Origin of the sequence: Microbacterium sp. TS-1 (assembly GCF_000509385.1) — a bacterium.
Taxonomy (GTDB): Bacteria; Actinomycetota; Actinomycetes; order Actinomycetales; family Microbacteriaceae; genus Microbacterium; species Microbacterium arborescens.
Genome location: NZ_BASQ01000002.1, coordinates 112,587 through 223,643, shown reverse-complemented (window position 1 = coordinate 223,643; position 111,057 = coordinate 112,587). Strand labels below are relative to the sequence as shown.

118 protein-coding genes, 2 tRNA genes and 1 pseudogene (2 of these 121 running past the window's edge) are annotated in these 111,057 nt (G+C 69.7%); 60 read left to right on the top strand and 61 right to left on the bottom strand.

The genetic code is table 11. The features are described from left to right. From MTS1_RS16725 to MTS1_RS13715, 5 genes are all read right to left on the bottom strand, one after another. Positions 1 to 678, bottom strand: the 5' end (the start) of a protein-coding gene (locus MTS1_RS16725; RefSeq protein ID WP_023954999.1) for a serine/threonine-protein kinase. The gene continues 945 nt to the left of window position 1, outside the view; only the first 678 of its 1,623 coding nucleotides appear in the window; the start codon lies at positions 676 to 678; its stop codon lies off the left edge, out of view. A gap of 109 nt (positions 679 to 787) precedes the next feature. Then, positions 788 to 2,107, bottom strand: coding sequence for an ABC transporter permease (locus MTS1_RS13730; protein WP_023954997.1), 1,320 nt, complete (start codon positions 2,105 to 2,107; stop codon positions 788 to 790). Next, the gene (locus MTS1_RS13725) at positions 2,107 to 2,754 is read right to left on the bottom strand and encodes an ABC transporter ATP-binding protein (protein ID WP_370576225.1); all 648 of its coding nucleotides are present in this window, start codon (positions 2,752 to 2,754) and stop codon (positions 2,107 to 2,109) included. Before MTS1_RS13725 ends, MTS1_RS13730 begins: the two co-directional genes overlap by 1 nt. A gap of 101 nt (positions 2,755 to 2,855) precedes the next feature. Then, a complete protein-coding gene (locus MTS1_RS13720) occupies positions 2,856 to 4,430 on the bottom strand; it encodes a hypothetical protein (RefSeq protein ID WP_023954993.1) in 1,575 nt (524 codons plus the stop codon). Continuing rightward, positions 4,427 to 5,395: a hypothetical protein gene (locus MTS1_RS13715; RefSeq protein WP_023954991.1), complete on the bottom strand. Its 969-nt coding sequence runs from the start codon at positions 5,393 to 5,395 to the stop codon at positions 4,427 to 4,429. Before MTS1_RS13715 ends, MTS1_RS13720 begins: the two co-directional genes overlap by 4 nt. Positions 5,396 to 5,509: 114 nt before the next feature. Between MTS1_RS13715 and MTS1_RS13710 the strand changes: the two genes are divergently transcribed. The 4 genes from MTS1_RS13710 to MTS1_RS13695 all read left to right on the top strand — a co-directional run bounded on the left by MTS1_RS13710 (position 5,510) and on the right by MTS1_RS13695 (position 9,018). After that, complete coding sequence (locus MTS1_RS13710; RefSeq protein WP_023954989.1) at positions 5,510 to 6,862, top strand: D-alanyl-D-alanine carboxypeptidase family protein; 1,353 nt, start codon at positions 5,510 to 5,512, stop codon at positions 6,860 to 6,862. A 222-nt stretch (positions 6,863 to 7,084) separates the two neighbouring features. Continuing rightward, on the top strand, positions 7,085 to 7,636 hold the full coding sequence (locus tag MTS1_RS13705) for a CGNR zinc finger domain-containing protein (RefSeq protein WP_023954987.1): 552 nt from the start codon (positions 7,085 to 7,087) through the stop codon (positions 7,634 to 7,636). Between the two features lie 45 nt (positions 7,637 to 7,681). Beyond that, the gene (locus MTS1_RS13700; RefSeq protein WP_023954985.1) at positions 7,682 to 8,551 is read left to right on the top strand and encodes a WcbI family polysaccharide biosynthesis putative acetyltransferase; all 870 of its coding nucleotides are present in this window, start codon (positions 7,682 to 7,684) and stop codon (positions 8,549 to 8,551) included. 173 nt (positions 8,552 to 8,724) lie between these two features. Further along, positions 8,725 to 9,018: a hypothetical protein gene (locus tag MTS1_RS13695; protein ID WP_023954983.1), complete on the top strand. Its 294-nt coding sequence runs from the start codon at positions 8,725 to 8,727 to the stop codon at positions 9,016 to 9,018. Here MTS1_RS13695 and erm read toward each other — a convergent pair. Together erm and MTS1_RS13685 are read right to left on the bottom strand one after the other, a co-directional pair. Further along, positions 9,000 to 9,791, bottom strand: coding sequence for a 23S ribosomal RNA methyltransferase Erm (erm, locus tag MTS1_RS13690; RefSeq protein WP_023954981.1), 792 nt, complete (start codon positions 9,789 to 9,791; stop codon positions 9,000 to 9,002). The genes MTS1_RS13695 and erm overlap by 19 nt on opposite strands. A 298-nt stretch (positions 9,792 to 10,089) precedes the next feature. Further along, positions 10,090 to 10,764, bottom strand: a complete 675-nt coding sequence (locus MTS1_RS13685) for a TetR family transcriptional regulator (RefSeq protein WP_036305885.1) — start codon at positions 10,762 to 10,764, stop codon at positions 10,090 to 10,092. Between the two features lie 53 nt (positions 10,765 to 10,817). On the opposite strand from MTS1_RS13685, the gene MTS1_RS13680 reads away from it, so the two are divergent. Continuing rightward, complete coding sequence (locus MTS1_RS13680; protein ID WP_023954977.1) at positions 10,818 to 12,293, top strand: DHA2 family efflux MFS transporter permease subunit; 1,476 nt, start codon at positions 10,818 to 10,820, stop codon at positions 12,291 to 12,293. A gap of 78 nt (positions 12,294 to 12,371) precedes the next feature. Here MTS1_RS13680 and tkt read toward each other — a convergent pair whose 3' ends face one another. Next, positions 12,372 to 14,447, bottom strand: a complete 2,076-nt coding sequence (gene tkt / locus MTS1_RS13675; RefSeq protein WP_052007886.1) for a transketolase — start codon at positions 14,445 to 14,447, stop codon at positions 12,372 to 12,374. A 121-nt stretch (positions 14,448 to 14,568) separates the two neighbouring features. Here tkt and MTS1_RS13670 point away from each other — a divergent pair, with 121 nt between their 5' ends. The 5 genes from MTS1_RS13670 to MTS1_RS13650 are packed head-to-tail and all read left to right on the top strand — an operon-like array spanning position 14,569 to position 18,221. Beyond that, complete coding sequence (locus MTS1_RS13670; RefSeq protein ID WP_023954973.1) at positions 14,569 to 15,315, top strand: GntR family transcriptional regulator; 747 nt, start codon at positions 14,569 to 14,571, stop codon at positions 15,313 to 15,315. A gap of 13 nt (positions 15,316 to 15,328) precedes the next feature. Beyond that, complete coding sequence (locus MTS1_RS13665) at positions 15,329 to 15,781, top strand: PTS sugar transporter subunit IIA (protein ID WP_023954971.1); 453 nt, start codon at positions 15,329 to 15,331, stop codon at positions 15,779 to 15,781. Then, a complete protein-coding gene (locus tag MTS1_RS13660; RefSeq protein WP_023954969.1) occupies positions 15,778 to 16,059 on the top strand; it encodes a PTS sugar transporter subunit IIB in 282 nt (93 codons plus the stop codon). Before MTS1_RS13665 ends, MTS1_RS13660 begins: the two co-directional genes overlap by 4 nt. 59 nt (positions 16,060 to 16,118) lie before the next feature. Continuing rightward, positions 16,119 to 17,531 carry a PTS ascorbate transporter subunit IIC gene (locus MTS1_RS13655; protein ID WP_023954967.1) on the top strand — a complete coding sequence of 471 codons (1,413 nt, stop codon included), beginning with the start codon at positions 16,119 to 16,121 and terminating at the stop codon, positions 17,529 to 17,531. 57 nt (positions 17,532 to 17,588) lie between these two features. Further along, entirely contained in the window at positions 17,589 to 18,221 is a 633-nt protein-coding gene (locus MTS1_RS13650) for an HAD-IA family hydrolase (RefSeq protein WP_036305882.1), read from the top strand. A 75-nt stretch (positions 18,222 to 18,296) separates the two neighbouring features. Here MTS1_RS13650 and MTS1_RS13645 read toward each other — a convergent pair whose 3' ends face one another. Together MTS1_RS13645 and MTS1_RS13640 are read right to left on the bottom strand one after the other, a co-directional pair. After that, positions 18,297 to 19,316, bottom strand: a complete 1,020-nt coding sequence (locus MTS1_RS13645; RefSeq protein WP_023954962.1) for an NADP-dependent oxidoreductase — start codon at positions 19,314 to 19,316, stop codon at positions 18,297 to 18,299. A gap of 83 nt (positions 19,317 to 19,399) precedes the next feature. Continuing rightward, complete coding sequence (locus MTS1_RS13640; protein ID WP_023954960.1) at positions 19,400 to 19,789, bottom strand: DUF1304 domain-containing protein; 390 nt, start codon at positions 19,787 to 19,789, stop codon at positions 19,400 to 19,402. A 94-nt stretch (positions 19,790 to 19,883) separates the two neighbouring features. Between MTS1_RS13640 and MTS1_RS13635 the strand changes: the two genes are divergently transcribed. From MTS1_RS13635 to MTS1_RS13620, 4 genes are all read left to right on the top strand, one after another. After that, positions 19,884 to 20,474: a TetR/AcrR family transcriptional regulator gene (locus tag MTS1_RS13635; RefSeq protein ID WP_023954958.1), complete on the top strand. Its 591-nt coding sequence runs from the start codon at positions 19,884 to 19,886 to the stop codon at positions 20,472 to 20,474. A 109-nt stretch (positions 20,475 to 20,583) separates the two neighbouring features. After that, the gene (locus MTS1_RS13630; RefSeq protein ID WP_036305880.1) at positions 20,584 to 21,483 is read left to right on the top strand and encodes an SDR family oxidoreductase; all 900 of its coding nucleotides are present in this window, start codon (positions 20,584 to 20,586) and stop codon (positions 21,481 to 21,483) included. Beyond that, positions 21,480 to 22,478, top strand: a complete 999-nt coding sequence (locus tag MTS1_RS13625) for a gluconate 2-dehydrogenase subunit 3 family protein (RefSeq protein ID WP_023954954.1) — start codon at positions 21,480 to 21,482, stop codon at positions 22,476 to 22,478. Before MTS1_RS13630 ends, MTS1_RS13625 begins: the two co-directional genes overlap by 4 nt. Then, on the top strand, positions 22,475 to 24,022 hold the full coding sequence (locus tag MTS1_RS13620; protein ID WP_023954952.1) for a GMC family oxidoreductase: 1,548 nt from the start codon (positions 22,475 to 22,477) through the stop codon (positions 24,020 to 24,022). The genes MTS1_RS13625 and MTS1_RS13620 overlap by 4 nt, the downstream gene beginning before the upstream one ends. 72 nt (positions 24,023 to 24,094) lie before the next feature. Here the strand turns inward: MTS1_RS13620 and MTS1_RS13615 are convergent, their stop codons facing one another. Genes MTS1_RS13615 through MTS1_RS13605 form a run of 3 tightly spaced genes read right to left on the bottom strand, consistent with a single transcriptional unit; the run spans position 24,095 to position 27,253 of the window. Continuing rightward, a complete protein-coding gene (locus MTS1_RS13615; RefSeq protein ID WP_023954950.1) occupies positions 24,095 to 25,612 on the bottom strand; it encodes a tripartite tricarboxylate transporter permease in 1,518 nt (505 codons plus the stop codon). A 1-nt stretch (position 25,613) separates the two neighbouring features. Continuing rightward, positions 25,614 to 26,234, bottom strand: a complete 621-nt coding sequence (locus tag MTS1_RS13610) for a tripartite tricarboxylate transporter TctB family protein (RefSeq protein WP_023954948.1) — start codon at positions 26,232 to 26,234, stop codon at positions 25,614 to 25,616. Then, positions 26,231 to 27,253, bottom strand: coding sequence for a tripartite tricarboxylate transporter substrate binding protein (locus MTS1_RS13605; protein WP_023954946.1), 1,023 nt, complete (start codon positions 27,251 to 27,253; stop codon positions 26,231 to 26,233). Before MTS1_RS13605 ends, MTS1_RS13610 begins: the two co-directional genes overlap by 4 nt. 163 nt (positions 27,254 to 27,416) lie before the next feature. On the opposite strand from MTS1_RS13605, the gene MTS1_RS13600 reads away from it, so the two are divergent. The 4 genes from MTS1_RS13600 to MTS1_RS13585 all read left to right on the top strand — a co-directional run bounded on the left by MTS1_RS13600 (position 27,417) and on the right by MTS1_RS13585 (position 31,134). Further along, positions 27,417 to 28,703: an ATP-binding protein gene (locus tag MTS1_RS13600; RefSeq protein ID WP_233494952.1), complete on the top strand. Its 1,287-nt coding sequence runs from the start codon at positions 27,417 to 27,419 to the stop codon at positions 28,701 to 28,703. Continuing rightward, complete coding sequence (locus tag MTS1_RS13595; protein ID WP_023954942.1) at positions 28,700 to 29,461, top strand: response regulator; 762 nt, start codon at positions 28,700 to 28,702, stop codon at positions 29,459 to 29,461. The genes MTS1_RS13600 and MTS1_RS13595 overlap by 4 nt, the downstream gene beginning before the upstream one ends. 80 nt (positions 29,462 to 29,541) lie before the next feature. Beyond that, the gene (locus tag MTS1_RS13590; protein WP_023954940.1) at positions 29,542 to 30,225 is read left to right on the top strand and encodes a hypothetical protein; all 684 of its coding nucleotides are present in this window, start codon (positions 29,542 to 29,544) and stop codon (positions 30,223 to 30,225) included. Positions 30,226 to 30,279: 54 nt separating this feature from the next. Next, the gene (locus MTS1_RS13585; protein ID WP_023954938.1) at positions 30,280 to 31,134 is read left to right on the top strand and encodes a PhzF family phenazine biosynthesis protein; all 855 of its coding nucleotides are present in this window, start codon (positions 30,280 to 30,282) and stop codon (positions 31,132 to 31,134) included. Positions 31,135 to 31,157: 23 nt separating this feature from the next. Here the strand turns inward: MTS1_RS13585 and MTS1_RS13580 are convergent, their stop codons facing one another. The 3 genes from MTS1_RS13580 to MTS1_RS13570 form a co-directional block, all read right to left on the bottom strand. Next, complete coding sequence (locus MTS1_RS13580; protein WP_023954936.1) at positions 31,158 to 31,436, bottom strand: PLD nuclease N-terminal domain-containing protein; 279 nt, start codon at positions 31,434 to 31,436, stop codon at positions 31,158 to 31,160. Positions 31,437 to 31,512: 76 nt separating this feature from the next. Beyond that, positions 31,513 to 32,550: a YdcF family protein gene (locus tag MTS1_RS13575; protein ID WP_023954934.1), complete on the bottom strand. Its 1,038-nt coding sequence runs from the start codon at positions 32,548 to 32,550 to the stop codon at positions 31,513 to 31,515. Positions 32,551 to 32,578: 28 nt separating this feature from the next. After that, positions 32,579 to 33,058: a MarR family winged helix-turn-helix transcriptional regulator gene (locus tag MTS1_RS13570; protein ID WP_023954932.1), complete on the bottom strand. Its 480-nt coding sequence runs from the start codon at positions 33,056 to 33,058 to the stop codon at positions 32,579 to 32,581. 57 nt (positions 33,059 to 33,115) lie between these two features. Here MTS1_RS13570 and MTS1_RS13565 point away from each other — a divergent pair, with 57 nt between their 5' ends. The 3 genes from MTS1_RS13565 to MTS1_RS13555 are packed head-to-tail and all read left to right on the top strand — an operon-like array spanning position 33,116 to position 34,152. Next, entirely contained in the window at positions 33,116 to 33,484 is a 369-nt protein-coding gene (locus MTS1_RS13565) for a VOC family protein (RefSeq protein WP_023954930.1), read from the top strand. A gap of 20 nt (positions 33,485 to 33,504) precedes the next feature. After that, a complete protein-coding gene (locus tag MTS1_RS13560) occupies positions 33,505 to 33,747 on the top strand; it encodes a hypothetical protein (protein WP_023954928.1) in 243 nt (80 codons plus the stop codon). 48 nt (positions 33,748 to 33,795) lie between these two features. Beyond that, on the top strand, positions 33,796 to 34,152 hold the full coding sequence (locus tag MTS1_RS13555) for a hypothetical protein (RefSeq protein ID WP_023954926.1): 357 nt from the start codon (positions 33,796 to 33,798) through the stop codon (positions 34,150 to 34,152). Here MTS1_RS13555 and MTS1_RS13550 read toward each other — a convergent pair. The 5 genes from MTS1_RS13550 to MTS1_RS13530 form a co-directional block, all read right to left on the bottom strand. After that, the gene (locus MTS1_RS13550) at positions 34,113 to 34,346 is read right to left on the bottom strand and encodes a hypothetical protein (protein ID WP_023954924.1); all 234 of its coding nucleotides are present in this window, start codon (positions 34,344 to 34,346) and stop codon (positions 34,113 to 34,115) included. The genes MTS1_RS13555 and MTS1_RS13550 overlap by 40 nt on opposite strands. A gap of 79 nt (positions 34,347 to 34,425) precedes the next feature. Continuing rightward, positions 34,426 to 34,767, bottom strand: coding sequence for an Lsr2 family protein (locus tag MTS1_RS13545; RefSeq protein WP_036305878.1), 342 nt, complete (start codon positions 34,765 to 34,767; stop codon positions 34,426 to 34,428). A 78-nt stretch (positions 34,768 to 34,845) separates the two neighbouring features. Beyond that, entirely contained in the window at positions 34,846 to 36,501 is a 1,656-nt protein-coding gene (locus MTS1_RS13540; RefSeq protein ID WP_023954920.1) for a catalase, read from the bottom strand. Positions 36,502 to 36,671: 170 nt separating this feature from the next. Beyond that, positions 36,672 to 36,747: transfer RNA gene (locus tag MTS1_RS13535), tRNA-Lys, on the bottom strand. Between the two features lie 190 nt (positions 36,748 to 36,937). Next, positions 36,938 to 37,609 carry a fasciclin domain-containing protein gene (locus MTS1_RS13530; protein WP_023954919.1) on the bottom strand — a complete coding sequence of 224 codons (672 nt, stop codon included), beginning with the start codon at positions 37,607 to 37,609 and terminating at the stop codon, positions 36,938 to 36,940. Positions 37,610 to 37,854: 245 nt separating this feature from the next. On the opposite strand from MTS1_RS13530, the gene sigK reads away from it, so the two are divergent. The 4 genes from sigK to MTS1_RS13510 all read left to right on the top strand — a co-directional run bounded on the left by sigK (position 37,855) and on the right by MTS1_RS13510 (position 41,278). Next, positions 37,855 to 38,454, top strand: a complete 600-nt coding sequence (gene sigK, locus MTS1_RS13525; RefSeq protein WP_023954917.1) for an ECF RNA polymerase sigma factor SigK — start codon at positions 37,855 to 37,857, stop codon at positions 38,452 to 38,454. Next, complete coding sequence (locus MTS1_RS13520) at positions 38,451 to 39,299, top strand: anti-sigma factor domain-containing protein (RefSeq protein ID WP_023954915.1); 849 nt, start codon at positions 38,451 to 38,453, stop codon at positions 39,297 to 39,299. The genes sigK and MTS1_RS13520 overlap by 4 nt, the downstream gene beginning before the upstream one ends. A 118-nt stretch (positions 39,300 to 39,417) precedes the next feature. Next, positions 39,418 to 40,056, top strand: a complete 639-nt coding sequence (locus tag MTS1_RS13515) for a hypothetical protein (protein WP_036306059.1) — start codon at positions 39,418 to 39,420, stop codon at positions 40,054 to 40,056. 337 nt (positions 40,057 to 40,393) lie between these two features. Beyond that, positions 40,394 to 41,278 (top strand): aminodeoxychorismate lyase, encoded by an 885-nt coding sequence (locus MTS1_RS13510; RefSeq protein ID WP_023954911.1) that lies wholly within the window; start codon positions 40,394 to 40,396, stop codon positions 41,276 to 41,278. A gap of 146 nt (positions 41,279 to 41,424) precedes the next feature. On the opposite strand, the gene MTS1_RS13505 is transcribed toward MTS1_RS13510, so the two are convergent. From MTS1_RS13505 to MTS1_RS13470, 8 genes are all read right to left on the bottom strand, one after another. Further along, entirely contained in the window at positions 41,425 to 42,261 is an 837-nt protein-coding gene (locus MTS1_RS13505; RefSeq protein WP_023954909.1) for a type IV toxin-antitoxin system AbiEi family antitoxin domain-containing protein, read from the bottom strand. A gap of 362 nt (positions 42,262 to 42,623) precedes the next feature. Next, positions 42,624 to 43,403: a phosphate ABC transporter ATP-binding protein PstB gene (pstB, locus tag MTS1_RS13500; protein ID WP_023954907.1), complete on the bottom strand. Its 780-nt coding sequence runs from the start codon at positions 43,401 to 43,403 to the stop codon at positions 42,624 to 42,626. Positions 43,404 to 43,422: 19 nt separating this feature from the next. Further along, positions 43,423 to 44,520 (bottom strand): phosphate ABC transporter permease PstA, encoded by a 1,098-nt coding sequence (pstA, locus tag MTS1_RS13495; RefSeq protein ID WP_023954904.1) that lies wholly within the window; start codon positions 44,518 to 44,520, stop codon positions 43,423 to 43,425. Between the two features lies 1 nt (position 44,521). Then, on the bottom strand, positions 44,522 to 45,475 hold the full coding sequence (gene pstC, locus MTS1_RS13490) for a phosphate ABC transporter permease subunit PstC (protein WP_023954902.1): 954 nt from the start codon (positions 45,473 to 45,475) through the stop codon (positions 44,522 to 44,524). A gap of 78 nt (positions 45,476 to 45,553) precedes the next feature. Next, the gene (gene pstS, locus MTS1_RS13485) at positions 45,554 to 46,657 is read right to left on the bottom strand and encodes a phosphate ABC transporter substrate-binding protein PstS (protein WP_023954901.1); all 1,104 of its coding nucleotides are present in this window, start codon (positions 46,655 to 46,657) and stop codon (positions 45,554 to 45,556) included. A gap of 162 nt (positions 46,658 to 46,819) precedes the next feature. Continuing rightward, positions 46,820 to 47,758: an NUDIX domain-containing protein gene (locus MTS1_RS13480; protein WP_023954899.1), complete on the bottom strand. Its 939-nt coding sequence runs from the start codon at positions 47,756 to 47,758 to the stop codon at positions 46,820 to 46,822. After that, positions 47,755 to 49,923 carry an RNA degradosome polyphosphate kinase gene (locus MTS1_RS13475; RefSeq protein ID WP_023954897.1) on the bottom strand — a complete coding sequence of 723 codons (2,169 nt, stop codon included), beginning with the start codon at positions 49,921 to 49,923 and terminating at the stop codon, positions 47,755 to 47,757. The genes MTS1_RS13480 and MTS1_RS13475 overlap by 4 nt, the downstream gene beginning before the upstream one ends. A 50-nt stretch (positions 49,924 to 49,973) precedes the next feature. Next, the gene (locus tag MTS1_RS13470) at positions 49,974 to 50,672 is read right to left on the bottom strand and encodes a response regulator transcription factor (protein ID WP_023954895.1); all 699 of its coding nucleotides are present in this window, start codon (positions 50,670 to 50,672) and stop codon (positions 49,974 to 49,976) included. A gap of 108 nt (positions 50,673 to 50,780) precedes the next feature. Between MTS1_RS13470 and MTS1_RS13465 the strand changes: the two genes are divergently transcribed. From MTS1_RS13465 to MTS1_RS13440, 5 genes are all read left to right on the top strand, one after another. After that, positions 50,781 to 51,071 carry a hypothetical protein gene (locus tag MTS1_RS13465; protein ID WP_036306055.1) on the top strand — a complete coding sequence of 97 codons (291 nt, stop codon included), beginning with the start codon at positions 50,781 to 50,783 and terminating at the stop codon, positions 51,069 to 51,071. A gap of 177 nt (positions 51,072 to 51,248) precedes the next feature. Continuing rightward, a complete protein-coding gene (locus MTS1_RS13455) occupies positions 51,249 to 51,854 on the top strand; it encodes an FABP family protein (RefSeq protein WP_023954891.1) in 606 nt (201 codons plus the stop codon). Further along, complete coding sequence (locus MTS1_RS13450; RefSeq protein WP_023954889.1) at positions 51,854 to 52,942, top strand: folate-binding protein YgfZ; 1,089 nt, start codon at positions 51,854 to 51,856, stop codon at positions 52,940 to 52,942. Before MTS1_RS13455 ends, MTS1_RS13450 begins: the two co-directional genes overlap by 1 nt. Before the next feature lies 1 nt (position 52,943). Further along, positions 52,944 to 54,062, top strand: a complete 1,119-nt coding sequence (locus tag MTS1_RS13445) for an FUSC family protein (RefSeq protein ID WP_023954887.1) — start codon at positions 52,944 to 52,946, stop codon at positions 54,060 to 54,062. 117 nt (positions 54,063 to 54,179) lie between these two features. Further along, positions 54,180 to 55,391, top strand: a complete 1,212-nt coding sequence (locus MTS1_RS13440) for an alcohol dehydrogenase catalytic domain-containing protein (RefSeq protein ID WP_023954885.1) — start codon at positions 54,180 to 54,182, stop codon at positions 55,389 to 55,391. A gap of 32 nt (positions 55,392 to 55,423) precedes the next feature. Here the strand turns inward: MTS1_RS13440 and MTS1_RS13435 are convergent, their stop codons facing one another. Beyond that, complete coding sequence (locus MTS1_RS13435; protein WP_023954883.1) at positions 55,424 to 57,073, bottom strand: amidohydrolase; 1,650 nt, start codon at positions 57,071 to 57,073, stop codon at positions 55,424 to 55,426. A gap of 311 nt (positions 57,074 to 57,384) precedes the next feature. Next, positions 57,385 to 58,395, bottom strand: a pseudogene (locus MTS1_RS13430) (MFS transporter); the annotation flags it as partial. 106 nt (positions 58,396 to 58,501) lie between these two features. Here MTS1_RS13430 and MTS1_RS13425 point away from each other — a divergent pair. Further along, complete coding sequence (locus tag MTS1_RS13425) at positions 58,502 to 59,431, top strand: LysR family transcriptional regulator (RefSeq protein WP_023954881.1); 930 nt, start codon at positions 58,502 to 58,504, stop codon at positions 59,429 to 59,431. Positions 59,432 to 59,505: 74 nt separating this feature from the next. Then, a complete protein-coding gene (locus MTS1_RS13420) occupies positions 59,506 to 60,201 on the top strand; it encodes a HEAT repeat domain-containing protein (protein ID WP_023954879.1) in 696 nt (231 codons plus the stop codon). Positions 60,202 to 60,253: 52 nt separating this feature from the next. Here the strand turns inward: MTS1_RS13420 and MTS1_RS13415 are convergent, their stop codons facing one another. Then, complete coding sequence (locus MTS1_RS13415; RefSeq protein ID WP_036305870.1) at positions 60,254 to 61,072, bottom strand: class I SAM-dependent methyltransferase; 819 nt, start codon at positions 61,070 to 61,072, stop codon at positions 60,254 to 60,256. A 40-nt stretch (positions 61,073 to 61,112) separates the two neighbouring features. On the opposite strand from MTS1_RS13415, the gene MTS1_RS13410 reads away from it, so the two are divergent. Beyond that, positions 61,113 to 61,862 (top strand): phosphoglyceromutase, encoded by a 750-nt coding sequence (locus MTS1_RS13410; RefSeq protein WP_023954875.1) that lies wholly within the window; start codon positions 61,113 to 61,115, stop codon positions 61,860 to 61,862. A 64-nt stretch (positions 61,863 to 61,926) separates the two neighbouring features. Here MTS1_RS13410 and phoU read toward each other — a convergent pair whose 3' ends face one another. After that, positions 61,927 to 62,613 (bottom strand): phosphate signaling complex protein PhoU, encoded by a 687-nt coding sequence (phoU, locus tag MTS1_RS13405; protein WP_023954873.1) that lies wholly within the window; start codon positions 62,611 to 62,613, stop codon positions 61,927 to 61,929. Positions 62,614 to 62,784: 171 nt separating this feature from the next. Here phoU and MTS1_RS13400 point away from each other — a divergent pair, with 171 nt between their 5' ends. Further along, entirely contained in the window at positions 62,785 to 63,993 is a 1,209-nt protein-coding gene (locus MTS1_RS13400) for a cell wall metabolism sensor histidine kinase WalK (RefSeq protein WP_023954871.1), read from the top strand. Further along, the gene (locus MTS1_RS13395) at positions 63,990 to 64,673 is read left to right on the top strand and encodes a response regulator transcription factor (protein ID WP_023954869.1); all 684 of its coding nucleotides are present in this window, start codon (positions 63,990 to 63,992) and stop codon (positions 64,671 to 64,673) included. The genes MTS1_RS13400 and MTS1_RS13395 overlap by 4 nt, the downstream gene beginning before the upstream one ends. 92 nt (positions 64,674 to 64,765) lie before the next feature. Here MTS1_RS13395 and MTS1_RS13390 read toward each other — a convergent pair whose 3' ends face one another. Beyond that, positions 64,766 to 65,299, bottom strand: a complete 534-nt coding sequence (locus MTS1_RS13390) for a hypothetical protein (protein ID WP_023954867.1) — start codon at positions 65,297 to 65,299, stop codon at positions 64,766 to 64,768. A gap of 155 nt (positions 65,300 to 65,454) precedes the next feature. On the opposite strand from MTS1_RS13390, the gene MTS1_RS13385 reads away from it, so the two are divergent. Both MTS1_RS13385 and ispD read left to right on the top strand, forming a co-directional pair. Continuing rightward, complete coding sequence (locus MTS1_RS13385) at positions 65,455 to 65,937, top strand: CarD family transcriptional regulator (RefSeq protein WP_023954865.1); 483 nt, start codon at positions 65,455 to 65,457, stop codon at positions 65,935 to 65,937. Between the two features lie 22 nt (positions 65,938 to 65,959). Beyond that, positions 65,960 to 67,141, top strand: coding sequence for a 2-C-methyl-D-erythritol 4-phosphate cytidylyltransferase (ispD, locus tag MTS1_RS13380; RefSeq protein ID WP_023954863.1), 1,182 nt, complete (start codon positions 65,960 to 65,962; stop codon positions 67,139 to 67,141). 3 nt (positions 67,142 to 67,144) lie between these two features. Here the strand turns inward: ispD and MTS1_RS13375 are convergent, their stop codons facing one another. Then, a complete protein-coding gene (locus MTS1_RS13375; RefSeq protein ID WP_023954861.1) occupies positions 67,145 to 67,627 on the bottom strand; it encodes a GNAT family N-acetyltransferase in 483 nt (160 codons plus the stop codon). Between the two features lies 1 nt (position 67,628). Next, positions 67,629 to 68,558 carry a DMT family transporter gene (locus MTS1_RS13370; protein WP_023954859.1) on the bottom strand — a complete coding sequence of 310 codons (930 nt, stop codon included), beginning with the start codon at positions 68,556 to 68,558 and terminating at the stop codon, positions 67,629 to 67,631. 72 nt (positions 68,559 to 68,630) lie between these two features. On the opposite strand from MTS1_RS13370, the gene cysS reads away from it, so the two are divergent. The 4 genes from cysS (at position 68,631) to MTS1_RS13350 (ending at position 74,323) form a co-directional block, all read left to right on the top strand. Next, positions 68,631 to 70,034 carry a cysteine--tRNA ligase gene (gene cysS / locus MTS1_RS13365; RefSeq protein ID WP_023954857.1) on the top strand — a complete coding sequence of 468 codons (1,404 nt, stop codon included), beginning with the start codon at positions 68,631 to 68,633 and terminating at the stop codon, positions 70,032 to 70,034. After that, complete coding sequence (rlmB, locus tag MTS1_RS13360) at positions 70,027 to 71,016, top strand: 23S rRNA (guanosine(2251)-2'-O)-methyltransferase RlmB (RefSeq protein WP_023954855.1); 990 nt, start codon at positions 70,027 to 70,029, stop codon at positions 71,014 to 71,016. The genes cysS and rlmB overlap by 8 nt, the downstream gene beginning before the upstream one ends. A 144-nt stretch (positions 71,017 to 71,160) precedes the next feature. Further along, positions 71,161 to 73,629 carry a glycogen/starch/alpha-glucan phosphorylase gene (locus MTS1_RS13355; protein WP_036306047.1) on the top strand — a complete coding sequence of 823 codons (2,469 nt, stop codon included), beginning with the start codon at positions 71,161 to 71,163 and terminating at the stop codon, positions 73,627 to 73,629. Between the two features lie 55 nt (positions 73,630 to 73,684). After that, complete coding sequence (locus MTS1_RS13350) at positions 73,685 to 74,323, top strand: NAD(P)-dependent oxidoreductase (RefSeq protein ID WP_023954851.1); 639 nt, start codon at positions 73,685 to 73,687, stop codon at positions 74,321 to 74,323. Positions 74,324 to 74,344: 21 nt separating this feature from the next. Here the strand turns inward: MTS1_RS13350 and MTS1_RS13345 are convergent, their stop codons facing one another. Beyond that, on the bottom strand, positions 74,345 to 75,649 hold the full coding sequence (locus MTS1_RS13345) for a DUF4032 domain-containing protein (protein ID WP_023954849.1): 1,305 nt from the start codon (positions 75,647 to 75,649) through the stop codon (positions 74,345 to 74,347). 85 nt (positions 75,650 to 75,734) lie between these two features. Continuing rightward, entirely contained in the window at positions 75,735 to 76,838 is a 1,104-nt protein-coding gene (locus tag MTS1_RS13340; protein WP_023954846.1) for an ABC transporter ATP-binding protein, read from the bottom strand. Between the two features lie 245 nt (positions 76,839 to 77,083). On the opposite strand from MTS1_RS13340, the gene MTS1_RS13335 reads away from it, so the two are divergent. Together MTS1_RS13335 and MTS1_RS13330 are read left to right on the top strand one after the other, a co-directional pair. Continuing rightward, positions 77,084 to 78,070, top strand: coding sequence for a thioredoxin domain-containing protein (locus MTS1_RS13335; RefSeq protein ID WP_036305868.1), 987 nt, complete (start codon positions 77,084 to 77,086; stop codon positions 78,068 to 78,070). A 65-nt stretch (positions 78,071 to 78,135) separates the two neighbouring features. Then, positions 78,136 to 78,208, top strand: a tRNA-Thr gene (locus tag MTS1_RS13330). Here MTS1_RS13330 and MTS1_RS13325 read toward each other — a convergent pair. Then, a complete protein-coding gene (locus tag MTS1_RS13325; RefSeq protein ID WP_036305866.1) occupies positions 78,208 to 78,555 on the bottom strand; it encodes a hypothetical protein in 348 nt (115 codons plus the stop codon). The genes MTS1_RS13330 and MTS1_RS13325 overlap by 1 nt on opposite strands. Before the next feature lie 198 nt (positions 78,556 to 78,753). Here MTS1_RS13325 and MTS1_RS13320 point away from each other — a divergent pair, with 198 nt between their 5' ends. Then, a complete protein-coding gene (locus MTS1_RS13320) occupies positions 78,754 to 79,083 on the top strand; it encodes a hypothetical protein (RefSeq protein ID WP_023954840.1) in 330 nt (109 codons plus the stop codon). Between the two features lie 4 nt (positions 79,084 to 79,087). Here MTS1_RS13320 and MTS1_RS13315 read toward each other — a convergent pair whose 3' ends face one another. The 6 genes from MTS1_RS13315 to MTS1_RS13290 all read right to left on the bottom strand — a co-directional run bounded on the left by MTS1_RS13315 (position 79,088) and on the right by MTS1_RS13290 (position 81,612). Next, on the bottom strand, positions 79,088 to 79,432 hold the full coding sequence (locus MTS1_RS13315) for a hypothetical protein (RefSeq protein ID WP_023954838.1): 345 nt from the start codon (positions 79,430 to 79,432) through the stop codon (positions 79,088 to 79,090). Positions 79,433 to 79,588: 156 nt separating this feature from the next. Next, positions 79,589 to 79,948, bottom strand: coding sequence for a hypothetical protein (locus MTS1_RS13310; RefSeq protein WP_023954837.1), 360 nt, complete (start codon positions 79,946 to 79,948; stop codon positions 79,589 to 79,591). A 155-nt stretch (positions 79,949 to 80,103) separates the two neighbouring features. Further along, positions 80,104 to 80,463, bottom strand: coding sequence for a hypothetical protein (locus MTS1_RS13305; protein WP_023954835.1), 360 nt, complete (start codon positions 80,461 to 80,463; stop codon positions 80,104 to 80,106). Between the two features lie 64 nt (positions 80,464 to 80,527). Continuing rightward, positions 80,528 to 80,845, bottom strand: coding sequence for a hypothetical protein (locus tag MTS1_RS13300; protein ID WP_023954833.1), 318 nt, complete (start codon positions 80,843 to 80,845; stop codon positions 80,528 to 80,530). Positions 80,846 to 80,951: 106 nt separating this feature from the next. After that, positions 80,952 to 81,227 (bottom strand): hypothetical protein, encoded by a 276-nt coding sequence (locus tag MTS1_RS13295; protein WP_023954831.1) that lies wholly within the window; start codon positions 81,225 to 81,227, stop codon positions 80,952 to 80,954. Positions 81,228 to 81,249: 22 nt separating this feature from the next. Next, positions 81,250 to 81,612, bottom strand: coding sequence for a hypothetical protein (locus MTS1_RS13290; protein WP_023954829.1), 363 nt, complete (start codon positions 81,610 to 81,612; stop codon positions 81,250 to 81,252). Between the two features lie 194 nt (positions 81,613 to 81,806). Between MTS1_RS13290 and MTS1_RS13285 the strand changes: the two genes are divergently transcribed. After that, positions 81,807 to 82,760 (top strand): DMT family transporter, encoded by a 954-nt coding sequence (locus tag MTS1_RS13285; RefSeq protein WP_023954827.1) that lies wholly within the window; start codon positions 81,807 to 81,809, stop codon positions 82,758 to 82,760. Between the two features lie 5 nt (positions 82,761 to 82,765). On the opposite strand, the gene MTS1_RS13280 is transcribed toward MTS1_RS13285, so the two are convergent. Genes MTS1_RS13280 through MTS1_RS13255 form a run of 6 tightly spaced genes read right to left on the bottom strand, consistent with a single transcriptional unit; the run spans position 82,766 to position 88,759 of the window. Continuing rightward, positions 82,766 to 83,740, bottom strand: a complete 975-nt coding sequence (locus MTS1_RS13280; protein WP_023954825.1) for an NAD(P)-dependent oxidoreductase — start codon at positions 83,738 to 83,740, stop codon at positions 82,766 to 82,768. Continuing rightward, the gene (locus tag MTS1_RS13275) at positions 83,737 to 86,412 is read right to left on the bottom strand and encodes an alpha/beta fold hydrolase (RefSeq protein WP_370576223.1); all 2,676 of its coding nucleotides are present in this window, start codon (positions 86,410 to 86,412) and stop codon (positions 83,737 to 83,739) included. Before MTS1_RS13275 ends, MTS1_RS13280 begins: the two co-directional genes overlap by 4 nt. Next, complete coding sequence (locus tag MTS1_RS13270) at positions 86,409 to 87,503, bottom strand: 3-oxoacyl-ACP synthase III (RefSeq protein WP_023954820.1); 1,095 nt, start codon at positions 87,501 to 87,503, stop codon at positions 86,409 to 86,411. The genes MTS1_RS13275 and MTS1_RS13270 overlap by 4 nt, the downstream gene beginning before the upstream one ends. Before the next feature lie 52 nt (positions 87,504 to 87,555). Further along, a complete protein-coding gene (locus tag MTS1_RS13265; RefSeq protein ID WP_023954818.1) occupies positions 87,556 to 87,984 on the bottom strand; it encodes an ImmA/IrrE family metallo-endopeptidase in 429 nt (142 codons plus the stop codon). Further along, positions 87,974 to 88,339, bottom strand: a complete 366-nt coding sequence (locus MTS1_RS13260) for a helix-turn-helix domain-containing protein (protein ID WP_023954816.1) — start codon at positions 88,337 to 88,339, stop codon at positions 87,974 to 87,976. Before MTS1_RS13260 ends, MTS1_RS13265 begins: the two co-directional genes overlap by 11 nt. Before the next feature lie 54 nt (positions 88,340 to 88,393). Further along, positions 88,394 to 88,759 carry a helix-turn-helix domain-containing protein gene (locus tag MTS1_RS13255; protein ID WP_023954815.1) on the bottom strand — a complete coding sequence of 122 codons (366 nt, stop codon included), beginning with the start codon at positions 88,757 to 88,759 and terminating at the stop codon, positions 88,394 to 88,396. A gap of 83 nt (positions 88,760 to 88,842) precedes the next feature. Between MTS1_RS13255 and MTS1_RS13250 the strand changes: the two genes are divergently transcribed. Next, complete coding sequence (locus MTS1_RS13250; RefSeq protein ID WP_167350472.1) at positions 88,843 to 89,085, top strand: helix-turn-helix transcriptional regulator; 243 nt, start codon at positions 88,843 to 88,845, stop codon at positions 89,083 to 89,085. Positions 89,086 to 89,090: 5 nt separating this feature from the next. On the opposite strand, the gene MTS1_RS13245 is transcribed toward MTS1_RS13250, so the two are convergent. Together MTS1_RS13245 and msrB are read right to left on the bottom strand one after the other, a co-directional pair. Then, positions 89,091 to 89,627 carry a nitroreductase family protein gene (locus MTS1_RS13245; protein ID WP_023954810.1) on the bottom strand — a complete coding sequence of 179 codons (537 nt, stop codon included), beginning with the start codon at positions 89,625 to 89,627 and terminating at the stop codon, positions 89,091 to 89,093. Beyond that, entirely contained in the window at positions 89,624 to 90,031 is a 408-nt protein-coding gene (gene msrB / locus MTS1_RS13240; protein ID WP_023954808.1) for a peptide-methionine (R)-S-oxide reductase MsrB, read from the bottom strand. The genes MTS1_RS13245 and msrB overlap by 4 nt, the downstream gene beginning before the upstream one ends. A gap of 66 nt (positions 90,032 to 90,097) precedes the next feature. Here msrB and MTS1_RS13235 point away from each other — a divergent pair, with 66 nt between their 5' ends. The 5 genes from MTS1_RS13235 (at position 90,098) to groL (ending at position 94,078) form a co-directional block, all read left to right on the top strand. Continuing rightward, on the top strand, positions 90,098 to 91,093 hold the full coding sequence (locus MTS1_RS13235) for a DUF2332 family protein (protein ID WP_036306035.1): 996 nt from the start codon (positions 90,098 to 90,100) through the stop codon (positions 91,091 to 91,093). A gap of 9 nt (positions 91,094 to 91,102) precedes the next feature. Further along, on the top strand, positions 91,103 to 91,345 hold the full coding sequence (locus MTS1_RS13230; RefSeq protein WP_023954805.1) for a DUF3263 domain-containing protein: 243 nt from the start codon (positions 91,103 to 91,105) through the stop codon (positions 91,343 to 91,345). A gap of 29 nt (positions 91,346 to 91,374) precedes the next feature. Next, positions 91,375 to 91,959, top strand: a complete 585-nt coding sequence (locus MTS1_RS13225; protein ID WP_023954802.1) for a LytR C-terminal domain-containing protein — start codon at positions 91,375 to 91,377, stop codon at positions 91,957 to 91,959. Between the two features lie 121 nt (positions 91,960 to 92,080). Then, positions 92,081 to 92,284 (top strand): cold-shock protein, encoded by a 204-nt coding sequence (locus tag MTS1_RS13220; protein WP_023954799.1) that lies wholly within the window; start codon positions 92,081 to 92,083, stop codon positions 92,282 to 92,284. A gap of 174 nt (positions 92,285 to 92,458) precedes the next feature. After that, complete coding sequence (groL, locus tag MTS1_RS13215) at positions 92,459 to 94,078, top strand: chaperonin GroEL (protein WP_023954797.1); 1,620 nt, start codon at positions 92,459 to 92,461, stop codon at positions 94,076 to 94,078. A gap of 60 nt (positions 94,079 to 94,138) precedes the next feature. Here the strand turns inward: groL and MTS1_RS13210 are convergent, their stop codons facing one another. The 3 genes from MTS1_RS13210 to MTS1_RS13200 all read right to left on the bottom strand — a co-directional run bounded on the left by MTS1_RS13210 (position 94,139) and on the right by MTS1_RS13200 (position 97,054). Continuing rightward, complete coding sequence (locus MTS1_RS13210; RefSeq protein ID WP_023954795.1) at positions 94,139 to 94,426, bottom strand: WXG100 family type VII secretion target; 288 nt, start codon at positions 94,424 to 94,426, stop codon at positions 94,139 to 94,141. A 134-nt stretch (positions 94,427 to 94,560) separates the two neighbouring features. Beyond that, a complete protein-coding gene (locus MTS1_RS13205; protein WP_023954793.1) occupies positions 94,561 to 96,249 on the bottom strand; it encodes a cell wall metabolism sensor histidine kinase WalK in 1,689 nt (562 codons plus the stop codon). A 112-nt stretch (positions 96,250 to 96,361) separates the two neighbouring features. After that, the gene (locus tag MTS1_RS13200) at positions 96,362 to 97,054 is read right to left on the bottom strand and encodes a response regulator transcription factor (protein WP_023954791.1); all 693 of its coding nucleotides are present in this window, start codon (positions 97,052 to 97,054) and stop codon (positions 96,362 to 96,364) included. Positions 97,055 to 97,142: 88 nt separating this feature from the next. Between MTS1_RS13200 and MTS1_RS13195 the strand changes: the two genes are divergently transcribed. Next, positions 97,143 to 98,147 (top strand): CPBP family intramembrane glutamic endopeptidase, encoded by a 1,005-nt coding sequence (locus MTS1_RS13195; protein ID WP_023954789.1) that lies wholly within the window; start codon positions 97,143 to 97,145, stop codon positions 98,145 to 98,147. Positions 98,148 to 98,171: 24 nt separating this feature from the next. Here MTS1_RS13195 and MTS1_RS13190 read toward each other — a convergent pair whose 3' ends face one another. From MTS1_RS13190 to MTS1_RS13180, 3 genes are read right to left on the bottom strand one after another with little or no spacing between them, the layout of a single operon-like run. Next, complete coding sequence (locus MTS1_RS13190; protein ID WP_023954787.1) at positions 98,172 to 99,815, bottom strand: DNA repair helicase XPB; 1,644 nt, start codon at positions 99,813 to 99,815, stop codon at positions 98,172 to 98,174. A 60-nt stretch (positions 99,816 to 99,875) separates the two neighbouring features. After that, positions 99,876 to 101,603, bottom strand: coding sequence for a helicase-associated domain-containing protein (locus MTS1_RS13185; protein WP_023954785.1), 1,728 nt, complete (start codon positions 101,601 to 101,603; stop codon positions 99,876 to 99,878). Position 101,604: 1 nt separating this feature from the next. Continuing rightward, complete coding sequence (locus MTS1_RS13180; RefSeq protein WP_023954783.1) at positions 101,605 to 101,880, bottom strand: hypothetical protein; 276 nt, start codon at positions 101,878 to 101,880, stop codon at positions 101,605 to 101,607. Between the two features lie 112 nt (positions 101,881 to 101,992). On the opposite strand from MTS1_RS13180, the gene MTS1_RS13175 reads away from it, so the two are divergent. Continuing rightward, complete coding sequence (locus MTS1_RS13175) at positions 101,993 to 102,376, top strand: cold-shock protein (protein ID WP_023954781.1); 384 nt, start codon at positions 101,993 to 101,995, stop codon at positions 102,374 to 102,376. Next, positions 102,360 to 103,160 (top strand): DUF3027 domain-containing protein, encoded by an 801-nt coding sequence (locus tag MTS1_RS16185; protein WP_023954779.1) that lies wholly within the window; start codon positions 102,360 to 102,362, stop codon positions 103,158 to 103,160. The genes MTS1_RS13175 and MTS1_RS16185 overlap by 17 nt, the downstream gene beginning before the upstream one ends. Positions 103,161 to 103,236: 76 nt before the next feature. Here MTS1_RS16185 and serC read toward each other — a convergent pair whose 3' ends face one another. Continuing rightward, the gene (gene serC, locus MTS1_RS13165) at positions 103,237 to 104,349 is read right to left on the bottom strand and encodes a phosphoserine transaminase (RefSeq protein ID WP_023954777.1); all 1,113 of its coding nucleotides are present in this window, start codon (positions 104,347 to 104,349) and stop codon (positions 103,237 to 103,239) included. Positions 104,350 to 104,473: 124 nt separating this feature from the next. Here serC and MTS1_RS13160 point away from each other — a divergent pair, with 124 nt between their 5' ends. The 3 genes from MTS1_RS13160 to MTS1_RS13150 all read left to right on the top strand — a co-directional run bounded on the left by MTS1_RS13160 (position 104,474) and on the right by MTS1_RS13150 (position 107,171). Beyond that, entirely contained in the window at positions 104,474 to 105,172 is a 699-nt protein-coding gene (locus MTS1_RS13160) for a metal-dependent transcriptional regulator (protein WP_023954775.1), read from the top strand. A gap of 284 nt (positions 105,173 to 105,456) precedes the next feature. After that, on the top strand, positions 105,457 to 106,359 hold the full coding sequence (locus MTS1_RS13155) for a M23 family metallopeptidase (protein ID WP_023954773.1): 903 nt from the start codon (positions 105,457 to 105,459) through the stop codon (positions 106,357 to 106,359). A gap of 314 nt (positions 106,360 to 106,673) precedes the next feature. Beyond that, positions 106,674 to 107,171, top strand: coding sequence for an HNH endonuclease (locus MTS1_RS13150; protein ID WP_023954771.1), 498 nt, complete (start codon positions 106,674 to 106,676; stop codon positions 107,169 to 107,171). 16 nt (positions 107,172 to 107,187) lie between these two features. On the opposite strand, the gene MTS1_RS13145 is transcribed toward MTS1_RS13150, so the two are convergent. Continuing rightward, positions 107,188 to 107,832: a TetR/AcrR family transcriptional regulator gene (locus MTS1_RS13145; RefSeq protein ID WP_023954769.1), complete on the bottom strand. Its 645-nt coding sequence runs from the start codon at positions 107,830 to 107,832 to the stop codon at positions 107,188 to 107,190. A 73-nt stretch (positions 107,833 to 107,905) separates the two neighbouring features. On the opposite strand from MTS1_RS13145, the gene MTS1_RS13140 reads away from it, so the two are divergent. The 3 genes in view from MTS1_RS13140 to MTS1_RS13130 are tightly spaced (at most 52 nt apart) and all read left to right on the top strand, a layout consistent with a single transcriptional unit that may run on beyond the window. Then, complete coding sequence (locus tag MTS1_RS13140; protein WP_036305858.1) at positions 107,906 to 108,829, top strand: ABC transporter ATP-binding protein; 924 nt, start codon at positions 107,906 to 107,908, stop codon at positions 108,827 to 108,829. Position 108,830: 1 nt separating this feature from the next. Next, the gene (locus tag MTS1_RS13135) at positions 108,831 to 109,586 is read left to right on the top strand and encodes an ABC transporter permease (protein WP_023954765.1); all 756 of its coding nucleotides are present in this window, start codon (positions 108,831 to 108,833) and stop codon (positions 109,584 to 109,586) included. 52 nt (positions 109,587 to 109,638) lie between these two features. Then, positions 109,639 to 111,057: the 5' portion of an endo-1,4-beta-xylanase gene (locus MTS1_RS13130; RefSeq protein WP_023954763.1), read on the top strand. 285 nt of this gene lie beyond the right edge of the window; only the first 1,419 of its 1,704 coding nucleotides appear in the window; its start codon is at positions 109,639 to 109,641; its stop codon lies beyond the right edge, outside the window.

Genomic DNA, 111,057 nt, shown 5'->3' with positions numbered 1-111,057 from the left:
CCCGGCGAACGCACGCTCGCCCGTCGCCGCCTCGACCAGCACCAGCCCGAGAGCGTAGATATCGGATGGGGGTGCCGGATCCGCCCCGTGCAACAGCTCCGGAGCGATGTAGGCGGCCGTGCCGATCAGCAGGCTCGGCGAGGTGACGCGGTCGCTATCGAGGAGGTGCGCGATGCCGAAGTCGGCGAGCTTCGCGCGCAGAGGGACCCCGGGCACGGTCGACCGCGCGAGGAGGATGTTCGAGGGCTTCACATCGCGATGCACGATCCCCGCGTCGTGGACCACATGGAGGGCATCGGCGAGCTGAGAGCCGAGCGCGGTCAGCTCGCCGTCATCGAGGACGCCCGCCGCGATGCGCTGCGACAGCGTCATCCCGACCACGTGCTCCATGACGAGGAACCGCGGCTCGTCGTTCAGGTGCGCGTCGAACAGCGTGACCAGGCCGGGGTGGTTGAGCGAGGCGAGCAGTCGTGTCTCGATCGCCGCCCGATCCGACGCGGCGCTGTCGGTCAGTTCGGGCCGTAGGACCTTCACTGCGACTGGGCGCCCGAGGGCTTCGTCGCGAGCCAGGAACACCCGCGCCATGCCGCCCGACCCGATCGGCTCGACCACCCGATACCGGCCTGCCAGGAGGGCGCCCGGCAGCACGGCATCATCGTTCGCGACACCGTCGATCATCCCGCGTCCTCGTCTTCGCCCGTCCCCACCGCCAGCAACGGTAGACCCGCACGATTCGCGGCGGAGAGGGCTGGCGCTCGCGCCCGGTGCGCGCTATGCGCGAGAACGGTCAGGCATTGCCGCGCAGCGCCACGACCGGTTCGATACGCGAGGCCCGTCGAGCCGGGATGCCGCCCGCCGCGAGGCCGATGATGGCTCCGAGCACCGTGCCGCCGAGAGCGACCCAGGGATCGAGCACCGGTGACCACTGCTGCGCGATGGAGACGCCCAGCACGGCGAAGACGCCCAGGGCCGACCCGATCAGGCCGCCCAGCAGTCCGATGACGATCGACTCGACGACGAACTGGCCGGCGATCTGCCTCCCGGTGGACCCGAGGGCACGACGGAGGCCGATCTCGCCGGTGCGTTCGAGCACAGACAGGGTCGTCACATTCGCGATCCCGAGCCCGCCGGCCAGCAGGACGATCACGCCGAGGATGAGGAAGACCACGTTGACGTCTCCCTGCACGTCGCGCGCGAGATCTGAGCGGCCCTGCGGCGCACTGACCTCGAGCGTGTCGACCGCGTCGGGGGCGAGAGCCAGCGGGGCCTGCTCGCGCAGCTGCGGACCGGTCCCGACCACGATGCGCGCGATCGCGTCGCCGGGCGAGGCGAGCTGGAAGTCCTGCCGCGCAGCCCCCGTGGGGATCACGACGGCATCGACGACCTCGGCGCGGCGGTCGAGCTCGTCGAAGATTCCGACGACGGCGTAGGCCACCCCGCCGATGAACACCGACGGCTGCGTGTCGACACGGTTGATCGCCAGACGCTCCGCGGCCCGGGAGCCGAGCATCGCCACCCGGTCGCCGCGCATGTCGTGCCCCTCGTCGAACGATCTGCCCGTGACGATGTGCCCGCCCAGCGTGTCGAGGATCTCGCCGGAGGCGGCGAAGAGCGCCGGGGGAGCGGCGGCCGCGATGGAAGGGTCGTTGATGGGCACGGCGGTGATCGAGTTCTCCCGCAGAGTGACGGGGGCCAGCACAGCGGCGGACTCGACGCCGGCGAGCCTCTCGAGCCGTGCCGGCGCGTCCCACGGCAGCGATGCGGTGGCAACGCGCTGCCCGCCCCGAGCCTGCGCTTCGGCCGGACCGATGCTCAGGTGCGTCGCAGCAGCCGCGTCGAACTGTCGGGCGATCTGCCCGGCCGCTGTCTGCGCGAAGCCGACGGTCGCCACGAGCGCGCCGATGCCGAGCACCGTTCCCATGACGGTCATGACGAGGCGGCCGGGGCGTGAGCCGATGTCGGTCGTCGCCTCGAGCACGAGGTCGCCGAAGCCGAACCGGTCGGCTCGCGGAACCTGGCGCGCCTCGGCGACCGCCGTCGTCGTGGCCTCGGCATCGACGGCGCGACGAGACCGCCGCGCCCGGAGCCTCTTCCAGAATCCCGTCATCAGCTCAGCTCGCTCATCCGGCCATCGGCGATGCGGATACGTCGCGCCGCGCGGTCGGCCACGCCCTGGTCGTGCGTGATCACGACGAACGTCAGCCCGCCCGCGTTCAGCTCTTCGAACAACGCCATGATGTCCGCCGTCGTGGCCTGGTCGAGGTTGCCGGTCGGCTCATCGGCGAGGATCACCCGCGGCTGCGTCACGACGGCACGTGCCACCGCCACGCGCTGGCGCTCACCACCCGAGAGAAGTCCGGGGCGGAAGTCGACACGGTGCCCGAGGCCGACGCGCTCGAGCGCGGCTCGTGCCCGTTCGGTGCGCTCCGCGCGCGGGGTTCCGCTGTAGAGCATCGGCAGCGAGACGTTCTCGAGCACGGTTCGCCGCGGCATCAGGTGGAACGCCTGGAACACGAAGCCGAGCCGACGAGCGCGCACCGCCGCTCGCTCGTCCTCGGTATATCCGCCCGTCAGCTCGCCCGCGAGGCGGTACTCGCCCACGGTCGGGCGATCGAGCAGACCCAGGATGTTGAGCATCGTCGACTTGCCCGAACCGCTCGGTCCGACGATGGATACGTACTCGCCGTCGGAGACCGTCAGGTTGATGCCCTTCAGGGCCTGTACCTCGGGCGGCCCGGGGAAGGATCTCGTCACGTCGCGCAGCTCGATAACCGGCGGTTTTTCATCCGATCGGATGACGTCGTCGCTCCCGTCCGGCGCCGTCGAGCGGTCCGAGAGGACGGCGGCCGCCTCCGTCATCGCCCGACCACGACGAGATCGTCCTCCGCCAGCTCGCCCTCGGTGGCACGCACCTCGACGGCCCCGCCGGCCGACAGCCCGGTCTCGACGACGACCAGCCGGGTGCGGGCATCGGGGTCGCGCGGGTCGCCGTCGACGACCTCGACGCGCGTCTCGCCGCCGGGGCCAGCCGTCAGCGCCGCCGCGGGAACGCTCAGCACGTCGCCCGCCGTCGCCCCGACGGCGATCGTGACGCGCACGTTCGTGCCCTGGAGCTGCGAGATCTGCTCGGGCGTCAGCTCCGCCGGCTCGAGGCTCACCTTCCACCGACTCTCGCCGCCCGCGCCCGCCTCCACGGCGGTGACGGTGGCGGCATGTTCTGCCCCGTCGGGGAGGGCGAAGCTCGCGGTCGAGCCGACCGTGAGCAGCTTGGCGTCCGCCTCCGCCGCGGAGCCGGTCAGCGCCACGGTCGCCCCTGACACGGTCATCGCCGCGCCGGAGAGGATGCTGCCGCGTTCGGCCGTCACCGCGTCGACGCGGCGGGGCAGCTCCGTCAGATAGAGCACTTCTCCGGCGGGGAGGGCGGGCAGGGCTTGCTGGCGGGCGCGCACGAGGTCGTCCTGCGCCTGCGAGAGCTGGCTCGCCGCGGCGTCGACCGCGGCCCGCTCGCTGCTCGTATCGGGTGCGGCGTTCAGCTGCTCACGTGCGAGCTCGGCGGTCGCGACCTGGTTCTGGGCTGCGACGATCTCGTCCCATGACGCGCCGTTGTCGCGTGCCCCCTGCAGAACAGCACGGGCGTTCGCGACCTCGAGGTCGGCGCGCGCGATGGCGTTGCCGTCCCGTCCCGCTGCGCCCAGCGCTGCGCGCGCCGCGGACAGCGCCTGTTCGGCGGACCGAACACTCTCCTGCGCCGAACGCACCGCGTTGTCGCCGTCGTCCTCCGACTCGGGGCCGGTGTAGCCGACCGCCGCGTACAGCGCGGTGACCGCGGTCGCGGCCTGCTCGTCGAAGACGTCGTTGCCCGGGTCTCCGGCGTCGATGCCGACGGCGCGCATGGCCTCTTTGAACTGCACGACATCGGGGCCGGCCACGCCGAACCGCAAGGTTCGGTAGGCCGGGAGCTCGCCGGGGAGCACGATGACGGGACGCCCTGCCACTTCGAGAGCGACGGAGAGCTGGGTCAGCTCGGCTCCGAGCGCCGGAACCTGGCCGGTGACGACGGCCGGTCCCGAGATCGCGGACGTGTCGATCTTCACCTCGACGGGGTCGGCGAACCCGACCTCGCCGCGGATCGTGACGTCGTTGCTGAGGGGGCCGAACTCCACCGGAACCGTCACGAGACCGGGTGCCGGCGCGTCGTCGGCAGCCGCCGAGGCGGGCGCCATGACGAACCGGCCGACGAGCAGCCCTCCGACGAGCGCCACGACGGCGACCGCCGCGGAGATCCAGAGCACGCGGTTGCGTGAGACGACCGACCGCCACACCGCGAGCCGGCCCCCGCCGGTCGGCGCGGGGGCGGCGGGGTCGGCGATGAGCTCGTCGAACGAGTCATCGGCCGCGGTCGTGCCGTCCTTCGCGGGATCTGCGGTCACGGGCGAGCCTGCTCAGCCGCTGCTTTCATCGCTTCGAGCTCCGTCTTGTGATCGGCGATGAACTGCTCCTCGGCGGCGAACTGCGCCTTCTGGTACTTGGCGCGGTAGTCGGTCTCCTTGCGGCAGTCGAGGTCGGCGAGAGCCAGTTCGACCTCACGCTCGTGGATCTCGTCCATGGTCGCCTGATCCGGGCCGGTCTCGGTCGAGTTCTCGTAGACGCCGTTCAGCTCTTCGTAGATGGAGTTCTGCGCATCCGCTTGCGAGGCGAATCCCGGGTACCCGGCGGCATCCATGCACGCGGCCCATTCGCGGTCGAGGTCCACCATGGCCGGAAGCGTGGCCGAGGACTCGTAGAACTTCGTGACGGCGTCCATCAGGTCGGCGAACTCGTCGGACTGAAGAGGGTCGTCGCCGTTGATCTCGTGATCGGCCCAGCCGTTGCAGCCGGACGTCTCCCAGTTGTATTCGTAGGACCCGTCCTCGGACATCTCCTCCTCGGTCGGGCCCGGGCCGTACAGCGCCTCGTAGTAGGCGGCCTGCTCCGACTCGGAGAGCGCCATCACGTAATCCGCGTTGGGGTCGGGCGTCATCTGCTCGGGCTCGGGCTGCTCGTCCGCGTCCGGATACTCGACGGCACCGTAGCCCCATTGCGCCACGAACTCGCGGTCCTCGGGCTTCCACTCGGTGCCCGAGCTGAACGTCATCGTGGAGGGGGCGGGGATGTACTCGAAGCCCTCGTCCTGCATGCACTGCGCGACGAGCTCCTCGCGCTGCTTGTTCTGCGTCTCGAACTGCGCCTGCTGCTCTTCCTCGCTCATCTCGCCGCCGTAGAACGCCGAGAAGTACTCGGTGAGCGGCGAATCCTCGGCGCTGTCGACGGAGCCGTCCGCGGCCGTGCAGCCCGCCAAGACGAAGACCAGGCCGACCGCCGCCGGAGCGGCCCAACGTAGTGTTTTGCGGTGCACGTGCAACCCCCTTGTTTCAAGAACGCCTCAACACTATGGGCTCGCTGAGAGTCGCGAATCATCCATGAGGATGACGTTTTGCGTGAAGATGGGCGCCATGACGAAGGGACCGCGATGACGCGACGCGACTCGGTGAGCGACGACCTCGACGATTTCGGGGCCTTCTTCTCGACCTCCGCTCCTGAGCTCTCGATGACTGCGGAAGAGGTGGCGACCGGGCGCCGCCGCCGTCGCCGGAACGGATGGATCGCCGCGGGCATCACGACGGCGATCGTTCTCGGCGCGCCCGGGGGATACGCCGCATGGGCGCTGACGGCTCCGCTGAGGCCGGCCGCGGGGGAGGTCTCGATCCCGCCAGCACCCGTGCCGCCGACCCCCGTCGACATCGGCTTCACGGCCGACGGGTCCGCGGCGCTGTCCGTTGCGGGCGCCGAGGCGTACCTCGGCTCGGCGGCGGCCGGCGTCTGGATGGTCGAGGGCGGTGATGACCCTCGACCGATCGCCAGCATCACCAAGGTCATCACGGCACTGGTGGTCCTCGACGCCTACCCGATCGCCGATGGCGACCGGGGGCCCACGCTCACCTTCGACCGTGACGACCACGCCCTCTACGACGCGTATTTCGTCCGCGATGCGACGATCGCTCCCATGCCGATCGGCAGTTCGCTGTCGCTGCGCGACGCCCTGGCGACGATGCTCATCCCGTCTGCGAGCAACTACGCCGAGGCGATCGCCGTCTGGGCCTTCGGTTCGGTGTCGAGCTTCCGCGCCGCCGCCGACCGGTGGCTCACGGCGAACGGCCTGGAGCGGACGAGCGTCGTCGAGCCGACGGGGCTGGATCCCCGAAACACCAGCACCCCGAGCGACCTGATCGCACTCGGTCGCATCGCCGCGGCACATCCGACGGTGGCAGCGATCGCCGCGACGCCGTCTCTGAATCTGCCGGGGCCGGGGGCCATGGCGAACACCAACAGCCTCCTCGGTCAGAGCGGGATCACGGGGCTCAAGACGGGCACGCTCGACGACAGCGGTGCGAACCTGCTCTACACGGCGACCGTCGATGTCGGGCTTCCCGAGCCGTTGAGCGTCGTCGGTGTCGCGCTCGGCGGCTCATCCCAGCGCGGCGTCGCCGCCAGTGTTCTCGGTGTTCTGCAGCGTCTCGCCGACGGGTTCCACGTCACTGCGGTCGCGCAGCACGGGCAGCAGCTCGGGATCTACACGACGGCGTGGGGCAGCTCGGTGCGGGTGGTGCTGGCGAAGGGAGCGTCTCTGCGCACCTGGTCCGACACGCCTATAGCGGTCACCGGCGACGTGCGCGAGCCACGCGACTGGACCGACGGCGAGGTGCTCGGTGAGATCACGTGGACGGCCGGTCCCGAGTCGGTCACGGTGCCGGTCGTGCTCGACGGTGACATCGAACCGCCGTCGGAATGGTGGCGTCTCACTCATCCGGGTGAAATCGGCTGACCGATTTCGGCGCTTTCTGCGACCGGCGGGCGCGATGCCGTCGCCTGCAGGTCCACACGTCGGGCGCCGCATCCGTCGCACCGCACGTAACGGACGAGGCCGTCCGATGTGCGATGCGCCGACTCGGTCGTCCAGCCGTGCTCATGAGTACGGGACGGCAGCGGAGCGGTGGGGGATGCAGGGGAGGGCGGCGACATGATTCGATCGTGGTGTAATGTCGTTATGCAGCTCAACCCTTACGGTGAGTACGCGGTTCTTCTCGCCGCATCGCTCGCGAACGACTGGCCGAGCGACCGCGAGGGCGTCGTGGCGCGCACGTACGAATACGGCATGACCGCTGTGTACGCGCCCGGGGCGCCGTCCGACCTCGAGGCGACCCGGGCGGTGATCGATTCGTGGCTCGAAGTGGTCGATGCTGAGACGGCGGCGGAACGCGCGAGGCTGCTGAACCGGCTGATGGCGGCGGCGACGGCGTATCCCCGGCTGACCGACCACGACGGCGAATGGCACCTGCACTACCGCGACGACGATCAGCGCCTGCCGCAGGTGCTCCGCGCGGTCATCGCCGTCGGCACCGCGCTCCATGTGACGACGCGGGGGATGGGCCGTCTGTCGCGGTGCGCCGCCGGACGGTTTCCGGGCGACCCCTGCCGCAACGTCGTGGTCGACGTGACCCGTAACGGGCGGCAGCGCTACTGCTCGGTGCGCTGCGCGAATCGCGACGGGGTGCGTCGTCACCGGGCCAGGTCGGCGTTAGCGCATCCGGGGGCCTGACGGCAAACACCGGCGTCGGTCGAGGCCGCGGGTCACAGTGGAGGGATGCCTCATGCCCCCGCCCCCTTCCGGCAAGTCGAACCGCCCGAGGGCTTCGGGCTCGTCGTCGGCAACTGCCAGGCCGAGTCGATGCGCATCGTCCTCGACGCCCCCGACCGCCCGACGGTCCGGGTGCCTCCGGTTCACGAGATGGATGCCGCCGACGTCGAGCGCCTGCATGAACTGCTGCCCCGGGCCTCCTTCCTCGTCGCTCAGCCCGTGCGCGACGACTACCACGGCCTGCGCCTGGGCACGCGTCAGCTGGCGGCATCCCTCGCTCCGTCCGCGCCTCTGGTGACCTTCCCGGTCGTCCGCTACGCGGGGCTGCATCCGTTCCAGGCGGCGCTGCACGTCGACGGGATCGAAGAGGTGCCGCCGATCGTGGCCTACCACGACATCCGCACTCTCGCCGCGGCGGCCGGGCTTCCGACAATTCCGCGGCTGGACAGCCGGGCGGTGCGGCAGGTAGCGAGCGATTCGCTGGCCGAGCTGCGTCGTCGCGAGGAGTCGATCGACGTCGCCGTGTCGGATCTGCTGCGGCCCGCGTCGGCCGAACTGATGCGCACCGTCAATCACCCGGGCAACGTCGTGTGGCTGCCTCTCGCCGAGCGTGTGCTGGCGACCCTCGGCCTGCCGGGTGTTCCCACCGATCCGGGGCGGCCGTTGCTGAACGCGGTTCGGGCCCCGCTCGAGGAGTGGGTGGCCGACGCCTGGGAGCTCTCCGATCCGCCGCAGGGTTCGTGGATCGTCGACGGTGTCGAGGTCGATCCGAAACTGGTCGCCGAGGCCCACGCGGACTGGTACCGCGCACACCCCGACTTCGTCACCGCCGCGATCGTCCGACTCCGCGACGTGATCGGCCGCTGGCGAGGCTGACCGCGTCCGGCCCCCGCCCGGCGGGAGCGTGCTAGCGTTGAAACGTCCCTTCGGGGCTCGTGTGTCGTTCGCCTGGCTCACCGTCGAGCAGATCGTCCGACGCGATCACTGGTTCATCCAGCCCTCATCTTTTCTCCGCGCACCGTGCTGTGCGCGCTCGTTCTCAGGACATCGTGCTTTCAACTCTTTCTTCTTCCGCGCCTTCGCTCGTCTGGCGACAGGCGGATGCCGACTTCTTCGTCGCGACTCTCGACGGCCAGTACGCCGGATTCGTGACCACCGGTTCGATGCCGGCGACCTTCGACGCCGAGAGCGGCCACGGCGCCGACCTCGGCACCCACGCCTCGCCCGACGCGGCTGCTGCGGCCGTCGCCGAAGCAGCTCGGCCGGCGACCCTGCGCCGCGGTGCACGCGCGCCGCGGCGACGCACCCGCGGCGCGGGATCGCCTCAGCGCGTGCGCTCCTGACGGGTTCGCCGGCACTCCCGCAGCGCGCGCCACAGCTCGGTCCACTGCCGTGGCGTGAGGTCGCGCGGCAGGGCGTCGGGGGCGACCTCGGCACGGCGGCAGGCTCCGCGGGCGGTCGCGGCGCTCGCGCCGACCGACACCCGGAGGATGCCCGCAATGCCGTGCCCGCGCCCCGTGAACATCGTGCGTACGAACGACTCGTAGCTGCGACGTTCGGCTTCGGGAAGCAGCGGCGATGCTCGTCTCGTGATGGCGAGGATGCCGCCATCCACCGACGGGCGGGGGTCGAAGCCCCAGTTCGGCACGCGCCCGTGGAGGGCGAAGTCGAACCAGGGAGCGGTCTGCGCCGTCATCATGGTTCGGCCGCCCACCCCCGCTCTCTTCCGCGCAACCTCCCATTGCGTCACGAGCACCGCATGCTGCCAGCCGGGATCGGTGAGAAGGTGGCGCAGGATCGGTGTCGTCAGGTGGAACGGGATATTGCCGACGACGACCGGAGCATCCAGCCGTCGCCGTAACGCATCGTCGGCGATGACGGTGACCTCCGGAAGGGCGCGCGACAGTCGGCGCGCGCGATGCTCGTCGATCTCGATGGCAGTCAGTGCGCGGCCGGACGAAGCGAGAACGCGGGTGAGTGCACCGTCACCGGCGCCGAGCTCCAGGATCGGGCCGTCGGTGGCGGTGACGAGTGAGGAGATGGTGTCGAGGGTGGGGCGATGGGTCAGGAAGTTCTGGCCGAGTTCGTGGCGTCCGCCATGGCGGGAACGAGGCATGGGTGTGCTCCGATGTTCGAGGGGAGCACCCCGGGTGCGGGGAGGCAAGCAAGAGGCCCGTCCGAGGTGCAGAAGACATCTCGAAGGACGGCGCGGTCAGACCAGCGATGCCGTACGCGCCGTCAGGCGCGGCGGTCGCGGAACGTGAAGGTGCGCGCCATCACGGGCGCTGCAATTAAGTAACCCACCGATCCAGGCTAGCAGGCGGGGATCGGTCCACCGCGAGGTCCCACGTGAGCCGGGTTTCCCGACGGTATTGCCGGCCGAAGTGGGACCTCGGTCAAGAGGCCGGGGTCGGTCAGCCGAGATGCGGGGGATGAGCCTCGAGGTCGCGGGCCACCGTCGCGACGCCGCGGCGCATCTCGAGGTAGATCTGGCGGACGCTCGCGCGCTCGTTCAGCTCGGCGCGACGTACCCACTCGTCGATCGTGAGCCGGAGGACGAGCGCCATGGTCGAGACGGCCGCGCGAGCGGCGAGCACATCGGCGTCGGCCCCCGCCGCATCGACGGCGGCGTCGGTGAGCTGCTCGACCTCTTCAGCCTCATTGCGCAACGCGACGGCCAGGAGCGACGGCTCCGAACCGACGAGGCGGCGGATGCGCAGAGCGCGGATGTGCTCGTCGGGATGCGCGTCGAAGCGGTCGAGGAGCTTCAGCCAGCTGCGCTCGATGCCTTCGACCACGGAGGCTCCCGCACGTACGGCATCGATCGCGTCGCCGACGACGCGCGCCGAGTCGTCGGCGCTCGCGAACACGGCAGCCTCTTTCGTCGCGAAGTAGCGGAAGAAGGTGCGCTGCGACGTGCCTGCGCGGCGCGCGATGTCGTCCACCGTCGTGCCGTGCACTCCGTGCTGCTCGAAGAGGTCGAGGGCTGCGTCCGACAGCTCGCGCTGGGTCTCCTGACGTCGTCGCTCCCGGAGGCCCGCGGGATGCTCGTCAGCGACCGCGGCGGCCTGATCGCGTTCGCGCTCCATGAGATAAGTGTCGCACAGCGCCAATGTGGCAGAGACTGCCATAAGATCAGTGAGTGACACTCGAGCAGCAGCATCCCGAAACCTCCGCCATCCCGACATCGGCCCCTCCCCGCACGACATCCGTGCGCACCGGCCCCGTCATCGCCCTGCTCGTCGCATCGGCGTTCGTGGTCATCCTCAACGAGACGATCATGAGCGTCGCCCTGCCGCGGCTCATGGTCGACCTCGAGATCACCGCGGCGACTGCGCAGTGGCTCACCACCGGCTTCCTCCTGACGATGGCCGTCGTCATCCCGCTGACCGGCTATGTGCTGGCGCGATTCCCGATCCGCGGCGTCTTCTTCACGGCGATGTCGCTGTTCGCCGCCGGGACGCTCATCGCCGCGCTCGCGCCCGGCTTCGGCATGCTGCTCGCCGGACGCGTCGTGCAGGCGTCCGGCACGGCCATCATGATGCCGCTGCTGATGACGACCGTGCTGAACGTCGTCGAGCCCGCCCGTCGCGGACGGATGATGGGCGTCATCAGCATCGTGATCGCCGTCGCCCCGGCGATCGGCCCGACCGTGTCGGGTCTGATCCTGTCTGTGCTCGACTGGCGCTGGATGTTCTGGCTCGTGCTGCCGATCGCGCTGCTCGCGCTCGGCCTCGGCGCGATCTGGGTGCAGAACGTCACCGAGACGCGCGAGGCGCGCTTCGACGTCGGATCCGTCGTGCTCTCCGCTCTCGGCTTCGGCGGGCTGATCTTCGGGTTGAGCTCGATCGGGGAGTCGGCGACCGGCCACGCACCGGTGCCCGTCTGGATCCCGCTTGTCATCGGCGCCCTCTCGCTCGCCGCCTTCGTCACGCGTCAGCTGAAGCTGCAGCGCACCGACGCGGCCCTGCTCGACCTGCGGACGTTCCAGTCGCGGTCGTTCAGCCTCGCCGTCGTGCTGGTCGTGGTCGTGATGTCGGCTCTGTTCGGGTCGCTCATCCTGTTGCCGATCTACCTGCAGCAGGTTCTGGGGCTCGACACCCTGACGGTCGGCCTGATGCTGTTGCCCGGCGGTGTGCTCATGGGGCTCATCGCTCCCGTCGTCGGTGCGCTGTTCGACCGGTTCGGCCCGACGCCGCTCGTGATCCCGGGCATGATCGTCGCCGCCTCGGCGCTGTGGGGCATGACGACCTTCGGCGTCGGTACCCCGATCGCCTGGATCATCGCGGTGCACATGGGGCTCAACCTCGGCCTGGGCTGCGTCTTCACGCCGCTGCTCACCTCGGCGCTGGGATCGCTGCCGACGCGTCTCTACTCGCACGGCAGTGCGACGGTCAGCACGCTGCAGCAGGTCGCCGGTGCCGCGGGAACCGCGCTGTTCGTGACGCTGATGTCGGTCGGCGCAGCCGCGGCTGCGGAAGGCGGGGCGGATGCCGTCGCGGCGACCGCCTCGGGCGTGCACACGGCCTTCGTCACCGGCGCATGCATCGCCTCGGCGGCGGTGGTGCTGACGTTCTTCGTGCGCCGCCCGGCCCCCGTCGCGACGCCGGGGCGCTGACGGTCGCCGAGCCGACGCGAAAGGCGGTGACGCACGAAGCGTCACCGCCTTCTCGGTCGGGTCGAGGGATGAGGTCGATCAGCTCCGGGCGGTGACGGAGCGGAGGGCGTCGAGAACCCGCTCCTGCGTCATGCCGCGCTCGCGCAGAGCATCTGCCGCCGGAGCGGAGAGCCCGAACTCGTCGATGCCGACCACGGCGCCCGATGAGCCCACGATCTCGTGCCAGCCGAACGGCGACGCCGCCTCGACCGCGACTCGCGCGTGTAGCGACGGCGGCAGGACCGCGTCGCGGTACGCGGCGTCCTGTGCCAGGAACCACTCACGGCTCGGCATCGACACGACCCGGACCTGGAGGCCGGATGCGGCGGCCGCCTCGGCGGCCGACAGTGCGAGGCCGACCTCGCTCCCGGTCGCGATGATGACGGCGTCCGGAGCGGCGACGTCGCGCACGACGTAGCCGCCGCGGCGGACCCCGGCGCGTACGTCATCGATGGGAATGTCGAGCACCGGCACGCCTTGCCGGCCCAGCACGAGCCCGGCGGGGGAGTCCGCCTCGACGATCGCATGCCATGCCGCCACGGTCTCGTTCGCGTCGGCTGGGCGGACCACGGTGAAGCCGGGCATCGCGCGCAGGCTCGCCAGGTGCTCGATCGGCTGATGGGTGGGACCGTCCTGACCCAGCGCGACCGAATCGTGCGACCACAGGTAGGTCACCGGAAGTCCCATGAGCGCCGACAGGCGGATCGCGGGGCGCTGATAGTCGCTGAACACCAGGAACGTGCCGGCGAAGACGCGCCAACCGCCGGCGAGGGCGATGCCGTTCATCGCGGCACCCATCGCGTGCTCGCGGACGCCCCAGTGGATGTTGCGGCCCGCTCGCGTTCCCAGGCCCGTCTCCTCGGGCAGGAACGATCCGCCCGCGTGGATCTCGGTGCGGTTGGGCTCGGCGAGATCGGCCGATCCGCCCCACATCGCGGGTAGCGCCTGCGCGAGTGCCTGGATGGCGGCGCCCGAAGCGTCGCGCGTCGACACCTCCGTACCGGGGTCGAAGCGGGGGAGTCGCGTGTCGAGATCATCGGGCAGACGGCGCGCCCGGAAAGCGGCGTGCGCGTTGGCCCGAGCGGGATCCGATGCCTGCCACCGCGAGTAGGCCTCGTCCCATGCCTCGTGCAGACGCGCACCGCGCGCTCGCGCGGCGCGCGAACGGCGCAGGACCGCCTCGCTCACGTCGAAGGGCGCAGCCTGCGTGCCGAGCGCGTCGCGCAGCAGTCCGATCTCGGCCGCCCCCAGCGGGGCGCCGTGGGATGCCGCGGTGTTGAGGGCTCCGGGCGAGGGATACGCGATCTGCGACTTCAGGATGACCAGGCGCGGCTTGCCGACGGGGTTCGGCGCGCCCAGGACGCGGTCGAGCTCGTCGACGTCGACGTCGCCGTTCGTGGCCAGCTCGATCCGCTCGACGTGCCACCCCTGGGCGCGGAAGCGGGCGCCCACGTCCTCCGACGAGGTCAGACGCGTGTCGCCCTCGATCTGGATGTCGTTGTCGTCGTACACGACGGTGAGGTTGTCGAGTCCATGACGGCCTGCGAGGGCCCCGGCTTCGTACGAGATGCCCTCCTGCAGGTCGCCATCCGAGGCGAGGACCCACACGTGCCGGTCGAACGGCGATGCGCCCCGCGGCGCGTCGGGGTCGAAGGTCGACCGCTCGTGCACCAGGCCCATGGCCATGCCGACGGCGGTGGCCAGGCCCTGCCCGAGCGGCCCGGTCGTCGTCTCGACCCCGGCGGTGTGGCCGAGTTCGGGGTGGCCCGGGGTTCGCGAGCCGAGCGTGCGGAAAGCGCGGAGGTCGTCGATCGTGACGTCGTACCCGGTGAGGAAGAGCTGCGTGTACAGCAGGATGCTCGCGTGCCCGCACGACAGCACGAACCGGTCACGACCCTGCCACTCCGGGTCGGCGGGGTCGTGCTCGATGTGCCGTTGGAAGAGCGCGGTCGCAATCGGGGCGAGGGCGATCGCCGTGCCCGGGTGTCCGGATCGAGCGGCCTCCACGGCATCCGCAGCGAGCAGGCGGGCGGCGACGACGACGTCATGCTCGGTGACTTCGGTGGTATCCGGGATGGTGGCCGGTGCGGCGGGCGTCGAGATCAAATTCTCCATAGTCATCATGATGTCATAATGACTCTGAGGTGCAATCTTGCAGGAAAGCTCAGTTTCAGGCATGATCGACGTCGGATTAGTCATGACGTCATAATGACGCGAGTCAGCAAGGAGGCGACCGATGGTGACAGCGACCGGAACCGCGAAGTACCGGGCCGTCCACGACGAACTCCTGCGACGCATCCGCGAGATGGCCGTCGGCGACCGGCTGCCGTCCGAGCCCGAGCTGTGCGAGGAGTTCGAGGTGAGCCGCATCACCCTGCGCAAGGCCGTCGACGGGCTCGTGCAGGACGGATGGCTTGCTCGCGAGCACGGCCGCGGCACGTTCGTCACCGAGCCGGTTGCGGGCGACCACTACCCGGAGCACTTCGCCGACGTCGTCACCGGGTTCCACCGTCAGCAGACGAGTGCGGGCAACGTCGTCACGACCCGCGTGCTCCGTCAGGAGCTCGTGCCCGCCGGCGCCCAGGTGGCCCGCCTCCTCGAACTCGAGGAGGGGGAGGGCGTGGTCGAGCTCGTCCGTCTGCGCTACGTCAACGGCCAGCTCCACCAGCACGTGTTCACGTGGGTTCCGCACGCCCGGTACCCCGGGGTGTACACCGGTGACTTCTCGGATCAGTCGCTTTACGCCTTCCTGCAGGAGCAGTACGGCGTCAGTCTCGTCCGCAACGACATGACGGTGCGCGTCGACGAGGCGGCGCCGGACGTGGCGTTGAACCTCGGGGTGAGCGCCGGCCTGCGGCTGCTCACCATCGATTCCCTCGTGTTCGACGCCGACGGCACCCCGGTCGCCTTCGGCACGGCACGCCACGCTCCGGAGAACAGCGAGATCTCCCTCACGCTCCATGGCCCTCGGCCCGGCGTCTGACCGGAAGGACCCCATGCTCATCGAACAGCTCAGCGACGACCGCATCCAGTTCGCGACCGACCTCGACGGATGGCGCACGGCCATCGAGACGGTCAGCCGACCGCTTCTCGATGACGGCTCCATCACGCGCTCGTACATCGACGCGATGATCGAGTCGATCGCCGGCGGCGGCACCTACATCGATCTCGGGTTCGGCATCGCGCTGGCCCACACCCGCCCCGAGAAGGGTGTCGTGCGCACGGGGCTCTCCGCGCTCTGGGTCGACCCCGCCGTTCTGCTCAACGACGAAGAGGCCCACCCCATCACCCTCTTCTTCTGCCTGGCGGCGACCGACACCGAGTCGCATCTCTCGACGATGTCGGAGCTCGCCCGACTGCTCAGCGACGACCGCGCCCGTGCAGTTCTGCTTTCCGCCCGAACCACAGCCGACGTCCGCGCGGCCCTCACGACAGGAGTCATCCGATGACCAAGTTTCTCGCCGTCTGCAGCTCCGGCCTCGGCAGCAGCTTCATGGTGCACATGAACATCGAGAAGGTGCTGAAGGAGCTGGGAGTCTCCGGCATCACCGTCGATCACGCCGACCTCGGCTCGGTCGCCCGGGGCGACGCCGACACCATCTTCGTCGGCCGCGACATCGCCGAGGCCGCGAGCGGCCTCGGCGACGACGTCGTCGCGCTCGACAGCATCATCGACCTCGCGGAGCTCCGGACGAAGGTCGATGAGGCCGTCAAGCGGCACTCCTGACCCGACCCGACCCTCCCGCCCTCCACCCGACGCTTTCACCGACGAAAGGAGCATCCGCGATGGATGCTGTCATCGATGTCCTGCTCGACATCTTCACCCAGCCGGCGGTCATCGTCGCGCTCATCGCCCTGATCGGTCTCGCCGTGCAGGGGAAGTCGTTCAGCGACGTCCTCAAGGGCACGATCCGCACCCTGGTCGGCTTCCTCGTGCTGGCCGCCGGCGCCGGCGTCGTGGTCGGCTCGCTCGATCCGTTCGGTGCGATGTTCCAGCACGCGTTCAACGTGCAGGGCGTCGTCCCCAACAACGAGGCCATCGTCGCCCAGGTGCTGCTCGACTACGGCTCCGCCGCCGCGCTCATCTTCTTCTTCGGCATGATCGTCAACATCGTGCTGGCGGCGACCACACGCTTCAAGTACATCTACCTGTCGGGTCACGTCGCGTTCTACATCGCGGCGATGTTCGCCGTCATCCTCGGGGTCGCCGGCTTCGAGCCGTGGGCCGTCGTGCTCTGGGGGTCGATCGCACAGGGCATCTACATGGTGGTCTCGCCTGCTCTCGTCCAGCCCTTCATGCGCCGCGTGACCGGCAGCGATGACGTCGCCCTCGGGCACACCGGCGGCGCCGGCGTCGCCCTCAGCGGTCTCGTCGCCCTGATCACCCGAGGCAAGGGACGTTCGAAGTCGACCGAGGAGATCTCGTTCCCCAGCGGGCTCGGCTTCCTCCGCGACACGACCGTGATCGTCGCGCTCTCGATGGCCGTGATCTACATCATCGTCGGGCTGTTCGCGGGGGCCGCGTACATCGAGGGGGAGCTGTCGAACGGACAGAACTTCATCGTCTTCCTCGCTCTGCAGGCCGCGACGTTCTCGGCCGGCGTCTTCATCATCCTCGCCGGCGTGCGCGTCGTGCTCGCCGAGATCGTGCCCGCCTTCAAGGGCATCTCCGAGAAGCTCGTGAAGAACGCCAAGCCCGCGCTCGACGTGCCGATCGTCTTCCCCTTCGCTCCTAACGCGGTGCTCATCGGGTTCCTCGCGAGCTTCGTCGGCGGCATCGTCGGCATGCTCGGGATGGCAGCGCTCGGCACAGCGATCATCATCCCCGGCGTCGTGGCGCACTTCATGACGGGTGCCGCCTCGGGCGTGATCGGCAACGCCGTCGGCGGTCGCCGGGGCGCCGTCCTCGGAGCCTTCGCCAACGGCGTGGCGATCACCTTCCTGCCGCTGTTCCTGCTGCCGGTCCTCGGCGACATCGGGTTCTCGAACTCGACCTTCTCCGACTCGGACTACGGCGTCTTCGGCCTGATCCTCGGTGGCGTCTCCGGTGCCGGCGGGCAGATCGCCGTCATCGTCGCGCTCGCTGTCGCCCTCGTCGCGCTCTACGGCACGACCTTCGCCCTGCGCGGTCGCGACCGGCGGAAGGCGGCGGAAGCCGAGGCCGACGCGACTCCGGCCCCCGCAGCCACGTCCCGCTGAACCGAATCGATGCCGCCGGGGTCCGCCCCGGCGGCATCCTCCTCCCTGGAGCCTCCTGTGACCGCCATCACTCCGAGTGCCGTGCTGTTCGACTGCGACGGCGTGCTCGTCGACTCGCTCGAGGCCGCCGCCACCGCCTGGGACGCCTGGGCGACGCGGTACGCCCCGGGGTTCGACTTCCGCACGCAGATCGAGCACGGGGTGCGCGCCACCGACACCGTCGCGACGCTCGTGGCGGCAGGGCTGCGCGACGAGGCCGTCGCCGCTCTCGATGAGGCGGAGGTCGCATCTGCCGCGCTGACGGAGCCGATCCCCGGCTCGGTCGCCCTGACCTCGCGCATCCCGTCGGGGATGTGGGCCGTGGTGACCTCGGCCACGCGCGAGCTGGCGCGCCGGCGACTCGCGGCCGCACGGCATCCCGTCCCGTCCGCGCTCGTTGCGGCGGAGGACGTCGGTCGCGGTAAGCCCGACCCTGAGCCCTACCTCGCCGGCGCCGCGCAGCTCGGCGTCGACATTGCGCGATGCGTCGTGTTCGAGGATGCCGAGGCCGGCGTGCGTTCGGCTCGCGCCGCCGGAGCGGGATGGGTCGTCGGCGTGGGGGACCATCTCGGTACCGCCGTCGTCGACGCCCGGATCGACGACCTCCGCTCCGCCGAGTGGCGAGACGGCAGCTTGCACCTGCGGGGGTGACGGCTTCGTCCGTCGAGCCGACGCGAAAGGCGGTGACGCGCGAAGCGTCACCGCCTTTTCGGTCGGCTCGAGGGCTTACCGCGCGGAGGTCCGCACGAGCATCTTGCCGGTGTTGGCGCCGCGCATCATCGCGAGGAAGGCGTCGACGGTGTTCTCGATGCCGTCGACGATGGTCTCGTCGTAGGCGATCTTGCCCTCGGCGAACCAGGCGGTCATCTTCTCGGTGAACTCCGGCGCCAGGTGGAGGTAGGCGGCCAGCGTGAAGCCGGTCGCGGTGAGACCGCGGGTGATCATGTTGGCCATGTTGTCGGGCCCAGGGGTCTTCTCGGTGGTGTTGTAGCCCGTGATCGCGCCGCAGAGCGCCAGGCGTCCGCCGGTGTTCATGACGTCGAGCGCGGCCTCGAGGTGGTCACCGCCCACGTTGTCGAAGAACACGTCGACGCCGTCGGGAGCATGCGCGGCGAGCTGCTCGCGGACGGGGGCGTCCTTGTAGTTGAAGGCTGCGTCGTAGCCGTACTTCTCGGTGAGCAGGGCGACCTTCTCGGCGGAGCCCGCCGAGCCGATGACGCGGCCCGCGCCGAGGAGCTTCGCGATCTGGCCGACGGCGGTGCCGACGGCTCCGGCCGCTCCCGAGACGAACACGGTGTCACCCGGCTTCATGTGCGCGATCGCGGTGAGTCCGACGTAGGCGGTCAGGCCCGTCATCCCGAGGATGTGCAGCCGCACCGACAGGGGCAGGCCCGGCACCTCGGGGACGGCGCGGAACGTCGAGGCGTCGGCCTGCACGACATCCGACCACCCGTGCTGATGCAGCACGACGGTGCCCACGGGCAGGTCGTCCGACGCGCTCGCCACGACGCGGCCGATCGCGCCGCCGGCGATCACGTCGCCGAGGGCGTACGGGGGGACGTAGCTGCGGACGTCGTTCATACGTCCGCGCATGTACGGGTCGACGGAGACGAACTCGTTGACCACGCGCACCTCGCCCGGCGCGGGATCGCTCAGCTCGACGCGCTCGATCGAGAAGTCCTCGGGCGTCGGCCAGCCCTGGGGGCGGCGTGCGAGACGGACCTGCGTGCTGGTTCCGTGGGTCATGTGTTTCTCCTTCGTGAGGGGTCGGTGACGGATGCCGCGATGCTCGGTCGGAGTCGCGGACAGGGGTGGCGCGCTACGGCGGGTCAGAGTGCGATGCCGAGCGCGAGCGCGAGGACGCCGAGGGCGGGGACCACGCCCTGCTTGAGGGCGGCGGAGGCCTTGGAGGGGTCGGAGAGGACGAGCACCAGGCTGGCCGCGACCATGGAACCAGCCCCGGTGAAGACGAGCGTCGCGCCGACCGGGAGGTTCCCGGCGATGACGACGACGATGCCGACGAACACCGCGATGGCGAGGAACAGGTTGTAGAAGCCCTGATTGAAGGCGAGCGCCTTCTGGGCCTCGGCCTGCGCTGCCGTTCCGGTGCCGAACGTCTTGCGTGCCCGTTCGCTCGTCCAGGCGATGGACTCGAGGTAGAAGATGAAGACGTGGATGAGCGCTGCGAGGCCCGCGAGCGCAAGACCGGCGATGATCATGAGCTGTTCCCTTCCGGCGGTGGACACCGCAGTTTCTGTATCGCTTGGTTCAATATATACTGAACTGAACGATACACAAAAGGGGGCGCGGCGCATGGGCCGAACGCAGAGCTACGACCGCGACGACGTCGTCCGCGCGGCGCGGAGCGTCTTCTGGGAGCAGGGCTACGAGGGCGCGCCGCTGCCCGAGCTCGAGCGCGTCACGGGTCTGAACCGATCGAGCATCTACCACGCGTTCGGCTCGAAGCGGGGCCTCTTCGATGCCGCCGTCGAGAGCTATCTCGACGAGATCATCCGACCGCGGCTGGCGCCGCTGATCGGCGAGGACGTGACTCCGGCGGCGCTGGAGGAGTACCTCGATGGACTGCGTGGCGCGCTTCGACAGCCGAGCTCGCTGCCGGCGTCGAGTGGGTGCCTGCTCGTGAACACGGCGGCGGCCCCCATCGGGCGGGACGAAGCCGTCGCGCAGGTGATCGCCGGGTACCGCGCCGAGCTGCGCGCGGCCTTCGGCCGGGGCGTCGCCGCACGCCGTCCCGATCTCGACGGGACCGAGGTCGCCGTCCTCGCCGATGCGTGCACCGGGCTGGTCGTCTCGGCCTTCGCCCTCGCCCGCGTGGATGCCGCCGGCGCGGCGGACGCTGTCGGCACGGCGATCGCGCTCGTCACGGGGTCGCCGCAGCCCTGACGCCGCAAGGCGGGTCCGCAGGGCGTCGGCCGGTGATCCGCTTTACGCCCCTCCCTTGACTTTTGGCAAGCGTTCGCGCCGAGTTTCGGCCGAGACCTACCGTGAGCCCGTGGAGCACAGCGATCAGTACACCTTCGACAACCCGGTGACCCGATACGACCGGGTCGAGCCGCCCGTCCAGCACCAGCCCGAGCCCGGCGTCCAGGCCGACATGCAGCCGGTTCCCGACCTCGGTGAAGCGACCTATCGCGGCTCCGGGCGGCTGTTCGGTCGCAAAGCCCTCATCACCGGCGGCGACTCCGGCATCGGCGGCGCGACGGCGATCGCCTTCGCCCGCGAGGGCGCCGACGTCGTGATCGTCCACCTGCCGGCCGAGCAGCGCGACGCCGACCGCATCCTCGGCCTCATCGCCGACGCCGGTGTGCGCGGGCACGCCATCGCCGCCGATATCTCGACCGCCGAGGCATGTCGCGCGCTCGTCGCAGAGGCCGCCGACTTCCTCGGCGGCATCGACATCCTGGTGAACAACGCGGGCAAGCAGGTCGCCGTCGAGCGGCTCGAGGACCTGTCGGACGAGCAGTTCGCGGCCACTTTCCACACCAACGTCTTCGCGAACTTCTGGATCACGAAGGCCGCTCTGCCGCACCTTCCGGCGGGTGCCTCGATCATCAACACCGCCTCGCTCGAGGCGTACAAGCCCGCCCCCGACCGCGTCGACTACGCCGCGACGAAGGCCGCGATCAACAACCTCTCGAAGGGCCTCGCACAGCAGCTCGCACCGCGCGGCATCCGGGTCAACGTCGTCGCCCCCGGTCCTACGTGGTCGGCGCTGCAGGTGAGCGACGGCGTCTCGGACGAGCAGATGCGGGCCTTCGACGACGAGAGCACCTACCAGCGAGCCGGGCAACCGGCCGAGATCGCCCCCGCCTTCGTCTTCCTCGCCTCAGCCGAGTCGAGCTACGTCTCGGGCGAGACGCTCAACGTCAACGGAGGCATGGTCACCCCGTGAGCGACAACCCATTCGCGGTCGTCTCGCTCCGCGGAGACGTACCGCAGCTCGATGACGCACCAGAGGACGCCATCGGCCCCTTCCGCCAGGTCGCGGTCGACGCGGCTCTCGGTGCTGACGGTCTGATCGAGGCCATCGCCGACGCCGAGATCACCACGCCGTGGATCCTCGTGGCCGGCCCTGACGATCAGGGGCTCGCGGAAGACCTCATGGACCGCATCCTCGACGGAGCGCTCGGTGTCTTCGGTCTCGCCGGAGCGGTGCTCGACGCCGCCGAGATTCCCGAGGGCATCCGTGCGCACGAAGTGCCTGCAGCGCTCGCGACAGACGACCTCGCAGCAGCGGTCCGACGCCTGGCGGCCGACATCGCCGCCTGGGGCCCGCGCGTTCCCGAGTCGTGGGCGCGGATCATCGCCTCGTCGCGGACGGATGTCGCCATGCGCGCCACCCTCTCTCGCCGAGCGCTCGTCGACGACCCGGCGTACCATCCGCGAGCGCTCACCCCCGAGCAGCTCGCCCTCCTGCGCGACGTGGCGCGCCGAATCGTGCCCCAGGGCGACGGACCCGCGATCGATCTCGCTGCTCGTCTCGATCGCATGGTCGAGGCGGGGGAGAGCGACGGCTGGCGCCCCACCGGCATGTCGACCGACGTCGAGGCGTATCGCGCCGGGCTCGACGCGCTCGCCGCGATCTGGATGCGCGGGCCCGCCGCCCAGGATGCCGTCATCCGACGGGTGATCGACGGCGACGCCCCCTCGGGCTCCGTCCTCACCCCCGATCAGCTGAGCCTGTGGTTCGAGGATGCCCGCAACGATCTCGCGCGTGTCTGGCTGTCGCACCCGGCGTCGCTGGCGCGCGTGGGCTACACCGGCTTCGCGACCGGGGGCACCGGGCCGGAGCCCGCCGGCTACCTCGTGCTCGCAGCGGGCGAGCGCGAGGAATGGGAACCGGAAGAACTCGGCCGCCTCGGCGCCGCGGAAGGACGTACCGAATGAACCTCTCCGGGATGCGCCGGTACGACCTCGACGAGGTCGTGGATGTCGTCGTCGTGGGCACGGGGGCCGGCGGCGGGCCACTGCTCAGCAGGCTCGCGGCACGCGGACTGCGCGTGGTCGCGCTCGAGGCGGGACCGAACCTCGAGATGGACGAGTTCACCCCGGACGAGCGCGAGGCGACCCGCATCAACTGGATGTCCGACCGGTTCAGCGGCGGCGACACCCCCACGGCCTTCGGCCCGAACAACAGCGGCTGGGGCGTCGGCGGTGGGACGCTGCACTGGGGTGCGTTCACGCCCCGACCCGACCGCCGCGATCTTTCGTTGCGCAGCGAGACGGGACAGGGGCGAGACTGGCCGATCGAGTACGACGAGCTCATCCGTTACATCGTCGAGGTCGAGCGAGTCATCGGAGTCAGCGGGCCGACCCCCTACCCGTGGGATCCGCAGCGCGAGTACCTCGACGGTCCGACCCGCCGCAACGCCCCGGCAGATCTCGTGCTGCGAGGGTGCGAGCACCTGGGCATCACGGCGACCGATGCGCCTGCAGCCATCATCACCCGCGACCGCGAGCAGCCGCACTACGGTCAGCGCAAGGCCAGCATCGACGTCGGCGGCATCCACCAGGGCGACCGCTTCGGCTACAAGGCGACGACGGCGATCACCTATCTGCCCGTCGCCGTGGCGCACGGCGCCGAGATCCGTCCCGACTCGATGGTGCACCGTATCGAGCAGGATGCCGCGGGACGGGTCACCGGCGTCGTCTACCTGCACGACGGAGCCGAGTACCGACAGCGCTGCGCGGCCCTCGTGCTCGCGGGCGGCGGTATCGAGACCCCGCGGCTGCTGCTGAACACCGGGCTCGCGAACTCCAGCGGCCAGGTGGGACGGAACTTCCTCGCCCACGGCGCCGTACAGGTGTGGGGGCGGTTCGACGAGAGCATCCGCGGCTACCGCGGCTACCCCTCCGCGGCGATCACGGAGGACTTCGTGCGTCCCGACGGCGCCGACTTCGCGGGCGGCTACCTCATCCAGAGCCTGGGCGTCATGCCCCTGACCTATGCGACCTCGCTCGTGCGCGGCGGTTCGCTCTGGGGACAAGACCTCATGGACGCCCTCGACGCCTGGCAGTTCTCGGCGGGCATCGGGATCAACGGCGAGTGTCTTCCGTCGGACGACAATAGGCTGATCCTCTCGGATGAGACCGACGAATGGGGCATCCCGCGCGCGGAGATCAGCTTCTCGCCCGGGCCGAACGAGAAGGCGATCGACGACCACGCCGTCGGTGTCATGACGCGGATCCTCGAGGCCGCCGGCGCACGCGAGACGCGAACGCTCGCGCGGACAGCCCACACGATGGGCACGTGCCGTATGAGCACCGATCCCGCTGACGGCGTCGTCGACCCGGACGGGCGGTCGCACGACATCCCCAACATGTGGATCTGCGACAACTCGACGTTCCCGAGTGCGCTGTCGGCGAATCCGGGCCTGACGCAGATGGCGCTGTCGCTGCGCACGGCGGACCGTCTGCTCGCGTCGGTGTGATCGGCGGGAAGACGGAGGAAGGGCGGATGCCGCGCGTTGCGGCATCCGCCCCTTCTCATGTCGCCTGCTCGATCAGACCTTGGCGAGCTGCTTCTCGCGCTTGCGAGCCACGACGCGACCCCGCACCGAGACGATCAGCACGAGCGCGAGGAGCGCGTAGAGCACGATCGTGATCGGGCTCTGGACGAGCACGGAGAAGTCGCCGTTCGAGCTCATCGCGGCGTCGCGGAGGCTGGTCTCGGCCAGCGGTCCCAGCACCATGCCGATGATCAGCGGCGCGAGCGGGAAGTCGAGGGCGCGCATGAGGAACCCGAGCAGCCCGATGCCGAGCAGCATCAGCAGGTCGAAGGTCGAGCCCGAGGTCGCGTAGATGCCCAGACCGCAGAACACGGTGATGCCCGCGTAGAGGTAGGGACGCGGGATCAGCAGCAGCTTCGCCCACAGCATCGCGAACGGGAGGTTGAGGATCAGCAGCACGATCATCGCGATGAAGAAGCTCGCCAGCAGCGACCACACCAGGTCGGGTGCCCGGTCGAACAGCAGCGGGCCGGGCTGCAGGCCGTACTGGCGGAAGGCGGCCAGCATGATCGCGGCCGTCGCCGAGATCGGCAGCCCGAGTGCGAGGAGCGCGCCCATCGCCATGCCGGTCGTGGAGTTGCCGGCCGCCTCCGGCGCAGCGAGGCCACGGATGGCGCCCCTGCCGAACTGCGGGTCCTTGCGCCGCGCGTCGAGCCGCTTCTCGAGGCCGTAGGCGAGGAAGGTCGGGATCTCCGAACCGCCGGCGGGCACGACGCCGAATGGCAGACCGATCGCGGTGCCGCGTGCCCAGGCGGGCGCGGCTTCCTTCAGCTCGCGGCGCGACAGCCAGGGCCGCCCCGTCGGCTTGATGAGCGCCTTGTTCGAGGTATGCCGTTCGAGGCAGGCGACGTAGATGACCTCACCGAGGGCGAGGATCGCGACCGTCACCGTGACGAGGGAGATGCCGTCGAACAGGTTGGGGGAGTCCATCGTGAAGCGCGGAGCGCCCGAGACGCCGTCGATGCCGATGACGGCGATGCCGAGGCCGATGAACAGGGCGGTGAGGCCCTTGACGGCGTTGTCGGTGACGACCGACGACGTCGCCGCGAACGCGAAGACCGCGAGGGCGAAGAACTCCGCCGGACCGAACCTGCTCGAGAAGTCCGCGAGGGCCGGAGCGACGAAGACCACGACGACCGACGCCACGAAGCCGCCGATGAACGCGCCGATGGCCGCGGTCGCGAGCGCCTGCGCCGCGCGTCCGTTGAGCGCCATCTTGTGGCCCTCGAAGGTCGACGCGATCGCCGAGGCCTGGCCGGGCGTGTTCATGAGGATGCCCATGGTCGAGTCGCCGAACAGCCCGCCGAAGTACACGCCCGCGAACATGATGAAGGCAGCCGTCGGATCGAGCGAGAACGTGATCGGCAGCAGCAGGGCGACCGCCATCGACGAGCCGAGGCCGGGAAGAACGCCGACGGCCGTGCCGAGGAGGCATCCCACGAGCACCCACAGCAGGTTGGCGGGGGTCAGTGCGCCGGCGAAGCCCTCGCCGAGAAGCTGAAGCACATCCATGTCAGAACCCTCCGAGGATGCCGGACGGGAGCGGCATCCCGAGCACCATGTCGAAACCGATGTAGGCGATCGAGCTCACCGTGAGCCCCACGACGAGCCCGCCGAGGTGCCTCGTCGAGCCGAAGGCTCGCGCGACGCACCAGAAGAGGAGCCCCGCCGCGATGATCCAGCCCAGGATCTCGAGCAGGAACGCGAAGCCGAGGAACGACAGCACCACCCACAGCAGCGAACGCACGTCGACGCGGACCGGTCGGGCGGCACCGGAGTCGCCCGATTCGGCATCCGGTTCGTCGCCCCCGATGACGTCGGCGGCGACCGCTGCGATGTCGGGCCGTGCGGCGCTCGTCTCGCGCATCTCCTTCACCGCCGAGACGACGAGCGCCGCGGCGAAGATGTAGAGGCCTCCGGCGATGATGGCGGGGAAGAACTGCGGCCCGGGGAACACGGCGTTGGCCGGCACCTTCATCGTGAAGATCCCCACCACCAGATAGGTGGCGAAGGCGGCGATGATCACCGGCATCGTCAGCCCCTTGAGCAGGGCGGCGATGCCGGGGCCCGAGACGAGCCTCAGGCGATCGCCGACGACGGCCGAGGTCGCAGTCGGGTTCGGGGGGAACGTCATAGTCCCATCTCCTCGTACAGGTTCGTGATGCGCTTCTCCTCGTCGTCGAGGAACGCGGTCAGCTCGTCTCCGGTGATGATGCGCTCGGTCCAGCGGTAGCGCTCGATCGCGTCCTGCCACTCGGGAGTGGCGACCGAGTCGAGCACGAGCTCGGTCAACGCGGTCACATCGGCGTCATCGAGCCCCGAGGGTGCCGCGAGCATGCGCCAGTTCGACAGCGAGATGTCGTAGCCCTGCTCGGCGGCGGTGGGGATGTCGATGCCGTCGATCGGCTCGCTCGAGACGAGGGCGAGCGCGCGCAGCCGCCCCGCCTCGATCTGGTCGATGTTGTCGGGGTAACCGCCCGCTGCCGCTTTGGCCGTGCCGTTGAGGAGCGCCTGAATCGCCTCGCCGCCGCCGTCGGACGAGATGTATGTCGTGTCGACCGGGTCGACGCCCGCGGCCAGCGCCAGGTCGGTCACCACGAGCTGGTCGAACGACCCGCCGCCCGTCCACGGGATCGACTTCGGGTTCTCGCGCCAGGCGTTGACGAGATCGTCGAGGGTCTCGTACGGCGAGTCGGCCGGTACGACGATGACGTCGTACTCCTCCACGACAACTGCGAGCGGGGTCACATCGCCGAGCTTCGCGGCCGAGTCGAACTGGATCGTCGCCGCGAGAAGCCCGGTGCCGCCGACGAGCATGTTGCCCGGCTGACCGTCGAGCACCGAGACGTTGCCGAGGGCGATCGTCCCGCCCGCGCCCGGCATGTTCACCACCTGCACGTTGTTCACCAGGCCGTTGGCCTTCTGCGCCTGCTGCAGCTCACGAGCCACGCCGTCCCACCCGCCGCCGGCCGCTGCCGGGGCGATGATCGTCATCGAGGCATTGATCTCCTGGCCGGTGGCGGCCGAGGTGACCGAGCCGATCGCGGCGGTCGCAATGGCGGCCGCCGCGACGGCGCCCCCGATGATGCGGGCCGCGAGCGTGCGGCCGCGGTGCGCCGGGCGCGCGCCGGCGTCTGTCGCGCTATGCGTCATGATCACTCCATTCGCGCGGACATCGTCGTCTCCGCGAGATCGAATTAGGATGGCACTTCGCTGAGCCGCCCCCGAGCGTGGCGGGATTTGTTCTCATAGATGCGCACGGGCACGGCCCGACAGCGTCCGATCGCACGAGGAAGTGGACAGGATGCCGTTCACGGTGAGAGCGTCTGCCGCGCGTCTCGTGCTGCTCGTGCTCCCGTCGGTCGTGACGCTCGCGGCGCTGTCGGCCAGCGTGGCCATCTCCCTTGCGGCGCAGGAGCGCACGATCCGGGAGGCGACGACCGAACGCGTGCTCGAGGTGGCCTCGAGTCTCGCCGACCTTCCGGAGGTGCGCGAAGCCGTGGCCGGAGCGATGAGCGCGGGGTCGCCGAGCGTACTCGCCGACGCGGCCGATCTCGCGCCGGCGACCGCGATCCTGCAGCCGATCGCCGAGCTCGTGGGCGAGGCGGCCGGCGTCTACTACGTCGTCATCACCGACGACGAGGGCGTGCGGATCACCCACCCTCTCGCGTCCGAACGCGGCGTGCAGGTCGAGACCGCCAACGCTTCCGTGCTCGCGGGCGAGACGTTCGTCGGCACCGAAGTCGGCGCGTCGGGGCCGTCGCTGCGCGCCAAAGTGCCGGTGCGCGGCGCCGACGGAACGCCCATCGGGATGGTGGCTGTGGGGGTGCTCGAGTCGCAGATCGCCGGCGAGCTCGACGAGGCCGTCGGCGCCCTGCTGCCCTGGGCCATCGGTGCGCTCGTGGTCGCGACCTTGGCGAGTTCGATCCTGACCGCCGCAGTCGAGCGCCGGTTCCGCCGCCTGGATGTCATCGCGGCCGAGCACGCCCAGATGCGCCGCACCGCGACAGCGCTGCGCGAGCAGTCGCACGAGTTCAGCACCCGGCTGCATGTCATCCACGGCCTGTTGTCGCGCGGCGACACCGACGAGGCTCGCGGATACATCGAAGAGATCGCGAGCGTCCGCCGCCCCGTGGACCCGGGCGGCGACGAGGCAGGCGACGACCAGCCGGTGCTCGCCGCGATGATCCCGACGGTACGCGCCGAGCTGCAGGAGATCGGGGCTCGGGTGCGCTTCGACCTCGACCTCGGCCGCGGTTTCGACCGCGGTTTCGACATCGACGAGGGCATTGTGTCGGTCGTGTCGAACCTCTGCCGCAACGCGGCCGAGGCGGGCGCCGCGAACGTGGTCTGCTCGCTGCGGAATCATGGCTCGCGCATCGTGGGCTCGGTCGACGATGACGGTCCCGGAGTCGAGCCGCGCGTCGCACGGCGTATCTTCGCGGCCGGCTACTCCTCGAAGACCGACACGACGGGGCTCGGGCGCGGGCTGGGACTGGATGTCGTACGCCGGATCGTCACGGCCCGATCGGGGTCGGTCGAGGTCGGACGCTCGCCGCTCGGGGGAGCGCGATTCGCTTTCGAGCTGGAGGCTCCGCGATGACCGGACCGATCCGGGTCCTCGTCGTCGACGACGACCGCGGTGCGCGCGCCCTCCACGCCGGATTCGTCTCCGACACCCCGGGGTTCGTCGTCGTCGCGACCGCGGGCACCGGTGAAGCGGCTCTCGAACGCAGCCGGTCCGGCGTCGATCTGATGCTGCTCGACATGCGGTTGCCCGGCATCAGCGGGATCGAGGTGCTCCACCGGTTGCGTACTCTCGGTGACGACGGGCCCGACGTGCTGGTCATCAGCTCGTCGCAGGATCAGACCACCGTGCGTCAGGCTCTCGCGGCGCGTGTCGTCGGCTATCTCGTCAAGCCCTTCACGCAGGCCGCGCTGAGCGAGCGGCTGGAACGCTATGCGGCAGACCGCGAGCGGCGGCTCGTCACCGACGACCGCGACGCGCTTCTGGCGCAGGGCGAGATCGACCGGCTGCTGTCGACCGGCACCATCCGAACCACCCCGCCGGCGTCATCCGGATCGCACCGGCAAGCGGGACGGATGCCGGGTGGTGGCGACCACGACGCGCTGCCGAAAGGTCTCGCCGCGCCGACGCTCGCGCAGGTCATCGCCGCCCTCGACCCGGTCATCGCCCTGACCGGAGCCGAGGTCGCCACGGCCTGCGGCATCTCTCGCGCGACCGCGAACCGTTACCTGACGCACCTGGTCGAGACCGGCGTCATCCATCTCTCGCATCGCTACGGCAAGCGCGGCCGTCCGCAGGTGCTGTACCGGCTCGCCCCGTCGCCCGAGCGCTGAGCGTCGAGTCCTCACCGGATGCGTTTGTCACGTCGCCTGCCCCGGTGACGCGCCAGGGCGATGCGCGTAGCGTGCGGTGCATGGCCACCGTGACCGCGTGGGCGGCGGAGCTTCGACGACTCGACGCAGACGCGTGGGTCGACTACCTCGTCGAGCACTCCGGCCTGCCCGGTCCGCGGGCGAACACGACACTGGTCGCTGCGGCGGCGGAGGTGGCGGATGCCGGGGTCGTCGACGAGCTCGTGCGGGACGGCGGAGAGTTCCCGATGATGTGCGCGGCGGCGGCGGTCGCCCGGCGAGCGGCCCCGGGCCGGGATGCTCGAGCGCGGCTGTTCGCCGCCGATGACCGGTGGCGCGTACGCGAAGGAGTCGCGCTCGGTCTGCAGCTGCTCGGCGACGCCGACCCGGAGACCCTCGCGACGACCGTCCGGATGTGGGCGGATGACGACAGCCCGCTCGTGGTTCGAGCCGCGGTCGCCGCGATCTGCGAGCCACACGTGCTGCGGTCGCCCGAGATGGCGGCGATCGCCGTCGAGGTGTGCGCACGCGCGACCGAGCGACTGGTGGCGCGTCCCCAGGCCCGACGGCACGACAGCGCTGCCCGCACGCTGCGGCAGACGCTCGGCTACGCGTGGAGCGTCGCGGTGGCTGCGGATCCCGGACCCGGTCTGCTCGCGTTCGAGGCGCTCGACACCGCCGACCCCGACATCGCCTGGATCGTCCGCGAGAACGCGAGCAAGAAGCGGCTGGCGCGTCTGCTCTGACGGTGACGGGCGGCGCAGCATCGGACACCGCGATGGCGGGCGTAGCCTGAACGGATGAGCACGCCCGAGGTCTTGCGATACACCGCGTTCAGCACGCGACCCGAGGGCGGGAACCCCGCCGGCGTGGTCCTGGATGCAGGCGCCCTCGATGCCAGCGCCATGCAGCGCATCGCTGCCGACGTCGACTATGCCGAGACGGCCTTCGTCACCGGCTCGACCGCCGACGGCGCGCGCTCGGTCCGCTACTTCTCGCCCATCGCCGAGGTTCCGTTCTGCGGTCATGCGACGGTGGCCACGGCGGTCGCGCTCGCCGAGCGAGGCCAGGTCGCCGCCGACGGCGCGGTTCGATTCGACACCCCCGTCGGCGTCGTGTCGATCGCGGTCTCGCGCGACGACGACGGCATCCGTGCGTCCTTCACCAGCGTCGAGCCGTCGGTCCGCGACCTAGACGGCACCGATCTCGAGGCGATTCTCGACCTTCTCGGCCTGACGCGGGCAGACCTCGACCCCGCGCTGCCGCCGCGGCTCGCGAACACCGGCAACACGCATCCGGTCGTCGTCCTGGCGGATCAGAAGACCTTCGACGACTTCTCGTTCGATCCCGCCGCGGTTCGGGCGCTGCTCGACGACCGCGGGTGGCCCGCCACCATCACCGTCGCGTTCCGCGCGGCATCCGATCGTTTCCAGGCGCGCAATCTCTTCCCCGTCGGTCGCATCACGGAGGACCCGGCGACGGGGTCGGCGGCCGCATCTTTCGGCGCGTACCTGCGCGCTCTCGGCGCGGTCGAGGTTCCCGCGGTCGTGGTCATCGAGCAGGGGCGACATGTCGGACGACCGGGGGAGCTGACCGTCGACATCCCCGTCAGCGGTGGGATCACCGTCTCGGGGCACGCCGTCGCGATCGCCTGATCAGCTGAGCCTCGCCGCTGCGGTCACGGGCGGTCGGTGCGGATCTGCGCGTTGCGCCCTCCGAGCCACCAGACGAGCGGCCCGGCGATGGGGAAGACGAAGATCCCGATGATCCACAGCAGCTTGCCGCCACCGGTGTAACGGGGCGAGGCGAGGATCGAGATCAGGCTCGAGATGAACAGGATCGCCGCCAGGGCCGCGACCACGGCGAGCACCACGACGACGGATGTCGCAACTCCCGGCATCCAGTCGCGAGGCAGCCAGTCGTCGGACACGACGAGAATTCGCGCGGTTTCGATCATGCTTCCAGCCTCGCGGGGGGCGAGCTCGCTGTCGTGAGCCTGTCGACGGATTTCGCCTACCTCGCCAGGATGACGTTCAATCCGCGATGAGAGTGATCAGCGACATCGCCACGAACGCGACGACCGGCAGCATCAGGACGCCGAGCGCGACGCCGTTGAGTACGAGGTGGTCGCGAAGCAGAGCGAGGTATTCGCGCAGCAGAGCGCTCGGCCGGTAATAGCGGGCGGTGCGCGCGCCGATCGCGTGGCCCGGCATGCCGAGGGTCCGCAGAAGAGTGGCGGCGCGGAATGCGTGATAGTCGCTCGTCACCGCGAGCACCGGGCCCGTGATGCCGCGTTCGGTGAGGATCCGGCGGGTCAGCGTGAGGTTCTCTTCGGTCGTCCGGGATACATCCTCGATGAGCAGGCGTTGGGCGGGGGCGCCGAGCTCTGCGGCGTACTCCGCCATCGCGGCCGCCTCGCTCCGCGGCTCGTCTGCGCCCTGACCGCCCGAGATGACGAGCATCGCGCCGGGGGATCGCTGCAGGGTCTCCACGCCGAGCGCCACGCGTTGGGCGAGCAGCGGCGGCACGCTCCCGTCGCGGCGAAGGCCCGACCCGAGGGTGATGATCGCGGCCGGTGCTGCGCTGCGGCGCGCGATGCGCGCGTACACCGCCGACCAGCAGAGGTAGGCGACGAACCCCATCGCGACGTAGCCGATCGGACCGGCCAGCAGCAGGAGAATGACGGCGAGCTCGAACCATCCCGCCGTGACGGCGACGATGCCGAGGGCAAGGATGGCGAGAACGCCGATTCCGGCCAGGAGCGAGAGGCGGTTCGCCAGCGATCGTCCTTCGCGCTGCAGCATCACCACCCCGTTGGCGAGCAGGGCGACCCCCAGCCCGATCGCGGCGAGCAGAGGGACGATGAAGACCAGCAGGAGCCCGACGACGTCGTTCCCGGGAACGGCGAGCGTGGCGAGCGCCACCGTTAAGCCGAGGATGAAGGTCACTACAGCGGCGACGAGCGAGGTCGCCGCGAGCGTCAGGAGGACGCCCGGCAACATGCGGCGGGAGTCGCGGGCGGCGAGGAGTATCCCGAGCGCCGTGAAGAGGAGTGTGAAGAAGCCGGGCACGTCCTCAGCCTAGAGAGGGGGGATAAGACTACGTGTTCGACGCCGGGTCATCGCTGAGGGTCTCGGACTGCCGGAGAGACCGAGCCATCCGCCGCAGCGCTCGGAACGTCGTCAGCCTGTCGGTGTCATCGAGCCCTGACAGCATCCGCATCTCCACTCCGCGCACTGCGGCGGTGGCGGCGGCTAAGCGCTCGCGCCCGCGTTCGGTGAGCTCGGTCGGCAGCGCCTTGCCGGATGCGGGGGTGCTTGCACGCGTCACCTCGCCGTCGCGTTCGAGCGTCAGCAGCAGGACGTTCATGCTTTGGCGTGTGACGAACGTGCCGCGGGCGAGCTCGGAGTTTGAGAGCCCGGGGCGCTGGGCGAGGAGTTCGAGACACGAGTAGTGGGTGATGTTCATCCCGAGAGGGCGCAGAACGTCTTCCATCGCCGATCGCAGGGCGCTCGAGACCTCTTTCACGAGGTAGCCCATCGACGTCTCCAGGTCGATGCCATCGCCGTCTTGACTCATGTCAGTATTCTGACATACAGTTCAGTGTCAGAAAACTGACACGAGAGGACAGCCTTCATGCCCGTCACCGGACCCGACTTCATCTCCCTTCAGGTGCGCGACCTCGCGGCCGCTCAAGCCTTCTACGAGACCTTCCTCGGGCTCGAGCGCTCGCCGCAGGGCCCGCCGCACGCCGTCGTGTTCGCGACGACACCGATCGCCTTCGCCCTGCGGGACCCGATGCCCGGCGTCGATCTCGACGCAATCGAGCAGCCCGGTCTGGGCGTCGCGCTGTGGTTGCATGCGACCGGCGTGCAGGCTATCCACGACGAACTCCTCGCCGCCGGGCACCGGATCGTCTCGAAGCCTGTCGACGGGCCGTTCGGTCGCACCTTCACCTTCGCCGATCCCGACGGCTACCACGTCACGCTTCACGACCGGACCTGAGCGGCTGTTAGGTTCGCTGGGTGCAGAGTCTGTTCCAGCGAATCGCAGCGACTTCGGCGGCGACACCGTTCGGGGTGATCGTCGTACAGGCGATCGTGTGGGTCGGGATGTCGGCGATCTGGATTCCCTGGGCGCTCGACGGCGGCGACGTCATTCGTATCGTCCTCGCCGTCATCTCACCGTTGCTCGCGCTCTACTGGGTGGTGGCGCTGTTTTTCGGCATCCGTCGACGGCGGCTTGCGCGGACGTCTCGCGACGACTGATCCATTCGTCGCTGGCCGTCGGAGCATCCGTGTGATTGCATCGAACAGATGGATCTCTCGTGGATGTGGTTGTTGCTCATCGCGGCCGGAGCGGCGATGCAGGTCGTCTCGGTGCTCTGGTTCGAACGGCTTCGCCCGGGCATTCCCTACCCGATGTGGACATTCCCCACGCGGGAACCCGGTCGAGTGCGGGCCGTGCGCATCGTCGGGGTCGCCTTCATCATCTTCGGGTCGACCATGTTCGCCTCGTCGCTCTCGGGGCTGTGGTTTCTCGCGCCGATCGCTGTGGCGGTGGCATTCGTGCCGATGCTCGCCGCGATCTATCTCGTGAACGGCGGTTTTACCTCGAGCGGCGGGCAGCGAGCTCAGTCGGCATCATCGGCACCATCCGCGTCATCCGACTGATTGCGGCGACGCGCGTCGGCAGCGACACCCAGCACGATCCCGAGAGAGAGGCCGATCGCGCCGCCGAGCGCGATGTTGTCGAACGCGAGCATGCCGATCGCACTGCCGAGGGGAAGGCCGAGCGCGATTCCGATTGCGACCCCGTTCGCGCCACTGCTCGCGCGATCGCTATTGCTGGCTGAGCCGTCGTTCACGAGGCGCTCCGTCGTTGTCGGGAAACGAGAAATGGCTCAGGACTGGAGGTGCCTGAGCCATTTCTGTGGTCGGATGGGGTCAGTTCGCGGCGCGGTACGCCTCGATCACGGCTGCCGGAACACGGCCGCGCTCGTTGACGGTGTGACCGTTCGAACGCGCCCATTCACGGACGGCCGTCAGGTCGAGGTCGCTCTTGTTCGCGCGCGAGGAGCGCGAACGCGAAGGCGTGTTCGCGCGGATCGAACGAGCGACGTCGACGAACGGCGCCAGAGCCTTGTAGAACTTCTCGGCGTTGTCGTCCGAGAGGTCGATCTCGTAAGCGCGTCCCTCGATCGAGAACGTGATCTGCTTTCCTTCGCCGCTCTCGAGAACGGTTCCGTCGAGATCGTCGATGAGCTGGGTGATTTGTTTGCGGGCCATGGCTGACATATTAGCGGTTCGATCGCGTTACGCATCACCACTCGACAACACTATTTCGTGTCGTCCCCAGCAAAAGACTCAGGCCTTCTGTGCGCGCGCATTGGGAACGCAATGAGTCATCTGAAGACCGGCCACATCACGAGGACCGTTGTGCCCGAGATTGCGCAGTCGCTCGACCTCATCCTCGCTGAGTGTTTGGGACTGCAGGGGCGGCAGATCCTTGATTTCGTCCAGCGTGATTCCCAGGCCCTCGCCGACGCGACGGCCGAGGTCGTCCTCCACCATGTAGAAGTGCCAGAGCATCCGCTCCTGGACGGGACGAGCGGCCTGCCCGATCAGGTCGACGAAGTTCGCCACGAGGTCGTCGCGCTCCCAGTCCTCCATCAGCAGATAGCGTTGGCCGGCCTGCGTGTAGTCATTGGTCCGGGGAATCCGCTTGCGCGTCAGCCGTCCGACGATGTCCGGACCCTGCTCGTCGTGCGTGGGGTACCGGGCTTCGCGGAGCCCGCCGGTGATCGACGGCTCGTAGTTGACGTGGGCATTCTCGCCGCCGTTGTCGACGTAGTACGCCATCTGTCCATCGCGGAGGTTCGTGGCCACCGAGGCGTTCTTCGGTGAATTGACCGGCAGCTGGAGGTAATTCGGCCCGACGCGGTAACGCTGGGTGTCGGAGTACGAGAACGTGCGCCCCACGAGCATCTTGTCGTCGGAGAAGTCCAGGCCATCGACGAGGACGCCGGTGCCGAACGAGATCTGCTCGTTCTCGGCGAAGAAGTTCGACACGTTCCGATTGAGCACCATCTTGCCGACGGCGCGCGGCGGGAACTCGTTCTCGGGCCACACCTTCGTGTCGTCGAGCGGGTCGAAATCGAGCTCGGGATGGTCGTGGTCGTCCATCATCTGCACTCGCAGCTCCCATTCGGGATACTCGCCGCGCTCGATCGCCTCGTACATATCGCGGGACGCGTGGCCGAGATCACCGGCTTGCACGGCGGCGGCATCCGCTTCGGTCATCGAGCTGACGCCGACGGAGGGAATCCAGTGGTACTTCACGAGCTTCGTCTCGCCCTGCTCATTGACCCATTTGTAGGTGTTCACCCCGAAACCCTGCTGGGTGCGATAGTTCGCCGGGATGCCGCGGGGGCTGAAGAGGTTCACGAGCATGTGCATCGACTCGGGCGTCTGCGACATGAAGTCGAAGATGCGCGCCGGTTCCTGCCGGAAGGTGACCGGGTCGGGCTTGAGCGAGTGGATGACGTCGGGGAACTTGATGGCGTCGCGGATGAAGAAGACGCCGAGGTTGTTGCCCACGAGGTCCCAGTTGCCGTCTTCGGTGTAGAACTTCACGGCGAACCCGCGCGGGTCGCGCGCCGCCTCCGACGAATCACGCCCGCCGATGACGGTCGAGAAGCGGACGGCGAGGTCGGTGCGCTTGCCCGGCTCCTGGAAGAGCTTCGCGCGCGTGAACTGCGCGATGGGCTCGTCGCCCCACATGCCGGTCGCCTCGAAGTAGCCGAAAGCGACGAAGCCGCGCGCGTGCACGACCCGTTCGGGGATGCGCTCGCGGTCGAAGTGGCTGATCTTCTCGAGGAAGTGGTAGTTCTCAAGCGTCGCGGGTCCGCGCGCTCCGACCGTCCGCTGGTTCTGGTTGTCGTAGACGGGGTGTCCCTGTCGCGTGGTCAGCTCGGGGCGCTCGTCGCCCTCTGCCGGACCCTGGCTCGATACATCGGTCATCGCGTCCTCCGTATGGTTCGCATCGTGTGGGGATGCGGCCGACGCTACGGGGGAGCGGATGCGGGTGGAAGGGGGTTGCGGGGGCTCACCGTCCGTCGACTCGCCACGAATCGTGGATGCCAGGCCTCCCACATACGCAGGTTCTGGCGAGTCGGCAGATGACGATCAGGTGGTGGGCCCCGTGGGGCTCGAACCCACGACCCGCGGATTAAAAGTCCGATGCTCTACCGACTGAGCTAGAGGCCCTGAGCTTCCCAGCTTAGTAGCCGCGGGCGAGGACCCGAACCGTCAGGCCTCCGGCGCCCGCCGACATCCCGACCCGCCGACATCCGTCCGGGCACGACAAAGCCGCCGGTGTGCTCGCACCGGCGGCTTCGCCTCGGCCACGGAGATACCGAGGCCGTGCCGCGGGAACCCCTCACCGCGGCTGTTCGGGTCACATCGGGGGCATCAGCACCGTGTCGATGAGGTAGACCGTGGCGTTGGCCGTCTCGACGCCACCGCAGATGACCGCGGCGCTGTCGTTGACCATGATGTTGTCGCCCGAGCCGGTGACGGTCAGGTCGGCACCGTTGACGGTGGTGTGGGTGCCGTCGATCTCGTCGGGCGCGATCTGGCCGGGCACGACGTGGTAGGTGAGGATCGACGTGAGGGTCGCCGAGTCGGTCTTCAGCGACTCGATGGTGGCGGGGTCGATCTTCGCGAAAGCGTCGTCGACGGGAGCGAAGACGGTGAACTCGTCACCGTTCAGCGTGTCGACGAGGTTGACGTCAGGGTTGAGCTGTCCGCTGACGGCGGCGACGAGGGTGGTGAGCAGCGGGTTGTTCGACGCTGCGGTGGCCACCGGGTCCTGAGCCATACCGGCGACCGAGCCGGCGCCGTCCGGAACCGCTGCGGCGTAGTCGGCACAGCCGGGGCCGACGAGGTTGGCGGCCGGGTCCATCGAAGCGTCGGGCGATGCCGACTCCATGGGGGCGGCCGACGACGAGGGGGCCTCGGTCTCCTCGGTCATGGTGTCGCCCGAGGTCGACGAGCAGGCCGACAGAGCGAGGGCTCCGGCGAAGCCGAGGGCCAGGGCAGCAGTGAACTTCTTCTTGGTGCTGAGCATGATTGCCTCCGTGTGTTCTCCGCCGTGGGTCCGTCCCCGGCGTCGAGGGTTCTTCGGAGGCCCCGACCGATCGGATCGGAAAAAGTTCGAGAAAGTTCGAAACCGAGTTTTCCGGCATCCGAAGCACCCCTTCTGTACGAAGACGGCGACACGGATGTCGGCGCGGGTGCACACCGCGGCAGGCGGCAGGTAGAGAACCGATAACAGGTCGGCGCTGCATCCGGGAACAGGTCGGAGGATGCGGCATGCTGGTAGCGATGGTCATAGATGGAATGGACGTGCCCGACGACGGGCCGTCGACGGATCACGTCGCGGAGCTGATCCAGCGCTGCGCCGACGGTGACCACAGTGCTTTCACCCGCCTGTACGACACCCTGTCGGGGCGCGTCTTCGGACTCATCCTCCGCGTGCTCGTCGATCGCGCGCAGAGCGAGGAAGTGCTCCAGGAGGTCTTCCTGGAAGTGTGGCAATCCGCTTCGACGTTCGCTCCGAAGAAGGGGCAAGGAAGATCGTGGGTTCTCACGATCGCTCACCGCCGCGCGGTGGACCGGGTTCGGTCGTCGCAGGCGAGCAGCGATCGCGACGTACGTGCGGGCTACCGCGAGATGGCGTCACAGCCCGAAGGTGTCGCCGAGCAGGTTGAGCTGCGCATCGAAGGACGGCGCGTCGCTCGGGCTCTCAGCTCTCTACCCGAGGCGCAACGAGAGGCCATCACCCTCGCCTACTACGGGGGATACAGTCAGAGCGAAATCGCGGCGCTGGTAGGAGCGCCGCTCGGAACGATCAAGACACGGATGCGTGACGGATTGACCAAGCTCCGTAGTGCAATGGGGGTGACATCGTGAACGAACAGACTTTCGCCGAGCTCTCGGCAGGGTACGCGCTCGGAGCGCTGTCGCCCGAAGACGAGCTCGCCTACCGCGAAGCTCTCGACGCGCACCCCGAGTGGATGCCGCTGGTCGAGGCGGATGCCGCAGCGGCGGCTCTGCTGTCGGAGGGTGTCGCCGATGTGACGCCCCCGCCGGCCCTGCGGGCCAGCCTGCTCGCACAGATCGGTGCGCCGGTCGCGGAGCCGGGTGCGGAGCAGCCGGTCGCGGAGCAGCCTTCGCCTGGCGAGGACGATGTCGCCGACCCCGCGGATGACCTCCAGGACGACGACCCGCGGGCTGCGGCATCCGGCTATTCCGTGGGCTCTCCGGTGACCGAAGAGGTGCAGCTGGTGCAGCGTCGCAACTGGACGCGCAGCCTGTTCGCCCTGACGGCGTCGATCGCGCTCCTCGTCGGCATCGGCTGGGGCGTTGGCGCGCTGACGCAGGACATGCGCGCTCCGTCCGCCGAGAGCGTGCTCGCGCAGATCGAGCGTTCCGGCGACGCGCAGTCGAGCACCGCGCAGCTGGGAGACGGCGGCGAAGCCACGGTCCACTGGTCGCCGAGCGTCGACGGCGTCGTGCTCGTCGCCGAGGGGCTGCCCGAGATCGCCGACGACCAGTCGTACGAGGCATGGTTCGTCCGGGGCAGCGCCCCGATCCCGGCCGGTGCCTTCGAATCGAGCGACGGCTCGGCGGCGATGCTGCTCGAGGGCGACATGGAGCCCGACGACGTCATCGCCCTCACCATCGAACAGAGCGGCGGGTCGCCGAGCGGCCTGCCCACCACAGACCCGATCGTCGCGATCCCGACGAACGCCTGACTGCCCTACCCCGTTATTCGGCAGCGGAACGGCCGGCCCCTCTCGGGCCGGCCGTTCCGTCGTTTCGGCTTGTCCCTGCGTGGGCCGCAGGGATGCCGCTCTCGCTTAGCCTGGAATGATGACGGACGGATCCCGGGACTACCACAAGCCCGTTCGGCGACCCGCCGACGAGTTCGACCGGCACTTCGCCGGTGAAGATCCGGCGGAGGTCTCGCGCGTTGCGCATGCGACGGCGGGCGCCCTGCTGTCGCGGGTGCGCGAAGATCCGAGCGACGCCGTCGTAGACCGTCTCGTGGGCTTCACGGCCGAGCACGGGATCGACACCGTCGCCGAGCTGTGGTCGCGGTCGCCGGCCAAGTCGTTGCCGGGCGCCCTCTGGCGGCTGTACCTGCTGCAGCTGATGATCCATCGTGACCCGCGGACCGCCGCGCTGCTCTACGAACGCGGTCGGGTCGTGCTTCGTTCTGCCGACGAGGTGATCGCCGGGGCTCCCACGCCCGCGGGCCCGGAAGAGCTCGTGGCCCTCATCGACGTGATCATGCGCGGTGTGTTCCGGGGAGACTTCGCCGTCGCGCTCGAACGTGCCGCGTCGTTCTGCCGGGTGCAGTCGGCCGGAGCGACCTCGGTGGCCGACGACCACGATGTCAGCGAGCCCGACCGGTCGTCGGCGCTCACCGCGCGCGCCCTCCGGCTGAGCACCTACGCCGACGACCTAGGCTCGTGCGCCGGGTTGTGGCGTCGCGAAGCTCTTACGTGAGGTAGCGCCGGCGTCCGGAGAGAAAGCCGGAAAGACCCGGCAAAGAGAAGTGCCGGGCCGCAGAACGCCTCTCGGCGCGTGGCCGCTCGCAGCGGCTGAAGATGGAGCCCGGGGTTACTGCGGCCCGGCACATACAGTCTAACCGAGCCTCGGGTGTGGGCATTCCCGAGTGGACGAATCCGGTGGTCGGCCGGTAGTGAGTCGTGGCCTCCCGTCGGCGGCGTGCGGGCCGCGATGCAAGGGATCGTAGGCGACGCGCCGGGGGAGCGGCATCCGTACCGGGGTGTCGGGCGGGATGTCGTGCGTCCGGGCACAGGACGCGTCGTAGGCTCGGCGCATGGCACTGCGTTTCGCGCTGATGATCGACCCGCTCGCGGCGGATGACACCCGGTCGGACTTCACGTCGACCTTCACCGCGGTCGACCCCGCGGCCCCGGCGCTGACGGTGGGAGAGCTCAGCACCCAGCGCGGCGACGGCATCTTCGAATCGATCGGCGTAGTCGACGGCCACCCGCAGGAGGTCGAGGCGCACCTCGAGCGCCTGGCGCACTCCGCCGAGCTCTGCGACCTGCCGGTGCCGAACATCGGCCAGTGGCGGGCGGCCGTGGCGAACGCGGCAGCCGAATGCGGTTCGGGCGAGGGGGTCGTGAAGCTGATCCTCAGTCGCGGGATCGAGCACGGACCGACCCCGACGGCGTGGGCCACGGCAGCGGCGGCAGCGGACTTCACCGAGCCGCGCACGAGCGGCATCCGCGTCGTGACTCTCGACCGCGGCTACGCCATCGACGCGCCCGCGCGGGCTCCGTGGCTGCTGCTGGGCGCGAAGACCCTATCGTACGCCGTGAACATGGCCGCCCTGCGCGAGGCGCACCGGCGCGGCGCGGACGACGCCATCTTCCTGAGCTCCGACGGCTTCGTGCTCGAGGCGCCGACGGCCTCGCTCATCCTGCGACGCGGCGACACCTTCGTCACCCCGGCGCCCAACGGCGGCATCCTCCACGGCACGACGCAGCTGAGCCTGTTCGAGCACCTCGCCGAGCGCGGCTTCGAGACGGCGTACGAGACTATTCCGTTCGACGAGCTGCGACGAGCGGATGCCGCGTGGCTGGTGTCGAGTGTCCGGCTCGCGGCTCCCATCGTCGAGCTCGACGGCGCCGCTCTCGACATCGACGCCGAGTTCACCGCATCCCTGAACACCTACCTGCTCTCGCCGCGCGACTGACCCCCGTCCCGCCGGGCGGGGCGGTGTATCGCGATGCAAGACATCGTGCGCGCCACGCCGGCGGGTCGTCGCTCGCCTCGGGGTGTCGGGTGAGAAGCATTGCATCCCGGCACGGTGAGGAGACCGAATGGCCGAGGAAGCGGACATCAGGCGGATGCGGTGAGCTGCAGGCTCGGGTGCGATTGCAGGGCTCCGAGGATGGCGGACTCGACGAGCTCCCAGTCGTGGACGACGAGCGCGTAGTCGAAGCGCAGCGTCACGTAGCCCCACGAGGCGGCGTTCGCGTCGCGCGTCAGGTCTTTGTGGCGCTTCGCCTCGCCGTGATGATTGGCCCTGCCGTCGAGTTCGACGATGAGCCGGTCGCCGATCAGCGCGTCGACGACACCGACCCCGAAGACGGAGACCTGCGTCAGCACCCGGAGGTCGTGCTTCCGTAGACGCCACCGCAGGAGCGACTCGAGTCCGCTGTCGGCATCCGTTCGAGCGAGACTCAGCGCTTCCCGGCCGCGAGCGTTGGTGTGCCGACGGAGCCACCGCAGGTCGTCTCTCGTGAGGCGGCGCTGCCGCAGCGCGGACTCCAGTGCGACGAAGAAGTGCTCGGGGCCGCGGCATCCGAGGATCTGGCGCAGCACCTGCCGGAGTGGAAGAGCACCGGATGCCGCGGGCCGTGCGTCTCGGTCCCAATGCTCGATGCACCCGCATGACGCGTCGTGGTGGGCTCGCTGGCCGGTCTTCAGCCACACGTGCGGTTCGTGGTCGTCATCGAGGATCCACAGACCGTGATGCCGCGCGGCCGTGACGCACGCCATCGACCCGCCGTGCGCCGCGATCGCCCGGGCGGAGGCGCACGCGCCGGGGGAGGCGTACATGCCGATCCGGATGCGGCTGAGCCGGCCGGAGTCGACGGCCGCAGCGATCTCCCGGCGGCTCAGCCCGTCGGCACGGAGCTCGCGGGTGGAGAAGATGGATCGCGACTCGCACATCCCCCGACCGTGCTCGCCTCGGGGCCGACCGGTGGGCCATACGGCTCGTTCTGTGCACTGCTCTGGTGCTCGGTGCCTCGTGCAGGAACCGCTGCACCCGCTGGCCGCGTACCGGGACGCAAGAGATCCGGCGCGACACCCCGCCCGAGCGGCATCCGCACCGGGGTGTCGGCCACGACCCCTTGCATCCGCGCACGGCCCGAGCCGGACACTCCGGGACCCACGATGCAGCCCCGTCGCGCTGGGATGCAATGCGAAAACGGCGACGCGCCGGGCGAGGAGTCCTCGCACCGGCGCGTCGCGCACGATCCCTTGCATCCCGGCACTCCCGGGGCCCGGCCCACGACGAGCCGGGGTTCGACTCACCCGAAGCGGCCGGAGACGTAGTCCTCGGTGGCCTGCACGGACGGGGTGGTGAAGATCGACGTCGTGTCGTCGTACTCGATCAGCTTGCCGGGCTTGCCGGTGCCGGCGATGTTGAAGAACGCGGTCTTGTCGCTGACGCGCGAGGCCTGCTGCATGTTGTGCGTGACGATGACGACGGTGTAGTCGCTCTTGAGCTCCTGGATGAGCTCCTCGATGGCGAACGTCGAGATCGGGTCGAGGGCCGAGCAGGGCTCGTCCATGAGCAGCACGTCGGGCGAGACCGCGATCGCGCGAGCGATGCACAGACGCTGCTGCTGTCCGCCCGAGAGGCCGGAGCCGGGCTTGTCGAGACGATCCTTGACCTCGTTCCAGAGGTTGGCGCCGCGCAGCGACTTCTCGACGAGGGCGTCGGCGTCGGACTTCGAGATGCGCCGGTTGTTGAGCTTGACGCCCGCCAGCACGTTCTCGCGGATCGACATGGTGGGGAAGGGGTTCGGCCGCTGGAACACCATGCCGACCTGGCGGCGCACGAGCACCGGGTCGACGCCCGGGCCGTACAGGTCGTCGCCGTCGAGCAGGACGCTGCCCTCGACGCGGGCGCCGGGGATCACCTCGTGCATGCGGTTGAGGGTGCGCAGGAACGTCGACTTGCCGCAGCCCGAGGGGCCGATGAAGGCGGTGACGCTGCGGGGTTCGATGTCGAGGGAGACGCCCTCGACGGCGAGGAAGTCGCCGTAGTAGACGTTGAGGTCGTTGACTTCGATGCTCTTGGACACGGAGGTTCTTTCTTTCGGGTCAGCGGCCGGTCTTGGGTGCGAAGAACTTGGCGATCAGGCGCGCCACGAGGTTCAACAGCATCACGATGACGATGAGGGTCAGGGCCGATGCCCACGCGCGGCCGACGAAGGCCTCGGCGGGAATGCCCTGGTTCATGTACTGCGTGTAGGTGAAGACCGGCAGGGTCTGCATACGACCGTTGAAGAGGTCGTAGTTCATGGATGCCGTGAAGCCGGCGGTGATCAGCAGCGGTGCGGTCTCGCCGATGACGCGCGAGATCGACAGCATGACGCCGGTCGTGATGCCCGCGATCGCCGTCGGCAGCACGACCTTCGCGATCGTGAGCCACTTGGGCACACCGAGCGCGTACGAGGCTTCGCGCAGCTCGTTGGGGACGAGGCGCAGCATCTCTTCCGTCGAGCGGACGACGACCGGGATCATCAGCACCGCGAGGGCCACCGACCCCATGATGCCCAGGCGGATGCCGGGGCCGAGGAAGAGTGCGAACAAGGCGTAGGCGAACAGGCCGGCCACGATCGAGGGGATGCCGGTCATGACGTCGACGAGGAACGTGATGCCCTGGGCCAGACGTTTCCCCTGGCCGTACTCGATGAGGTAGATCGCGGTGAAGATGCCGATCGGGATCGAGATCACGGCTGCGGCGAGCGTGATGAGGACGGTGCCCATGATGGCGTGGAGCGCGCCGCCGCCTTCGCCGACGACGTTGCGCATCGACGAGCTGAAGAACTCGCCGCTCCAGCTGGGAGCGCCGAGCGTGATGACCGTGAACGCCACGGAGACGAGCGGCACCATCGCGATGAGGAACGCCACCGTGACGACACCCGTCACCAGTCGGTCGACCGCCTTGCGGCGGCCCTCGACGGCGGCCGAGACCGCGGTGATGAGCACGAGGTAGGCCACCGCCGACAGAATCAGCCAGCCGGGGATGTTGAGCGCATCGCCGGATGCCGCGGCGATGACGCCGAAGAAGATGCCGACGACCACCAGCGAGGCGCCGAGGATCGCCCAAGGCCCCCACTTGGGCAGGTGCCCCGTGGTGAGGCTCGTCGATGCGCTGCGCGCCGACGTGCTCGGGGGAGTGAGAGTCGCGGTCATGTCAGTTGGCCCCCGAGAATTCCTTGCGGCGGCTCACGATGTAGCGCGCGACCGCGTTCACCGCGAAGGTGACGACGAAGAGGATGAGGCCCGTGGCGATGAGGACGTTGACGTTCGTCCCGTAGGCCTCGGGGAAGGTGAGTGCGATGTTCGCCGCGATCGTCGAGGGGTTCCCCGACGTGAAGAGCGCGAAGGTGACGCCGCCCGACACGGAGAGCACCATGGCGACGGCCATGGTCTCGCCCAGCGCCCGGCCCAGGCCGAGCATGGCGGCCGAGACGATGCCGCTGCGGGCGAAGGGGAAGACGGCCATCCGGATCATCTCCCAGCGCGTCGACCCGAGGGCCAGCGCGGCCTCCTCGTGCAGGGTCGGCGTCTGCAGGAAGATCTCGCGGCAGATCGCGGTGATGATCGGGGTGACCATGACGGCGAGGACGACGGATGCCGTGAAGATCGTGCGGCCCGTGCTGGAGACGGGCCCGTTGAAGAGCGGGAACCACCCGACGTTGTCGACGAACCAGCTGTAGACCGGCTGCACGGCCGGTGCCAGGACGCCGATGCCCCACAGGCCGAAGACCACGGAGGGGACCGCCGCGAGCAGGTCGACGACGTAGCCGAGGGCCTGAGCGAGCTTGCGCGGCGCGTAGTGCGAGATGAAGAGGGCGACGCCGAGCGACAGCGGCACGGCCATGAGCAGCGCCAGCGCGGCGGCCCAGACGGTGCCGAAGACGAGCGGCCCGACGTACGACCAGAAGTTGTCGGGCAGGATCGAGGCGTCTTCGTTGGTGGCGACGAAAGCGGGGAGCGACTGGATGACCAGGAAGATCGCGACCGCGGCGAGGGTCACGAGGATCATCGAGCCGGCGAAGAGCGCGGTGCCGGAGAACCAGCGGTCACCCGCTCGGGTCTTGGCCTTCGGGGCTCCGGTGCGGGTGACCTCGGGTGTGGTGGTCATGGCTTCGATTCTGTGCGACGGACGGGAACCGCGCGAGGTGCCCGGCCCGGCGAAACCGGACCGGGCACCCGGAGCGTCTTACTTGATGGCCTCGATGGCCTCGGTGACCTGCGTGCGCAGGGTCTCCGAGATGGGGGCGGAGCCGGCAGCGGATGCCGCGGCGTCCTGGCCCTCGGCGCTCGCGGCGTAGCTGAAGAAGCCCTTGACCATCTCGGCGGTCGCGGCGTCCTTGTACTCCGCGCAGCCGATGAGGTAGCTCACGAGGACGATCGGGTAGACGCCGGCCTCGGTGCTGGTGCGGTCGAGCTTGATCGCGATGTCGGTGGCGGCGCGACCCTCTTCCTCGGGCGACGCGTCGACGATCGCGGCAGCGGCCTCGGGCGAGTACTCGACGAACTCGTCGCCGACCTGGATCGCGACGGTGCCGAGGTTGCCGGCGCGCGACGCGTCGGCGTAGCCGATGGTGCCCTGTCCGCCCTCGACAGCCGAGATGACGCCGGACGTGCCCTGAGCGGCCTCGCCGCCGAGGGCCGGCCACTCCTCGACCGAGCCGGCGGTCCAGACATCGGGCGCGGTCTTGGCGAGGTAGTCGGTGAAGTTGCCGGTGGTGCCCGACTTGTCGGAGCGGTGGACGGGCGTGATCGCCGTCGCGGGCAGCTCGACGCCCGAGTTGAGGGCGGCGATGGCCGGGTCGTTCCACGTCGTGATCTGGCCGGCGAAGATCTTCGCGAGCGTCGTCGCGTCGAGGTTCAGCGAGTCGACGCCGTCGATGTTGAAGACGACGGCGATCGGCGAGATGTAGGTCGGCAGCTCGACGAGGTCGGAGTCGGCCGCGCATGCCTCGAACGGGCCGGCAGTGATCTCGTCGGTCTTGAACGCGCGGTCCGAGCCGGCGAACTGCACGGCGCCGGCCTGGAACGACTCGCGTCCCGTGCCCGAACCGGAGGGGTCGTAGTCGATCGTGAGACCGGGGTTGGCGGTCTGCAGGCCCTGCGTCCAGGCCTGGACGGCGACCTCCTGCGACGAGGCGCCGCCACCGACGAGGTTGCCCTCGAGGGAAGGGGCCGAGGAGTCGCTCGAGCCGGCGCCGGGCGCAGCGGTTTCGTTTGCAGCGCAGCCGGCGAGGGCAAGAGAGGCCACGGCGGCCACGGCGCCCAGCTGGGCGAGTCGGGAGAGCTTCACTGTGTGAATCCTTCGCATGTTGGTGACGAGAACCCGGTGCAGGTTCGTCCCGAACGGTAGACACCGTCCCTTACGAGAGTGCGCTGTGGGGGTGAACAGAAGGTGAACGGCGCTCTCGAGCCGCGGAAAGACGGGCCTCGCGGCGTGGTGGCGCGAGCGAGATCACACCTTCGGCATGTGGGTTTCGATCGCGACGATCCCCGAGCCCGGGTTCTCACGCGGCAGGTGCACGACCGAGAACGCGCCGGTCTCGAGCGCCGAAGCGCTGCCGAGGTACGAGCCGCGCAGCGTTCCGGTGGCGAGCGCCATCTCGTTCAACAGGTCGGGGAGAACCGGGCCGTGGCTGCAGAGCACGACCGGCTTGCGGGCGCGCACCCGGTCGCCGACCACCGACCTGACGTCGGCCAGTCCGTTCTCCCACGCGTCCTGGGACAGGTGCGGACTCTTGTCGATCCGCTTGCTGATCGCCGCCGCCAACGGTGTCACGGTGCGCACGCAGCGCCGCGCGTCGGACGAGATGATCCGACGGACGCCGAACGCGACGAGCGGGCCCACGATCGCGTGCGCCTGCTTCTTCCCGCGTGCCGACAGTGGCCGTGCGGCATCCTCGCCGTCCCAGTCCTCGCGGGCCACGGCCTTGGCGTGGCGCAGGGCGATGAGCGGGAACGTGTCGATGGCGCGTTCGTCGACGAGTCGCACGAACTCGTCGAGGATCTCGACGTCGACGGGATAGCTCAGCGCTTTGCGCGCCTTCTTCAGCCCCATCCATTCCAGTGCCGCGATCTCTTTGTTCGGCACGAACGTCGACATCCTGATCGCCAGGTCGGTCGCCTCGGCCGCCCAGTAGTGGACGATCTTCTGCTTCTTGCTCGGCAGGTGATACTTCGACACTCCGACGGGCGGACCGAGTCGGACCGAGATGCCCGTCTCCTCGCGGATCTCGCGCACGGCGGTCTCGGCGAGCATCTCACCCGGGTCGACCTTGCCCTTGGGCAGCGTGAGGTCGCGGTACTTGGTGCGGTGGATGATCAGCACCTTCACTTTGCCGTCGACCCACCGCCAGACCACACCACCGGCCGCGTACACCGCGGTGTCGGTCATCGCACCGCCCGCGCCCGGCGGCGTCGCTGCACCTGCGCCATCGTGCGGTCCTGGAGGTCGACCAGCGGCTTGCCGTCGTCGTCGAACGCGTGACGGGTCCACACACCGCCGTCACCCAGGTGCCACGAGCTGGTCGAGTCGCTCATCGCGAGGTCGAACAGCGTCGTCAGCTCCTTGACGTGGGCGGGCGCGACGACGCGCACGAGCGCCTCGACGCGGCGGTCGAGGTTGCGGTGCATCATGTCGGCGCTGCCGATGTAGGCGATCGTGTCGCCGTTGTTGTGGAAGGTGAAGATGCGCGAGTGCTCGAGGTACCGCCCGAGGATCGAGCGGACGGTGATGTTGTCGGTCACTCCCGCCAGGTCGGTGCGCAGCGAGCAGATGCCGCGGACCCATACGTCGACGCGAACGCCGGCCTGGCTCGCCCGGTAGAGGGCGTCGATGATCTGCTCGTCGACCATCGAGTTGACCTTGATGCGGATGTGGGCGGGCTTGCCGTCGAGCGCGTTGCGGCGTTCGGCGTCGATGTGACGCAGCAGGCCCTTCCGCAGGTGGAGGGGAGCCACCAGCAGTCGCTTGAACTTCTTCTCGATCGCGTAGCCGCTGAGCTCGTTGAACAGTCGCGTCAGGTCGCGGCCGACCTGCTCGTCGCTCGTGAACAGGCCGAAGTCCTCGTAGAGGCGGCTCGTCTTGGGGTTGTAGTTACCGGTGCCGATATGGCTGTAGCTGCGGAGCGCGCCGTCCTCTTCGCGGATGACGTGCAGCAGCTTGCAGTGCGTCTTCAGCCCGACCAGGCCGTAGACGACGTGCACGCCGGCCTTCTCGAGCTTGCGCGCCCAGACGATGTTCGCCGCTTCGTCGAAGCGGGCCTTCACCTCGACGAGGGCGAGCACCTGCTTGCCCCGTTCGGCCGCGTCGATGAGCGCCTGCACGATGGGGCTGTCGCCCGACGTGCGGTAGAGCGTCTGCTTGATGGCGAGCACATGGGGATCGCGCGCAGCCTGCTCGAGGAACGCGACGACGCTCGTGGTGAACGACTCGTAGGGATGGTGCACGAGCACGTCGCCGGCGCGGATCGCGCCGAAGAAGTCGGTGCGCCCGTTCTGCTCGGCGGGCTGGAAGGCGGTCGCCGTGGTGGGGACGTGCGGCTTGTACCGCAGCTCGGGGCGGTCGATGCGGGCGAGATCGAAGAGTCCGCGCAGGTCGAGCAGGCCGGGCAGGCGGTAGACCTCCTGATCGGTGATGTCGAGCTCGCCGAGCAGCAGGTCGAGCGTGACGTCGTCCATGTCCTCGGTCACCTCGAGCCGGATCGGCGGACCGAAGCGGCGCCGGAGCAGCTCGGCCTCGAGGGCCTGGATCAGGTTCTCGGTCTCGTCCTCCTCGATCACCACATCCTCGTTGCGCGTGAGCCGGAAGGTGTGGTGCTCGAGGATCTCCATGCCGGGAAAAAGGTCTTCGAGGTTGTTGGCGATCAGGTCCTCGAGCGGCAGGTAGCGCTTGACCGAGGTGCCGGTGTCGAGCTCGACGAACCGGGGGAGCATCGGCGGAACCTTCAGGCGCGCGAACTCCTGCCGGCCGGTCTTGGCGTTGCGGATGCGGATCGCCAGGTTCAGTGACAGGCCCGAGATGTAGGGGAAGGGGTGCGCCGGATCGACGGCGAGGGGCATGAGGACGGGGAACACCTGCGCCTGGAAGTAGTCGTACAGACGTCCGCGCTCGGACTCGTCGAGGTCGTCCCAGCCGACGATCTCGATGCCCGCCTCAGCCAGAGCGGGCTGGACCATGTCGCCCCAGGCGCTCGAGTGGCGCAGCTGCAGTGCGTGCGCCTCGGCGGAGATGTCGGAGAGCACCTCCTGCGGTGCGCGTCCGACGTTGGTGGGCACGGCGAGGCCGGTGACGATGCGACGCTTGAGGCCGGCGACGCGCACCATGAAGAACTCGTCGAGGTTGCTGGCGAAGATCGCGAGGAAGTTGGCCCGTTCGAGCACCGGCAGGGTCGGGTCCTCGGCGAGCTCGAGCACGCGCTGATTGAAGGCGAGCCAGCTGATCTCACGGTCGGTGTAGCGGTGGTCGGGCAGCTGCGCGTCGACGTCTTCGACGGCGGGGTCGAAGTCGTCGTCGTCGGCGTCGCCCAGACCGGAGTCCAGAGCCTCGGTGTCGATCATCCCCTCATCATGGCAGTCCTGCGTGTCCTGCCGGTGAACGAGACGGAGAGTCAGCTCTGCGCGGATTCGCCACCGGCGGGAACCGGCTCGTCCTCGTAGACGTTGAAGCGGTAGCCGACGTTGCGCACCGTGCCGATCAGCTGTTCGAGATCGCCGAGCTTGGCTCGCAGCCGTCGCACGTGGACGTCGACCGTACGCGTGCCGCCGAAGTAGTCGTAGCCCCACACCTCGCTCAGCAGCTGCTCGCGCGTGAACACCCGCGACGGATGCGTCGCGAAGAAGTGGAGCAGCTGGAACTCCTTGTACGTGAGGTCGAGCGGGCGCCCGTGGACCTTCGCCGAGTACGACGACTCGTCGATCGTGATGCCGGAGGTCTGGATGCGGCTCGATACGGCCTCTTTGCTCACGCGTCCGATCGCGAGACGGATGCGGGCGTCGATCTCGGCGGGTCCGGCCGCGGCGAGGATGACGTCGTCGATGCCCCAGTCGGTGGAGACTGCGGTGAGGCCGCCCTCGGTGACGATGAGCACGAGCGGTGCGTCGATGCCCGTGCTGCCCAGGATCTTGCACAGCGACTTCGCGCCGACGAGGTCATGGCGCGCGTCGATGAAGACGACGTCGGCGCTGGGCGCGTTGACGAGCTGGGCGGGTTCGGCGGGGATCTGACGGACCCGATGGCTGAGCAGCTCGAGCGCCGGGAGCGCGAGACCACCGCCGTGCGTGGAACTCAGGACGAGAAGCTGTGCCAACGGGGATTCCTCCGGGAGCGGCCGGGACGTGCACTCATCTTAGGCGTTCGCCGGATGCCGCCCGTGCGCAGCGTCGCGTCGGACGACACCGTGGGCCACAATGGGACGGTGACCACGCCCGATCTCGCACCGCCGCGCACCGTCGCCGGAGTCGTCGCCGTCTGGATCGCTGCCGCCGTCGCGGCCGTCCTGGTGGGCATCCTCGCCCCGGTCGACCAGCGGGCGGTATGGATGCCGATCGCCCTCGGCGGCTGCCTCATCCTCGCGTTCGTCGTCCAGCTGGCGTCGGGCCGGGTGCGTGGGTTCATCGAGCGCGTCGCGGTGAGCGTGCTGGGCGCGCTTTTCGTCATGGGGTTCATCGGCATCGGGTTCGGGCTCTCATCGCTCGTCGGAGCCTGACCGCCGGCGTTGCCGCTCGTCACAGGCGCGGACGGCCCCTGCGGGCATAGAGTAGGGGCATGGATCTCCTCGCGCTCGAAATCTTCTACGTGGGCCTGCTCGGACTGGCGTCGCTCGCCATCGTCTTCGTTTCGGGCGTCGTCGTGAAGAACCTCTACCGCGGCCAGCGCTGACATCGTGCTCGAGCTGCCCACCGATCTGCCGGCGGACCTCGTTCCGCTGTCATGGCTGCTCGGAGTCTGGGAAGGCTCGGGCGTCATCGACTACGAGACGGCCGATGGTCATCTCACCGGCGAGTTCGTGCACCAGGTGAGCTTCAGCCATGACGGCGGCGACTACCTCAACTACTCCGCCACCGCCTGGCTGATCGACGACAGCGGCACGCGCATTCGGCCGCTCGTGGCCGAGACCGGTTACTGGCGCGTCGCACGACCCGCCGGAGCCGAAGACGCCGGACCGGGACTGCTGCCGGCATCCGCTCCCGCGCGCGAGCGCACCGTCGACGACGTCGAGGCGCTCCGCAATGCCGAGGGCGGTTTCGACCTCGAGGTCGCGCTCGTGCACTCGGACGGCGTGAGCGAGCTGTATCTCGGACAGGTCCGCGGTCCGCGCATCGACCTCGCCACCGATGCCGTCGTCCGCACCGCGGGTGCGAAGGAGTACACGGCCGCCACGCGCATGTACGGCCTCGTCGACGGGCACCTGCTGTGGGCCTGGGACATCGCCGCGCTCGGCGGCGAGCTCGCCTCCCACGCCTCGGCCCGCCTGGCGAAGGCCGAATGATGTCGGGCGACGGCGCGACCTTCGCCGGCGTCGACGGGGCGGTGTGCGACGACCTCGGCCTCGTGCACATCGGCAACCCGATGCGCGAGCAGCAGCTGCTCGACAGCGGCACCGCCGTCGCACCGCTCGGCGACCGTTCGGTCGTCACCGTGACCGGTCCCGACCGGCTCAGCTGGCTCGACTCGCTCACCTCGCAGGCACTGACGCGGCTGCTCCCCGGAGACAGCACCGAACTGCTCGTGCTCGATCCGCAGGGCCACGTGGAGCATGCGGCATCCGTCGTCGATGACGGCGAGACGACCTGGCTCATCACCGACGCCGGGCGGCTCGAGGCGCTTGTGACCTGGCTCACGCGCATGCGGTTCCGGTTGCGGGTCGAGGTCGCCGATCGCTCCGGCGACACCGCGGTCGTCGGCGGAACGGCATCCGCAGTCGCCGGCCTCGCGTCGTCCGCCGTGTGGCGCGACCCGTGGCCCGAGGTCTCTATCGGCGGGTGGGGGTACGCGACCGGCGAGGGGCATCCCGGTGCCGGACGCGACTGGGCCGAGGCGATCGTCGACCGCGAGGAGCTCCGCCGGCTCGCCGACGAGGCCGTCGCGGGACGTCGCCGCATCGCCGGACGGTGGGCCGCGGATGCCTTGCGCATCGCCGCGTGGCGTCCGCGTGCGGACTCCGAGGCCGACGGCATGACGCTGCCGCACGAGGTCGACTGGCTCCGCACCGCCGTGCACCTGTCGAAGGGCTGCTACCGCGGACAGGAGACGGTGGCGAAGGTGCACAACCTCGGTCACCCGCCCCGGCGGCTGGTGGCTCTGCAGCTCGACGGCAGCGACGCAGTGCTCCCCGAACCCGGTGCGATCGTGCGCCGCGAGGGCGAGGAGGTGGGGCGCGTCACCTCGGTCGCGCGCCACTTCGAGCAGGGGCCGATCGCCCTCGCCCTCGTCAAACGATCGGTGCCGATCGATGTCGACCTCATCGTCGACGCCGGTGATGACACGGTCGCCGCGGTGCAGGAGGTCGTCGTCCCGCCCGACGCCGGCCGCACCGCCGCGCCGCCGCGGCTGCCCCGCCTGAGCCGTCGCACCTGACGTGACACCCGAGCGTGCCGACGAGCCGCCCGCCGTCACTGCGCCCATCGCGACCGGCTGGCGGGCTCGCGTGCGCCCGCGCCGGGGCTTCGAGCGCGCGCGCGACTCGACTCCCGCGATCGTTCAGATCGTCGTGGCGGCATCCGCGGCCTACGCATTCGCGCACCTCGTGCTCGGGCATCCGTCGCCCCTGCTCGCGGCGACCGTGACCATCTCGAGTCTCGGGCTCGTCCGCGATGCTCGTCCGCGCCGTGTGCTCGAGACCGTGATCGGGATGCTGGTGGGTGTGCTCGTCTCCGAGCTCATCGTGCTCGCCGTCGGGTCAGGGACGTGGCAGCTGGCCCTGGCTCTTGCCGCGACGCTGCTCACCGCTCGGGTGCTCTCGGCGCAGCCGAGCTTCGCGATCTCGGCGGCGATCCAATCGGTGATCGTGATCGCGATCCCCGGAAGCATGCCGTTCCTCCGCCTCGTCGACGGGTCGGTGGGAGCGGTCGCCGCGCTGCTCGCGACGGCCCTGTTGCCGCGCCGGCCACTGCGAGAGGTCTCGCGGGCGGGCCGCGCCCTCTTCGCCGCTTTCGACGGCGCTGCGGCGACGGTGATCCAGGCGCTGCGCCGCGGCGACAGGGTGCGAGCCGACCGCGGCCTCGAGAAGGCGCGGGCGCTGCAGCCGCTCGTCGACGACTGGACGACCTCGCTGGACTCCGGGCTCGCCGTCGCCCGCATCTCGCCGTTCCTCCGGCGCCAGCGCGAGGAGCTGCAACGCCAGGACCGCATGCGGGCGTCGCTCGACCTTGCCACGCGCAACCTCCGGGTCATCGCCCGCCGTGTCGTGTACGCCCTCGAAGACCGCGAGCCACGCCCGATCGCCGCCGACCTCCTCGCCCAGATCGCCCGTGCGGCCGACCTGTTGGGCCAGTCGATCGATGACATCGCGCTGGAACCGGCAGCCCGCGAGTCATTGCTCGCCGTCGCGACCCGCCTCGATCCGACCCGCCTGGCGCCCGGCTCCTCGCTCGGAGATCAGAACGTCATCACCGCGCTGCGTCCCCTCGTGGTCGATCTGCTCACGGCGGCGGGGATGCCGCAGGCCGAAGCCCGGGCGACGATGCCGCGCATCTGAGCGCCGGGCTCCGCGTCGAACGCCGACGCTATGACAGCTCGGGATGTCACGCAACCGCCTCGTGCGGCATCCCTTCCGTTCTCTAGCGTGATCATTCCCCCGGAGTGAGGAGCGAGCATGAAGGCAGTGGTCTGGCACGGCATCGGCGACATCAGGCTCGACGAGGTCGACGAGCCTCGGATCGAGGACGGGCACGATGCGATCGTCCGTATCACCCGCAGTGCGATCTGCGGCACGGACCTCCACTTCATTCGCGGCACGATGTCGGGAATGAGGGACGGCACCATCCTCGGACACGAGGCCGTCGGCGTCGTGACCGAGGTCGGCGAACACGTTCGCGGCTTCCAGCCCGGCGACCGCGTCGTGATCAACTCGACGATGTCGTGCGGCGCGTGCCGCTATTGCCGCGACGGGCACACGGCCCAATGCGACGTCGCCAACCCGAACGGGCCGCACGCCGGCACCTCGTTCTTCGGCGGCCCTGAGGCGACGGGACCTGTCGACGGCCTGCAGGCCGAGTATGCCCGCATCCCCTGGGCTCAGAACACGATGACGAAGCTGCCGGACGCGGTCTCGGACGATCAGGCGATCCTGCTCTCGGACATCTTCCCGACGGCGTGGTTCGGCGCGCAGCTCGCGGGGGTCTCCCGCGGTGACGTCGTCGTCGTGCTCGGAGCGGGGATCGTCGGGCAGTTCTCGGTCGTCTCGGCCTTCAAGCAGGGCGCCGGACGCGTCATCGTCGTCGACGGCGTCGCGGATCGCCTCGAGCAGGCGCGCACTCTGGGAGCCGAAGTGGTCGACTTCAACGACGACGACCCCGTGGCCGCTGTCATGGAGCTGACGAACGACATCGGCGCCGACTGCGTCATCGACGCCGTGGGGGTGGACGCCGAGCGTCCGGCTCGCGGTCCGGCAGCCCCGGATGACGACACCGCGGCGGGATTCGATGAGGAGGTCGCGCAGGTCGCGCCCGACATCGCGCCTCAGGGTGATCTCTGGCGACCGGGCGACGCGCCGTCGCAGGCGTCTCGGTGGGCGGTCGAGATGGTCGCGAAGTACGGGCGCATCGGGATCATCGGGGTGTACTCGCCGCTGGCCGAGGTCTATCCGATCGGGCAGGCCATGAACAAGAACCTCACCGTCCGGATGGGCAACTGCGACCACCACAGCGTCACGCCTCCGCTCATCGACATGGTCGCCGCCGGGGTCTTCGACCCCACGGCCCTCATCACCGCCCACGAGACGCTCGCCGGGGTCATCGACGCGTACGAGGCCTTCGACCGCCGCGAGCCCGGCTGGATCAAGGTCGCCCTCGACATCGGCGGCTGATCCGGCCGGGCGTCACCGCAGCTGCGGCACCATCACGACACGACGGCGCCGCGGTCGTGCACGAGTTCGCCTCCGACAATCGTCGCGCCCACCTGTATCGACGAGATGCGCGTGGGGTCGACCTCGAGCAGGTCGTCGCTGAGCACCGCGAGGTCGGCGAGCATCCCGCGGCGAATGGTGCCCTTGACATGCTCTTCGCGCGCGGCGTAGGCGGAACCGTAGGTATAGGCCCGTAGCGCCTGTGCGGGGGATACCGCTTCGGCGGGCGCCAGCGGCACGCCGGCCGCGGTGCGGCGGTTGACCATGTCGTGGATGCTCGCGATCGGGTCGGGGTGCACGATCGGGGCGTCCGTCGAGCCGGGCAGCACGACACCGCGGTCGAGCCAGGTCCGCATGCGGTAGACCATGTCGGCCCGCTCGGGGCCGACCGCCGCGAGCAGGCCGTCGCCGGTTTCCGAGACGAACCGACCCTGCGGGCTCGGGATGAGGCCGAGAGCCACGACCCGGTCGATCTGATCGGGCCGCGAGACCCCGCAGTGCTCGATGCGGTGGCGCGGGTCATGGCGCGGAAACTCCCGCTGCGCGGCGTCGACGGCATCCATCAGCGCATCGAGCGCCCGGTCGCCGATGGCATGAGTCGCGATCTGCCATCCGTTGCGGTGCGCGTCGCGGATCATCTCGTGCAGCTGCGGTTCCTCCCACACGAGGAACCCGCGGTTGCCCGGGTCGTCGCTGAAGTCGCAGCACATGGCCGCGGTCCGTCCGATGAGCGAACCATCGCTGAGCACCTTGGTCCCGGAGATGCGCAGCCGGTCGTCGCCCAGGCCGGTGCGCGCCCCCAGGTCGAGGCCCCATCCGCTCTCGCCGCCGCCGATCGCGCCGAGGTCGTGCATGACGCGGATGTAGGGCATGGCATTGAGGCGAAGGCGGATGTCGCCGGCTTCGATGCCCTCCTGGTAGGCGCGCAGCTCGACGGGGCTCTGCCCGATCTGCCCCGGTGCCCCGATGCCGGGCTCGGTCACGGTGGTGATGCCGTATCGCAGGAGATCGGCCGAGGCCAGCCGGGATCCCTCTCGGTGGGTTTCGAGCGTCACCGGCAGGAAGCCGCCGGTGACGAGCTCCTGCGCCCGCTCTTGAAGCAGGCCGTCGGGATGGCCGTCGGCGTCGCGCGAGACGAGCCCGCCGTCGATGTGGTGCGGCAGTGCGGCGGGGTCGAGGCCCATGGCCCGGAAGGCGGCGCTGTTGGCGACGCCCATATGTCCCGAGGTGTGTTCGAGGTAGACGGGGTTGTCGGGCGCGATGCGATCGAGATCTACCAGGTGCGGGTGGCGGCCGAGCTTGTTCTGGTCGTGTCCGCGCCCGAGCACCCACGCCCCGGGAGCAGCGGCAGCCACGGCTGTCGCGATCGCCGCGTAGACGGCGTCTAGGTCGGGTTGTGCCGTGTGCGACAGGTCGAGTCGCAGCAGCTTCTGTCCGTGCAGGCTGAAGTGCAGGTGCGCGTCGTGGAAGCCGGGCACCGCGGGCGCCCCTCCGAGGTCGAGCATGCGGTCTGCGGTGGCGCCGTCGATCTCCTCATCGACCCCGACGATCCGCCCCGCGAAGACCCCGATCCGCGAGGCCATCGGGCGCTCGGTGTCGCCCGTGCGGATGCGCCCGTTCTCGATGATCGCGTCGAGCCTCATGCGGACACCTCGCGCTCGCGCTTCTCCGCGGCGGCCGAGAAGCCGCTGCGGACCGTCACGCCCACGACACCGATGAGGGTGATGCCGATGAGGATGACGTAGAAGACCGCGATCCCGACCCAGCTCCCGCCGCCGATGTTCAGCGCGAGCTGGGCGAGCAGGGGAGTCGTGCCACCGATGAGAGTGGCGCACAGCTGGTACGCGGCCGAGATGCCCGTGTAGCGGATGCGCACGGGGAACGCCTGGGCGAGGAAGCCGGCCAGCACGGCGTAGTAGCCGGAGGTCGGGATCATGACCGCCGCGAGAACCAGGAAGATGCCGAGCGGTTCGCCCGAGGAGATGACGAGGAAGGCCGGGAAGGCGATGGCGATCGCCGCGACGAGGCTGACCACCATGAACCGAGCCGTCCCGACGCGCTCGGCGATGCGCGCCGCGATCGGCTGCCAGGCGAACTGCACGAAGACCGTGCCGAGCAGGATCATCAGCATCGTCTGACGGTCGACGCCCAGCTGGGTCGTCGTGTACGAGAGCATGAACGTCGAGGTGAAATAGGCGCCGCCGATGCCGAGGCCGCACGCGAGCACGCCGACCAGCAGGGTGCCCCAGTGATGGCGCAGCAGCTCGTTGATCGGAATGCGGGGCACATCGGCATCCGACGCAGCCGCCTCGAACTCGGGCGACTCCTCGACCTTGAGGCGGATGAGCAGCCCGACGGCGACGAGCACGGCCGAGGCGAGGAAGGGCAGCCGCCAGCCCCACGAGAGGAAGGCCTCCTGGTCGAGCAGCCCCACGAGCAGGAACGCGACGGTGGCAAGGATGCTGCCGACCGGTGAACCCTGCTGCACCCACATCGCCGACCGCACGCCCCGCCCCTTCTGCGCGCTCTCCGAGGCCATCAGGACGGCTCCGCCCCACTCGCCGCCGACCGCGAACCCTTGCGCGGCCCGCAGCACGATGAGCAGGATCGGCGCGGCCATGCCCCAGGTATCGGCCCCGGGGAGGAGCCCGATGAGGAAGGTCGCGACCCCCATGATCATGAGCGTGACGACGAGCGTGTTCTTGCGTCCGAGACGGTCGCCGATGTGGCCGAAGAAGAGTCCGCCGAGGGGCCGCGCGAGGAAGCCCGCCCAGAAGGTCGCGAACGAGGCCAGCAGTCCGATGGCCGGATCCGCGCCGGGGAAGAACACCGTCGGCAGCACGAGAGCGGCTGCGGTTCCGAACAGGTAGAAGTCGTACCACTCGATCGAGGTGCCGACGAACGAGCCGAAGGCGGCGCGGCGGGCTTTGCGCTCATCGTGGAGCGCGGGGGCGGAAACGGTCATGGGGTCGGGTCCTCTCGTCTCGACGCAGCAGCGCCGTCCGGCCATGCTCCCGAGAGCCCGCCATGTTGTCGAATGATATTCGGGCATTGAGGTATGTTCTCGATGCATGGCCGACCTGTTCGCTTTCGCGTCTTTCGCCGCCGTCGTCGAGGAAGGCTCGATCTCGGCGGGGGCGCGTCGCCGCAGTATCACGCAGCCGGCGATGTCACGGCAGATCCAGCGGCTCGAGGATGAGCTCGGCGTCCGGCTGCTGGTCCGAGGAAATGGGCCGGTCCGCCCGACGCCGGCTGGTGCGAGATTTTACGATCGCGTAACCGACCTGCTCGCGCTCGCCGAGAACGTCGTCGGACGGACCAAGCAGGAGAGCGGGCAGACCCGGGCCATCCTGCACGTCATCGCGCCGTCGGCGACCATCACGTCGGCGATCGCCCCCTACCTCGTCGCACGCGGAGCGGACGCGCCGGTGCTCGATTGCGATGACGCAGACCCGTTCCGCGTGTTCGACCTGGCCGCCACGCGAGGCGCCGACCTTGGCATCTCGACAACGACGCCGCGGCCGGGGTGGCGTGGGCGCCGACTGTCCGCCGCGCGGGTGTGGGCTCACGTGCCGCGCGAGCACGACCTCGCGCGGCGCGCCGAGGTCGGCGTCGACGAGCTCGTGCGGCATCCGCTCGTGCTGCTGACGCCCAACAGCGCGGCGCGACGTGCCCTTGACCACGAGGTCGGTCGGGCCGGCCTCGCCTACGACGACCCCATCACGGTGCGGCAGCCGGCGATCGCGCGCGCGCTCGTGGCCGCCGGGCGCGGGGTCGCCGTGCTGACGGACGACCCGGCCCCGGGCACGGTGACGGTCCCGATCGTCGGGGCCGACGGATGCCTCGAAGCACAGCTGTACGCGGGATGGGACGCGGACGGACCGCGGGCTCCGCTCATCGAGGCCGTCGTCGACGATCTCGCGGTCTTCCTCGCCGATCGCGGTCGCGGGCGGGCGCGGCAAGCCGCGCGCCGCAGCCGCCGATCGGAGACTCCGGCCTGAGACGCCGTTGCGAAATCAGTCGGATCCGCCCCCGAGGGCCGCCGAGAGTGTTCGATAGGGGAGGAGGAGCCATCATGAGCAACGACAGCACCGCGACCGACGACGACACACCGACGGCCGCTGATCTCCTGCGCCGTGCGCTCGGGTCGCCGAACGGATCCGAGCGGGTCCGCAGCGCCATGGCGGCGGGAACCTACCCGCGTCCCGAGTACGTGCCGGTGCTCGTCGAGCAGTGCGCGCACGAACCCGACTTCACCGTGCGCGAGACGCTGACCTGGGCCCTCACCCGACAGGACCGCGAGGCGACCCTCGACCGGGTCATCCCCGAGCTCGGGTCCCCGCTGCCGAGGGCACGGGCCCAGGCGCTCCACACGCTCTCGAAGATCCGCGACCCGCGGGCGTGGCCCGCGATCACGCGGGAACTGCTTCATGACGCGAACACCGACGTCGCCCGCACCGCCTGGCGGACGGCAGCGGGCCTCGCGCCCGAGGCCGAGCGCGGCGCCCTCGCTTCCGAGCTGGCTGCCCACTTCGGCCTGGGCCCCGACGACCTCCAGCAGAGCCTCAGTCGGGCGTTCGTGACCCTCGGCGAGTCGGGACGCGACGCGATCGACGCCGCGGCGGCCTCGGCGGAATGGAACGTCCGGTTGCACGCGCTTGCGACGGATCACCTCGTCTCGAACCCCGACGACGGCTACGAGGCGGCGGTCGCGGTCGCGCGCCGTGCCGCAGCGCGACGGGATGCCGCGGACTGGAACGACGACGCCTGACACCACTCCCCGAGTCGGGCGCTGACTCCGCGCACGGCGCGCCCCGCGAGCGTCAGCGGGGCGCGACGGCGCTCCACGGCACCGTGAACTCGCCCAGCCGCCACCGAGCGCGGTCGCCGAGGTCGAGCCCGCGCTCGGACATCGCCCCGAGAGCGGCGCGCCAGCGCTGGACCGGCCCGAATGCGGATGCCGGCGCGGCCCGCTGCCACTCGTCGTCGAGTGACGACAGCAGCGCGTGCACCCGTTCGCCGGCGACGTTGCGGTGGATGAGCGCCTTCGGCAGGCGTTCGGCCGCGATCGCGGGGGAGTCGAGCCCCGCGAGTCGGAGCGATATCGTGAGGCTGCGGGGCGCGGCATCCGGGCCCACCTCGACCCAGGTGCTCACGCGGCCGATCTCGTCGCACGTCCCCTCGACGAGCATTCCGTCGGGTGCGAGGCGCGAGGCCATCCGGGACCACGCATCGGCGACATCCGACTCGTCGTACTGACGCAGCACGTTGAACGCGCGGATGATCGCGGGTCTGCGTCCACCCGGGACGGGCACCTCGAACCCGCCCCTCGCGAACCCGACGCGGGCATCCGGTGCGAAGGGCGTGCGTCCAGCGCGGACGTCGACGAGCTGGGAGCGCGCTCGAGCGACGCGGTCGGGGTCGATCTCGAGCCCGAGGACCTCGACGTCCCGGCGGGCGGGCCTCAGCCGTGCCTCCAGCTCGAGCGCCGTCACGCCGCTCGCACCGTAGCCGAGGTCGATGACCAGGGGGTCGGCGCATCGGCGCAGCACGGGATGCCGCGCGATCCAGCGATCGACGCGACGCAGGCGGTTCGTGTTGGTGGTACCACGGGTGGCCTGCCCGATATGTCCCGGGGCCATGCCCCCATGATCGCAGGCCCCGGCTCGGTAGACTCGAAGCATGAGTGCGCCGTACACGCTGATCCTCCTCCGCCACGGGCAGAGCGAGTGGAACAAGTCCAACCAGTTCACCGGCTGGGTCGACGTCCGACTGACCGACCAGGGCAAGGCCGAGGCCCAGCGCGGCGGTGAGCTGCTCGCCGAGGCGGGCCTGCTGCCCGACGTCCTCTACACGTCGGTCCTCAGCCGTGCCATCCAGACCGCTCAGATCGCTCTCGACGCGGCCGACCGCCTGTGGATCCCGGTCAAGCGCTCGTGGCGCCTGAACGAGCGTCACTACGGTGCGCTGCAGGGCAAGGACAAGGCGCAGACCCTCGCGGAGTTCGGAAACGAGCAGTTCATGCTGTGGCGTCGTTCGTTCGACGTGCCGCCGCCGCCCCTCGCCGACGACGACCAGTACAGCCAGGTGAACGACCCGCGCTACGCCGACATCGACGGCGAGGTGCCTCGCACCGAGTCGCTCAAGCTCGTCATCGACCGTCTGCTGCCGTACTGGGAGTCCGACATCGCCGAAGACCTGCGCGCGGGCAAGACCGTGCTCGTGACCGCTCACGGCAACTCGCTGCGTGCTCTCGTCAAGCAGCTCGAGGGCATCAGCGACGACGACATCGCGGAGCTGAACATCCCCACGGGCATCCCGCTGGTCTACAAGCTCGACGAGAACCTCAAGCCGCTCGGCCCGGGTGAGTATCTCGACCCCGAGGCGGCTGCGGCCGGTGCTGCCGCCGTGGCCAACCAGGGCAAGGCGTAAGCACGAGACGTACGAAGGGGCGGTGCCGATCGGCACCGCCCCTTCGTCATCGACCGGATGCTGGTCAGAGACCGCCGTCGTTCACGATGACGTTGATCGTCTCGGTGTCGGGGCGCCATTCGCCCGTCGCGAGATAGGCGACGCGCTTGCCGACCGTGACGGCGTGATCGGCGAAGCGCTCGTGGTACCGGCTGGCCAGCGTCGCGTCGACGGTGGCGGCCGCCTCGCCCTGCCAGTTCTCGCTGAGGACCTTCTCGAACACGCTCAGGTGGAGGTCGTCGAGCCGGTCGTCGAGAGCGCGCAGCGTCTCGACCAGAGCGAGGTCTTCCGAGCGAAGCAGCTCGGTGAGGGTGCGCGCGACCTCGACGTCGATCTCGCCCATCTTGGTGAAGGTGCCCTTCAGGCCCTTCGGGATGGCGCGCTCGGGGAAGCGCATGCGGGTGAGCTGCGCGATGTGCTCGGCGATGTCACCCATCCGCTCGAGCGACGCGCTGGTGCGCAGTGCCGAGACGACGATGCGCAGGTCGCGTGCAACCGGCTGCTGGCGGGCGAGGATCTCGATGGCCAGCTCGTCGATCGCGATGGCCTTGTCGTCGATGACGGCGTCCGCATCGATGACTTCTTCGGCGAGGGTGATGTCGCTCGTGCCGAATGCACGCGTGGCCTTCTCGATCGCGACGGTCACCAGCTCGGAGATCTCGACCAGGCGGGCCTGGACGTCCTCGAGGGACTGGTGGAAGACTTCGCGCATCGGAGCACCTTTCCTTCTTGCGGAGACAGCACGACGCCGTACTCACGGCGACGCGATTGTCGCTCGACAAGGTTAACGAACGGTGCCGAGCCGATGAACATAGACCCGAGTCCGAGAAGGAACGGCCGAGACGCGATGGGCGGGCCCCGCGCCTCGTCCTAATCTGGAGGAATGAATCCGACGCAGCTCGCGCTGGTCGCCCTTCTCGGGGGCGTGTTCGTCGGCCTTCTCATCAGCGCTGTGGCCTTCCTGGCCTGGCGCGCCCGCGTACAGGCGCAGGAGCAGGCCGACGGCGATCTCCCGGCCGGCGCGCGCGACGTGCTGGCCGCCCTCGATGAGGCCGCGCTCATCGTCGATGCGTCGTTCACCATCGTCGCGACGTCGCCGTCCGCCGAGTTGTTCGGCCTGTTCGAGGGCGAGACGGTTCCGGGTGACGAGCTGCGCGAGCTGCTGCGCTCTTCGCGCGGCGTGGCGCATTCCGAGACGGGCACGCTGCGGCTGCGCCGCGGGGTGGCTCCGGCGGAGCCGCGACTGATCGTCGCGCGCGCGAGCAGCATCACCCCGCGGTTCACCCTCGTGCTCGTGCGCGACATCACCGAGCGCGAACGGCTCGCGGAGATGCGGCGCGACTTCGTGGCGAACACGAGTCACGAGCTGAAGACCCCGGTCGGGGCGGTCACCCTGCTCGCCGAGGCGATCGAGTCCGCCGCCGACGACCCCGAACAGGTGCGCTCGTTCGCCAGCCGGCTGAGTGCCGAGGCCATGCGGCTCGGGAACCTGACCTCGCGCATCATGAGCCTGTCGCGCCTGCAGTCCTCCGACGAGCTGACGGAGCTGCGCGACGTCGCGATCGACGAGGTCGTCACGTCGGCCATCGAGACGCACGCGATCGCCGCCGAGTCGGCGGGCGTCGCCCTCGTGCGCGGAGGGGATCGCGGGCTGTACGTGCGCGGCGACGTGCAGGTGCTGAGCGAGGCGGTGGGGAACCTCATCGCGAACGCCATCGTGTACTCGCCGCCCGCCAGTCAGGTCGGCGTCGGCATCCGCGGCACGGGTGACACCGTCGAGATCGCCGTGACCGATCGCGGCATCGGCATCCCGGAGAGCGAGCAGCAGCGCGTATTCGAGCGGTTCTATCGCGCCGACTACGCCCGCTCGCGCCGTACGGGCGGCACCGGCCTGGGGCTCTCGATCGTCAAGCACGCCGTGCAGCGCCACGGCGGCGAGGTCCAGCTGTGGTCCCGTCCGGGACGCGGCTCGACGTTCACGATCCGCCTGCCCGCGATCGCCGCCCCCGATGGTGCGGCCGCGGCGCCGAGGAAGACCAGGAAGAAGATCGTCCGGGCGATGCCCGCCCGGCCCAAGGGAGACCCATCATGACTCGTGTCCTGCTCGTGGAGGATGAGCCCGACCTCGCCGACCCGCTGGCGTACCTGCTGCGACGGGAGGGCTTCGAGGTCGAGATCGCAGAGGACGGACCCGCCGCCCTCGAGGCGTTCGAGTCGCGCGGGGCCGACATCGTGCTGCTCGACCTGATGCTTCCCGGGATGCCGGGAACCGAGGTGTGCCGCATCATCCGGACGACGTCGAAGACGCCCATCATCATGCTGACCGCCAAGGACTCCGAAGTCGACATCGTGGTCGGGCTCGAGCTCGGCGCCGACGACTACGTCACCAAGCCGTACTCGTCGCGCGAGCTGCTCGCTCGCATGAGGGCTGTGCTGCGGCGGGCCGCGACGGCCGAGGTCGACGTCGACGAGCGCGTGCTCGCCGGTGGCCGTGTGACGATCGATCTCGACCGACACACGGTGGCCGTCGACGGCGGCGAGATCAACATGCCGCTGAAGGAGTTCGAGCTGCTCGAGGTCCTGATGCGTAACGCAGGCCGGGTGATGACACGCGGTCAGCTCATCGACCGCGTGTGGGGGAGCGACTACTTCGGCGACACGAAGACCCTCGATGTGCACATCAAGCGCATCCGCTCCCGCATCGAGGCCGACCCGGGCCGGCCGTCGATGCTGCTCACCGTGCGCGGACTCGGCTATCGCTTCGAGGGCTGAGCTCGCTCACGGCGAGGAGGAAGCCGCGAAGACGTGATGAGGGGCCCGGCGATCGTCGCCGGGCCCCTCATCACGTCAGATGCGTCGGGCCGTCACGGGGTCGGAGTCGCCGACGGGGTGGGGGTGGCGGACGGAGTGGGGGTCGCCGACGGGGTCGTCGCCTCGAGCGGCACGTACTCCGTGTAGTAGGGGAGCGTGCCGTCGAGGACGGGCACGTCGATGCGCACGCCCTCGGCGTCTCCCGACTGGAACGACATCGGCAGGGTCCCACCGGGCATGGTGTCGATGTCCTCGAGCAGGATCGGCTTGTTGCCGTCGACGCCCAGGCTGATGCTGTCGCGCGCCGGCACCTTCAGCGTGGTCGTGGTCTCGCCGAAGCCGAAGATGAGCGTGTGGTCCTCGTCGGTGGGGTTGACGATGGCGGCGAGGAAGTTGCCCGCGGTGCCGGATTCGTCGGCGATGACCATCGCGTTGCGGACGTCGAGCGGGCCGGAGGGCGGGATGTTCACGCCGTCCGAGGCGGAGAAGTCGATGGTCGTCGCCTGCGGCGAGATCATGCTGCAGCCGGTGGCCCCCAGGGTCAGGGCGGCGCCCACGGCAATCGAAGCGACGATTCGCAGTTTCACGGATCCTCCAGGCAGGCAGACGGGCGTCTTCAGAAGTCTAAGGGTGACGGGGCCGACGTGCCGACACCCCTCGGATGCCGCGGGGTATAAGCGGCGGCAAACCTTACTGTATGCCCCCTGTGTTATCCTGGATGTTGCCGAAGGGATATAACTCCATGCTTTTTGAGGTTGGCGAAACCGTCGTCTACCCCCACCACGGGGCAGCCACGATCATCGAGGTCAAGGACCGGATCATCAAGGGCGAGACGAAGAAATACCTGAAGCTCAACGTCACCCAGGGAGACCTCATCATCGAGGTCCCGGCTGACAACGTCGACCTGGTCGGCGTTCGCGACGTCATCGGCAAGGACGGACTCGAGCGCGTGTTCGACGTCCTGCGTGCCCCTTTCACCGAAGAGCCGACCAACTGGTCGCGTCGGTACAAGGCCAACCTCGAGAAGCTCGCCTCGGGCGACGTCATCAAGGTGAGCGAAGTCGTGCGCGACCTGTGGCGTCGCGATCAGGACCGCGGCCTGTCCGCTGGCGAGAAGCGCATGCTCGCGAAGGCGCGCCAGATCCTCGTGTCCGAGATCGCGCTGGCGCTCAAGGCCGACGAGGACCACGCTTCGGGCGTCCTCGACGAGGTCCTCGCCTCCTGAGTCCGTCTCGGCATCCGCTGCCGTGGGCATCATCCCCGTTCCGCGCGTCGCGGTCATCGTCGTCGCGGCCGGTTCCGGAACACGGCTCTCGGCCGGGGCTCCGAAGGCGTTCGTCGGGATCGACGAGCTCTCGATCCTGAGGCACGCCCTCGACGGCGTCGCCGCGGCACCGACCGCTCAGGTCGTGATCGTGGCGCCCGCCGGACGCGAGGGCGACGCCCGCACCGAGGCTGAGGCGGCATTCGGCGATCGCTCCGACCTCGTCTCGGTCGTCGTCGGGGGCCAGACGCGGCAGCAGTCGGTCGCCGCGGGACTCGCGGCCCTGTGGGCCGACGTCGAGACCGTCCTCGTCCACGACGCCGCCCGTGCGCTGACCCCGCCGGACGTGTTCGAACGGGTGATCGCCGAGGTGGATCGCTCGGGCGCCGGAGTCGTGCCGGTGCGCCCCGTCGTCGACACGCTCAAACGCGTGACCGGTGCTGCGGTCGACGAGGCTGTCGATCGCGCTCCGCTGGCCGCAGCGCAGACGCCTCAGGGCTTTCCTCGGGCACTCCTCGAATCCGCGTACGCCACGGCGGCCGAGGAGTTCACCGACGACACCGCGCTGTTCGCGGCCGCCGGTCACCCCGTGCACACCGTCGCGGGCGATGACCTGTCGTTCAAGATCACCACGCCCGCCGACCTCGACCGGGCGCGTCACCTGCTGCGGCCCACTGCGGCGTCGGCATCCGTGATCCCGCTGGTCGGCATCGGCACCGACGTCCACGCGTTCGGCGGCGAGGGGGCGCTGCGCCTGGCGGGACTGGAATGGCCCGGCGAACCCGGGCTTCGCGGCCACTCGGACGGCGACGCGGTCGCTCACGCCATCGTCGACGCGGTGCTCGCGGCCGCCGGCCTGGGTGACATCGGCACCCATTTCGGGGTCGACCGTCCCGAGTACGCGGGGGCCGCGGGCATCGTCTTCCTGCGGCGCGTGCGCGAGCTCGTGGCCGAGGCCGGCTACGCGATCGGAAACGTCTCGGTGCAGGTGCAGGCCAACCGGCCGCGGTTCGCGCCGCGCCGCGCCGAGGCCGAGGCGCTGCTGACGCAGGCGCTCGGCGCGCCGGTCTCCGTCGCGGCCACGACGACCGACGGGCTCGGGTTCACCGGCGCCGGCGAAGGGGTCTCCGCTACCGCGGTCGCCCTCGTCTACCGCATCCCCTGAGGCTCAGCGGGGCGCTGCCTCGAGGTCGCGCGTCATGAACACCGACAGCGGGTCGGGGGAGTAGTCGCCGAACGGCGGGCAGTACGAGAAGCCGGCGCTCTCGTACAGACTCCGCGCGGCGACGAAGTCGGGGCCGGAGCCGGTCTCGAGCCAGAGCGAGCGGATGCCGGCATCCCGGGCCTCCCGCTCGAGGTGCTGCAGCATCGCGCGCCCCAAGCCGCGCCCGAGGAACCCGTCGGCGACGCGCATGGACTTGATCTCCGCGCGGTCGCCGTCGAAAGCCCTGTACGCGCCGACAGCGGCGATCTCGTCTCCGACCCAGGCCGAGTACACCCGGACGGACGGATGCTGCAGCGCGGTCAGGTCGAGGGCGTGCACGCTCTCGACCGGCGTGTTGGCGAGCATGCCCGCGAGGTGGGCGGCGAGCAGACCGCGGGTCGCGGCGCCGGTGAGGTCGTCTCGGACGATCGTGACGGATCCCGCCATGTCAGGCCTCCACGGGTGTCGGGGCGGGGTTGCGGCGGGAGCGCGAGGTGACGGCCAGCAGCACGAGGCCGGCGGCGAGCACGGCGAGGCCCACGAGCGCCAGCGGAGCGAGGCGCTCACCCAGCAGGATGACGCCGAGCAGGCTCGCTGTCAGCGGCTCGGCGAGGGTGAGGGTGGCTGCGGTCGCCGCGCTCAAGCCGCCGAGCCCCCACGTGAACAGCGCGTACGCCAGCGCGACCGTCGCCACGCCCAGCCAGAGCGCCATGACCCAGCCGCGCGGCTCGGTGAGCCACCGCATGTCGGTCAACGGCAGCATCGCGGCGCCGCACACGGCTGCGCCGGCGCCCATCGCACCCGAGACGGTGAAAGCGTCCCATCCGCCGGAGATCAGCCGCCGCTGCGCATTGGCGATGATCGCGAACGAGGCACCCGCCCCCAGCGACCCCAGGACGCCGAGACCGTCGGCCCCTGCCGAGCCGCCGCCCGCGACTGCGAGCAGGGCGACTCCGGCCGTGGCCAGCGCCGTCGCGGTCATCCACGACGACGTCGGCCGCCGCCGTGTGAGGGCCCACTCCAGCAGTCCCGCGAGCACCGGGGCGGATCCGAGCGCGATGACCGTCCCCACGGCGACACCGTTGCGCGCCGTGCCGAGGAAGAACAGCGGCTGATAGAGCGCGAGGCACAGTCCGGTCAGCGCCATGAGGGCGACAGCGCGCGGACCTCCGACCGGGCGGATGCCGTCGCGCGCGATGCGAGCGCGCTGTCGGCGGGCACCGATCGACAGGCCGACGGCCGCGAGCGCCGTGCCCCCGACGATGAGGCGGGCCGCTCCGACACCGAGCGGCGTCGTGTCGTCGGGGCCGAGCGCCTGCGCGGTGCCGGTCGTGCCGAACAGCACCGCTGCGACGAGGACGGCGATCACGGGCAGCACCCTCCAGTTCTACCGCGTCTCGGGGCACGCTCATGCCACGGCGGCGCGGCGCCCCGCCGGTAGGCTGGTGCAGTGACCGTTCGCCTCTACGACACCCGCGCGCAGGCGCTGCGCGATTTCGCGCCGCGCGACCCGTCGAACGTCACGGTCTACGTCTGCGGTCCGACGGTGCAGTCCGGTCCGCACATCGGTCATGTCCGCGCGGCGGTCGGCTTCGACATCCTCCGCCGCTGGCTCGAGTACCGGCACGGACGGGTGACGTTCGTCCGCAACGTCACCGACATCGACGACAAGATCCTCGCCAACGCGACGGATGCCGAGCCGTGGTGGGCGCTCGCGTACCGGATCGAGCTCGAGTTCACCCGTGCCTACGCGGCCGTGGGTGTGCTGGCGCCGACCTATGAGCCGCGCGCCACGGCATCCGTTCCGCAGATGATCGAGCTCATCGAGACCCTCATCGAGCGTGGCCACGCCTACGCGGCCCCCGACGGCTCGGGAGACGTGTACTTCGATGTGCGGTCGTGGCCCGAGTACGGCTCGTTGACCCGCCAGTCGCTCGACGCGATGGAAGCCGCGGCCGATGCCGGCCCCCGGGGCAAGCGCGATCCGCGCGACTTCGCCCTGTGGAAGGGGGCCAAGCCGGAGGAGCCGTCGGATGCCGCTTGGAGCTCCCCCTGGGGGCACGGCCGTCCCGGGTGGCACATCGAGTGCTCGGCGATGAGCCGGCGCTACCTCGGCGGCGAGTTCGACATCCACGGCGGCGGACTCGACCTGCGCTTCCCGCACCACGAGAACGAGCTCGCCCAGTCGACGGCGGCGGGTGACCCCTTCGCGCGCTACTGGGTGCACAACGGCCTCGTCACCGTCGGCGACCAGAAGATGTCGAAGTCGCTCGGCAATTTCCTGCTCGCCGACGACGTGCTGCGCGAGCGTGACCCCCGTGTCGTCCGGTATGCGCTCGGCGCTGCCCACTACCGGTCGAGCCTCGACCTGACGCCGGCGAGCTTCGACGAGGCCGAGGCCGCGCTCGGCCGCATCCGTTCGTTCCTGCAGCGCGCCGCTCGCGTGCTGCCCGGCGGATCGGCCGGTCGGGATGAGGACGTGCCCGTCGCCTTCGCATCCGCGATGGACGACGACCTGGCCGTCCCGCAGGCGCTCGCCGTGCTGCACGAGACCGTCCGGGCGGGCAACACCGCGCTCGACGAGGGCGACCACGGCGCGGTCTCCGCCGCGGTGGGAGCCGTGTCGGCGATGCTCGCCGTGCTGGGGCTCGATGCCGCCGATGAGCCGCGCGGCGACGACGCCGAGACCGTCGCTCTCGACGCGCTCGTGCGCACCATGATCGACCAGCGCGCCGAAGCGCGCGCGACCAAGGACTGGACGACAGCCGACCGTATCCGCGACGCGATCGCGGCGGCCGGCATCGTCCTCGAAGACGGTCCCGAGGGGACCCATTGGAGTGTGAACCGTGGCTAAGCCAGGAAACCCGTCCGCCGGACGCGGCAAGAAGAAGGGCCCCACCAAGGGCACCGGCGGCAAGAACCGCCGCTCGCTCGAGGGGCGCGGTCCGACCCCGAAGGCCGAGGATCGCGCCTGGCACCCCGCGGGCAAGCGGAAGGCCGCCCAGGAGCGTTACATCGCCGCCGGTGGCAAGCCGCAGCAGCGCCAGGGCAGCGCGAACCGGGCGCCGAAGTCGAAGTCGGGCGACGACACCGAGACGGTCACCGGCCGCAACAGCGTGCTCGAGGCGCTGCGCGCCAAGATCCCCGCCACGGCCTTCTACATCGCCCAGCGCGTCGAGATGGACGACCGTGTCAAGGAGATGCTGTCGATCGCCACGAACCGCGGCATCCCGGTGCTCGAGGTCACGCGCCAGGAGCTCGACCGCATGGCTGGGTTCGACGGCGTGCACCAGGGCGTCGCGATCAAGGTGCCGCCCTACGAGTACGGCCACCCGCAGGACCTGCTCGAAGAGGTCATCGACTCGGGGGAGACCCCGCTCTTCGTGGCGCTCGACGGTGTCACCGACCCGCGTAACCTCGGCGCGATCATGCGCTCGGCCGCCGCCTTCGGCAGCCAGGGCGTCATTGTTCCCCAGCGCCGCTCGGCGGGCGTCAACTCGGCCGCGTGGAAGACCAGCGCCGGCGCGGCCGCGCGCATCCCGGTCGTCATCGCGCCGAACCTGACGACCACGCTCAAGGAGTTCAAGAAGCAGGGCGTCTTCGTGCTCGGCCTCGATGGCGGCGGCGACATCGAGCTGCCGTCGCTGCAGCTCGCCGACCGCCCGGTCGTCATCGTCGTCGGGTCGGAGGGCAAGGGGCTCTCGCGTCTGGTGACCGAGACGTGCGACCAGGTCGTCTCGATCCCGATCTCGTCGGCGACCGAGTCGCTCAACGCCGGTATCGCGGCATCCGTCGCGCTCTACCAGGTCGCCACGATCCGCGCCGCGCAGGAATGATCGGCGGGCGTCGTCGGGCTGTGACCGGGCGATGACCTTCCTGTAAATTCCACTCGGTCGACGCCTGACGACCCGGCGCGATTCCGATCGAACGGGTAGTTTCGAACCGTGAGCGAGAACGACAAGACCTCCGGCTCCCGCACGATCGCTGCGACCCACCCGCTGGCGCTTGCGCCGGTGGCGTCGCCTCCGGCGACGGTGGACGGTTTCGTGCGCGAGTTCCTGCTGAACCTCAACATGGAACGCGGTGTCGCGTTGTCGTCGGCGACCGAGACCGACACGTACATGGCACTCGCCGCCACCGTGCGCGACTATCTCGTCGCGCGGTGGCTCGAGGACCAGCGGCGTCAGCGCGAGGACCAGCGCAAGGCCGTCTGCTACCTGTCGGCGGAGTATCTTCTCGGGCGTCAGCTCGACAACAACCTGCTCGCCTCGGGGTTGACCGAGATCGCGACCGAGGCGCTGGCCGCATGCGGCATCGACATCGACACGATGCGCGCTCACGAGGTCGAGCCGGGCCTCGGCAACGGCGGCCTCGGCCGCCTCGCTGCATGCTTCGTCGACTCGCTCGCCACCCTCAGTGTTCCGAGCATCGGGTACGGCATCCGATACGAGTACGGCATTTTTCGCCAGGTCTTCCGGGGCGGTGAGCAGATCGAGAAGCCGGATGCCTGGCTCGCGCTCGGTTCGCCGTGGGAGTTCCGTCACCCGGAATCGGCGCAGACCGTCTCGTTCGCCGGCCACACCGAGACCTACGACGACGACGGCGTCATCCGCAGCCGGTGGGTGCCGGCCTGGAGCGTGCGCGCCGTGCCCTACAACTACATGGTGCCCGGCTACCAGAACGGGCGGGTGAACACCCTCCGTCTGTGGAGCGCCGAAGCCACGAAGGCCTTCGACCTGCGCACCTTCAACAGCGGCGACTACGTCGAGGCGGTGCGCGCGCAGACGTTCGCGGAGAACATCTCCAAGGTGCTCTACCCCGAGGACTCCACGCCGCAGGGCAAGGAGCTGCGCCTTCAGCAGCAGTACTTCTTCGTCGCGGCATCCATCGCCGACTACATGACGAAGGTGCTGCCCGAAGACTTCGATCTCGAGGATCTTCCCGAGCGCGTGATCTTCCAGCTCAACGACACCCACCCCGTCATCGCCGTTCCCGAGATGATGCGCGTGCTCGTCGACGAGCGGAAGCTCGACTGGGATGCCGCCTGGGCCATCACCCAGAAGTGCTTCGCCTACACGTGTCACACCCTGCTGCCCGAGGCGCTCGAGGTCTGGTCGGTCGATCTGCTCGGTCGCCTGCTGCCGCGGCACCTCGAGATCATCTACCGCATCAACGACGAGTTCCTGCTCCGCGTGCGCGAGCGGTTCGGCGACGACGAGCAGCGCCTGCGCGACATGTCCATCGTCTCCGAGCAGCGGGCCGTGCGCATGGCCTACCTCGCGACGGTCGCCGGGTCGAAGGTCAACGGCGTCGCCGAGCTCCACTCGCAGCTGCTGCGCGAGAAGGTGCTGCACCAGTTCGACGAGATGATGCCCGAGAAGTTCACGAACGTCACGAACGGCGTGACCCCGCGACGGTTCATGCGTCTGGCGAACCCCGACCTGTCCGAGCTCATCACCGCCGCGCTCGGCACCGGCTGGCTCACCGACCTCGAGCGGCTGCGTGAACTCGAGTCGTACGCCGAGGATCCCGATTTCCGCGCGGCCTTCGCCAGCGTCAAGGCCGCGAACAAGCGGCGCCTGAACGACGTGCTGATGAAGCGCGACGGCTTCGAGATCGCCGACGACCACCTGCTCGACGTCATGGTCAAGCGACTGCACGAGTACAAGCGTCAGACGCTCAAGCTGCTCCACATCGTCACGCTCTACGAGCGGGTCGTGTCGGGCCGGGTGGCGGCGTCCGACCTGCAGCCGCGCACTTTCATCTTCGGTGCCAAGGCAGCTCCCGGCTACGCGATGGCCAAGCGGGTCATCCACCTCATCAACGCCGTCGGATCTGTCGTGAACAACGACCCGCGCCTCGAGGGGCGCCTCAAGGTCGTCTTCCCGCCGAACTACAACGTCACGCTCGCGGAGCGGGTCATCCCTGCCGCCGACCTGTCCGAGCAGATCTCGCTCGCAGGCAAGGAGGCTTCGGGCACGGGCAACATGAAGTTCGCCCTGAACGGCGCGCTCACTATCGGCACCGATGACGGCGCAAACGTGGAGATCCGCGAGCTCGTCGGTGACGACAACTTCTTCCTGTTCGGCATGAGCGAGCCCGAGGTCGAGGAGCTCTGGGCCGCGGGCTACCGTCCGGGAGAGTTCGCCCAGGCTGACGACGAACTGCGCCGGGCGCTGGATCTCATCGGATCCGGTGCGTTCTCGGACGGCGACCGCTCGACCTTCGAGCCCGTCGTGTCGAACCTGATGTACGACGACCGCTTCATGGTGCTGGCCGATTACACGTCGTACATCGCAGCCCAGGAGCGGGTGGATGCCGCGTACGCCGACCGCGATGCCTGGACCCGCTCGGCCATCCTGAACGTTGCCCGAACAGGCTTCTTCTCGTCGGATCGGTCGATCCGCGACTACATCGACCGCATCTGGAACACGCAGCCCGCTCGCTGATCGGCCACACCCGCGGGCCGGGGCCCGCGCACGACACCCAACGGAGGAAGAAGTCATGGCACGCATCGCCGTCATCGGAGGAACCGGCTACGCCGGCAGCCACATCGTCGAGGAGGCCGTCTCGCGCGGCCACACCGTCGTCTCCGTCGCCCGCAAGGTTCCCGCCGAGCGCATCGAGGGCGCGACGTACCTCGAGGGCACCCTGCTGGACGTGCCCGCCCTCGTCGGCCAGCTCGACGGCGTGGACGTCGTCGTCTCGGCTGTCGCCCCGCGCGGCGACATGCAGGGGCAGGTCCGCCCGAACACCGCGTTGCTGGTCGAAAGCCTTCCCGAGAACGTGCGCGTCGGCGTCGTCGGCGGTGCGGGCGGCAGCCTCGTCGCCCCGGGCGGTCCGCGCCTGATCGACAGTGGCTTCCCCGAGGAGTTCAAGGACGAGGCGCTCGAGGCCATCGGCATCCTCGAAGATCTGCAGGCCGACGAAAGCGGTCGCGACTGGTTCTTCATCCACCCGGCGGGCGGCTTCGGGTCGTTCAACCCGGGCGAGCGCACGGGACGCTACCGCGACGGCGGCGATGTGCTCGTCACCGACGAGAACGGCGACTCGTTCATCTCCGGTGCCGACTTCGCCATCGCGGTCGTCGACGAGATCGAGAACCCGAAGCACGTCCGCGAGCGTTTTACCGTCGGCTACTGACCGGCGGCGCGGCCTCGTTCGTCAGACGAGGTCGCGCCAGTCGACCTCAGCCTCGTCGTCGTCGACCGGGACGGAGTCGGTGACGATCGGAACCGACATCGTCTCGGTCGGCGGACCCATCACGGTCGCCTCGTCGCGCCGGTGACGGAGCACGTTCTCGACATACGACGACAGCACCTCGGCCAGGGGCACCGACCGCCCCTCCGTCTGCGAGAGGTACCAGCGGTGCTCGAGCACCTGGTGGAACAGCTCGGCCGGCTCGAGCTTCGCGCGCAGGTCCCACGGCACCGAGAGCACGACGGGCTCGAACACTCGGGTGAGCCACTCGTGCGCGACCATCTCCTCGTTCGACCCGAGGCGTGAGACGCGCGCGCTGAACTCGTCGAGGTCGTTGAGCAGACGGCGGGCCTGGTTCTCCTCGACGTCCAGTCCCGTCAGTCGGAGCAGTCGACGCTGGTGGTGGCCGGCGTCGACGACCTTCGGCTGGATCGATACGCGCGTGCCGTCGGCGGCGGCGTCGATCGACATCTCGCCGATGTCGAACCCGAGCGAGTTGAGCTTCTGGACGCGCTCGGTGATGCGCCATGACTCGTTCGCCGAGAACGTCTCCTGGTCGGTGAGGGCCGCCCACAGCGAGTGGTACGACGACATGATGCCGTCGGCGATCGCGATGGCGTCCACGCCGCCCTCGAGACGGCCGCCGGCCTCGAGGTCCATGATCTCGCCGGCGATGTTCGTGCGTGCGATGTCGAGATCGTGCATCCGCTGACCGCGCGTGAGGCCGCGCTCGTGCAGTTCGCCCGTCTCGGCGTCGACGAGGTACGCGGCGAAGGCGCCGGCGTCGCGGCGGAAGAGCGTGTTCGACAGCGAGACGTCGCCCCAGAAGAAGCCGACGTTGTGCAGGCGCACGAGCAGCACCGCGAGGGCGTCCACGAGACGGGTCGCCGTGTCGGGGCGCAGCACCTGGGTGAACAGGGCGCGGTAGGGGAGGGAGAACTTCAGGTGTGCCGTCACGAGGGCCGCGGGCAGTTCCTCGCCGTCCGCGTCGCGACGCCCGTCGATGACCGCCACCCGCTCGACGCAGGGCACGTCGAGGCGCTGCAGCGAGCCGAGCATCTCGTACTCGCGCCGGGCCATCGCCGCCGTCGTCTCCTTGATCGCCACGACCCGTCCGGACAGGTTCGCGAAGCGCACGAGGTGGCGCGAGATGCCCTTGGGCAGGTAGACGATGTCGGGCGTCGACCAGTCGGCGAGGGTCGTCGACCAGGGAAGGGCGAGCAGGCCCGGGTCGACGCTGCTGGCAGTGATCGAGAGCGAGGCGGTCACGGATTCTCCGATCGGATGTGAGGCGCAAAGACTGCGGCGCGGGCGACCAGAGGCCACCCGCGCCGCAGCGTACGAAGATACCGGATCAGGCCGAGGCGATGGCCTTGTCGGTCAGGCGCTCGCCGGTCTCGCCGTCGAACACGTGGACGTGTCCGGGGACGGGAGCCAGGACGACCTTGTCGCCCGCGTTCGGGTGACGGCGGCCGTCGACGCGCGCGACGATGTCGGTGCGCTTGCCGTTGATGTCGGTGTGGCCGTAGAGGTAGCCGTCAGCACCGAGCTCCTCGACCAGGTCGACGTCGACGGTCAGGCCCTGGCCGTCCTCGGGGTTGACGATGATGTCCTCGGGGCGGATGCCGATGGTGACGGTCGAGCCGTGCGCCTTGCCGAGCGTGTCGGCCTCGACCGGGGCGACCTTGGTGCCGAACTGCACGCCGCCCTCGGCGAGCGAGGCGGTGAACAGGTTCATGGCGGGCGAGCCGATGAAGCCGGCGACGAAGACGTTGTTCGGCTTCTCGTACAGGTCGCGCGGGGTGCCGACCTGCTGCAGGATGCCGTCCTTGAGGACCGCGATGCGGTCGCCCATGGTGAGGGCCTCGGTCTGGTCGTGGGTGACGTACACCGTGGTGACGCCGAGGCTGCGCTGCAGCGAAGCGATCTGCGTACGGGTCTGGACGCGGAGCTTGGCGTCGAGGTTCGACAGCGGCTCGTCCATGAGGAACACCTGGGGCTTGCGGACGATGGCGCGGCCCATCGCGACACGCTGACGCTGACCACCCGAGAGAGCCTTCGGCTTGCGGGTCAGGTACTCCTCGAGGTCGAGAAGCTTGGCCGCCTCGAGCACGCGCTGGGCGCGCTCTTCCTTGCCGACGCCGGCGATCTTGAGCGCGAAGCCCATGTTCTCAGCGACCGTCATGTGCGGGTACAGCGCGTAGTTCTGGAAGACCATCGCGATGTCGCGGTCCTTCGGGGGAACGTCGGTGACGTCGCGCTCACCGATGCGGATGCTGCCCGAGTTGACCTCTTCGAGGCCGGCGAGCATGCGCAGCGAGGTGGACTTTCCGCAACCCGAGGGGCCGACCAGGACGAGGAACTCGCCGTCGCCCACTTCGAGGTTGAGCTTGTCGACCGCGGGGCGCGTGCCACCGGGGTACAGACGGGTTGCGTTGTCGAAAGTGACAGTCGCCATCGTTTCTTCTCCTTCACCGGCAGGTACGTGCCGGACGATCCGTTGTGAATGGAACGGGGTCGCCCCCGTACGCCCCTCATCGGGCGCGCTCTCAGTATGGCACGTGCGCGGGCGTGCGAGAGACATCGAGATCGGGCCGGTGCTCTGGGCTTTCCCAGGCTGGCTGATTACCATCGAGTGACTCGTGAAGCCCGTCGCGAGTGCCACCGCTCGGCCCTCATCCTTCTTCTGTTCCCCGAGGTTCCATGTCTTCTGACGACACTCCTGACGCACCTGAAACGCCGGCAGTCACCGACCGTCGCGAGGCGGTGCGTGAGAAGGCGCTCCAGGTTCACACCCGGCAGTCGCGTGCGCGCATCGCACGCCGCTCGGGTCTCGGAGTGCTCGCTGTCGGAGTCGTGGCCGCCGCAGCCGTGGCCGTCACCATGACCGTCTCGAGCGCCGGAAGCCAGCCGCAGCTCGAGCCCGCGACCGCCTCGGGTGACGGATTCGTCGTCGCCGATGTGGTCAACACCTCGGTATCGACCGACATCGCCGCCGAGACCGATGCGTCCGCGCCGGCGGAGTCCGCCCCGGATGCCGCGGCTGCGACGCCCGCCGAGGTCCTTCCTGCTCCGACGTCCTCCACGGCCCCGCCCGTCGAGATCCGGGTCTACGTCGACTACCTCTCCGCCGGTGCTCGCGAGTGGCAGGTCGCCAACGCCCAGCAGCTCACCTCCTGGGTCGACGACGGTGCCGTCACTCTCAGCTACTACCCGGTGGCGATGCTGACGGCGAAGTCGAATGGAACGAAGTACTCGCTCCGCGCGGCCAGTGCGGCAGCGTGCGTTGCCACGAACGCGCCCGACGCCTTCTTCGCGTTCAACAACGAGCTGCTCACGCGTCAGCCCGAGGTCGACACCGACGGCTACTCCGACACCGAGCTCGCGAACATGGCGCAGGCCTCCGGCGTCGACTCGACCCGCGTCGTCCGCGACTGCATCGAGTCGGGCTCCTACGCCGCCTGGGCGAAGTCGGCGACCGAGCGCGCCGTCGCCGGCATCCCCGACACGAACGGCCTGTCGCTCACCGGGACCCCGATGGTGCTCGTCAACGGCAAGCAGTACATCGGCGACCTGAGCGATCCGGCCGAGTTCTCGCAGTTCGTGCTGACGACCGCGAGCGACGCGTACTACAAGTCCGCTCCCACCCCGACCCCGACCCCGACGCCCACCGAGGCGCCCGCGTCCTGACGGGGCGCCGTCGGGGCAGCAGGCGTTTCTGCGCTGCCCGCGTCCGTCGATAGACTGGACGTCCTGCCGACTTGGCGCAATTGGTAGCGCACCGTACTTGTAATACGGGGGTTACGGGTTCGAGTCCCGTAGTCGGCTCAGTAGCCCTCGAGATCGGGGTCCCAGTTGTCCACCTCGATCGGAGTCATCGGCTGTGGACGATCGGCGGGACGCCGATAGGGGTAGTGCGGGTGCATCCGGAGCAGGGTGGCACCGGTCGAGAAGTCCGGTTCGTCGCCGTACCAGGGGGCGGGCTCGGACATCACCGCGATGCCGGGACCGAGGATCAGGTCGACGCTGGTGTTCGAGGAGTCGCCACTGGCGACGGGAATCGTCACCCGCTCGGTGTGCGACAGGTTCGCGAGGGCGACGCTGAGGCGCAGCAACACGTCGGCGACGTCGTCCGTGGTGAGGACGACGCCTGTTCCATAGTGGATTCGACGCACCCGCCAATTGTCCCCGGTAGGAGAAAGCACGCAAGGCGGCTTGCGTGATCGGGCGCACGCGGCGCATCCTTCGCCTCCTCGGCGCAGTCTCCCGACGGGCGGCGGTGGAGGTACCTTGTGGATCAGCCGCTCGCGACGCTCAAGCGCCAGAGGCCCCTGGTCCGGGGTGAGACCGGACCCTGCTCGAGAGGGAGAAGCATGGGACATCTGATCTACGGTGTCGCACCGGCCGTCAACGTCGATGACTGGGCGCTGCAGCATCTGCGTGCGGTGATCGTCACCAAGCTCCGTCGCGACGAGAGCTTCGTCTTCACGTGGGGCAGCGAGCCCGACACGCACGGCGACGATGCCGCGGAGGGGCAGGAAGGTCAGTACGGGAGCGTCTGGATCTCCCGCGCCTCGTCGCTGTATTTCAGCTTCGCCGAAGCGCCGACGGGGACGCTCAACCGGCGGTGGCTCGTGCTCCTCAATGAGGCGGCCAACAGCGCGGCGGGGTTGCGGCTGGTTCCTGAGCCGACCGGCGACTGACCCGTCAGGTCGCCCGGCTCGCGATGAAGTCGGCGGACTTGGACTGCAGGAACGAGCAGAGGGCGGACACCATCGCCAGCTCCGCCGACAGCTCGAAGGCACGGCCGGCGTCGAGCTTCACGTCCTGCTCGCGGGCTTCGAACGTGATCGCCCAGCGGGTCGAACCGACGGGCTCGGGCTGCAGGTAGGTCACGGTGCCGGCATTGACCAGGTCGAGGCCGATGAGGCCCGTGTCATAGCCGTCGGTGCCGTCCTGCGGCATCACCCGCAGCCGCTCGCTGATCGGGTATCCGAGTTCGGCGAACTCAGCCAGCCAGGCCTCCAACGTCTCTTTCGTGCGAAACGGCATGCGCTCCTCCAATGGCACCCGGCAAGACGCCTGTCGTGTCGCCGGCGCTCATTATCGCCTGGACCGACGACCGTTCCCGACTCCTCCGTGGTCAGCGTGCGCGAGGGCGCTCGCCGATACCGAAACGGGATCGTTGTACCGCCGGCCGGCGGTCGATCATCCGCCGATACGCTCCCCGTAGAGCTCGACACCGCCGCTGTGCAAGGGTGCCGCCCGCGGCGCCGGCTCCGGTACCACGTACAGTCCGGTGGGGGAGCTCGCGACGGTCGTGAGCGCGGTGAGCCATTCCCGGCTGAGCTGGGGCTCGCGGCCGCCGTGGAACTTGAACTCGAGGTCGGCACCCGGGTGGATCCACACAGCACGCCGCCCGCCGCCCACGCTCGGGTCGTCCTTCCAGGTGAAGAAGAACGACTCGCTCCGCCGGAGCTTCGCCCCGACGACCTGCTGCAGGTGAGCGAGCGTGCGATCCTCGATCTCGACCTTGGCGTTTCCGTTTCCGTAGATGAAGCGGCCCATGCTGTCCTCCACACGTGCACAGGGCGACGGCCGCTCCGATGAGGGGAGGGAGCGAGGAGGCCATCGCGTTTTTCCACGCTTGCTTGCTCATAACGGTCCTCGTCGCACGAGCGGTCGTCAAGGGCACTGCGCGTAACGGCTCACGCCGCGAGATCTCAGATGATGTCGATCGCTCCGCCGAAATCGTCGTTCCACGACGTGAGGTCGTCGGTCTCGGCTGTCGGGCCGGGCTCAGGCGCGCGGCGGGGGTAGTCGGGATGCAACTGCAGCCAGCCGACGGCATCCTCGAAATCCGGCTCCGGGATGTCGATGGCCGCGGGCCAGGACAGAATGTGGATGCCCGTCCCGATGACGAGATCGACCTGCGCGGGCTCCTCCGACCCCGGCTCGATCGCGAGGACCGTGACGACTTCACTTCCCGATGTGGCGGCCACGCTCGCCGTCAGCGCGAGCAGCGCGCGAGCGACGGCATCGCTGGTGATGAAGGTCTCGCCCCCGTACTTGACGTAACGCATCGTGACGCACGATGCCACGGCGGGCGATGGTGCGGGACGGGGTTGCCAACTCGTCAGCGGCGGGCTATCCGTGCGCGCGCTCGCCGCGGCGCGTCACAGCGTTGCGCCAGACGACGGTGTTGAGCTCGCCGGCCGGGCTCATCCAGTGCACGACCACGACGCGATCGTTCCACCCGTGCGCGATGGCTGCGACCCGTTCGGCGGGCTTGTGCGGCCACGACACCCACGCCCACACCGCAGGCCGGTCCGCCGGCCACTCGAGCGGGCGTGGCCCGTAGGCCTGCATCGGGATCGTGCACGGCGGGATGCGCATGAGGACGCTTTCGGTGCGTTCGTCGACCCGTCGATCGATTGCATCGGCGTAACGCTTGTTCGTGCCCACGGGCCGGGTCTCCTCTCCCGGCCAGAGACTGACATGGCCCGACGACATCCCGACGTGGTCTGGCTCTCCGCGACGCGACCAAGCGGAGCCGGCCGGACCGGCGACGTCAGTGCTTGCGGATGTTGACGAGCTGCCAGCCCTCGGGCACCTTGGCGAACAACGCCTCCCGGTCGTCGGCCTCGATGTCGCGCAAGCCGTCGCGGCGCTGATAGGTCGCGGTCGCCTTGAGCTCGCTGCTGCCCTTGATCATCTGCACCGGCGCGGACACGAGGTCGAAGCCCTCCGGGGCGGCAGCCTGTGCCTGATCCCGGATCTCCTCGAGCGAGTGACCTGCGAGTTCGACGGTGGTGTTCTCGACGCGACGAATGGTGCCCACGTACATGGGAACCAGCCTAGGCTGCGCGTCAGCCGCGGCCGATCGCATCGGCCCGGTCGTGCAGCGCCGCGTCGTGGCCGACGCGGCTGCGCGGAGGGGGTTCCGGGGTGAGGTAGAGGCCGCCGCCGGAGTTGGCGACGGTGGTGAGGGCCTCGAGCCAGTCCCGGTTCAGCTGCGGCGGGCGATGCCCGTGGTACTTGAACACCAGGTCGGCGTTCTGATGGATCCAGACGGACCGGCGCCCGTCGCCGATGCTCACGTCGTCGCGCCAGGTGAAGAAGAAGCGCTCGTTGCGACGGAGCTTCGACCCGATGACCTGTTGCAGGTGCGCGAGAGCACGGTCCTCGATCTCGACCTTCGTGTTGCCGTTGCCGTAGATGAATCGCCCCATGATGGCTCCCGAAGAGGAACGATTCGCGAGTCGGCCGCCGCACTGAGGGGGGATATGCGGCGTGTGGACCGCGCCCGCGAATCGTTCCCCGTTCTCCTCATCCACGGTCTCGGTTCGTCCCACCAGCGTCAAGAGGGGGCGCGTGCAGCCCGCACGGTTCGTGGCGCGGTGCCTCCTGATGCACTATTGACCGAGTGACCGATCAGAATCGACCCCCGGCGCTGCCGCTTGGTGCGGCGATCGCCGCAACAGTGTTGGTCGGCGTCCTCACCGCCGTTCAAGCTCGTATCAACGGTGCGCTCGGCGCGGCGATCGGTGATGGGTTCGTCGCGGCGTTCATCTCGTTCGGAAGCGGTCTGGTGCTGATCCTCGTGGTCACCCTGCTCGCGCCCACCGGCCGGCAAGGACTCCGACGGCTCGTCGCGGGCGCGGGGCGCAGCATTCCCGTCTGGATGCTGCTGGGCGGGCTCGCGGGCGCTGTGACGGTCGCCACCCAGGGGCTCACCGTCGCCACGATCGGGGTCGCGCTCTTCACGGTCGGGCTCGTGGCGGGGCAGACGGCAGGTGGCCTGGTGCTCGACCGCGTCGGGTATGGACCGGCCGGCGTCGTCGCCGTGACCGTTCCCCGGCTGGCGGGCGGTCTGCTGGCGATCGTCGGCGTCGTGCTGTGCGCTCTCGGCCAGCGCGGCGAGCCCGTCGCCTGGTGGATGCTGGCGCTGCCGCTCGTCGCGGGAGCCGGCATCGCCTGGCAGCAGGCCACCAACGGCCGGCTCCGGCAGGAGCTCGGCAGCCCGCTGTCGACGACGGTGGTGAACTTCGCGGGAGGATCGATCGCGCTCGGCATCGCAGCGGCGGTGAGTGTGACGGTCAACGGGATGCCGGGGGCGCTGCAGGCCGAGCCCTGGATGTACCTCGGCGGTGCGACGGGCGTGGTCTACATCGTGATCTCGGCGGCGTTGGTCAAGCGCACCGGGGTGCTGCTCCTCGGCCTCGGATCCGTCGTCGGACTGCTCGCCGCCTCGATCGTCCTCGACGCGATCGCGCCGCCCCCGTCCGGACCGTCGCTGCTGGCTGCGACCACGGCCGCCGCGGTCGCCTTCGTCGGCGTCATCATCGCCGTCGTTCCCTGGCGGCGCCGCGTCCGCTGAGAGTCTCAGCGGTGTGCGGCGTAGTGCTCCGCGAGTCGTGAGAGTCCTTCATCGATCGAGACGGTCGGCGCCCACCGCAGGTCGCGCCGGATCTCCGTCTGATCGAACCAGTGCGCGGTCGACAGCTGCTCGGCGAGGAAACGCGTCATCGGCGGCTCGTCGGCGCCGGGACGCACGTCCCAGACCTTCTCCACGGCGGCTCCTGCCGCACGGGCGACGGCAGCCGGCAGCCGCAGCTTCGGCTCGGGGGCTCCCGCTGCGCGGCAGATGCCCGCCATCAGGTCGCCCACGGGTCGCGGTTCGCCGTTGGTGAGCACGTAAGCGCGACCGCCGACGGCGTCCGCTCGCTCCAGCGCGGCCACGATGCCCGACGCAGCGTTGTCGACGTATGTGGTGTCGATGAGGGCCGTGCCCCCGTTCAGGAGCGGCAGCGTGTGCCGTCGAGCGCGAGCCACGATGCGCTCGATGAGCTGCGGGTCGCCCGGGCCCCACACCAGATGCGGCCTCACGGCGACGACGCGCATCGCCTCGGAGTCGCGTCCGAGTGCGATCAGCTCGGCCTCGGCCTTCGTTCGCGCGTACTCGCCGCGCGCGCGAACGGGGTCGGCGGGATCGGCCCCGGCGCCCGCGAGAGCGGAGCCGGCGTGAGCGACGGAGGGGGAGGAGACCTGCACGAAGCGCGACACTCCCGCCGCTGCGGCGGCATCGAGGAGGGTCGTCGTACCCCCGACGTTGACGTCGTGGAACTCGCGTCTGTCACCGGCGAGCGACACTTTCGCGGCGAGGTGGACGACGGCATCCGCGCCCGCCAGGGCATCCGCCACGGTGGTCGCATCGGTGACCGATCCCCGGATGTCGTGCGCTCCGGTGACGCCGGACGGGCGGCGCTGCAAGGTGCGCACCTCGTGCCCGGCGGAGAGCAGGTCCGCGACGACAGCGCGACCGAGAAAACCGGATGCGCCGGTGGCCAGGACGATCACGGTGCGCTCGGCTTCTCGCCGGCGAGCACGCGCTCGGCCCACGCCGCCAGGCGCGACCGGTCGATCTTGGAGTTGTGCCGGATGTCGGTGGGCAGGGCCGGCACGACGAGCACGGCAGCGATCGCGGAGTCGGATGCCGCACGGATGCGCTCGGCCAGTGCCGACGGGGCGAGGCCGGGCCGGCGCGCCCCGGGCGTCGTCTCGACGACGGCGACGCACACCTGGCGGCCCCGGGGCCCGACACCCACGACGGCCGCGCGGCGGACGCCCTCGACCCTCTCGATCTGCTGCTCGGGACCGACCGGGGTCACGGGCCCGTCACTCGTGACGACGACATGGGGGAGCCGCCCCTCGACCCAGAGCCGACCCTCGGCGTCGAAGTGACCGACGTCTCCGGTGCGATGCCAGCGGCCGGGGTGGGAGCCCGTACCTCGCACCGCCTCGCGATCGGTCGCCCACAGGCGGTGGTAGCCGCGCTTGAGGTGGGGCGCCGAGACCACGATCTCGCCCGTGACATGGGGCGTGGCCGAGAGGTCGCCGGTTGCACGGCCATCGGCGTCGAGGCCGGAGATGCGGACCGTGCCCGTGCCGATCGGCGTGCCCACGCAGACGCCGGCGTCGGGCGCCGACTGCGTTCGCTCGAGCTCGTCGAGGGTGACGTCGGTGACGAGCAGGCACTCGGTCATGCCGTACGGCGTGTGAGCTTCGGCCTCGGGCATGAGCTCGTGCGCCTGGCGCAGAAGGCCGATGCTCACGGGCGCGCCGGTCGAAAGGAACGTGCGCACCTGCGCGAGCGCTGCGCGACCGTCGGTTGTGAGCGCATCGGCCGTCGCACAGACATTCGCCACGGCCGCGGGAGAGAGGAACACGATGCGCGCACGGGAGGCGCGGACCGCTTCGGCGACCGCGGTCGCCGTGAGCGTGCGCGGCGCTGAGACATCCATGCGCGGCGTCGCCGATCGCGTGCCGAGCGCAGGACCCAGCAGGGCGAAGGGGGCGAAGCCCGTCACCAGCCCGACATCGGGGGTGACGTCGAAGTGCGATCCGAGGGTGTCGCGGAGCGCGGCGAGCTGCGCGTGGGTGTACACGACACCCTTGGCGGGGCCGGTGGAGCCGGAGGTGAAGAGGATCGCCGCTTCGTCGTCGGCAGATGGCGGCGCCGGCACCGCGCCGCGAGAACCCGAGGTGGCGATCTCGGCGAGCGACGCCTCGACGCCGAGCGCACGGGCTGCCGGGGCGGGCAGATTCGGAGCCGAGATGCGCCGGCCCGGCCACCCGAGTGCGCGTGCGGCCGCGAGGCCGGCCTGCTCGCCGATGACGAAGGCGGGCTCGGTGCCGCGGACGGCGCGAGAGAGCCCGCGGATTCCCAGCCCCCGGTCGGCGACCACCACGACGGCGCCGATGCGCAGGCACGCGTAGAGCACGGCGGTCAGCGTCGGACCGGGCTGCACGAGCAGCGAGACCCGGTCACCGCGTCGGATTCCGAACGCCGCGAACCCCGCGGCGAGGTGATCCACACGCTGCGCGAGCTCGCGCCAGCTGACGTCCAGCGGCTCCCCGCCGACGCGTCGGGTGAGATCGACCACGGCGGTGTCGTCGTCGTCGCTGCGGTCGAAGAGTCGCTGCCAGATCGGGACGAACGCGCGAGCGTCGTCGTCCGCATCCTTCTCGTCGGCGGGGATGCGGCGCTCACACGCGTCACGGGCGTCAGTCGCGTCACCGGAGGACAGGCCGTTGTCGTCGAGCCAGTCGAGCACGACGTCCGCGTACGGGCGCTCCTCCGCGAGCATGTGTCCGGCACCTTCGAAGCGGTGCACGTCGGCGTGCGGAAGGCGGCGCGCGAGGTCGTCGAGATGGTGCTCGCCGAACACCGGGTCGCGCGGCCCGCGCAGCAGCAGGGCGGGCACCGTCAGGTCGACGAGGCCGCCTGCGAGCTCGTCGAGGGCGGGAGTGCTCGGATGCTCGGGCGTGGCGGGGATGTCGGCGACGAATGCGCCGATGCCGCGCCGCAGTCCGCTCGACGCGTACGGCGCCCGGTAAGCGGCACGCACCTCGGGAGCGAGCGGAGGATCGGCCAGCGCGAGGGTCGTGTCGAGGAACGCGGTCGTCTTGACCGTCGTCGTGGCCAGCAGCGATCGGGCTCCCGCGACGCGCAGGGCCGAGGGCAGCGGCATCCCAGCGGGGTGATGCACCGCGGTGTTGAGAACGGCGACGGCGTCGACGCGGTCGCGATGGCGCACGGCCCATCCCAGCGAGATCGGGCCTCCCCAGTCGTGGCCGAGGGTGACGAGCGTGCCGGTGATGCCGAGTTCATCGATCAGCGCACCGAGGTCGTCGATGCGCTGCGGCAGGCCCCGCGTCAGCGTCGTGCGCTCGGAGTAGCCCATCTCGAGCTGATCGACGGCGACGATGCGCCACGCCGGTCCGCCGGCCCGTGCGCGCTGCAGCGACGCCGCGACGAGGGCGCGCCACAGATACGACCAGGTCGGGTTGCCGTGCACCGCGACGATCGTCCCGACCGGGGTGATGCCCTCTCGCTCGAGCAGCGAAGCGGTGTCGAGCAGGTGCCAGCGTCGCTGCGATCCGGCGTCGGCGCCGACACCGGCCACGACGCGGGTCGTCGAGACGCCGCCCTCGATTCCGGGGAGCTCCCGCGGCGCCACCGGGGTCACCAGGCGAGCTCCAGCATGCTGGTGTTCAGCCCGGAGCCGACACCCATGAGCAGCACGCGATCGCCGCGCTGCAGCGTCGCCTTCTCCGCATCCAGGGTGATGGGGATGGACGCCGGTCCCACGTTGCCCAGTTGGGGATACGTGACCGGAACGCGGCGGCGATCGAGGCCGACGGCCTTGACGATCGCGTTGGTGTGCACCGATGAGACCTGGTGCGTGATGTAACGGTCGATGCCGGACCACGAGAAGGTCGACTGCGCTTCTTTCCAGGCGTCGACGACGAGCGCCAGACCGCCCTTGAGGAGAGCCTTCGCATCGGTGAACATTCCGTCGACGCTCCCGACGCACAGCTCGTGGAACTGCGTGGCCGCGCGGGTCACGCCGCCGACGATGCGATGTCCGCCGGGGTTCTCGCTCGCACGCCCCAGCACGGCGGCGGCGGCGCCCGAGCCGAGGGTGAGCGAGGCGAACTCGCTCATGAACCCGTTGCGGTCGAGGCCGCCGCGATTGAGTCGCTCGACCGTGTTGACCTGGATCTCATCGGCGTCCTCGCCGTTGACGATGATCGCGTAGTCGATCTGGCCCGATTGGATCATTCCCGACGCGAGGCTCATGCCGTTGATGAAGCCGAGACAAGCGTTGGCGACGTCGAAGTTGATGGCCGAGGTGGGCAGCCCGAGCCCGTGATGAAGTCGCACCGCGACGGAGGGCTCGAGATGCTTCCGCGACACCGAGGTGTTGATGAGCAGGCCGATCTGGTCGGGACGCACGCCCGCCTCGTCGAGCGCCCGGCGCCCCGCCTGGATCGTCGCGTCGTCGGAGGACTCGCCCGCAGCCCAGTTGCGTCGCTCGTTCACGCCCGCGACCCGGCGCAGAAGGCCCGGCTTGAGTTTGAGCTGCCGCAGCACGTCCGACAATCGGTCCTCGATCGCGTCGGAAGAAGTGACGCGGGAGGGGAGGACACTCGCGACCGAAAGGAGGGCGACGTCGTCGTAACGAGTGGTGGCGTTTCCGTGCAATGCGACTCCCGCGGTGTCTCCGGTGGCCAGCGGCTTCTGCCTCCGACCCGCGCTCGAGGCGCATCCGGGCATCCGTCGATTTTACGTCTCGACGCATGCGGTCGGCTGCATGCGGAACGCTGTGCTACCGGGAGGCGCTCGTCGGGATGCCCGGCATGCGAAGGGCGCGAGGATGTCGGAGCGTGCGTTGGAAGGCTCGGATCAGGTCGACGGTGACGTCGAGCTCGAGGGCCATCGCATCCACGTGACCGTCGTGGATGCTCTCGGCGCGCGCGTAGTCGTCGACCGACACCAGCGTCCGTGCCGCCCATTCGTCGGCCCGCGTCTCTTGCCGTTCGGCGTGGTGCGGGTCGCGAAGCGGCACGTCGCCGTAGACGGCGTGGGCGCACTCGTGTGCCAGGACCGACCGGTGGAGGCGACGGGCCATTCCCGGCCGGAGCCGGACGATCCGAAGCCCGTGCTCGTACTCGCCGTCGCGGTCGGGAGGCAGCTCGTCGATGGTCACGCGTACGCCGAGAAGATCGAGTGTGTCGAGAAGCTCGTCATCCGTCACCGTCGTCCCCTCCGCGGTCGTCGTGTGGCGCTTTGGCCACCGCCCGCTCAGTATCGCGTGAGGGTCCGACATCGATGCGGGGGACGGAAGCCGCGCCGGTGGCCCGGCCAGGCTGCTGTCCCGGCACGTCGACGACCTGGGTGATGGGGACGCCGACCGCGCGGCACACCGCGTCGAGTTGGTCGAGCGTGAAGACCTTCTTCGCGGCGAGCACCCGCGACAGCTGCGAGGACGACATGCCGGCTCGCGCGGCGACGTCCGACTGACGCAGTCCGCGGCGGGCGATCTCAATGGAGAGCAGGTGCGCGACATGACGACTGAGCGGGCCGGGTTCCGGCGTCTTTCCTGAGGGCACGTGCCAAGTCTGGCGGAGTTGTCGCCATCGTGTCCGCCCGTCCAGAGCGGCGTGTCATCCGCGACCGTCGTCCCCGCCGAGGTCGTCCTGCGGCGCTTTGGCCACCGCGCGCTCGGTGCGGCGCGCCGGTCCGACATCGATGGGTGCGATGCGGCCGGTTCGGCGGGCGTGCCGCGCCTGCTCGCCGGGCATCACGACGACCTGCGCGATGGGGATGCCGACGGCGCGGCACACCGCGTCGAGTTGGTCGAGCGTGAAGACCTTCTTCACGGCGAGGACGCGCGACAGCTGCGAGGCCGACATGCCCGCCTGTGCGGCGACGTCTGTCTGCCGCAGTCCGCGGCGGGCGATCTCGGCGGCGAGCAGATTCGCGACATGGTGGCTGAGCGGGCCGGGTTCCGGCGTTCTTCCTGTGGGCACGTGCCAAGTTTGGCGGAACCATTGCCATGTGGCAAGCGTGTCAATAGTGTTGCCATATGGCAGACGGCTTGCTAAGCGCTCGAGTGGCTCGGTCCATCCGCGCGGTCCTTGCGGATGAGCGGTTGACGCAGGAATGGCTGGCTGAGGCGAGCGGCATCCCGATGCGAACGCTCGCGCGCCGCCTGCATGTCCGGCGTCCGTCGGCCATGTCGATCGAGGAGCTGGCACGGATCTCTGCAGCCCTCGATGTCGACATGTCCGACCTGCTCGATGACAGTCGCCTGACAACACGGCGGGTGCGGTCAGGCGGGCCGCCGCCCACCTGACGCGTTCAGGGCATCGGGCTGAGGAAGTCCTCGGCGTCGATCGTCTTGCGTCGGCCCGAGTCCCGGTCTGCGGGCTTGCCGCCCACATAGAGCCACCCGAGCAGTTCCTCGCGCTTACCGAGTTTGTGCGCCTTCGCGACGGCTTTGGAGCGCGTCGCGCCCCCGGTGCGCCAGAACACGCCCCAGCCCGCCTCGTCGAGCAGCAGGCTCAGCATGTGCGCGACGCCGGACGCCACGGCCTCCTGCTCCCACCGCGGGACCTTGCTCTTCTTGCTGTAGCTGGCGACGACCGCGATGAGCAGCGGAGCGCGCATCGGCTTCGTCGAGACACCGCGCTTGCCCTCGGCCTTGTTCAGCGCGCGGCCCAGCCGCGTGCGCCCGTCGCCTCTGATCTCGATGAGCCGCCACGGGCGCAGCGAAGAGTGGTCGGCGACACGCCCCGCGGCGGAGACCAGCCGCGCGAGCTCCTCGTGCGAGGGTGCCTCGTCGGTGACCTTCGACCACGACCGGCGTGCGCCGGCGGCCTCGAAGGCTCCGGTCACTTCTCCTGCTCGGGGGTGAACGACAGCGACAGCGAGTTCATGCAGTAGCGGTCGCCGGTGGGCGTGCCGAAACCATCGGGGAACACGTGGCCCAGGTGCGAACCGCAGTTCGCGCAGCGCACCTCCGTGCGCACCATCCCGTGCGAACGGTCCTCGATGAGCTCGACCGCCTCGGGACGCACCGACTCGTAGAAGCTCGGCCACCCGCAGTGCGAGTCGAACTTCGTGCCGCTCTGGAACAGCTCGGCGCCGCAGGCGGCGCAGGTGTACAGGCCCGCGCGGCTCTCATCGAGCAGCTCGCCGGTCCACGCGCGTTCGGTGCCGGCCTGCCGCAGCACCGCGTACTGCTCGGGGGTGAGCTCCTCGCGCCACTGCTCGTCGGTCTTATTCACGGAATAGGTCATGTCTGCTCCTTCGCCTCGTTCTATTCAACTCGACGTTGGGGGTCGATGTTCCCGGAGAATGTCCTCATGTCCGACGAGTTCGCCGCCGTGATCGAGCGTTACCGGCGTTTCGCCGCAGACGAGGCTCCGGGCCGCTCCGAGCTGTACGCCGACTGGGCGTGGCGCGTCGTCGAGGACCCGGCCCTGCAGGAGGTGCTCTCGCGCCTTCCCGCGAACCGCCGCCAGCCGCCGCTCGTGTTCGCGGTGTGCCGGCTGCTCGGGTCGGGCGACGTCGATGCCCCAACGTGGGCCGCTTGGGTGCTGGCGCATGCCGAGGCTGTGGTCTCGGAGAGTTTCGCGCGCTCGGTGCAGACGAACGAGCCCCTGCGCTGCGCGGCACTCCTCCCGACGCTCTCGCGGGTGACCGGCCCGATCGCGCTGCTGGAGGTCGGGGCGAGCGCGGGGCTGTGCCTATATCCCGACCGCTACTCGTATCGATATGTCGGCGTAGACGGAGGCGAGGTGCGGCTGGATCCGGTGACCGGCGTCTCGGACGTCGAGCTCGTCAGCGCGGTTGCGGGGGAGCGGATGCCGCAGGTGCGGCATCCCGACATCGTCTGGCGTGCCGGCATCGACCTCGCCCCGCTCGACGTGCGCGACCCTCGCGACGTCGACTGGCTGGCTCGGCTGGTCTGGCCCGGCGAGAACGGACGGGCCGATCGGATCCGCGCGGCCGCGGCGGTCGCGGCATCCGACCCGCCCCTCCTGTTCGCCGGAGACGCTCTCGACCTTCTGCCGGAGGCCGCGGCTCTCGCGCCGGCGGGGGCGACGCTGGTGATCACCACTCCCGGCGTCCTCGTCCACATTCCGCGTGAGCGTCGTTCGCGGGTGATCGAGCGCGCCCGCGATCTCGGGCGATGGCTGACGATCGACGACCCGGCGACCCACGACGCGTGGTCGGGTGAGCCGAGCGACTGGCGGGGTGGCTTCGCCGTGGCGCTCGATGGCGAGATCGACGCGGCAGCCGACCCGCTCGGGCGGTGGTGGGAGTGGCGTCCCGGATCCGAGCGACCGCGGTCGTAACGTGGAGGAGTGGCACTCTCCGATCGCGACCGCTCGATCCTCGACTTCGAGGCGCGTTGGGGTGCCCACAGCGGCGCGAAAGAAGAAGCCGTGCGCGCCGAGCTCTCGTTGAGCCCGGCGCGGTACTACCAGCTCCTGGGGCGCATCATCGACTCGCCTGATGCGGTTTCGCACGACCCGATGCTGGTGCACCGGCTGCGGCGCATGCGCGCGGCTGCGGAGCGTTCGCGCGCCGAACGCGCGGCCATGTGACGCGGAGCTTGGCCAGATAGCATTCCTCCGTGCCGACAACGACATACCCGAAAGACCGTTTCGACGAGCTCCCTGCCGACACCACCCGAGTCGGCGCCCACCGGGCGGAGAACCCCCGGCTCCGTGCCGGCGTCGTTCTGGCCTGGGCCGCGGGCGCGGTTCTCGTCCTGGTCGCGGTGGGCATCGTCGGCACGATGATCGTCACCGGGCGGATCGCGCTCTTCCCGGCGGAACCGACCGCCACGGCTGTGGTCCAAGCCCCCGTGGAAGCCGATCCGGTGGTCGACACGTCCTATCCGGTGCTGATCCTCAACGCCACCTCCGAGCGCGGTTTGGCGACCGCCCTCCGCGACACCGTCGTCGGCGCGGGGTGGAACTCGGATGTCGTCGACGCGGGTGACGCCAGCACTCATGACTTCGCGACGACCACGATCTTCTACGTCAATGCGGAGGACGAGGGCGCTGCGCGAGGTCTCGCCCAGGTCATCGGGGGTGCGGACGTGGAGATGAGCGAGGCCTACGCGGGCCCCGACGCGGCCGACGGCACCCCCAGCAAGCAGCTGACCGTGGTGGTCGGCGAGGATCGGGCGGGCGGCTCTTCCGAGGGTGAATGAGGGGGCGTGTTTCACGCTCGTGAAATTCTCGATGCGGCCGTGTCAACAGTGACCGGAAGCGCCGGGTCAGGCGGAGCGCCCTGCATACGATGACGCTGTCGCACAGCATCAGGAGATTCGCATGACACAGGGCACCGTCAAGTGGTTCAACGCCGAGAAGGGCTTCGGCTTCATCACCGTGAACGAGGGGCAGGACGTCTTCGTCCACTACTCCAACATCGAGATGAGCGGCTTCCGCGTGCTCGAGGAAGGGCAGGCGGTCGAGTTCACCGTGGGGACGGGGCAGAAGGGTCCGCAAGCGGAATCGGTGCGCGTCGTCGCCTGAATCGCACCACTCGCACAGAGCGCGCCGCCATCGCGGCGCGCTCTGTCGTTTCCCGGTCCGGTCGCCGACGGGGCGGCTTGCACTCCCCATGGGCGAGTGCCAGAATGGCTTTAGCACTCACGTTCATCGAGTGCTAAAGACTGTTCTCCACCGTCCGGGAGGGACGACACACACATGGCAAAGATCATCGCTTTCGACGAGGAGGCCCGCCGTGGCCTCGAGCGCGGCCTGAACACGCTGGCCGACGCCGTCAAGGTGACGCTCGGCCCGCGCGGTCGCAACGTCGTGCTCGAAAAGAAGTGGGGCGCCCCCACCATCACGAACGATGGCGTCTCGATCGCCAAGGAGATCGAGCTCGACGACCCGTACGAGAAGATCGGTGCGGAGCTCGTCAAGGAGGTCGCCAAGAAGACCGACGACGTCGCCGGTGACGGAACGACCACCGCGACGGTCCTCGCTCAGGCGCTCGTTCGCGAAGGCCTGCGCAACGTCGCAGCCGGCGCGGACCCCATCTCGCTCAAGAAGGGCATCGAGAAGGCCGTCAAGGCCATCACCGACCAGCTCCTCGCCGACGCGAAGGAGGTCGAGTCGAAGGAGCAGATCGCTGCCACCGCTTCGATCTCGGCCGCTGACGCCTCGATCGGCGAGCTGATCGCCGAGGCGATCGACAAGGTCGGCAAGGAAGGCGTCGTCACCGTCGAGGAGTCGAACACCTTCGGCACCGAGCTCGAGCTCACCGAGGGCATGCGCTTCGACAAGGGCTACATCAACCCTTACTTCGTCACGGACCCGGAGCGCCAGGAGGCTGTCTTCGAAGACCCGTACATCCTCATCGCGAACCAGAAGATCTCGAACATCAAGGACCTTCTGCCCATCGTCGACAAGGTGATCCAGGAGGGCAAGGAACTCCTCATCATCGCGGAGGACGTCGAGGGCGAGGCTCTCGCGACGCTGGTGCTCAACAAGATCCGCGGCATCTTCAAGTCGGCTGCCGTCAAGGCCCCCGGCTTCGGCGACCGCCGCAAGGCTCAGCTGCAGGACATCGCGATCCTCACCGGCGGCCAGGTCATCACCGAAGAGGTCGGCCTCAAGCTCGAGAACGCCACCGTCGACCTGCTCGGCCGTGCGCGCAAGGTCATCATCACCAAGGACGAGACCACGATCGTCGAGGGCGCCGGTGACTCGGCTCAGCTCGAGGGTCGCGTGACCCAGATCCGCCGCGAGATCGACAACACCGACAGCGACTACGACCGCGAGAAGCTCCAGGAGCGCCTCGCGAAGCTCGCCGGTGGCGTCGCCGTCATCAAGGCCGGAGCTGCGACCGAGGTCGAGCTCAAGGAGCGCAAGCACCGCATCGAGGACGCTGTCCGCAACGCCAAGGCAGCTGTGGAAGAGGGTGTCGTCGCCGGTGGTGGTGTCGCTCTCATCCAGGCCGGCAAGAACGCGTTCAACGGTCTCGAGCTCTCGGGCGACGAGGCGACCGGCGCGAACATCGTCAAGGTCGCGATCGAGGCTCCGCTGAAGCAGATCGCTCTGAACGCCGGCCTCGAGCCGGGCGTCGTCGCCAACAAGGTCGCCGAGCTCGAGATCGGTCACGGCCTCAACGCCGCGACCGGCGAGTACGGTGACCTCTTCGAGCAGGGCATCATCGACCCCGCCAAGGTGACGCGCTCGGCGCTGCAGAACGCCGCGTCGATCGCCGGCCTGTTCCTCACGACCGAGGCGGTCGTGGCGGACAAGCCGGAGAAGACCCCGGCTCCCGCGGGCGACCCCACGGGTGGCATGGACTTCTGATCCATCGCAGACAGAACGGCCCCTCCTTCGGGAGGGGCCGTTCTGCGTTTCCGTGGCGGGTCAGCGAAAGAGGCCGGCGGCCGCAGCCTCGGCGTGCAGATACTGCTGGCCCGCGGCATCCAACGCCGATCCGATGTCGCCGAGCGCCGCTTCGACTTCGCGCTGGGCGGCGCGCCAGCGCTCGACGACCGCCTGGAACGCGAGTGCGGCGCTTCCGGTCCACGACCCCTGCAGCTGTGTCAGCTGCGCCATCATGGCGCCGGTGTCGCTCTCGATGCGCCCCGAGGTGGCTCGGATGGCGGCGGTGGCACTCGCCACGGCGTCGCTGTCGATGGAGAAGATGGCCATGTCGCTCCTTGCGTCGTGCGATGGGATGCCGACACGCTAGGGCCCCTCCCACCGCCTGCGGTCGCAGGCCGGGCGGACGGGGGAGAGAGCGACGCTGGGCGCTGCCGGGGGAGGAGCCGCGCCCCTCATCCCGCTCAGCGCTCGTCGCGCAGACGCGGCAGCGGCTGGGTCTCGATCCAGAGGTGCTCGGCGGCCTCGCGGCGATCGGCCAGGGGGAATGCGACGCGGAACGTCGCGCCGCCGCCGGGCGTAGCCTGGACATCGATCGAGCCGTGCAGCGCCTCGACGATCGACGCGACGATCGACAGGCCGAGGCCGGACCCGCCGGTCTCGCGCGTGCGCGACGTGTCGGCGCGCCAGAACCGCTGGAAGATCTTCTCGCGCAGCGGTTCCGGGATGCCTTCGCCGTGATCGATCACCGAGATCCATCCCATGCGGGCGTCACGGTCCAGGCCCACGGCGATCTCGATCGGAGTGCCCTCGGGGCTGTAGCGCCGGGCGTTGCCGATGAGGTTCGCTACGACCTGGCGGATGCGGTTCTCGTCGCCGAGCACGACGGGGACGAGCGGCGGCTCGGCCGGCTGCAGCAGAGGCTTCGTGTCGGCGGCCGCGGCGGACGAGGTGCTCGCCGACGCGGCATCCGCCTTCCGCGACGTCGAACCCGACTCCGATCCCGAGCGGGCGCCGCGGTCGTCCTTCGGACGTCGCCGCAGGCGGGCGAGCGTCTGGCCCGTGCGATTGCGGGCGCCGCCGGAGCGTTTGGCCGTCGCCCCGGCCCCGGTGTCCGTCGGCAGATCCACGGTCAACGTCTCATCGGAGTACTCGATCACCGACACCTGGCGCTCGGGAGCTGCGGCTCGCGTGTCGAGCGCCGCATCACGGGCGATCGGACGCAGGTCGACGGGGGTGATGACCAGGTCTCGGCGTTCGTCGAGGCGCGCGAGGGCCAGGAGGTCCTCGACGAGGCCGCTCATCCGGACGGCCTCCTTCTCGATCCGCTCCATCGACTGCGCGGTGTGCTCGGCGTCGGTGATCGCACCCATGCGGTACAGCTCCGCATATCCGCGGACCGTCACCAGCGGCGTGCGCAGCTCGTGGCTGGCGTCGCCGATGAACCGCCGCATCTGCTGAACCGTGGCGTCGCGCTGGGCCAGGGCGGTGTCGATGCGGTCGAGCATCGCGTTGATGGCGATCTTCAGCCGGCCGACCTCGGTGCCGGGGGAGATGTCGCCCATGCGCTGGCTCAGGTCGCCCGCCGCGATCGTCATCGCGGTCTCCTCGACCTGGCTGAGGCTGCGGAAGGTGAGGGTCACGAGCCAGCGGGTGCCGAGAGCGCCGGCCACGAGGATGAGGGCGGCGATCACGGTGTAGATGCTGATGAAGTTCGCGACGGTCTGCGTCACCGAGGTCAGCGGCAGCGCGACGAGCTGCGTGTAGCTCTCTCGCGATCCCTCAGGCTGGAGGATGTCGACGCTCGCGTGGAAGGTCCCGTTCCCCTGGCGGGCGGGGAGCTCGAACGGCTCCGTTCCCTTGACGAGCGTTCGATCGAGAGGGAACGAGGCGGGTAGATCGGGGCGGATCGACTCGGGCCCGCCCGCCACCGACAGCAGCTCGCCCTCAGCGCTGTAGATCGCGACGACGAAGGTGGTCGGCGCCGGGGACTCCTTCGCCTCGAAGAGGGCGATTCCGTCTTCGACGGAGACATCCATCACCGTGCTCGCCAGGTCGGTGGGGGCCAGCGACCGCAGGCTGCCGTCGAGAGCCGCGACCTGAGCGTTGCGGAGGAAGATCATCGTTCCCACGCCCGCCGCGATCAGCCCCATCGCCAGCAGGGTGACGATGACGCCCGTGACTTTCGTGCGCAGGCTGATGCCGCGCCACCACCGGGTGACGCCGTCGTTCGCGGAATCGCTCAGGCGTCTGCGCTCCCGCGGATCACGCCGACTTGTCGGCCTTGAGCATGTAGCCGAAGCCGCGCTTGGTCTGGATCAGCGGCTCGGAGGAGTGCGGGTCGATCTTGCGGCGCAGGTACGAGATGTAGCTCTCGACGATGCCGGCGTCGCCGTTGAAGTCGTACTCCCACACGTGATCGAGGATCTGCGCCTTGCTCAGCACGCGGTTGGGGTTGAGCATCAGGTAGCGCAGCAGCTTGAACTCCGTCGGCGACAGGTCGATCGAGACGTCCCCGACCTGCACATCGTGCGTGTCCTGGTCCATCGTCAGCTCGCCGGCGCGGATGATCGACTCCTCGTCGGCCTGCATCGTGCGGCGGAGGATGGCCTGGATGCGGGCGACGATCTCGTCGAGGCTGAAGGGCTTCGTGACGTAGTCGTCGCCGCCGGCGTTGAGTCCCTCGATCTTGTCCTCGGTCTCGTCCTTCGCGGTGAGGAAGAGGATCGGCGCGGTGTAGCCCGCGCCCCGCAGGCGCTTGGTGACGCTGAAGCCGTTCATGTCGGGCAGCATCACGTCGAGCACGATCAGGTCGGGCTCCTCCTCGAGCACCGCCGAGATCGTCTGCGCTCCGTTGCCCACGGCGCGGACCTGGTATCCGGCGAACTTCAGCCCGGTGATCAGCAGGTCACGGATGTTCGGTTCGTCGTCCACGACGAGAATGCGCGGTGCTGTCATAGGCCCATACTGGCACCGGATCCCATCGGTTTGCTGGATATCGCGCCGCAGCGGGTCGACCTGGTAAGGGTCGCGAGAGGATGGAGGCATGCCGCGTCCGATCGATTCCGACCGTCTCGCATTCCACCGGCTCGTGTTCGCACGTCGTCGCTCGGGATGGTGGACCCCACTCGCGGTGGGCGCTCTCGGCATCGTCCTCTACCTCGTCATGGTGATCGTGGTCGCGCTCGCCGCCCTGCTCATCGCGCTGTCGAGCGACGACGCGGCACGCGCGCTCAACGACGTCCTGCGCGATGGCGGAGCGCTGGATGTCGGCGACCCGCTGTCACTGCTTCTCGGCCTCGGCGCGATCGCGCTGCTGCTGCCCGCATACCTGCTCGCGTCGCTCATCGTCAACGGTCGTCGCCTCGGGTTCGCCTCCGCCGTCTTCGGGCGGTTGCGCTGGCGCTGGCTGCTCGTCTGCGTCGCGCTCGCCATGGCTATGGCGGTCGTCGTCACGGTCGTCACGGCGCTGCTCCCGGCCGAGGAGGGCGCAGCCGCACTGACGCCGCCGGCGGGCGCGACCCTGTGGCTGAGCCTGCTCGTGGTCGTCCTCGTCGTTCCGGTCCAGGCCGCAGCCGAGGAGTACGTCTTCCGCGGCTACCTGATGCAGGCGATCGGGCGGTGGCTGCGGCATCCGCTGTTCGCCATCCTGCTTCCCGTTCCCCTCTTCGTCATCGGGCACCTCTACGACCCCGTCGGTCAGGCAGCCGTCGCGCTCTTCGCGATCGCCGCGGGTTGGCTCACGTGGCGGACGGGCGGACTCGAGGCCGCGATCGCGGTGCACATCGTCAACAACCTGCTGGCCTTCGCGACCGGAATCGCTGCGGGAGCCGACCCGACGGCGGCGGATGTCGGCTGGGTGAGCTTCGCCACCTCGACGTTGCTGCTCGGGGGCTACTGCCTCGCCGTCGAGTACGTGCTGCGGCGCCGCCCGATCGTGCGGACCTACGCCCTTCCGCGCACACCGCTGCCGGCGCCGATCCCCATGCCGACGCCGACGGCGACCGTGCCGCTTCCGGGCGAGCCGACGCCCGAGCTCACGAAGCCCTGACGCGGCCGGCGCGCGGCGACCGGCTCAGGCCGCTTCGAGCTTCTCGGCGTCGAGGATCGTGTAGCTGTACCCCTGCTCGGCGAGGAAGCGCTGCCGGTTCTGCGCGAAGTCCTGGTCGACGGTGTCGCGAGCGATGAGCGTGTAGAAGCTCGCGGTGTGACCGTTGGACTTCGGACGAAGCAGGCGTCCGAGCCGCTGGGCCTCCTCTTGGCGGGATCCGAACGACCCCGAGACCTGGATCGCGACGGAGGCGTCGGGCAGGTCGATCGAGAAGTTCGCGACCTTCGAGACGATGAGCACGGGGATCTCTCCCGTGCGGAACGCGTCGTACAGCTCCTCGCGCTCGTCGACGGGGGTCGACCCCGTGATCTTCGGTGCCCCGAGCGCGTCGGAGAGCACGTCGATCTGATCGAGGTACTGCCCGATGACGAGGATCTGCTCGCCCGCGTGCTTCGCGACGAGGTCGCGGACGACGCCGATCTTCGCGTGCGCGGTGGCCGCCAGGCGGTACCGCTCGTCGTCGGCCGATGCGGCGTACTCGAGGCGATCGGACGCCGGGAGGTCGACGCGCACTTCGTAGCAGACCGCGGGGGAGATGAAGCCCTGGGCCTCGATCTCCTTCCAGGGGGCGTCGAAGCGCTTGGGGCCGATGAGGCTGAACACATCACCCTCGCGGCCGTCCTCACGCACGAGGGTGGCGGTGAGGCCGAGGCGGCGTCGCGCCTGCAGATCGGCGGTCAGCTTGAACACCGGCGCGGGAAGGAGGTGCACCTCGTCGTACACGACGAGACCCCAGTCGAGCGCGTCGAGGAGCGCGAGGTGGGCGTACTCGCCCTTCCGCTTCGCGGTGAGGATCTGGTAGGTCGCGATCGTGACCGGCTTGACCTCTTTCGACTGACCGGAGTACTCGCCGATCTCCTCCGGCGTCAGGCTCGTGCGCTTGAGCAGCTCGTTGCGCCACTGCCGCGCGCTGACGGTGTTGGTCACGAGGATGAGCGTGGTGGTCTTCGTGTCGGCCATCGCCGCGGCCCCGACGAGCGTCTTGCCCGCGCCGCAGGGGAGCACCACCACACCCGAGCCGCCCTCGGTGAAGATGTCGACCGCCTTGCGCTGGTAGGGGCGCAGGCTCCAGCCGTCTTCGTGCAGCTCGATCTCGTGGGGTGTGCCGGGGGTGAAGCCGGCGAGGTCCTCCGCCGGCCAGCCGATCTTCAGCAGCTCCTGCTTGATCTGGCCGCGGGCCCAGGCGTCGATGACGTACGTCTCGGGCGTGGGGTGCCCCAGCAGCAGGGGCTGGATCCGCTTGTTGCGGGTGACCTCGGCCAGCACGGCCGCGTCGTTCGAACGCAGCACGAGCGTGCCCTCGTCGTCGCGTTCGATGACGAGGCGTCCGTACCGGGTGACCGTCTCGCGGATGTCGGTCGACACCGACGGCGGCACCGGGAAGCGCGACCACCGATCGAGCGTCGCGAGCATGTCGTCGGCGTCGTGCCCCGCGGCGCGGGCGTTCCACAGGCCCAGCCGCGTGATGCGGTAGGTGTGGATGTGCTCCGGGGCGCGTTCGAGTTCGGCGAAGATCGCGAGCTCGTGCCGCGCGTCCTCCGCGCTCGGGTGGGCGACCTCCAGCAGCACGGTGCGGTCGCTCTGGACGATCAGGGGGCCATCAGCCATAACGAGCAATCGTACCGGTGCTGAACGGGCATCGGCCTGCGCGGCGAGCGGCGACCGAGCTCAGGTCAGACGCGCGGAGACGATGCTCGACACCGGCAGGGTGCGCTCGACATCCGATGCGCGGTCGCGGCCTCGGAGACGACCGCCTCCGAGGCCGGTCGCCTCGAGCACGAAGTCGCGCGTCGTGCCGTCCGGCAGCCGCACGCTCACCTCGATCACCGCCCGCGCCTTGACGGCCTGCTCGAGCTCGCGCCCCAGCCACGCGGCATCCGCGTCGTCGGAGGAGTGAGCACGGCGCATGCGCTCGATGAGTGGCGCATACGACGCGTCGTCGGCACCCGCCGCCGTTCCCGATGAGGAATCGGTCAGGCGGGCGCGGTCGAGGATGCGCACCCGTCCGTCCGCGTCGACCGCGGCGACGGGATAGCGGGCGTCGCTCAGCATCCAGAAGACGGCGTCCACCGAGCTGCGGCTGATGAGCCGGTCACCGTCGCGGATGAGACCGAGCGGGCGCAACGCCTGGTCGACCGCGAGCGTGTCGAGAGCAGTCGGCTCGGATGCGGTGACCTGGGTACGGCCGGTCGCATCGGTCCCCACGCGCAGGCGCCCGTGGCGCTGCGCCGCGCGCTCGAGCTCGTACGCCAGCGGCTGCGGCAGGCCGGTCAGCGAGATCGCGGTGAGGAATTCGGCGAGGGATGCCGGATCCTCTCCGGCCGCGAGCGCCGCTCCGATCGATTCGGCGGAGAACCGGTAGGTCGATGCCTGCGCGCGCGATTCGCGTCGCGCCGCCCGGCGCAGCCGCGCATCGATCGCGGGTTCGAGGGGTCCCGGGGCGATCGCGGTGAGGTCGTTCTGGAGGAAGATGCGGTCGACCTCGCCGGGCAGGTGCGCCTGCAGGGTCTCCCGGTCGACGTCGCCGCCGTCCGCCATCGCCGTCGCCCATGCTGCCGGTCGGCCCGAGGCGTCGATGATCGCCCAGAGCCGCCACTGCGCCGCGAGGCGGCCGGCCCGAGCCGGCCACTGAGGATCGAGCGGGTAGGCGAGGTGCCATTCGGCCGGCGGCCGCCAACCGCCGTTCTCCGTGCGCAACGCGGCGGGGAGGGCGTCGCGGAGGTGCGACGCGGTCTCGACCCAACGATCGACCGATCCGCGCAGGAGCCACGCGCTCCCGTCCGTCGTGACCCGCCATTCCCGGTCCACCGCTCTCAGCAGCCCGGCGTCGAGACCGATGCCGATCACGAGGTCGACCGTCGCGGCATCCGCCACGGCTCCCGCATCGACCAGCCGGCGGCGATCGCCGGCGCCCAGAGTTCCGGCGCCGGTGCGTCCGAGGGGTGACGGCTGTGTCAGCGAGAGAACGTCGGCGAGCGACGAGAGCGCGGTGAAGGCTCGTTCGGCCAGCTGCGCGTCATCCTCCGCGGCAGCTCCCGCGGTCGCCGGATCCGGGGTCTCGGGTCGCGAGAGGTCGCGCCATGCGGCCGCCGCGCCGGCGTAGGGCAGGCCCTCGGGGGAGACGAGTCCGAGGTGCAGCAGCTCGTCGCGTGCCGTGCCCGGGGGCACCGGCTCGTCGGAGGCGACGGCCTGATCCATGGCGTCGACGAGCGGCCGAGACAGCAGCGGGGCGGCCTTCGCCACCGCCGTGGGGTCGAGCAGCGCTTCGGCGGCGTCGAAGAAGTCGGCCCACGCGGCATCGGTCGAGACGCGGCGTCGACGCAGGAGTGCCGTCAGGACGTCGTCGTCGACCGTGGCGAGCCAGCTCGCGAGGGCACGGGCGTCGACAGGAGACACGTCACCGGCCCTTGTTGGCCCGGCTCCGTCGGATGAAGGTCATGATGAGCACCGTCAGCAGCAGGGCGAACGCGATCGGCGGGGCGATCCACACGATCGCGCTGACCGTCGGCCACACCCCCGAGCCGAAGTCCGCCTGCTCCATGCCGGTCGCGGTGCCGATGATGATCGCGAAGAAGCAGACGATCGCCAGGATCAGCAGTCCCAGCGACATGAACGCGAGGATGCGGTCTATACGGCGGACCGGAAGGTCGTCGCCCGTGCTGCGCGTGCTCATCCGCATCAGCGTAGCGCTTCGCGGCGGTGCCGTAGGCTGGTTGCCGGGGCTCAAACGGTCCCGGCATTCCGTTCTGCCCGCGAAACGCGGTCCGTGACAGCGAGGTACGCACATGCCCACCGGCAAGGTCAGGTTCTACGACGACGAGAAGGGGTTCGGCTTCATCTCCTCCGATGACGGCCAGGACGTCTTCCTGCACGCCACGGCACTGCCGGCGGGCACCGAGTCGCTCAAGCCCGGCACGCGCCTGGAGTTCGGCGTCGCCGACGGCAAGCGCGGTCTGCAGGCCCTGGCCGTTCGCGTGCTCGAGGCTCCCGTCAGCCTGAGCAAGCGCAACCGCAAGCCCGCGGACGACATGGCGATCATCGTCGAGGACCTCGTCAAGCTCCTCGACGGCATCGGTGCCGACCTCCGTCGCGGCCGGTACCCCAGCTCGGGTCACGGCAAGAAGATCGCCGCGGTGCTGCGCAAGGTCGCCGATGACCTCGACGCCTGACTCTCCCGACGCCTCGACGTCGCACGAGCCCGGGTCCGCCGAGCCCGTCGCTGAAGTGACCGCCGTCTCGGAGGATGCTCCGGCAACCGAGGACGCTGTGCCGACCGATCCGGTGACCGTCGACGAGCGTCTGCTCGCCGCGCACGATCTGGCCCTGGCGGCGCTCGCCGAGATCACCCCTGCCTCGACGGTCGGCGACCCGGTCGACTACGTGGTCGAGGCCGACGGCGTGGTCTCGCTGCGTTTCGCGAACCGTCTCGCCGGGTACCCCGGGTGGCTCTGGACCGTCAGTGTCGCGGTGGTCGAGGACGCCGAGCCGACGGTTCTCGAAGTCGAACTGCTCCCCGCCGCCGGTGCCCTCCTGGCCCCCGAGTGGGTGCCCTGGGCCGTGCGGCTCGCCGAGTATCAGGCTGCCCAGGCCGCTGCCGACGAGGACGACTCCGACGACGATCTCGATGACGATGACACGGTCGACCTCGACGATGCCGACGACATCGACGATGACGATGACGATGCGGACGACGACGACTTCGCCGACGGCAGCACGGCCGTCACCCACGCGGGCGACGTCGACGGGGTAGACATCGACGCCCTCGACGCCGGGGCGGCAGACGACGAATCAGACGAGGACTCCGAGGACTCCGAGGACGACGAGGATGACGAGTCCGACGAGGACGACGAGTCCGACGACGACGAGTCCGACGACGACGAGTCCGACGAGGACGAGTCCGACGACGACGAGGATGACGAGTCCGACCACGACGAATCGCCCTGGGAGCGCTGACCGCTCTCGCCCAGAACGACAGAAGGGATGCCGCACCGCGCGGCATCCCTTCTGTCGTCTCAGCGGTGCGCCGCCGTCAGAGACGGTCGATCGTGTAGTCGATGCACTTGATGAGCTGGCGCACGTCGTCGGGCTCGATCGAGACGAACGTGGCGATGCGCAGCTGGTTGCGGCCGAGCTTGCGGTAGGGCTCGGTGTCGACGATGCCGTTGCCGCGCAGGCTCTTGGCGACGGCGGCGGCGTCGACGGTCTCATCGAAGTCGATCGTGACCACGACGGGGGAGCGGTCGGCGGGATCGGCGACGAAGGGCGTCGTGTGCTCCGAAGCCTCGGCCCAGTCGTACAGTGCGGACGATGATTCCGCAGTGCGGTCGGCGGCCCACTGCAGGCCGCCGTTGCTGTGGATCCACTCGAGCTGCTTGTCGAGCAGGTACAGCGTCGCGACGGCAGGCGTGTTCAGCGTCTGATTGAGCCGCGAGTTGTCGAGCGCGTTCTTCAGGCTCAGGAACTCGGGGATGTAGCGACCCGAGGCGGCGACTCGCTCGATCCGCTCGATCGCCGCGGGCGAGACCGCGGCGAACCAGATGCCGCCGTCGGAGCCGAGGTTCTTCTGCGGGGCGAAGTAGTAGACGTCGCACTGCGAGACCGAGAAGTCGATGCCGCCGGCCGCGCTCGTGGCGTCGATGACCGTCAGCGCGCCCTTGTCGCCGGCGACGCGGCGCACGGGAGCGGCGACACCCGTCGAGGTCTCGTTGTGAGGCCAGGCGTAGACGTCGACGCCCTCGACGGGCTCCGCCGTGATGCTCGAACCGGGCTCGGCCTTGCGGATGTCGGGCGCCTGCAGCCAGGGCGCGGATGCGGCCGCACCGAACTTGCCGCCGAACTCGCCGAAGACGAGGTTCTGGCTGCGGTTCTCGATGAGGCCGAATGCTGCGGCATCCCAGAAGGCGGTCGATCCGCCGTTGCCGAGGATGATCTCGTAGCCGTTCGGCAGTCGCAGCAGGTCGGAGAGACCGGAGCGGACCTGGCCGACGAGGCTCTTCACCGGCGACTGACGGTGCGACGTGCCGAGCAGGATCGAGCCGGGACCCGACAGGGCGGCGACCTGCTCGGGGCGGATCTTGGCGGGACCGCAGCCGAAGCGGCCGTCGCGAGGAAGGATGTCTCGGGGCAGGGTGACGTGCGCCATGAGCCGATTCTAGAGGCGGTGTCCGGACCCGCCGTGCCATGAGCAGGAGGTAAGGGCAGCCTCGCATGTCCTCGCCAGCGGATAGGCTGGGGTTCTTCCGACCACGCGCACGACAAGGGCTGTGATGACCGATCTCATCGACACGACAGAGATGTATCTGCGTACCATCCTCGAGCTCGAGGAAGAGGCGATCGTCCCTCTGCGTGCGCGCATCTCGGAGCGTCTCGGGCACTCCGGCCCCACCGTCTCGCAGACGGTCGGCCGCATGGAGCGCGACGGCCTGGTCGTCGTCTCGGAAGACCGCTCGCTCGAGCTGACCGACAGCGGACGACAGAAGGCCGTCGACGTCATGCGCAAGCACCGCCTCGCCGAGCGCCTGCTCAGCGACGTGATCGGCCTGGACTGGGCCTACGTCCACGAAGAGGCGTGCCGCTGGGAGCACGTGATGAGCGAGCTCGTCGAGCGCCGCCTCATCGAGCTGCTCGGTCACCCCACCGAATCGCCGTACGGCAACCCGATCCCCGGCCTCGATCAGCTCGGCGACGTGCCTGCTCGCACGTTCGATGACGGCGTGGTCGGCCTCGTCCGCGTCCTCAACGAGACTGGGGGCCCGATCGAGGGCACCGTGCGCCGCCTCGCCGAGCCGGCCCAGGTCGATCCCGAACTGCTGCAGCAGCTGCGGGCCGCGGGTGTCGTCCCCGGTCGCGACGGCACCTTCCAGTTCTCCGAGGGCTACGTCCTCGTGCAGATGGATGGCGTCGACGAGGGGCTCGAGCTCCCCGTCGAGGTCGCCTCGCACATCTTCCTCACGCGCCGCGACTGAGGTCCCTGCCGGCTCGCGGCACGATCCGCCCCGCGCAGACGTCGATCCGGTCCGCGTCGCGTCGACCCTGAGCGTCGGGTGGGGATGGGGGCGACAGCGTGACTTATTCGTTACCTTCCGGTAGCCTCGAGAAGTCTTCAGGCGAGAAGCCCGCCCGAGACCGCTGCATGGATTGCCTCTTCGGCTCGTCGTCCACGCGGTGACACCCGAATGTCGCGTGGACCTACACGCGCAGTATCGACGAGCCAGCGCAGACCATCGCGCAGAGGCGCCGGAGGACTGATTTGGCTGAAAACAACGATTCGTCGGTAGACGTACCCGAGGTCGACGCGACGAATCCCGACCGCTCTGGTCGCGCCCTGCGTGGCCGCCGCTTCCCGACAGCAAAGAAGCAATCACGGGACGTCGCGACCATCGAGAACCGCGCCGCCCGCCGCAGCCGACGTCGGGTCCACCCCGTCCGCAGCACCTTCACGGTCGCTGCCGTGGTGGGTCTCGTGGCGACCGTCGCCATCCCGGCCTTCGCCGCCGTGCGCGGTACGTCGGCCGATGCGATGACGCTGCAGCAGGTGGCCGCCGACAATGCGCAGTCGATCGTCGTCGCGTCCGAGGTGGGCCCCGCTTCCCTCGACCGCAGCGGGTTCACGGCGACCACACCCGAAGAGATCCAGAAGAAGAAGGACGAGGAGGCCGCCGCGAAGGCAGCCGCCGAGGCTCTCGCCAACCGCATCTCCGCGAGCAGCTCGACCGCATCCTCGACGTCGTTCAGCCAGTCGATTCCGCTCGTCGCGCCGGGTTCCGGTCTCGTGCGTCGTCCTCTGATGTCGTTCAACAACTTCGGCACCCCGTACGCCGGTCACCGCGGCACCGACTACATGGCCGACCGTGGCACGCCGATCTACTCGGTCGCCGACGGCACGGTCGTCGCGTCGAGCGAGAGCGGTCCGGGCTGGGGCGTGTACGTCAAGGTCGCGCACAACATCAACGGCACCAACGTCACGAGCCTCTACGCCCACATGGACTGGGGCACCCGCGCGGTGCAGGTCGGCGACACCGTCTCGGCGGGCCAGCTGCTCGGCCAGGTGGGCGACACGGGCCGTGCGTTCGGAACGCACCTGCACCTCGAGATCGTCGTCGACGGCGCGTACGTGAACGCCGAGTCGTGGCTCGTCGCGAACGCGGGCTGACGACACGCATCATCCGTTCATCTTCCGTCGACCTTCCCGGGGTCGAGGGTGTATTACCCTGAACGCGACGCTCGCGCACGCCGAGGGGGAGCCGATGGGACCAGTACCGGGCATTCGAACCGTGAATGCGATCGGTCGCTACGTCCTGCGGCATCGTGTGCACCACTGCGGCCTCGGCCGTGAATCAAGGCGCTGTCTTCATGACGGCGCCTTTTTTCGTGCTCACACCCTCGCGGGACCTGCCCGCACGGCGCGCGTTACGTCGGTCATCGAACATCCGCTGAAGCCGTCAGGGCAGTTCGTGAGGACAGGAAATGCGCACTCTGGTACTGAACGCCGGGTATGAGCCACTCGCTGTGGTGTCGTTCCGTCGGGCCCTCCTCCTGGTGTTGAACGACAAGGCGACGATCGTCGAGCACGTCGTCCATGACCCCGTTCTCGGGATCGACGGGACGTACGAACGCCCGGCGGTGATCGTCCTGACCCGGTACGTCCGTATCCCGAATGCGCGCCGAGTGCCGGTGACACGGCGCGGGGTGCTCCGCCGTGATGCGCACCGATGTGCGTACTGCGGAAAGGCCGCGTCGACCATCGACCACGTCATGCCTCGCTCGCGCGGGGGCAGCAACTCGTGGGAGAACCTTGTCGCCTGCTGCCTGCGGTGCAACAACCTCAAGAGCGACCACACTCCGCAGGAGATGGGGTGGGAGCTGCGGTGGCTGCCGAAGCCTCCGCGTGGACCGCAGTGGACGGTGCGGGGAACGGAGCGATCCGACCCTCGCTGGGAGCCCTACCTGAGTCTCGCCGCCTGATCGCTGCGGTGCGCGCTTACCGCGCTCTCGGGCCGTAAGCGCGCAGGAAGGCGCCGGCGCCATCGGTCATGATCTGTCGAACCCGCTCGGCGTCCGTCCGGCGGCGAGCGGGTTCGTTGAGAACCCGGAGCGTCGTGAGTGCGTGAAAGTGCTCGGCGGCGAGTCCCGGGTCGTCGAGGTCGAGCAGACCCTCGGTCGCGAAGTGAGCGAAGCGCTCGGCGAGAACGTCGGCGTACGCTCGGTCCAGCGGGTGGTCCTCGAGCTCGGGCAGGAGTGACTCGTTCTCCGAGATCAGCTTGACTGCGGCTGCGTAGTTCGTCGATGTGGCGAGGAACCCCCCGAGTTCGGCGGCGAATGCGAGCACAGCCTGGTGCAATCCGTCGCGGCCGTCGATCGCGATGGTGTCCGGCAGGTGCGTCTCGGCCAGCTCGCGGAGGGTGTTCACGGCTGTCTCGCCCGCGCTCTCGACCACTCCGAGCAGCAGTCGCCGTTTATCGCCGTAGTAGTCGTAGACGGTGCGCTTGGAGACCCCTGCGCGCGCCGAAACGGCATCCATGCTGGATCGTTCGACGCCCACCTCGACGAAGAGCTCTCGCGCCGCCGTGAGTATCGCGGAGCGCTTCTGCTCCTGGCCTTGCCTGACCGGCCTCGCATCGCTCATCGTCATCCTCCGCTCTGCCCGAACTCTACACCGACCGGTGCAGCACTACACGGTACGGTGTAGTGTACCTGCCGTGCAGAAGACAACTCAGGCATCTCTCCAAGCTCACGATCTCCTCAAGCGCTATGGAACCGTCACCGCCGTGGACGGTCTGTCATTCCAGGTTCGTCCCGGGATCGTCACCGGCTTCCTCGGACCGAACGGGGCGGGCAAGTCCACCACCCTCCGCATGTTCCTCGGCCTGGACAAGCCCACGAGCGGCGCCGCGACCGTGAACGGGCATCGTCTGCACGAGTTGCCCCATCCGATGCGGGTGATCGGCGCGATGCTCGATGCGCGCGCCGTTCATCCGCGGCGTACGGCCGTGGATCATCTCGCGTCCGTCGCGCGTGCCGGAGCCGTGCCGCGGGGCCGAGTCGGGGAGGTGCTGGAGATGGTGGGCCTGGCTGAAGCAGGGAGCCGGCCGGCCGGCGACTTCTCGCTCGGGATGAAGCAGCGGCTGGGGATTGCCACGGCGTTGATCGGCGACCCCGGCATCGTCATCTTCGACGAACCCCTCAACGGACTCGACCCGGAAGGCATCCGCTGGGCTCGATCCCTGATGCGCGAGCTCGCTGCGGAGGGCCGATTGGTGCTGTTCTCGAGCCATCTGATGGGTGAGATGCAACTGACGGCGGATCACCTCATCGTGATCAACCACGGTCGTCTGCTCGCAGACCAGCCTCTGGACGCATTCATCGCCTCGCACACGAACGAGTACGTCCGCGTTCGGGCTCCCCATGCCGACGTCCTGCGTGATGCGCTCCGGCGAGCCGGGCTTCTGGTTCGGGCAGGCGCCGATCGCACCGATGTCCTCATCGTCTCGGGGGCGACGACGGAGAGCGTCGGCCGCATCGCCTCCGCCTCCGGCGCCGAGGTGTTCGAGCTCACCCTCGTCCGGGATTCGCTCGAAGACGCGTTTCTCGCCATGACCACGATCGAGCAGAAGGCCGCCTGACATGAACCTCTTCGCTTCCGAATGGATCAAAGCCCGCAGTGTCCACAGCACCTGGATCCTCGCTGCCTCGGCAGTCGTCGTGACGGTGATGGTCAGCCTGCTGGGGGTGAGTGGGCTCGTGGCTGATTGGCAGGCCACACTCCCTTCCGATTTCGACCCCACCGGCATCAGCTTCAAGGGCATCCTGGTCGGACAGATCCTCCTCGCGACCATCGGATCGCAGGCCATCACCAGTGAATACAGCTCGGGGCAGATCATCACGAGCCTCGCTATCGCTCCCCGGCGCGGGGCCCTCCTGGCTTCGAAACTGGGAGTCTCGGCGCTCGTCGGCTCGGTCGCGGCGGTCGCAGCAGTAGCGGGCAGCTTCGGTGCCACGCAGGCAGCGCTCACGGCGGCCGCTCTGCCTGTGGCGGCGCTCGACGACCCTGACACTGTTCGGGCTATCGTCTGCGCGATCGTGTACCTCGTCCTCACGGCCGTCCTCGGCCTCGGATTCGGCATCATCACGCGAAGCTCTTCCGGTGCGCTCGCGATCATCGTGACCGTCGCGCTTCTCGTGCCCGCTCTCGCCCCGGGGATGCCCGGGGTCATCGGCGAGTTCGCGGGTACCTACTGGCCCACGACGGCGGGCCAGGCCTCGTACGCTGTCGTGACGACGAGCGGGATGCCGCCGCTGGTGGGACTCGGGATCATGGCGATCTTCACGCTATGGACGACGCTCGCCGCTCTTCTCGTCCTCAGAACGCGTGATGTGTGACCCGTTGTGCCCGCCGCCGCGATGAGGTCGTGATCTTCGCTACCTTCATGTCATGGGGCATCTCCGCGAGATCGCGCGCGTGTCTGCCGTGTCGACCATTGCGATGATCCTCCTCGTCTTGACCGGATGCAGTCCGACGGACGGGCTGTCGGAGCGCGGCACCACGGTCGACCTGCTGCGGCAGGATTGGCGGAGCGTTCCCGGGGTCACCGTTGAGGCGGATGCGCTGCAGGTTACGGCGACCGGCAGGAGCATCGTCGAACAGGACGGCGGTGGGGGCCAGCCCGATCCTCCGGTCAACCTCATGGGAACGCACCTAGTCGTGCCGGAGGATTTCTCGCTCCGCGTGTCGTTCGAGAACGTGACATCCGACGCCACGCTGGCCGTCTACGACAGCCCGCCGGTGATCGCCGACGAATTCCGCATCGAGCCCGCGGGGCTGCAGCTCACGCTTCGCGGCGACGACCTCCAGATCGCGATCTTCGATGGTTCGGCGCCGCAGGATGTGACCGACCCTCAACCCGCGCGGATCGAGCAGGTGACGATCGACGACCCGGAGGCGGAGATCTCCGTGCATCGCTCTGGTGATCGGCTCGAGATCGCGAGCGGCGGCGCGACGGTGTCATCCTTGGCGCTCGCCGACGTCTTCACCTCTGGCGAGCTGTGGTTCGGGTTGACCAGCGACGGCGGGTCGTTCACGGTCAGCTCCTTCGTCGCCACGGCGCCGGGGCGCGCATCACTGGCGACCGCCCTTCCTGCTGCCGCCGACGCGGAACCGTCCGCGGATGGGCTGCAGGCGCTCGCTGCTCGCTTGCGGCCCGGGTTCGTCATCGGCGCGGCCGTCGCGCTCGGGCCGTTGGCCTCGGACGAGGACTACGCGGCGGACTTCGTCGGCGAGTTCGGCGGACTCACCCCGGAGAACGCCATGAAGCCGCAGGCGCTCTCTCCGCGGCAGGGTGAATACTCATTCGCGGAGGCCGACGCTCTCCTCGACTTCGCGGAGAGCAAGGGAATCGCGGTTCACGGTCACACCATCGCCTTCACCGAAGCCATGCCGCGGTGGATGCAGGACCTCCCCACCGGCACCGAAGAGGAGCGACGGGCGAGCGCTGAAGCTCTGCTCGATTACGTGGGTACCGTCGTGACGCACTTCGCGGGTCGTCTCGATTCGCTCGACGTCGTCAACGAACCGTTCGACGTCGACCAGGGGACCGACCTGCAGGAGAACATCTGGTTCCGTGTCTTCGGGCCCGCTTACCCGGTGGTCGTGTCGCGCGCGGTTCACGATGCCGACCCGGACGTGAAGCAGTTCATCAACGAAAACGGTGCCGACGTGCCGGGTCCTCGGCAGGACGCCCTGCGCCAGCTCGCTCTCGACACGAACGAGCAGGGCGGATACATCGACGGCGTGGGTCTTCAGGCTCACGTCTATCACCTCGACACCGATGCCATCTCCGCCGCCGATCTCGAC

Coding starts and splice junctions, on each gene's coding strand:
- MTS1_RS13730 (WP_023954997.1), bottom strand. CDS start 2,107: ATGACGGGATTCTGGAAGAGGCTCCGGGCGCGGCGGTCTCGTCGCGCC.
- MTS1_RS13710 (WP_023954989.1), top strand. CDS start 5,510: ATGACGCGACGCGACTCGGTGAGCGACGACCTCGACGATTTCGGGGCC.
- MTS1_RS13705 (WP_023954987.1), top strand. CDS start 7,085: ATGCAGCTCAACCCTTACGGTGAGTACGCGGTTCTTCTCGCCGCATCG.
- MTS1_RS13700 (WP_023954985.1), top strand. CDS start 7,682: ATGCCTCATGCCCCCGCCCCCTTCCGGCAAGTCGAACCGCCCGAGGGC.
- erm (WP_023954981.1), bottom strand. CDS start 9,791: ATGCCTCGTTCCCGCCATGGCGGACGCCACGAACTCGGCCAGAACTTC.
- MTS1_RS13685 (WP_036305885.1), bottom strand. CDS start 10,764: ATGGAGCGCGAACGCGATCAGGCCGCCGCGGTCGCTGACGAGCATCCC.
- tkt (WP_052007886.1), bottom strand. CDS start 14,447: ATGGAGAATTTGATCTCGACGCCCGCCGCACCGGCCACCATCCCGGAT.
- MTS1_RS13670 (WP_023954973.1), top strand. CDS start 14,569: ATGGTGACAGCGACCGGAACCGCGAAGTACCGGGCCGTCCACGACGAA.
- MTS1_RS13665 (WP_023954971.1), top strand. CDS start 15,329: ATGCTCATCGAACAGCTCAGCGACGACCGCATCCAGTTCGCGACCGAC.
- MTS1_RS13660 (WP_023954969.1), top strand. CDS start 15,778: ATGACCAAGTTTCTCGCCGTCTGCAGCTCCGGCCTCGGCAGCAGCTTC.
- MTS1_RS13655 (WP_023954967.1), top strand. CDS start 16,119: ATGGATGCTGTCATCGATGTCCTGCTCGACATCTTCACCCAGCCGGCG.
- MTS1_RS13645 (WP_023954962.1), bottom strand. CDS start 19,316: ATGACCCACGGAACCAGCACGCAGGTCCGTCTCGCACGCCGCCCCCAG.
- MTS1_RS13640 (WP_023954960.1), bottom strand. CDS start 19,789: ATGATCATCGCCGGTCTTGCGCTCGCGGGCCTCGCAGCGCTCATCCAC.
- MTS1_RS13635 (WP_023954958.1), top strand. CDS start 19,884: ATGGGCCGAACGCAGAGCTACGACCGCGACGACGTCGTCCGCGCGGCG.
- MTS1_RS13620 (WP_023954952.1), top strand. CDS start 22,475: ATGAACCTCTCCGGGATGCGCCGGTACGACCTCGACGAGGTCGTGGAT.
- MTS1_RS13615 (WP_023954950.1), bottom strand. CDS start 25,612: ATGGATGTGCTTCAGCTTCTCGGCGAGGGCTTCGCCGGCGCACTGACC.
- MTS1_RS13610 (WP_023954948.1), bottom strand. CDS start 26,234: ATGACGTTCCCCCCGAACCCGACTGCGACCTCGGCCGTCGTCGGCGAT.
- MTS1_RS13605 (WP_023954946.1), bottom strand. CDS start 27,253: ATGACGCATAGCGCGACAGACGCCGGCGCGCGCCCGGCGCACCGCGGC.
- MTS1_RS13595 (WP_023954942.1), top strand. CDS start 28,700: ATGACCGGACCGATCCGGGTCCTCGTCGTCGACGACGACCGCGGTGCG.
- MTS1_RS13590 (WP_023954940.1), top strand. CDS start 29,542: ATGGCCACCGTGACCGCGTGGGCGGCGGAGCTTCGACGACTCGACGCA.
- MTS1_RS13585 (WP_023954938.1), top strand. CDS start 30,280: ATGAGCACGCCCGAGGTCTTGCGATACACCGCGTTCAGCACGCGACCC.
- MTS1_RS13580 (WP_023954936.1), bottom strand. CDS start 31,436: ATGATCGAAACCGCGCGAATTCTCGTCGTGTCCGACGACTGGCTGCCT.
- MTS1_RS13570 (WP_023954932.1), bottom strand. CDS start 33,058: ATGAGTCAAGACGGCGATGGCATCGACCTGGAGACGTCGATGGGCTAC.
- MTS1_RS13565 (WP_023954930.1), top strand. CDS start 33,116: ATGCCCGTCACCGGACCCGACTTCATCTCCCTTCAGGTGCGCGACCTC.
- MTS1_RS13555 (WP_023954926.1), top strand. CDS start 33,796: ATGGATCTCTCGTGGATGTGGTTGTTGCTCATCGCGGCCGGAGCGGCG.
- MTS1_RS13545 (WP_036305878.1), bottom strand. CDS start 34,767: ATGGCCCGCAAACAAATCACCCAGCTCATCGACGATCTCGACGGAACC.
- MTS1_RS13540 (WP_023954920.1), bottom strand. CDS start 36,501: ATGACCGATGTATCGAGCCAGGGTCCGGCAGAGGGCGACGAGCGCCCC.
- MTS1_RS13530 (WP_023954919.1), bottom strand. CDS start 37,609: ATGCTCAGCACCAAGAAGAAGTTCACTGCTGCCCTGGCCCTCGGCTTC.
- sigK (WP_023954917.1), top strand. CDS start 37,855: ATGCTGGTAGCGATGGTCATAGATGGAATGGACGTGCCCGACGACGGG.
- MTS1_RS13515 (WP_036306059.1), top strand. CDS start 39,418: ATGACGGACGGATCCCGGGACTACCACAAGCCCGTTCGGCGACCCGCC.
- MTS1_RS13510 (WP_023954911.1), top strand. CDS start 40,394: ATGGCACTGCGTTTCGCGCTGATGATCGACCCGCTCGCGGCGGATGAC.
- MTS1_RS13505 (WP_023954909.1), bottom strand. CDS start 42,261: ATGTGCGAGTCGCGATCCATCTTCTCCACCCGCGAGCTCCGTGCCGAC.
- pstA (WP_023954904.1), bottom strand. CDS start 44,520: ATGACCGCGACTCTCACTCCCCCGAGCACGTCGGCGCGCAGCGCATCG.
- pstC (WP_023954902.1), bottom strand. CDS start 45,475: ATGACCACCACACCCGAGGTCACCCGCACCGGAGCCCCGAAGGCCAAG.
- MTS1_RS13480 (WP_023954899.1), bottom strand. CDS start 47,758: ATGACCGACACCGCGGTGTACGCGGCCGGTGGTGTGGTCTGGCGGTGG.
- MTS1_RS13475 (WP_023954897.1), bottom strand. CDS start 49,923: ATGATCGACACCGAGGCTCTGGACTCCGGTCTGGGCGACGCCGACGAC.
- MTS1_RS13450 (WP_023954889.1), top strand. CDS start 51,854: ATGTCGGGCGACGGCGCGACCTTCGCCGGCGTCGACGGGGCGGTGTGC.
- MTS1_RS13440 (WP_023954885.1), top strand. CDS start 54,180: ATGAAGGCAGTGGTCTGGCACGGCATCGGCGACATCAGGCTCGACGAG.
- MTS1_RS13435 (WP_023954883.1), bottom strand. CDS start 57,073: ATGAGGCTCGACGCGATCATCGAGAACGGGCGCATCCGCACGGGCGAC.
- MTS1_RS13425 (WP_023954881.1), top strand. CDS start 58,502: ATGGCCGACCTGTTCGCTTTCGCGTCTTTCGCCGCCGTCGTCGAGGAA.
- MTS1_RS13420 (WP_023954879.1), top strand. CDS start 59,506: ATGAGCAACGACAGCACCGCGACCGACGACGACACACCGACGGCCGCT.
- MTS1_RS13415 (WP_036305870.1), bottom strand. CDS start 61,072: ATGGCCCCGGGACATATCGGGCAGGCCACCCGTGGTACCACCAACACG.
- MTS1_RS13410 (WP_023954875.1), top strand. CDS start 61,113: ATGAGTGCGCCGTACACGCTGATCCTCCTCCGCCACGGGCAGAGCGAG.
- phoU (WP_023954873.1), bottom strand. CDS start 62,613: ATGCGCGAAGTCTTCCACCAGTCCCTCGAGGACGTCCAGGCCCGCCTG.
- MTS1_RS13400 (WP_023954871.1), top strand. CDS start 62,785: ATGAATCCGACGCAGCTCGCGCTGGTCGCCCTTCTCGGGGGCGTGTTC.
- MTS1_RS13395 (WP_023954869.1), top strand. CDS start 63,990: ATGACTCGTGTCCTGCTCGTGGAGGATGAGCCCGACCTCGCCGACCCG.
- MTS1_RS13385 (WP_023954865.1), top strand. CDS start 65,455: ATGCTTTTTGAGGTTGGCGAAACCGTCGTCTACCCCCACCACGGGGCA.
- MTS1_RS13375 (WP_023954861.1), bottom strand. CDS start 67,627: ATGGCGGGATCCGTCACGATCGTCCGAGACGACCTCACCGGCGCCGCG.
- MTS1_RS13350 (WP_023954851.1), top strand. CDS start 73,685: ATGGCACGCATCGCCGTCATCGGAGGAACCGGCTACGCCGGCAGCCAC.
- MTS1_RS13340 (WP_023954846.1), bottom strand. CDS start 76,838: ATGGCGACTGTCACTTTCGACAACGCAACCCGTCTGTACCCCGGTGGC.
- MTS1_RS13335 (WP_036305868.1), top strand. CDS start 77,084: ATGTCTTCTGACGACACTCCTGACGCACCTGAAACGCCGGCAGTCACC.
- MTS1_RS13320 (WP_023954840.1), top strand. CDS start 78,754: ATGGGACATCTGATCTACGGTGTCGCACCGGCCGTCAACGTCGATGAC.
- MTS1_RS13315 (WP_023954838.1), bottom strand. CDS start 79,432: ATGCCGTTTCGCACGAAAGAGACGTTGGAGGCCTGGCTGGCTGAGTTC.
- MTS1_RS13310 (WP_023954837.1), bottom strand. CDS start 79,948: ATGGGCCGCTTCATCTACGGAAACGGAAACGCCAAGGTCGAGATCGAG.
- MTS1_RS13305 (WP_023954835.1), bottom strand. CDS start 80,463: ATGCGTTACGTCAAGTACGGGGGCGAGACCTTCATCACCAGCGATGCC.
- MTS1_RS13295 (WP_023954831.1), bottom strand. CDS start 81,227: ATGTACGTGGGCACCATTCGTCGCGTCGAGAACACCACCGTCGAACTC.
- MTS1_RS13290 (WP_023954829.1), bottom strand. CDS start 81,612: ATGGGGCGATTCATCTACGGCAACGGCAACACGAAGGTCGAGATCGAG.
- MTS1_RS13270 (WP_023954820.1), bottom strand. CDS start 87,503: ATGCCCGGATGCGCCTCGAGCGCGGGTCGGAGGCAGAAGCCGCTGGCC.
- msrB (WP_023954808.1), bottom strand. CDS start 90,031: ATGACCTATTCCGTGAATAAGACCGACGAGCAGTGGCGCGAGGAGCTC.
- MTS1_RS13235 (WP_036306035.1), top strand. CDS start 90,098: ATGTCCGACGAGTTCGCCGCCGTGATCGAGCGTTACCGGCGTTTCGCC.
- MTS1_RS13220 (WP_023954799.1), top strand. CDS start 92,081: ATGACACAGGGCACCGTCAAGTGGTTCAACGCCGAGAAGGGCTTCGGC.
- groL (WP_023954797.1), top strand. CDS start 92,459: ATGGCAAAGATCATCGCTTTCGACGAGGAGGCCCGCCGTGGCCTCGAG.
- MTS1_RS13210 (WP_023954795.1), bottom strand. CDS start 94,426: ATGGCCATCTTCTCCATCGACAGCGACGCCGTGGCGAGTGCCACCGCC.
- MTS1_RS13205 (WP_023954793.1), bottom strand. CDS start 96,249: ATGGGGCTGATCGCGGCGGGCGTGGGAACGATGATCTTCCTCCGCAAC.
- MTS1_RS13200 (WP_023954791.1), bottom strand. CDS start 97,054: ATGACAGCACCGCGCATTCTCGTCGTGGACGACGAACCGAACATCCGT.
- MTS1_RS13195 (WP_023954789.1), top strand. CDS start 97,143: ATGCCGCGTCCGATCGATTCCGACCGTCTCGCATTCCACCGGCTCGTG.
- MTS1_RS13190 (WP_023954787.1), bottom strand. CDS start 99,815: ATGGCTGATGGCCCCCTGATCGTCCAGAGCGACCGCACCGTGCTGCTG.
- MTS1_RS13180 (WP_023954783.1), bottom strand. CDS start 101,880: ATGAGCACGCGCAGCACGGGCGACGACCTTCCGGTCCGCCGTATAGAC.
- MTS1_RS13175 (WP_023954781.1), top strand. CDS start 101,993: ATGCCCACCGGCAAGGTCAGGTTCTACGACGACGAGAAGGGGTTCGGC.
- MTS1_RS16185 (WP_023954779.1), top strand. CDS start 102,360: ATGACCTCGACGCCTGACTCTCCCGACGCCTCGACGTCGCACGAGCCC.
- serC (WP_023954777.1), bottom strand. CDS start 104,349: ATGGCGCACGTCACCCTGCCCCGAGACATCCTTCCTCGCGACGGCCGC.
- MTS1_RS13160 (WP_023954775.1), top strand. CDS start 104,474: ATGACCGATCTCATCGACACGACAGAGATGTATCTGCGTACCATCCTC.
- MTS1_RS13150 (WP_023954771.1), top strand. CDS start 106,674: ATGCGCACTCTGGTACTGAACGCCGGGTATGAGCCACTCGCTGTGGTG.
- MTS1_RS13145 (WP_023954769.1), bottom strand. CDS start 107,832: ATGAGCGATGCGAGGCCGGTCAGGCAAGGCCAGGAGCAGAAGCGCTCC.
- MTS1_RS13135 (WP_023954765.1), top strand. CDS start 108,831: ATGAACCTCTTCGCTTCCGAATGGATCAAAGCCCGCAGTGTCCACAGC.